A 110,765-nucleotide genomic window follows, 5' to 3' on the forward strand; every position below is an offset into this window, starting at 1 on the left:
TGCGGTCCCGTCCTCGAAGGGCGCGTCGGCGGGGTCGATGAAGGCATCGTGGATCGCCCGCGCCCGCCAGTCGCCGTCGCGCATGAAGCGGCGATTCTCCACCGGAACCGCCGGACGGGTCTGGATGGCAAGGGCGACGAGGTCGGTCATGGGTGCCGGATCGGGCATCCAGGCACGCGCGGCGGCGGAGCGGTTGTCGAGCAGCAGCCAGCGCGCCATCAGGTCGTCCGCCTCGCCGACGGGGATCGCGCCGAGGCGCGCGCCGTATTCACGGGCCGCGGCGGCCCGCAGGCCCAGTGGCGCGAGCTCGGCATCCAGGGCGTGGACCGCGTCCACCACCTCGTAGAGATCGCCGCCGACCAGGGCCGCGTCGAGCGACTGGACCGCGTCCGCCCGGCCCCAGATGCCGCCCGAGGCCGCGGGCTCCCCCGCGCGGTAGGCGGCGAAGAGGACGGATGGCGGCAGGGTCCCGCCGCGGGTCAGCGCCTCCGCCGCCTCCATCCGGGCGCGCAAAGTGCGGGTGCCACTGAGATCCGCGTCGAGCCAGGCGAGGGGCAGGGGTCCCGCGGGCCGCGCCTGCCCGGTGCTTTCGCGCAAGGCGAAGTCGAGCGTCGTCATCGGCTCGGGGAAGGGCAGTTCGGTCGTCGGCTCGAACATCTCGCTGTCGAGGAACCACAGCAGGTGGTCGAAGCGATTCGGCTCGAACTGCTCGAGCGCGCCGCCGGCCTCCAGCGTCAGCATGGCGACCATCCAGCGGCCGTGCCGCGCGTCGCACCAGATCCGGTGGGCCAGCGAGGGGGCAAGCTCGGGATTGTCGCGGATCCGGGCGCAGGCCGGACCGGAGCGGTTGGTCAGCGCCGCCACGTCCAGCGCCAGGCGCGCGACGTCCGGGTCGGGCAGATCGGTCGGCGCGGTCTGCAACATCGCCTCCGCCGCATCGAGGCTGCCGAGCCGCAGCAGCGCGTCGATGCGCGCGGCGAGCAGATCGCCGGAGCCTTCCTCGGGGGCCTGCGCCTCGGCCAGCATCAACCGCTCGAACAGGATGCGGGCGCTCGGCGTGCCGGTGCCACGGATCTTCTCGATCCCCTCGACGAGCGTTCCGGTCTCGGCCCCGCGCCACAGGTCGGCGGGCAGGCGCGTGGTACGCGGAGCGAGCAGGCCGAGCGACTGGTCCGCCATGCGCGGCAGGTCCTGCCGCTCGATCCCGGTCTGCGACCAGCCCGCACCCGAGAGCGACAGTCCCAAGGCTAGGGTCAGGAGGGCACCGCGCATCGCGATCACCGACCGTCGGGAAGGTCGATCTCGACCTCGACGGGCGCGGTGGGAGCCGCGGGCGGCATCAACACGGAATAGACCGCGAAGCCCGCCAGGATCAGCAGGATCAGGATGAAGAGATAGAACAGAAACTTGCCCATGAATTACGCCTATGCCTTGCTCGATTGGCCGGTCGCTTGTGATCGCGTCTTGCCCGGCGCCCCCATTTTTGCCAGATGCTAACGTGAGCGCGCACGAGGGTCCAGCATGGGACCGGCACGGCGGGGGGCGAGGATGGTCGATAAGGCGCAGAACGATCCCGTACCGGGCCGCTCGGTCGTGCTGATCGGCCTGATGGGCGCTGGCAAGACCTCGGTCGGCAAGCGCCTGGCCGCCCGGATGGGGCGGAATTTCGTCGACTCGGATGCCGAGATCGAGGCCGCGGCGGGCCAGTCGATCCCCGACATCTTCGCCACGCTGGGCGAGGAGGCCTTCCGCGACGGGGAGCGCCGGGTCATCGCGCGGCTGCTTTCCGGCCCGCCGATGGTCATCGCCACGGGCGGGGGCGCGTGGATGAATGCGCAGACCCGCGAGGCGATCGGCAAGGGGGCCATCTCTGTCTGGCTGGAGGCGGCGGTCGACACGCTCGTCGCCCGCGTCGACGGCAAGCCGGGGCGTCCGCTGCTGGAGGGCCGCGACACGCGCGCCGTGCTGACCGATCTCGCCGCCGCGCGCTACCCGGTCTATGCCAAGGCCGACAGACAGGTTCGATCCGAGAGCGGGGTCGGGCAGGAAACGATGGTCGACCGGATCCTGGCGGCCCTGAGCGAAGGGGAACCGCACGGATGAGCGCTGTTCGCGAAACCGTCGAAGTGGGGCTCGGCGCCCGCAGCTACGAGATCGTCATCGGATCGGGCCTGCTGGCGGAGGCGGGCAGCCGCATCGCGGCCCTGTCCGACCGGCGCAGGCTGGCGGTCGTCACGGAAGAACGCGTGGCGGCCCTGCATCTCGCGGCGTTGCGCGCGGGGCTGGAGACGGCGGGATTCGAGGTCGAGGCGCTTATCCTGCCGCCGGGGGAGGCGACGAAGAACTGGCAGACGCTGGGCGAGGTGGTCGAATGGCTGATCGCCCGGAAGGTCGAACGCGACGATCTGGTCGTAGCCTTCGGTGGCGGGGTGATCGGGGACCTGGTCGGCTTCGCCGCCGCGATCCTGCGACGCGGAGTGGGCTTCGTGCAGGTGCCCACCACCTTGCTCGCCCAGGTCGACAGCGCGGTCGGCGGCAAGACCGGGATCAACTCGCCGCAGGGCAAGAACCTGATCGGGGCCTTTCACCAGCCGCGGCTGGTTCTGGCCGACATGGACCTGCTCGACGCGCTGGAAGCGCGTGATTTCCTCGCCGGTTACGGGGAGGTGTTGAAGTACGGACTGCTCGGCGACGCGGCCTTCTTCCACTGGCTCGAAGGTGCCGCGCCCGCGATGGCGGCAGGCGATGTCGCGGCCCGCGCGCGCGCCGTGCGCCGGTCCTGCGAGATGAAGGCGGAGATCGTGGCCCGCGACGAGACCGAGCGCGGCGACCGCGCCCTGCTCAATCTCGGCCACACCTTCGGACATGCGCTGGAGGCGGCGACGGGCTATTCCGACCGTCTGCTGCATGGCGAGGGCGTGGCGATCGGCTGCGTGCTCGCGTTCCAGCTGTCGGCACGGCTTGGCTTGTGCGGGCAGGAGCTGCCGGGGCGTGTCGCCGCCCATTGCCGCGAGATGGGGCTGCGCACGACGCTGGCCGACATTCCCGGCGATCTGCCGGACGCCGACGGGCTGATCGCGCTGATGGGGCAGGACAAGAAGGTCACGGACGGGCGCATCGCCTTCATCCTCGCGCGCGGAATCGGCGAGGCCTTCGTCGCGCGGGGCGTGGACATGGACGCGGTCCGCGCGCTGCTGTCCGAGGAACTGGCCGCGCGGTAGGCCGTCGTCGTCCTCAGTCGCGGATCGCGCCCGAAGCCAGCAGCACGCCCAGCGCCACGACGGCGATGCCGAGGGACTTCACCAGTCCGATCGGCTCGCCCAGGAATACCCATCCGCCCAGCGCCGCCATGACCGGGACGAGGGCCGCGCAGGCGGCGACCTTGCTGGGTGCGATGCGGCTGAGGGCATATCCGTAGGTGATGGTCGAGACGAAGCCCGACAGGACGCCCTGCATGACGATCTGCAGCGCGATCACCGAAAGGGCCGCCTGCGGGAGGCGCAGCGGCACGACGAAGGCGAGGGCGATGAAACCCAGCGCCGACCAGAAGCAGATCATCGCCGCCGCATCGACCGGCGCGATGGAGGAGCGGCGGTAGGCGACCGTGTAGCAGGCCCAGAGGAACGCGGCGACCGAGATCAGCAGATGCCCGCGCCAGGTCCCGGACGCGGCGCCCGACAGTGCCTCCCACCCGCCGATGCCGACGGCCCCCGCGAGGATCAGCGCGAAGCCCGCGAGCCGCAGGGGGCCGAACCGCTCCCCCAGCAGCAGGAAGGAGAGGAGGGCGACGTAGAGCGGCAGCATCGAGGGCGCGAAGACGCCGCTATCGGCGACCGGGGCATATTGCAGCCCCCAGCTGAGCAGCCCGACGAAGGCGAAGCCGCCGGTCAGGGCGATGGTCACGATCTCGACCGGGCGCGCACCGGGCGGCAGCGGCGAGCGACGCAGCCAGACCGGCGCGAAAAGCAGCGCCGCGGGCGCGAAGCGCAACAGGCCCACATCGGCGGGGCTCAGCTCCGCCCGCGCGGCGGCGCGCGTGACGACGAGGAAGCTCGCCCAGATCACCAGAGTGATCGCGACCGCCCCCCAAGCCAGCAGCCGGTCATGGGCAGGTCTGACGGACGGGGGAAGCGTGGCGGGAGATGTCGGCTGTCCGGGCATGCGCGCAGCGTCGCAGGCGGGTGGCGGGATGGAAAGGGCCGAAATGCGGGACCGGCCCGTCATTGATCGGGACCGGCTTGCCGACGGGGCCGGCATATTGCTCGCGGCCCGTCCAAGGATCGCGGCGATTGAAAAGTCCGCGCGTTCGGCTTACCGCCCGAATTTACTGGGATGCGTCTCGGCCCCGGAAGTCCTCGTTTCCAGTCCTCCCATCCGCAGCGATGCGGGGGGAAACCCCGTGAGGGCCTCAGCCTGCGCGTTTCGCGATCGATGAGGCGCGCGTCAGCCCGAGCAGCTGGCGCCGCCCAGCACGCAGAACTTGGCACAGTGGGGGTGGTTGAGCTTCACAGGAGCCTCCGCCGCCTCCAGCGTCGTGCCCATCTCGAATTCCGGGCTGTAGGGCAGCAGGGTGCAGGCGAGCACGGCGGGGCTGTCGGCGCCCTTGCGCTTCACCACCATGCGCGACGAGGAACACATGACCTCGCGCGGGGATTTGCCGAGGATGCCCCAGCAGGCGGTGGTGATCTCGGGCACCTCGACGGTCTCGTCCATTTCGGGGAACAGCACCGTGACCGCCGGGTTGGTGGCGTCGATGTCGAAGCCCTCCGCCTCGAACAGTGCGGCGTAGCCCGCGCGGCTCTCGGCATCGCTGTCGCCCCAGAGCGTGCGGCCCGCGACGGCCATCGCGAAGCCTTCGTCGCGCAGCCAGCGCATCCCCTTCAGCGTGATCTCCCACGATCCGCGACCGCGTTCTTCGTCATGCTTCTCGGCAAGGAAGTGGTCGAGCGAGATGCGCAGCGTCAGCTTGCCCGGATAGGCGTCGCGTAACGCGCGCAGGCCGTCCTTCATCTTGGGCCGCATCATCGGGCGCATCGCGTTCGTCAGGATCAGAACCTCGAAGCCCGCATCGAGGCAGCGGCGCGTCATCTCGATCATCTGCGGGTTCATGAAGGGCTCGCCCCCGGTGAAGCCGATCTCGCGCACCGGCCAGCCACGCGCGGCGATCTGGTCGAGATAGTCGCTCACCTCGTCGGCGGTGATGTATTCCAGCCGGTCGTTGGTGGGGCTCGACTCGATGTAGCAGTTCACGCATTCGATGTTGCACAGCGTGCCCGTGTTGAACCAAAGCGTCTCCGCCTTCATCAACGGCACCGAGGCGCGCGTCTCTCCCTTCGCGGTGATGTCCGGATCGGAGAACTTCGCGAGCGGGCGCGGATCGGCGACATGGGTGTTCAAGGCGGGCCTCCTGACGTGCGGTCGGACCAGACCTAGCTTGCGCGCTCGTGCGATGCCAGACAGTTTCACTTCACGAAACCTTGGGGAGGGACGGCACATGCGCGCGATCATCATCGGAGCGACCAGCGGCATCGGCGAGGAGATGGCGCGGCAGATGCTGGACGAAGGCTGGCAAGTCGGCGTGACGGGGCGCCGGGTGGACCGGCTCGACGCGCTTGCCGGGGCGCATCCGGGCAAGGTGGAGACGGCGGCCATGGACGTGACCGATCCGCTGTCGGCGGAGGCGACCCTTGCGACGCTCATCGAGCGCATGGGCGGCGCGGACATGATCGTGCTGTCCTCGGGCATCGGCAAGTTCAACAAGGATCTGGAGACGGGGCCGGAGCTGGAGACGCTGGACGTCAACGTCACGGGCTTCACGCATATGGCGCTGGCCGCGATGCGGTATTTCGCCGGGCAAGGGCAGGGGCACCTCGTCATCATTTCGTCCATCGCCTCGCGGCGCGGCGACCGGGCGGCCCCGGCCTACAACGCGTCGAAGGCCTACCAGGCACGCTACGCCGAGGGGCTGCGCAAATGGGCGGCGCGGCGCGGGCTCGACATCGCGGTGACGGATGTGCAGCCGGGTTTCGTCGACACGGCCATCGTGCAGGGCAAGGTGTTCTGGCTGCAGCCGGTCGACAAGGCGGTGCGGCAGATCATGGCGGGGGTGAAGGCCCGGCGCAGCCGGGTCGTCGTCACACGCCGCTGGCGTCTCGTCGCCTGGGCGATGGAGCGGGTGCCCGAGAGCCTCTGGCACCGGATGTGACGGGTGGCCGGGGACGGGAGCCTCCGGCGGGGATATTGAGAGGAAGTGAAAGGACTGGAGCGGGCGACCGGGCTCGAACCGGCGACCCTCAGCTTGGGAAGCTGATGCTCTACCAACTGAGCTACACCCGCGTTCCAGTAGGGGCAGAGCTACGCCAGGGGCCCGCCATCGTCAAGCGGGCCCGTGACGGGTGGCGCTCAATAATGGCTCGGCGAGACGATCGCGGGGCTGATCGTGCGGACGTTGGCGGGCGTGTCGTCGGCGGCGAAGGCCATGCGGTCGGTACCCGTGCACGCGGCGGCGGTGAGGACGAGGGCGAAGGCGGCGAGAAGGCGGGTCATCGGGGTCTCCTTTCGAGAGATCGGTTGCGATGAGCCGGATATCGAGACCGGGCCCGTTCGGTGCCATGCAGGATCGAAACGCGCGGCGATCCGTTCGGAAACGAGCGGTCTTTTTCGAAATGGATCGGTTTTCGCGTCGTGTCGGGGCATGGACCGTCTGGACGCGGCGCGCCGGATTTCCCATTTGGGGAACGGGACGCGGGCCGTCCCGCATGCATGCCGGCGCGGGAGAGCGGGACGATGGACGAGGCGGTTATTCTGGAGCTGATCCTGCGCGGCATCGGGGCGGGTATCCTGCTGCTGCTCGGGCTTCAATTCGTGCGCATGGGCCGCAGCCGCTGCATGGAGATCGCGGGCTTCGCGTTCTGTATCCTGGGGGCGATGCATGCGATCGCGGGCCACAATCCCGCCTTCGCCACGTTGATACCGGGCTGGTCCGCGTTGATGGTGCTCGGACGGCTCGACAGCGTGGCGTTCTGGATCCTGGTCATGGCGATGTTCGACGAAGGGTTCGAGATGCGGCCCGTGCACCTACTGCCGGGGGTGGCCATCGTGACGAGCCTGCTGTCGCCGATCTCGGAAATCTGCTGCGGGCTCATCACGATGGCGCTGATGGTCCATGTGATGTCGCTGGCACTGCGCGACCGGGAGGGGGACCTCGTGGACATCCGGCGCCGGTTCCGCATGGCATTGGCCGTCGTCGTGCCGCTGATGATCATCAGCTCGATCGTCACGGGATGGCTGACGCCGCCGGGGGCGGCACTGGTCTATCTGCTCGACACGCTGAAGATCACCGGGCTCGCCGTCTTCTTCGGGACGTGGATGCTGCGGATGGATGACGATCTGATCCACAGCCCCGCGCCCGAGGAGCATGTCGCGCCGCGCACCGTCCCGCCCGCCGACCTGATCGAGATGCAGCGCCTGCGCGCGGCAGTGGAGGGCGGGATCTGCTTCGAGCCGGGCCTGACCATCGGGGCGCTCGCGGCTCGGCTCGACATACCGGAGCACCGGCTGCGGCGACTGATCAACCAGGGCCTGGGCTACCGGAACTTCGCCGCCTTCCTCAACGACCACCGGATTGAGGAGGCGAAGCGGCGGCTGGCCGATCCCGCGCAGGCGCGCGCGCAGATCGTCAGCCATGCCTTCGCGCTAGGCTACAACTCGCTGGCGCCGTTCAACCGCGCGTTCCGCGAACGGGTGGGGCAGAGCCCAACCGCCTATCGCACCGCCGTGCTTGGCGAGATCGCGGCGCAATAGGCGTTGCGCGATGCCGCATCTGCGTCATAGGCTTTCGCAATGCAGCACGCGATAGAGGACAGCTCCGACTTGCAACCCGCGCACCAGAGGGCGCGCGGACATGCGATGGCGCGTTACGGGTCCGACGGTTTCCTGACCGATCTGCGCCAGCAGGGGTCGGGCAAGGTCATGCTGCCGCGCTCCTATGGCGTCGGGCCGGAAGTGGTCTTCGTCAACACCAGCGGCGGCGTGACGGGCGGCGACCGGTTCGAATGGCGGCTGGGCACGAAGGCGGGGCATGTCACCGGGACCACGCAGGCGGCCGAACGGCTCTACCGCGCGAGCGGCGGGCGGGGCACGATCCTGACCCGGCTGGAGGTGGCGGAGGGCGCGCGGCTCGACTGGGTGCCGATGGAGACGATCCTCTTCGACGGCTGCGCGGTGGACCGCCGTATCGAGGTCGAGCTCGCGGGCGACGCGACGTTCCTCGGGGCAGAGGCCATCGTGCTGGGCCGCGCCGCGATGGGAGAGCGGCTGCGGGCCGCGCATTTCACCGATAGCTGGCGCATTCGCCGGGACGGAAAGCTGGTGCAGGCCGAGGCGCTGCGGTTGAGCGGGCCCCTGTCGGGCGCGCTCGACGGGTCGGCCACGCTCGGCGGCATCCGCGCCTTCGCCACGATCATCCTGTCCGCGCCCGGCGCGATGGACCGGTTGGAGGAGATGCGCCGCCTCGCGCCCGAGGGCGTGACCGTCGGCAGTTCCGCCTGGAATGGGCAATTGGTGCTGCGGCTGCATGCGGGCGATCACCGCCCGCTGAAGGCCGCCTTGATGGAAATTCTGACGCGGCTGCGCGGCCATGCGCTGCCGCGGGTCTGGACGATGTAAGGGGACGCGATGAACCTGACGCCGAGAGAGAAGGACAAGCTTCTGATCAGCCTTGCCGCGATGGTCGCGCGCGGGCGGCTGGAGCGGGGGGTGAAGCTCAACCATCCCGAGGCGATCGCGCTGATCACCGATTTCGTTGTGGAAGGCGCGCGCGACGGACGCTCGGTCGCCGACCTGATGCAGGCGGGCGCGGGCGTGGTGACGCGCGAGATGTGCATGGAGGGCGTGCCCGAGATGATCCACGACGTGCAGGTCGAGGCGACGTTTCCCGATGGAACCAAGCTCGTCACGGTGCATCACCCGATCCGCTAGGCGTATTTTACTGGAAGATGAAAGGCCAAGGCCATGAAGAAACTGGCAATCCTCGCAGCAATCGTTCCGGGTGCGGCACTTGCACATGACGGCGCGCACCTGCATCCGCATGGCTACGAGGGCTTCGCGCTCGGCGCGCTGGCGGTGCTGGCGCTCGGGGCGCTCTACCTGTGGGCGCGGCGATGATCCCCGGCGAGGTCATGCCCGCCTCGGGCGAGATCGAGCTGAACGCGGGTGCCGAGGTGACGGTGCTGACTGTGGCCAATACCGGCGACCGGCCGGTACAGGTGGGCAGCCACTATCATTTCGCCGAGACCAACCCGGCGCTCGACTTCGATCGGGATGCGGCGCGTGGCCAACGGCTCGACATCGCGGCTGGCACCGCCGTCCGCTTCGAGCCGGGGCAGAGCCGCGACGTGCGACTGATTCCTTTCGGCGGGGCGCGGCGCGTCATCGGCTTCAATGGCAAGGTGATGGGGGATTTGTGATGGCGGGCATCGTCCATATCGAACACCAATATGACGCCAGCGCGGATGCCGTCTGGGCGCTCGCCAAGGATTTCGACGCGCTGATCCAGATGAGCGCAGGTTCGGTCAAGTATCGCGGATTGCCGGACACGGCGGGGCTGACCGAAGGAGATGTGATCGAGTTCGAGGTCTCGCCTTTCGGACTCCTGCCCTGGCAGCCCTACAGGGTCGAGATGCTGGAGGTCGACGACGCCGCCCGCCGCTTCGTCAGCCTCGAATCCGGGGCAGGCGTCAAGAGCTGGCGCCACACCCTGACCGTGGTGCCGGAGGGCGAGGGCTGCCGCCAGACCGACCATGTCGAGATCGATGCGGGCGCGATGACCTGGCCCACCACGCTCGCCGCCCGTCGCATGTACCGCCGCCGCGACATCGCCCGCCGCCGCCTGCTCGGCCTGACCTGAGGAAGACACCATGCCAGCGACCATCTCCCGCGCCGCCTATGCGGACATGTACGGCCCCACCACCGGCGACCGGGTGCGACTGGCCGATACGGACCTGATCATCGAGGTCGAGCGGGACCTCACCACCTATGGCGAGGAGGTGAAGTTCGGCGGCGGCAAGGTCATCCGCGACGGCATGGGGCAGAGCCAGGCCACCCGGGCCGAAGGCTCCGCCGACACGGTCATCACCAACGCGCTGATCGTGGACCATACCGGCATCTACAAGGCCGACGTGGCGCTGCGCGACGGCCGCATCTCGGCCATCGGCAAGGCGGGCAATCCCGACACGCAATCGGGCGTCGACATCGTCATCGGTCCGGGGACCGAGATCATCGCAGGCGAGGGGCGCATCCTGACCGCCGGCGCGATGGACGCGCATATCCACTTCATCTGCCCGCAGCAGATCGAGGATGCGTTGCATTCGGGTGTGACCACCATGCTCGGCGGCGGCACCGGTCCTGCGCACGGCACGCTCGCCACGACCTGCACCCCGGGACCCTGGCATATCGGGCGGATGCTGCAATCGCTCGACGCCTTCCCGATGAATTTCGGGCTGAGCTGCAAGGGCAATGCCTCCCGCCCAGACGCATTGGTCGAGATGGTCAAGGCCGGGGCCTGCGCGATGAAGCTGCACGAGGACTGGGGCACCACCCCGCAGGCCATCGACACCTGCCTGAGCGTGGCGGACGACATGGACGTGCAGGTGATGATCCACACCGACACGCTCAACGAGAGCGGCTTCGTCGAAAATACCGTCGCCGCCATGAAGGGCCGGACGATCCATGCCTTCCACACCGAAGGGGCCGGCGGCGGGCACGCGCCCGACATCATCAAGGTCTGCGGTCTCGACCATGTCATCCCGTCCTCGACCAACCCGACGCGGCCCTACACGGTCAACACGCTCGAAGAGCATCTCGACATGCTGATGGTCTGCCACCACCTCGACAAGTCGATCCCCGAGGATGTCGCCTTCGCCGAGAGCCGCATCCGGCGAGAGACCATCGCGGCCGAGGATATCCTGCACGACATGGGCGCGTTTTCGATCATTGCGTCCGACAGCCAGGCGATGGGCCGGGTGGGCGAGGTGCTGATCCGCACCTGGCAGACGGCGGACAAGATGAAGAAGCAGCGCGGACGGCTGGCGGAGGAGACGGGCGACAACGACAACCTGCGCGTGCGCCGCTACATCGCGAAATACACGATCAACCCGGCGATCGCGCATGGGGTGAGCGGGCATATCGGCTCGGTCGAGGTCGGCAAGCGCGCGGATCTCGCGCTGTGGAGCCCCGCCTTCTTCGGCGTGAAGCCCGAGATGGTGCTGGTCGGCGGCTCCATCGCGGTCGCGCAGATGGGCGACCCGAACGCGAGCATCCCGACGCCGCAGCCGGTCTATACGCGGCCGATGTTCGGATCGTTCGGCGGGACGCAGAAAGCCTCCTCGGTCCACTTCGTGAGCGGTGCCGCTGACGTCTCCGCGCTCGGCCTCGGCAAGCAGACCGTGGCGGTCGAGAACGTGCGCGGCGGCATCGGCAAACGCTCGATGGTGCTCAATGATTACTGCCCCGAGATCGAGGTGAACCCAGAGACCTACGAGGTCCGCGCGGATGGCGAGTTGCTGACTTGCGAACCGGCGGAGGTACTGCCGATGGCGCAGCGGTATTTCATGTTTTGATTGCAAGCGCCCTCACCCCGACCCTCTCCCGCAAGCGGGAGAGGGGGCGATATCGGCCGATGTCTGCACGCAGATGGAAGCGACGCGCGTTCCCTCTCCCGCGTGCGGGGGAGGGTTAGGGTGGGGGCGTCGAAACACATGACCGCCCGCGCGCGTGACTTGCGCCGAAACATGACGGAAGCTGAAAAACTGCTCTGGTCCCGCCTGCGCGCGGGACAGACGGGATTGAAATGGCGCAGGCAGGTGCCCATCGGCCCTTTCGTCGTCGATTTTCTGTGCAAGCAGACAGCACTCGTGGTGGAGGTGGATGGCGGGCAACACGATGCGGCAGCTGATGCGAGCAAGTCTGCGTTTCTCTTCGCTCAAGGCTTGCGCGTCCTGCGGTTCTGGAACAACCAAGTCCTCGACAACGTCGACGGCGTGATGGAGACGATCATGAGCGAGACCGACCGCCCCCTCCCTGTCCCTCCCCCGCAGTCGGGAGAGGGGACGCAAGCCGCAACCGGCCCGCTGCGCGCCACCCACCTCACCCATTCCCACGACACCCCCGCCGATACGCTGACGCTCGCCTATGACGATCGCTACCGGCGGCGGATGTCGATGTGTTCCGATAACGGACTCTCCTTCCTGCTGGATCTGAAGGAGGCGACGGACATGCGGCCCGGCGACAGCCTGGTGCTCGACGACGGGCGGCTGATCCGCATCGAGGCGGCGGACGAGCCGTTGATGGAGGCGGTGCCGGACGATCCCGCCAACCTGCCGCGCGTCGCCTGGCATGTCGGCAACCGGCACCTGACCTGCCAGATCCTGTCCGACCGGCTGGTGCTGCGCGCGGACAAGGTGATCGCGCATATGCTCGAGCATCTGGGCTGCGCCGTGACCTTCCGCGACGGGCCGTTCACGCCCGAGGGCGGGGCCTACGGGCAGGGGCGGACGCATAGTCACGAGCATTGAGATGGGCCTGTTCCACCCCGGCAACCGTGACCGCTCGCCCGATCACGCGCGGGTCTACGCCGCCTACGAGATCGCGCATACCTGCGTCGATTTCGGCGCGGCTCTGTGCTTCATCATCGGCTCGGTCATGTTCTTCTCCGACGCCTGGCAGAGGCCCGGCACCTGGCTGTTCCTGATAGGCTCGATCCTCTTCGCGGTGAAGCCCACGCTGCGGCTGGCGCGCGAGGTGCACATGCTGCGGATGGGCCGCATCGACCGGTTGGCGGCGCGCGAATGAGGGAAGTGCAGCTTCTGCATCAGTGGCTCAGCCCCGGCTTTCCGACCGGCGCGTTCGCCTGGTCGCACGGGCTCGACCGGCTGATCGACGACGGGGAGGTCGGGACTGCCCTGCAGTTGCAGGCCTGGCTGGAGGGCGTGCTGCGCCACGGCGGTGGCCGGTCGGATGCGGTGCTGGCGGCCGCCGTGCTGCGCAAGCCCGAGGACTGGTGCACGGCGGCGGAGCTTGCCGCAGCACTCGCCCCGTCGCGGGAGCGGCATGCCGAGACGATGGACCAGGGCACCAGTTTCGCCCGCGCCGTGGGGCTGGAGCCCGCGGCCTATCCGATCGTCTTCGCCCGCGCCGCCGCGCGGGAGGGGATCGCAGGCGACCTCGCCCTGACCCTCTACCTGCAGGCGATGGTCGCCAACCTCGTCAGCGCCGCCATACGGGCGGTGCCGCTGGGCCAGACCGACGGTCAGGCGGTGGCGAGCGCCCTTCATCCGCTCTGCGCCGAGATCGCGAGCGCCGCGCTGGCGGCGAGCCTCGACGAGGTCGGCACCTGCACGATCCGCGCGGACATGGCTTCGCTGCACCACGAAACGCAATATTCGAGGATGTTCCGGTCCTGAACGGACCGGAAAAATGGAACGGAGACTCACATGAGCTGTAATGGACCCCTCCGCGTCGGCCTTGGCGGCCCCGTGGGCGCGGGCAAGACCGCCCTGATGGAGCAGCTTTGCAAGGCGATGGCGCAGCGCTATTCGGTCGCGGCCATCACAAACGACATCTACACGCGCGAGGATGCGGAGTTCCTGATGCGCGCGCAGGCCCTGCCGCTGGAGCGGATCATGGGGGTGGAGACGGGCGGCTGCCCGCATACCGCGATCCGCGAGGATTGCTCGATCAACCTCAACGCCATCGATGCGATGGTCGAGAAGTTTCCCGACCTCGAACTGGTGCTGATCGAGAGCGGGGGCGACAACCTCTCGGCTACCTTCTCGCCGGAGCTCGCGGACATCACGCTCTACGTCATCGACGTGTGCGGCGGCGACAAGGTGCCGCGCAAGGGCGGGCCGGGGATCACGCGGGCGGACTTGCTGGTCATCAACAAGATCGACCTCGCCCCCCATGTCGGCGCGTCGCTGGAAGTGATGGAGCGCGACGCCAAGGCGCAGCGCGGCGCGCGGCCCACCGTCTTCACCAACGTCAAGGCGGGCGACGGCGTGGACGAGATCGTGCGCTTCATCGAGCGGGTCGGGGGGCTTTAGAGAACCCGGCGCCTCCGACGGGAATATTTCGCGCGAATCCGAAGGCTCAGTCGCCCGCCGCGTCGATCTGGCGGCGCAGGATCATCGCGCGCAGGTCGTGCATGGCCATCAGCAAGGGATCGGCATGGGTGGCGACCTGCTCGTCCGAAGCGCGGGCCTGCATCCATTGCGCCGCGGCCCCGAGCGCGTCGACGAGGCGCGCCATCTCGTCCTCGTCGCGCGCGGCGAGTTGCGCGCGCCGGGTCTCGATCCAGTCGCGCATGGCGGCGAGTTCGTCCTCGCTTGGCTGCTGCTGGCCTTGCGGCTTGATCTCGCCCGAGCGGATGTTGAGCGTCGCGAGCTGGCGAAGTTCGAGGCGCTGCTGGCGGTTTTCCGTCTCGACCCGGAACACCATCGCGCCGTTGTCGCGCGGGCGGAAATGCAACGCGGGGACGGTCATGTAAGGCTCTCGCAGAAGCGGGCGATCCGTGTGCAGGCCTCGCGCAGGGTATCGTCGGCGGCGGCGTAGCTGACGCGGAAGGCGGGGGAGAGGCCGAAGGCCGCGCCGAACACGACAGCGACCCCTTCGGAATCGAGCAGTTCGCTTGCGAAATCCTCGTCCGTTTCCAAGATCTTGCCCGACGGGCTTCGCTTTCCGATGCAACCGTGGATCGTGGGGTAGACGTAGAAGGCGCCGTCCGGCACCGGGCAGGTGATGCCGTCACAGGCGTTCAGCATTTCCACCACCAGGTCGCGGCGGCGCTGGAATGCGGCGCGGCTCTCCGCGATGTAGTCCTGCGGGCCGTTCAATGCCTCGACCGCGGCCCACTGGCTGACCGAGCAGGGGTTGGAGGTCGACTGGCTCTGCACCTTGCGCATGGCGGCGATCAGCGGCTCGGGTCCCGCGGCATAGCCGATGCGCCAGCCGGTCATGGCATAGGCCTTGGACACGCCGTTGCAGGTGAGCGTCCGGTCGTAGAGGCGCGGCTCGACTTGCGCCGGTGTGCAGAACTCGAACCCGTCGAAGGCGATGTGCTCGTACATGTCGTCGGACATGGTCCAGACGTGGTCGTGACGCGACAGCACGTCGGTCAGGCCCTTCAGCTGCGCGCGCGAGTAGCCGGCACCCGAGGGGTTGGAGGGGGAGTTGAAGATGAACCACTTGGTGTTCGGTGTGATCGCGGCGTCGAGCTGTTCGGGCGTGATCCGGTAGCCCTGCTCGGGCGCGCCTTCGACGATGACCGGCGTGCCGCCCGCCAGCAGGACCATGTCGGGATAGCTGACCCAGTAGGGCGCGGGGACGATGACCTCGTCTCCGGGGTTCAGCGTCGCCATCAGCGCGTTGTAGAGCGTCTGCTTGCCGCCCGTTCCGACGCTCACCTGCGCGGGGCTGTAGGTGAGGCCGTTGTCGCGCGCGAACTTGTCGCAGATGGCCCGCTTGAGCTCGGGAATGCCGTCGGGCGCGGTGTAGCGGGTCTTGCCTGCGTCGATCGCGGCCTTCGCGGCCTCCCGGATGTTCTCCGGCGTGTCGAAATCGGGCTCGCCGGCGCTCAGGCCGATGATATCGCGGCCCTCGGCCTTCAACTCCGCCGCGCGGGTGGTGACGGCGATGGTGGGCGAGGGTTTCACGCGGGCGAGGCTGTCGGCGAGAATGGACATTGTGACGGGCTCCCTATGCTCGCCCCCGTGGTGCCGCAGCGCCGCGCCACGATCAAGGGCCGTCGCATCCGGGCCGTGCGCCGTCGCATTGAAGGGTGGGATATCCGGCGGTCCCGACCTAGTGTTGGCGCACAGCATCACCGCAAGATGACCGGAAGGGACCCCGAATGACCGAAGAGCAGGCCGACGGCTACTATTTCGACGAGATCGCGACCTTCGGCGACAGGCTCGCCGCGGCGCGCGAGGCGCTCGGCATGACGCAGAACGAGCTGGCGCGACGCCTCGGCGTGAAGCCCGCGACCATCGTGAACTGGGAGGATGACCGGGCCGAGCCGCGGGCGAATCGCCTCAGCATGCTGGCGGGTATCCTCGGCGTCACGCTGAAATGGCTGATCTCGGGGCAGGGCGAGGGACCGGGGGTGGAGACCGAACCGCTCGACGCCGACGCGCTGGCCCTGCTGGCCGAACTGCGCCGCATCCGGACCGAGCAGGCGCGGCTGATCGACCGCATGGGCGTGATCGAGAAGCGGCTGCGCGAACGGCTCTCCTGAACCTTCGGTCTTGCGCCGCGCGTCCGCCTTCGTGATATAGCCGTCAAAGCGGTTCGAGACGTGGGGGAAGGCGATGCCGATCGGCGTGGATTATGGCGGGACCAAGATCGAGGCGATCGCCATCGCCGAAGATGGCGAGGAGCTGAGCCGTCGGCGTGTCGCCACCCCCCGTCACGACTACCCCGGCTCGATCACCGCGATCACGAAGCTGGTGTCCGAGGTTCGCGAACTTTCCGGCTTGCACGAGGCGCCGGTCGGGATCGGCATTCCGGGCGCTGTGGCCGGTGACGGCCGGGTCTTCAACGGCAATTCCACCTGGCTGATCGGGCAACCGCTCGCGCAGGATCTGTCGCAGGCAATGGGCTGCGAGGTCTCCGTCGCCAACGACGCCAACTGCTTCGTGCTGTCCGAGGCGATCGACGGCGCGGGGCGGGGTGCGGGTATCGTCTTCGGCGCCATCCTCGGCACGGGTGTCGGCGGTGGGCTGGTGGTCGAAGGGCGCATGGTCGCCGGTGCCTCCGGCATGGCGGGGGAGTGGGGGCACTCGCCTCTGCCCATTGGTGATCTGAGCGAATATCCCGGACCCGAATGTTTCTGCGGCCGCCGCGGCTGCATCGAGCAATGGCTGTCCGGTCCGGGCTTGGAGGCGGATTACGCGCGCGATTGCGGTCTGACGCCCGGCACCGGCCCCCGCGTTCAGGAGATCGTCGCACGGGCGCAGGGCGGCGAGGATCAGGCCGAGAACGCGATCCAGCGCCATCGTCGCCGTCTCGCCCGCGCGCTGGCCGGCGTCGTCAACGTGATCGACCCGGACGTGATCATCCTTGGCGGTGGGGTGTCGAACCTGCCGGGACTGGCGGAGGAACTGCCCGAGCTGATGCGTCCGCATGTCTATTCGACCCATAGCGTCGCGACGGTGCGCCGCGCCGTGTTCGGCGACAGCTCCGGCGTTCGCGGGGCCGCGCGGATCGCCCGCGCCAGCAAGGTGACGTGATGGAAACGACCGACAACCGATTGAAACGACTGCGAATGCGGTCCTGGCGGCGCGGGATCAAGGAGATGGACCTGATTCTCGGCCCCTTCGCCGATGCCCACCTCGCCACGCTCGATGCGCAGGCGCTCGACAGCTACGAGGCGTTGTTGGAGGAGCATGACCAGGATCTCTATCCTTGGTTCTCCGGCCAGCGCGCGGTGCCGGAGCGGCACGCGCCGATGGTCGCGCGCATTCTCGACGGGCGCAGTTTCCGTTAACTTTTCTTCAATTCTTCGACTGATAGCGTGCATCATATGCGCGAGGAGGTCGAAGTGATGAAGGATTTGCCGACACGGTCCGAGGCGTCCGGCGCCGATGCGCCGGATGGTTTCCTGGGCAGCTATCTCGAAACGCTTTCGATGGTGGAACGCCTGCACCGCCTGCTGCTCGACGTCATCAAGGACGAGTTCGAGCGGCTGGGCGTCATCGACATCAACCCCGTCCAGGCCCTGCTGCTGTTCAACGTCGGCAACAACGTGCTGACGGCAGGCGAGTTGAAGAGCCGCGGCTACTATCAGGGCTCCAACGTCTCCTACAACCTCAAGAAGCTGGTCGAGGCGGGCTATATGCATCACGAGCGTTGCTCGGTCGACCGGCGCGCCGTGCGGGTGCGCCTGACCGAGCGGGGGGCGCAGATCCGCAGGGTGGTCGCCGACCTCTTCGGGCGCCATGCGAACGGCATCGCACGCCGCGACGTGCTGCCCGATGGCCGGATCACCGAGATCAATGCCGATCTGCGTGCGCTCGAAAGCTACTGGACCGAGCAGATTCGCTACATCTACTGATCCGCTTCGCGGACCGGGCCAAATCCCGCCCCCGTCCGGCCCGGCCATGACGGATTGGCAAAAATTCGCTCACCTTGCCGCCGGATCGGCCCTCGAGAGGTTAGTTTGGCGCCATTTCTTACCCATCGGCCGCGATCGGTGGATAAATTCGGTTCTGCTTCGCCACGTGGTCTGGTAGCTTTGTTGCAATCGGAAGGTGTGAAAAAAGCGCCGCGATCAAAAAAACCCGCGACACACCAGGCGGGTCAGGCAGATGGGACATGACAGGTGGCGTGGGACACGGACGGCACTCTATCGGGATTTGACAGCTACGAGGTAACGCTCGGGGACAGGCTTCGGGGGGAGCGTGCGACCAAGGGCAAGTCGCTGCTGGACGTGCAGCGCGAGCTCCGCATCAAGGCTTCCTACATCGCCGCCATCGAGAATTGCGACCTCGAAGTGTTCCCCAATCGCGGCTTCGTAGCGGGCTATGTACGCAGCTACGCGCGCTATCTCGACCTGCCGCAGCAGGAAATCTACGACGCGTTCTGTGCCGCCACCGGTTTCGCCGGTGTGAATTCCGACATCTCGGGTCGACCCAAGGGGGCGGGTGGCAAGCGTGTTATCGCGCTCGAGATCGACCACAAGAACGATCCGTTGTCGCGCGCCCGCGGCGGCGTCGCGGCGACCGGGCCCAGCTTCGATCTGGGCAGCCTGATGGGCGGCGCGGTTTCGCTCGCCGTCATGGCGGCCCTGCTCGGCGCCGTCGGTTATGGCGGCTGGATGGTCCTGCAGGAGGTGCAGCGCGTCGAGCTTGCGCCCGTCGCGCAGACCCCCGTCGTCTCCGACACCGATCCCGCACTCGCCGGCGACACCACCGCGGTGGCCAGCGCAGATGTCGATCTGACCCGCGCCGCGCGCGACGAGGCGTTGCAGCGCCTCTACCGGCCCGAGCCGCTGGTCCCGGTCATCGCTCCGCGCGACGGTCCGATCGCGGGCATCGACCCCGAACAGATGAGCAGCTTCGCGAGCTACATGCGCGACGACAGCCTCTCGGCGGAGGCGACGCCCGCCGCGCTCGACCTCGCCACGGCGGAGCCCGAGCCGGTGCCGATGGAGGCCGTGGATCTCTTGCTGGCTGTCGAGCTTCCGCCGCCGCCGCCCACGGTTTCGATCGTCGCGACCCAGGCTGCCTGGGTCCGGGTCAGCCAGGCCGATGGCGCGACCCTGTTCGAAAAGATCCTCGCCGCGGGCGAGAGCTACGATGTTCCGCTCGGCGTCGAGGGGCCGGAACTGCGCGCGGGCAACTCCGGCTCGGTCTTCCTGCGCGTGGGTGACGCGATCTTCGGCCCGCTCGGCGATGGCCCCCGCGTGGCCAAGAACGTCTCGCTGAACCCCGCCGACATTCCCGAGCAATGGCAGGCCGCCGAGCCGACGGCCGAGCAGCGCGCGGCCCTCGACGGTGCGTTCGAGCCGGCGGTCGAACGGACGGCGCAGGTCGACCCTTGACGCGACGACCACCGGGCAGGCGCGGGTGACAGTCGCCTGCCCAACCCCTATGTAGCGGGTGACCGCAACAGCGAACGGGCCGTTCCGATGCACAATCCCATCCGCCCCTGGCGCAATATCGAGCGCCGCGCCAGCCGGAAGATCCATGTCGGCTCCGTCGCCGTGGGCGGTGACGCGCCGATCAGCGTGCAGACCATGACCAACACGCTGACCCATGACGCCGCCGCGACCATCGCGCAGGTCCAGGCCTGCGCCGAGGCCGGGGCCGACATCGTCCGCGTCTCCTGCCCCGACGAGGCGAGCACCGCCGCCCTGCGCGAGATCGTGGCCGAAAGCCAGGTGCCGATCGTCGCGGACATCCATTTCCACTACAAGCGCGCCATCGAGGCGGCGGAGGCGGGCGCGGCCTGCCTGCGCATCAACCCCGGCAATATCGGCTCGGCCGAGCGGGTGCGCGAGGTGGTGAAGGCGGCGAAGGATCACGGCTGTTCCATCCGCATCGGCGTGAATGCGGGCAGCCTGGAAAAGCACCTGTTGGAGAAATACGGCGAGCCGTGCCCCGAGGCGATGGTCGAAAGCGGCCTGCACCATATCCGCCTGCTGGAGGATAACGACTTCCGCGAGTACAAGATCAGCGTGAAGGCATCCGACGTCTTCCTCGCCTCCGCCGCCTACATGGCGATCGCGGACGCGACCGACGCGCCGCTGCACCTGGGCATCACCGAGGCGGGCAGCCACTACGCGGGCACGATCAAGTCGGCCATCGGGCTCGGCAACCTTCTCTGGGCCGGGATCGGCGACACGATCCGCGTCAGCCTCTCCGCCGATCCGGTGGAGGAGGTAAAGGCGGGCTTCGAGATCCTCAAGGCGCTCAACCTGCGCCATCGCGGCGTCAACATCATCTCCTGCCCGTCTTGCGCGCGGCAGGGCTTCGACGTGATCGCGACGGTGGCCGAACTCGAAAAGCGGCTGGAGCATGTGAAGACGCCGATGAGCCTCAGCATCATCGGTTGCGTCGTCAACGGGCCGGGAGAGGCGCTGATGACCGATGTCGGTTTCACCGGTGGCGGCAACGGCGCGGGCATGGTCTATATGGCCGGAAAGCAGGACCACAAGCAGGGCAATGACGGGATGATCGACCATATCGTCGAGCTGGTCGAGAAGCGGGCGGAACAGCTCGAACGGGAACGCGCCGCGGCGCAGGAGGCAGCGGAGTGATCGGCAAGGTGATTTTCTGGATTGCGGTCATCGTGATCGTGGGCGGCCTGTTCGGCGTCTACATGATCCGCAACGTGGGCCACGATCCCGCCGTCTGGCATGCCGACCCGTTGAGCGCGCCCACGCCGACCACGCCCAATTCCTTTCGCATGGTACCGGTCATCGAGGGCTACGACCCGGTGACGACCGAACGGATCGACGCGGAATCGCCGATCTACGATGCGAACCCGGCCCTGATCTCGCAGGCCTTCGACGATTACGTGCGGCGCCAGCCGCGGACCGAGCGGATCGCGGGCCAGCCCGAGACCGGCTGGATGACCTATGTCCAGCAAAGCGAGGTGATGCGCTTTTCCGACTATATCTCGGTGAAGTTCATCGACCTCGGCCGCGGCCAGTCGACCGTCGCGATCTTCTCGCGATCCCGAATGGGCCATTCCGACATGGGCGTGAACGAACAGCGGGTGCGCAACTGGTTGGAGCCGCTCTCCTCCTTCGAGGCGCCGCCGGCCGACCCGCTCGGGCCCCAGGCGGACGGCGACCTGTAAGCGCATGATCCCCGACGAAAAGATCGAGGCGATCCTCGGACGCTTCGACTATCTCGAAGCGAAGATGTCCTCCGGCCTCGGCGGCGCCGAGATGGCGGATGCTGCGACCGAATATGCGGAGCTGCGCCCGGTGGTGGAGCAGGCGCGCGCCTATCGCGCCATGCGGTCCGATCTCGATGCCGCGCGCGACATGCTCGACGATGCCGAAATGCGCGCGATGGCGCGTGAAGAGATCGCCGCGATCGAGGCCCGCCTGCCGGAGGCGGAGCACGCCTTGCAACGGGCGCTGCTGCCAAAGGACGAGGCCGATGCCCGCCCCGCGATCCTTGAGATCCGCGCGGGCACCGGCGGGGACGAGGCCGCGCTCTTCGCCGCCGATCTGCTGCGGATGTACCAGCGCTTCGCCGAAGGCGCGGGCTGGCGCGTCGAGATCGTGGAGGAGACCCCGACGGAGCTCGGCGGTTTCAAGGAAGTCGTCGCGAACATCACCGGGCCGTCCGTCTTCGCCCGCCTGAAATTCGAAAGCGGCGTGCACCGCGTCCAGCGCGTGCCCGCGACCGAGAGCGGCGGGCGCATCCACACCTCCGCCGCCACCGTCGCCGTGCTGCCCGAGGCGCAGGAGGTCGATGTCGAGATCCGTGCCGAGGACATCCGCATCGACACGATGCGCGCCAGCGGGGCAGGGGGCCAGCACGTCAACACCACAGACAGCGCCGTGCGCATCACCCACCTCCCGACCGGCATTGTCGTGACCTCCTCCGAGAAGTCGCAGCACGCCAACCGCGCGAAGGCGATGCAGGTCCTGCGCACCCGGCTCTACGATCTGCAACGCTCCGAAGCGGACGCGGCCCGCGCCGCCGACCGCAAGGGGCAGGTCGGCTCGGGTGATCGGTCCGAGCGCATCCGCACCTACAATTTCCCGCAAGGCCGCCTGACCGATCACCGGATCAACCTGACGCTCTACAAGCTCGACCAGGTCATGCAGGGCGATCTGGACGAGGTGATCGAGGCGCTGCAGGCAGCGGACGAGGCCGAGCGGCTGGCCGCGATGGTCGATCTTGCCTGAGACGCTGGCCGACCTTCTGCGTGTCGGCGCGGCGCGGCTGGCAGAAGCGGGCGTTCCGGACCCCCGGACCGATGCGAGGCGGCTGTTGCAGGCCCGTGTCGATGGCTTGCTGTCCGCCCGACTGGCCGACGAGGCCTCCCCCGTCGCCGACGCCTTCCACGCCGACATCGACCGTCGCGCACGGCGGGAGCCTGTCAGCCACATTCTGGGATATCGGGAGTTCTGGGGGCGCCGTTTCGATGTGACCCCGGACGTGCTCGACCCCCGACCCGAGACGGAGACCTTGATCGCCTGCGCGCTCGACGGACCGGCGCCTGCGCGCGTCCTCGACCTCGGCACCGGCAGCGGCGCGATCCTGGCGACACTGCTGGCCGAATGGCCGAACGCGACCGGGGTCGCGACGGACCTGTCGGACCGGGCCTTGGCAGTCGCGCGCCGCAATCTGGAGCGCCACGCGCCGGGACGGTTCCAGACGGTTCGCGCCGACTGGTTCTCGGGGCTGTCGGGACGGTTCGACCTGATCGTGTCGAACCCGCCCTACATCACCGAAGCGGCGATGGAGGCGCTGTCACCCGAGGTTCGCGAATGGGAGCCGCATCTCGCCCTGACCCCCGGCGGGGACGGGCTCGCTGCCTATCGCGCCATTGCCGCGGGATGGGACCGCCACGTCGCCGAGGGGGGGCGCCTGCTCCTGGAAATCGGCTACGATCAGGGCGTTTCGGTCCCGGCGATCTTCTCCCCCTATCACTCGCGGGTCCATCGCGACCTCGACGGTCGTCCGCGAGTCGTCGAAATCGGCCTCGATCGGCGTTGAGAGGCGCCTTTGCACTTGAATAACCGCGCAAAGGACCGATAATAAACACCGTTCCGGGCGTGGTGAGCGTATCCCGCGTATGACCGGAACAAGCTCGATAGCGTTTGGCGTTTCAGGAAGCGCCCCCTTGCGGCGGACAGGTCCGCTTCATGGCATCAGCAAGACCGCAGAACGACCCATGAGTCGCGGCGGCAGAAATCGGACACGAATGAGACAAGCCAACAAGAACCGTTCGCGCAACAAGAACCGCAACAACAACAACAAGAATATGGGCAACGTCACCAACCGCGTCTTCGACAGCGCGGGGCCCGAAGGCAAGGTGCGCGGCACGCCCAGCCAGATCGTCGAGAAATACGAGACTCTGGCCCGCGACGCGCATCTGTCGGGCGATCGGGTGAATGCGGAGAACTTCCAGCAGCATTCCGAGCACTACAAGCGGATCCTGGCCGAGGCGCAGCGCCAGCAGGACGAACAGAACGCCAAGCGCGAGGCCGAGCAGGCCCAGCAACGCGCGCGGGAGCAGGAAAAGGCCGAGCAGCGCGCGCGCGAACAGCAGCAGGCCAATGATGCGCAGCCCGAGGAGCCGCGCTCCGAAAGCGACAGCACCCTCGTAGAGACGCCCGAGCAGCAGGAGGCGCCGAAGCCGCGCCGCACCCGCTCGCGCAAGAACAGCCGCAATGCGGACGAGGGGCAGGACGATCAGTCGGCCGAAGCGCAGCAAGCCTCCGAGGATTCGGCGGCCTAGTCTCGACTTTCGTCATCCACGACTGCGCGCAGCCAAGGCCGTAGTCCGCCGCGCATCGCCGTGCCGCCCCCCGGCACGGCGATTTGGTGCGTGAAGGCGCGACATCGAGTAATCACACGGACTTGGCCACCTTAAAGTGCCTTGAACTACTGACGGATCGCCGCGACGCGGCTCACCGCCCCCGCTGGATCTCCACGGCCCGCGCCAAGGCGCAGAAACGCTCCAGATCGATCTCCTCGGCCCGCGCGGTCGGGGGGATGGCGACGCTCTCCAGCACCGCCTCGACCTCCGGCACCACCCCGCGCAGGCTCGCCCGCAGCATCTTGCGCCGCTGGTTGAACGCGCGCGCCACCACGTCCGACAGCACCCGCGCATCCGCCGGGTAACGCGGCTCGGCCAGCCGGTCGAGATGCACCACGGCGGAGGAAACCTTGGGTGCGGGGGTGAAGGCCTGCGGCGGCAGATGCATCGCGATCCGCACGTCGCAGCGCCATTGCGCGAGGATCGACAGCCGCCCGTAGGCCTTCGAGCCCGGTTTCGCCGCGATCCGCTCCGCCACTTCCTTCTGGAACATCAGCGTCAGGCTCTGCCAGAAAGGGGGCCAGTCGGGCGGGCTCAGCCAGCGCAGCAGCAGCTCGGTCCCGACATTGTAGGGCAGGTTGGCGCAGATGCGGATCGGCGCCGTCAGATGGGGCAGCGGGTCGACCTCCAGCGCGTCGCCCTCCAGCACCACCAACCGCCCATTTGCCGCCTCCGCCACCTCGGCCAATGCGGGCAGGCAGCGCGGATCGCGCTCGATCGCGACGACCTTGCGCGACCCCTCGGCCAGCAGAGCGCGGGTCAGCCCGCCCGGACCCGGCCCGATCTCCAGCACGTCGCAGGCGGTCAGGTCGCCCGCCTGTCGTGCGATCTTGCCGGTCAGGTTGAGATCCAGCAGGAAGTTCTGCCCGAACGCCTTCTTCGCGCGCAGATCATGGGTCGCGATCACCTCGCGCAGCGGCGGCAGGTCCATCACGCTCATCCCCGCCGCTCCGCCATCTCCTGCGCCAGCCGGATTGCGGCGATCAGACTGTCGGGCCGCGCGATGCCGCGCCCCGCGATGTCGAAGGCCGTGCCGTGATCGGGCGAGGTCCGCACGAAGGGCAATCCCAGCGTCACATTCACCCCGTCATCGAAGCTCAAAGTCTTGAGCGGGATCAGCGCCTGATCGTGATACATGCAGATTGCGGCATCGTATCGCGAGCGAGCCGCCGCGTGGAACATGGTGTCGGCGGGCAGGGGATCGGTCAGATCGAACCCCTCGGCCCGCAGCCGCGCCAGCACCGGCGCGATCACCTCGATCTCCTGCCGGCCCATCACGCCACCTTCGCCCGCGTGCGGGTTCAGCCCCGCGATGGCCAGGCGCGGCCGGTCCAGCCCGAAATCGCGTCGCAGACCGGCTTCGGTCACACGGATCGTCTCGTCGAGCAGTTGCGGCGTCAACGCCTCCGGCACATCGGCCAACGGAATGTGGATCGTCACCGGCACGACGCGCAGGTCCGGCCCCGCCAGCATCATCACCGGGCGCGGCGCGCCGGACAGGTGCGCGAGGAACTCGGTATGGCCCGGATGCGCGAAGCCTCCACCATCCTTCAGCACCTTCTTGGAGATCGGCGCCGTCACCAGCGCCGAGGCCTCGCCCGATTGCGCCAGCGCCGCCCCGCGCGCGATGCTCTCGATCACCGCCGGGGCATTGGCGGGATCGGGCGTGCCGGGGACGACCGGCGCCGGCAAGGGAATGTCGATCACCGGCAACCGTTCCGGCCAGGCCGAGGCGTCCACATGCGCGACCCTGACCACCGGAGCACCCGCTGCTTCGAGCACCGCGGCGCTGCCGATCACCACGAACGGACCCGCCCCCGCCCGCCAGGCGGCGACGGCAAGCTCCGGGCCGATCCCGGCGGGATCGCCCAGCGACAGGGCGAGGGTCATCGGATCTCGATCACCGCGTCTCGGCGCAGCTCCTGCATGTAGCCGTCCGCGTAGGCGCCCAGCCGGTCGGAGAAGATCTGGTCCTGCACCCGGCGGCGCGTTTCCTCGTCCAGCGACAGGTCGCGGCTGCACAGCACGATGATCGAGAAGCTGTCGCCCGTCCGCACCGGTTGCGAGACCTGACCCTCCTGCGCGGTGGCGAGCGCCGAGAACAGGGACGGATCGACCGCGGACAGGGGGGCAGGGCCGAAGCGGCCGGAATTGGGGCCGAATCCTCCGCGCTCGATATCGCCACAGGTATTGATGCCACGCCGCGCCTCGACGGCGCGGGCGCGCGCGGCCTCCGCATCGCCTGTGATCGGGAAGGTGGCGCGCGCATAGCTGAGGGTGACGGCGCCGCTATCGGTCGCCTGTCCCTGCCGTTCGCTCACGACCTTCAGGAGCGACACGCCGCGGGTGATCGGGATCGGACGGCTGACGCCGCCGACATCGATCAGGTCGACCTCGGCCCGCATCGGGGGCGGCAGGTTGTCGACCGGAATCCAGCCGATCTCCCCCCCGCTCGACGCGGTTGCAGCCCGGCTGTAGCGGCGCGCCGCGGCCGCGAAATCGCCGCCGGCCTGCAGGTCGCTGGCCAGTTGAAGGATCAGGTCGCGCGTGCGCGCCTCGCCCCGCTCTGCGAAGGGAATCGCGATCTCGGCCAGCAGCACCTCGCGGGTGGAGCCGGTCGCGTCGAGCACCAGCGCCTCCTCCAGATCGTTCTCGTCGGGAATGGCGCGGCTGCGGAACCGCCGCTGCATCGCCGCGCGCCAGCCCAGCTGCGCAGCGATCTGGTTGGTCAGTGTTCCGAAATCGATGCCCGACCGGGCGAAACCCGCCGCCAATTCGTCGGGCGACAGGTTGCGCTGTGCCGCGAAATTGGCGATCGCCTCCTGCAGCTCCTCGCGGGATATGGTGATCCCCTGCCGACGGGCTTCCTGGCGCATCAACGCCTCGTTTGTCAGGTCCTCGACGACACGATCCTCGATCAGCGCGTCGGGAATGCCCAGCAGGCCGTAATAGGCCCGTCGCTGGTTCAGGTCGTAATAGGTCACCATATCCTCGTTCACCACGATCGCCGGGGCGAAGGGGGTGGTCTGGGCCTGCACCGGCAGGGCCAGGAGGATCATCGCAACGAGGGCGTGCATCAATCGGGTCACGTCAGTCTCCGTTCAGATTCCGCAGGACTGGCGGCGCCGTTCGGCGGCGGAGCCCTGCACACCGATCCCGGCAAGACGGAAGGTCAGGCCGAACTCGGTCGATGGGTCCACGTTATTGGAGCGGGTGAAGCGACGCGAGACCGAAAACTCGAATTCCGCGCATTCGTTACCCCAGCTCACGCCCGCGCCTGCGCGCAGGAAGGCGTCATTCTCCATGTCGCGGCGGAAGTTGAGCGACCCCGCCCAGTTCGGATCGAACCTGTAGCCCATGTCGAATTGGACCTCGGCCCGGTCGACCGGCGTCACTGCATCCGCTTCGAGGTAGACGTAATCGGCGGCGAGATCGAGACGCGCATCCGTATAGACGAACCCGAACTCCGAGCGGGAGAAATCGAGATTGCTGTCCGTCAGGAAGCTGCCCGACAGCGACAACCTCTCCGTTGCCTCGTAGCCGAAGGCGACCAGGAAATCGGACGAGACACCGGCGAGGCCCGACCCGGCCGGGAAACTCCCCAGCGCATCGTCGCGATAGACCCGTCCGACCGTGCCCGTAATGTTCCGGCCCGATGGGGTGATGCTTTCGTACCGCAGCCCGACATTGGCGTAGGCCCCGGTCTCGAAACGGTCGAGGCCGGGAAAGCGGTTCGTCGAGAACAGGCTGGTCTCGTCGAATTCCAGCAGAAGGCTGTCCTCGTTCGGGACATCCGTGGGGTCGCCGGTCTCCTCGGCGAGGACCAGCTGGACGATCGGCTCGACGATCTGCGTCAGCCGCGCGCCGCGCGCGATGAACGGCATCCGCATCTCCAGCCCGATCTGGCCACGGGCGCGCGCCTCGTTGAAGTCGCCATCCACCGGATCGTCGGCGACGGCATAGAGGTCGCCCGCAACATCGGTGAAGCCTCGCAGGACCAAGCCCGGAGCGGTGACGACGGTCCGGTCCAGCCCACCACCGACGCTGGCCCGCATGACGTCGCGACCGATCTCGCGCGAGAAGGATAGCAGGTCCGCATTCACCTCGCCGCGCATGGTGCCGAGGTCGAAGGCCCGGCGATACTCGGCCTGCGGCAGGACGAAGGGGACGGTGTCCTGATCCTCGTTCTCGCGCAACGTGTCGAAATAGGCGGTCTCGACCGTCCAGAACGAGTCGGGCACGAACCGTTCGAGCGAGAGGGACGAGGTAACGACGTCCTGGTTCGAGTAGCTGTATTCGGTCAGGAACGCATCATCCGAAAGGACCGTCGCGTCGAGCCGCGCGACGATGCGGTCGCCGAGCGCGTAATTGCCGAAGGCGGACAGGAAGCCGCGAAACGCATCGCCGTCATCCTCGTTCAGCTTCACCACGCCGTCGAGTTCGAGATAGCCGCGGTCCAGGGCCTGCCGGTACTCGCCCTCGACCAGAACGCCCTCGTCCGACGTGACGAAGGGCGTCAGCGTCACGTCGCGGCTGTCGTCGATGACATGGTAATAGGGCAGCTTTAGCCCGAACCCGTAGGTGCTGGCCGCGCTGAATTCGGGGTTGAGAAAGCCGCTCGCCCGCGCGACCGACGGGTCGGGATGGCGGAAATAGGGCAGGTAGAGCACCGGCACGCCGAACATCTCGAAGACGGCATTCTCGTAATGGAACTGCAACTCTTCCGCATCGCGGATCACCCGCTCGGCGCGGATCTTCCAGATCGGGACGGGGTTGTCCTCGCAGATCACGCAGCTCGACGCGACCACCCGGTCGAGCACTGTGAACCGACCGTCGAGCTGGCGCGCGGCCGATGCGGCGACCTGGAGCTGGTTGTCGATCAGCGCCCGCGCGCCCTCGATCACCCCCGTGCGCAAGTCCGGGTCGAGGGCTGCGTAATCGGCATAGAGCACCGCGCCGTCCGCCTGCTGCAAGGTCAGCTCGCCCGGCACGGTGACCGTGCCGCTGCGATCGTCGTAGATCAGCCGATCCGTCTGCACGACCGTGTCGCCGCGGATGATCGTGACGTTGCCCTCGGCGATCAGCGCGCCGGTCTCGGCGTCGACGCTCACCCGGTCGGCGACCAGCGCCACGCGCTCGGGCAGGGCGGGGGCTTGGGCGAGGACCGGCAGCGCCACGAAGACGGCCAATGCGAACATGCGAAGGAAGCGGGGCAGGTTATCCATCCTCGAGATGCAATAGTAGACTGGCCGCGAACATCAGCGCGGCGAGGGGCGGCACCCAGGCGGCCAGAACGACGGGAATCGTTCCCGCCGCCCCCAATGCCTGCGTGAAATCCGACAGGAAGAAGATCGCAAAACCGGCGATGACGCAAAGCAAAACCTGAACCCCGACAGAGCCGAACCGGACATGCCGCAACGAAAATCCCGCCGCGATCAGCACCATCGCTGCGAACATCAGCGGCCGGGCCAGTTCCGTCTGCTGGTAGAGGCGGTGTCGCACGGAGGAGAAGCCGGATGCCTCCAGCGTCGCGATGAAGCGCGGCAGGTCCCAGAAGCTCAGCTCCTCGGGATCGGCGAAGCTTTCCAGTATCTGGTTCGACGTCAGGTCCGTCTGGATCGAGACCTGCGCCGCCTCCTCGCCGCGCAGCATCGACAGGTCGCTGTCGAAGCGCCAGATCCGCGCGTCCTCGACCTGCCATGCGCCGTCGGTCAGGACCGCCCGGCGGGCCGACAGGCGCCGCGCGAGCCGATCCTCGCGGTCGAACTCGAACACCTGGACACCGATCAGCTCCCGCCCGTCCGGTGCCGCGCGCGTCGCGTTGATGACGGTCTGGCCCTCGGTGCCGGACTGACGCAGCCACAGACCCTCGGCCGAGATGCTCAGCAGGCTTTCCTCCCCGTCGAAGAAGCGCGCGTCCAAGACCTCGTAGCGGCTCAGCGCCGAGGCCGCGATCGGATTCCAGATGCCGAAGGCGACACAGCCCAGAACGGCGGCCGCCACCAGCGGCACGCGCAGGATCCGCCAGACCGACAGCCCCGCTGCGCGCAGGACGACCATCTCCGAGGTCCGGGCGAGCCCCAGAAAGGCAGCGAGCGAGCCCAAGAGCACGATGAAGGGGAAGGTCTCGCTCAGGATCGACGGCGCGAAGAGCAGCGCCATGGTCACCACCGGCGCACCTTGCGTCGGATCCGCGGGCTCGTTCCCCGTCAGCTCGACCAGATGCCCGATCAGCACCAGCGCCAGTGCCGCCACCAGCGCGATGGCGAGACCCCGAAGATGCCTGCGCAGGATGTAGAGACCGAGCGTCACGCCGCTGCCTCCCGTTTCCGGCGCCCGCGCGGGCGGGACAGGTAGGCGAAGCTGCCCGCCAGCAGCGCGAGGGGAATGACGTAGAGCAGCGGCCATATCTCGGGCGTCCGCTCCGCGGCGGAGACGGCTGCGATCCCGGCAGACCGGGCGCCGATCGCGAGGGCGACGGCGACCACGATCCGGCGCGACGATCCACCCCGCCGGAAAGGCCCGCCCAGAACGGCGGCGATCCCCAGCATCGGAAAGGCGAGCGCATAGAGCGGCTCGGACATGCGCTCATGCGCGGTCACGAACAGCTCGTCGCGAAAGGCGGTATTCCCGTTCCAGATCTTGTAGGGCGGATCGAGCAATGTCGCGATGCCGAAATCGGAAGCGCGCGGCCTCCGCATCACCGTCTCCTGCGTGGTCGGACCCAGATCGTAGGCGAAGCGGTCGAAGTCGAGCACGCTCAGCTGCCGCCCGGCATCGGCGAATTGCTGCGCGGCACCGTCGAACAGCACCAGCTGCAACCGCCCGTCGCCGCGCGTCAGCTGCGCCTGGCTGGCCGTGTAGGTGATCGACTGCCCCGGCTCGCGCGCATCGTGGATGAAGATGTCGAGCATCCGTCCTTCGGAATTCGCCTGCCGCAGATAGACGGTCACGCCGCTGACCGGATGGTTGAACTGCCCCTCGCGCAGCAGCGAGTTGGCCAGCTCCGCCTTCAGCGCCTCGCGCCGCTCGCGCAGCTCGCTCTCCGCCCGCGGGGCGAGGTAGAGCGTCAGCGCCGCCGTCAGCACGGTGGCGACCAGTCCGAGGTAGAGGGCGGGCCGTGCCATCGCCGCCGGGCTCTGACCCGCCGCGATCATCACCGTCAGTTCCGATTCCGAGTAGAGCCGGTTGATCGCGAACAGCGTCGCCGCCAGGGCCGAGATCGGCAGGACGATGCTCATCACATTGGGCAGCAGCAGCGCGGAGAGCTCCAGGAACACCGCCGCGGACTGGTTGTTGTTGACCACCGTATCGACGATGCGCAGCGACTGCGTCAGCCAGAAGACGCCCGTGAAGATCAGAGCGAAGAAGCCGAGCGGCCCCAGCAGCTGACCCAGCACATATCTGTCGATCTGGCGCATCGGGCGGGGCGGTCCTCGGGTCGGGCATCGGATGACCCCCTTGCTAGGCGGGCACCCCGGCCCGGTCAAGCGCGCGTCCTTGCCAACGGGGGCGCGCACGGTCTACCCCTGTCGCGACCCGACCGGGAAAGGACCCATCCATGACCGCACCGCTCGACATCCGCTTCATCGACATGGACATCGAGGCCATCGCCGCGATGGAAGGTCGCGTCGCCGTCCTGCTGCCGCCCGACGGCAAGATGGACAAGCTCGCCCGCCGCGCCAACCGCCTGACCCGCGGCACGATCGAGCGCCTGTCGCAAAGCCCCCGGTGGGAGAAGCTGGAGGAGGGCAAGCTGGTCGAGATCGCCATGCCCGGCGGCATGGAGGCGGACGCCCTGCTGGTCGTGAAGCTCGACCGGCGTGCGACGCCCGCACTGGCCCGCAAGGCAGGTGCCACGCTCGCGGGCGCGATGGGCACCGGGGCGCTGCACGTCCTCGCCGCCTCCTTCGCCAAGGCCGGCGACGTGAGCTACGGCCTCGCCCTGCGCGCCTACACCTTCGACGCGCACAAGAAGAAGGACGACGAGGCGCCCGCGGGCAAGGCGACTTTCATGGTCGCCAAGCCCGAGGCGCTGGCGGCGGAGACCGCCGACATGGCCGCCGTGGTCGAGGGCGTGTTCTTCACACGCGACCTGATCAACGAGCCGTCCAACGTGCTGGGCACCGAGGATTTCGCCGCGCGCCTTGCCGCGATGGGCGAGTTGGGGCTGGAGGTCGAGATCCTGGAGGAGGACGAGCTCGAAAAGCTCGGGATGCGCACGCTGCTCGCCGTGGGCATGGCCTCCGACATGCCGTCCAAGGTCGTCGTCATGCGCTGGAACGGCGGCGGTGACGAGGCCCCGCTCGCGCTGGTCGGCAAGGGCGTGACCTTCGACACCGGCGGCATCAGCCTCAAGCCCGCCGGCGGCATGGAGGACATGACGATGGACATGGGCGGCGCGGGCACCGTCGCGGGCGTCATGCGCGCGATCGCCCTGCGCGGCGCGAAGGCCAACGTCGTGGGCCTCGTCGGTCTCGTCGAGAACATGCCCGGCGGCAACGCGCAGCGCCCCGGCGACGTGGTCAAGTCCATGAAGGGCGACACGGTCGAGGTCATCAACACCGATGCGGAAGGTCGTCTCGTGCTGGCCGATGTGCTCTGGTACGCGCAGGACCGCTTCGCGCCTTCCGCCATCATCGACCTCGCCACCCTGACCGGCGCGATCATCATCGCCCTCGGGCACGAGCACGCGGGGGTCTTCTCCAACGACGACGATTTCGCCAGCCGCCTGCTGAAGGCCGCCCGCGACGAAGGGGAGGGCGCCTGGCAGCTGCCGATGGGTCCCGCCTACGACAAGAAGCTGAAAAGCCGCGTCGCCGACATGAAGAACGTGGGCGGGCGCGACGGCGGCTCGATCACCGCCGCGCAGTTCCTGCAACGCTTCGTCAAGGACGGAACGCCCTGGATCCATCTCGACATCGCGGGCACCGCCTCCACCAAGTCGGCCACCGATTTCGCGCCCGCAGGGGCCACCGGCTGGGGTGTGCGCACGCTCGACCGGCTGATCCGCGACGAGTACGAGGTCGCGGGCGACGCCGACGAGGGCTGATGGAGGTCCTGTTCTACAGGCTCGGCTCCTCGACGCTGGAGGCGACGGTCACGACCTTCGCCGAACGCACGCTCGCGCGCGGCGCTCGCATGGCCGTGCGCGGGACGGGGGCCGCGCGGCTCGACATACTCGACGCACATCTGTGGAGCTTTCGCGACGACGCCTTCCTGCCGCACGGGCAGGCGGGCGGGCCGCACGATGCCGAGCAGCCGGTGCTGCTGACCACGAAGGCGGAGGTGCCGAACGGTGCGACCACGCTGATCCTGTGCGACGGCGCGCGCGTGGAGACCGGCGAATTGGACGGGTTCGAGCGCGTCGCCCTGATCTTCGACGGCAATGACGACGAGGCGACCCGCATCGCGCGCGAGGACTGGAAGCGTGTGAGCGAAACCGGCCACACCGCCGTGTTCTGGGCCGAAGAAGAAGGCCGCTGGGTCGAGAAGGCCCGCTCGGGTTCTTGAGGCCAAGCCCCAGCCCCCGAGCCGGGGCCGCTCTCGATCCCGTGCGCCCGCGCGGAATCAAGCCGAAGGCGCCGCGCATCGGTCGTGCCAGCGGCACGCCTGCGGCGTGACTCGCCCCCCGGCACGGCGATTTGGTCGATGTAAAGGCGATACGGCGAGGTCTTACGGACTTGGCCGACATAAAGTGCCATGCTCATCGGGTTGAACGCCGCACCGCGGCCCGCCGACGCGCTCCGTCGCGCCCCTACCGCTCCAGCACCAGCCGGTCGCCCTCGATCACGATCCGCGCGAACCGGTCGAGATAGGCGAGCCCCAGCAGCGACTCGTCCATCTGGCCCTCGTTCACCACGGCCGAGACGTTGCGATCCTCGATCCCTTCGAGGGTGAAGCTCTCCAGCATGACCGGCGCCATGCCGACCACCCCGTTCGCCGTGCGCGCCTCGCCCGTATAGCGCAGGGTGTTCGGATCGATCCCGACCCGCCGCGCATCTGCCTGCGTCAGCACGATCAGGCTCGCACCCGTATCCACGACGAAGGGAACAGTGACACCGTTGATCTGCGCCCGTGCCGCGAAATGCCCGTCCGCCGTGCGCATCAGCACGACCGACCCGTCCCCGCGCTGTTCCTGCGTCGCGGGCAGCAGCGTGCCCTCCAGCAGATGCTTGTTCTGGTAGCCGAGGATCAGCGCCCCGAACAGCCCGCCCCAGACCGCCATGTGCTTGAGCGCCGTGCCCGCCCGCCCCGAATAGCCTGCCAGAACCGCACCGCCCAATGCCACGACGATGATGCCATAGTAAGCCGCCTGCGCGATCTGATCGCCGCTCATCCCACGACCCCCGCCGCGCGCAAGCCGTCGAGGATGAACTGCGTGGCGAGTGCGGCCAGCAGCACGCCGAGGATCCGGGTGATCACGTTGACGCCGACCTGGCCGATCAGCCGCTCCATCAGCCCCGCGATCAGGAACAGACCCAGCGCGATCCCCAGCACCAGCGCCATCACCGCGACCAGCACAGCTTGCGTCGCGAGGTCATCGGCCTGACCGACCAGCAGGACCATCGTGGCCATCGCCCCCGGCCCGGCCAGCAAGGGCAGGGCGAGCGGAAAGACCGACGGGTCGCGCTCCGGCTCCGGGTCATCCGCCTGGTTCGAGCGGCGCGGGTTGCGCTTCTCGAACAGCATCTCCACCGCGATCAGGAACAGCAGCACCCCGCCCGAGATCCGAAAGGCCGGCATGCCGATACCGACCGCGTCCAGCAGCGCCTCGCCCGCCAGCGCGAAGGACAGCAGGATCACGAAGGCGATCGCCACCGCGCGCACCGCGATGCGCCGCCGCTGCGCGCGACTCGCCCCCGGCGTCAGTGCCACGAAGATCGGCGTCAGCCCAATCGGGTCGATGATCACGAACAGCGTGACGAAGGCGGTCAGCGCGATCTCGATCATCCCGCCGCCTCCAGCTTCGAGGAGATGTCGAGCCAGATCGCCTCCGCGCGCTCCAGCCCGTCCATGATCTCGGCCCGCTTCTTTTGCAGCATGGCCTGACGCTCGGTATCGCCGCGCTCGTAGAGGCGTGGATCGGCAAGGCCGCTATCGACCTTCTCGCGCATCTCCTCCAGCTTGGCTATGCGGGCCTCGGCCTTGGCCAGCTCCGCCTTCAACGGCGCGGTACGGCTGCGCGGAGCGGGCTTCGGTTTCGGTGCCTCCGCCTTCTTCTCGGGCTTCGGCTTGCCGCCGCGCTCGGCCAGCAGCAGGCGACGATAGGCCTCCATGTCGTCCTCGAAGGGCACGACCGCGCCGTCCTTGACCAGCCACAGCCGGTCGGCCACCGCCTCCACCAGATGCGGGTCGTGGCTGACGAGGATCACAGCGCCCTCGTATTCGGTCAGCGCCAGCACCAGCGCCTCGCGGCTCTCGATATCGAGATGGTTGGTCGGCTCGTCGAGGATCAGCAGATGCGGCGCGTCGATCGTGCAGAGCAGCATGGCCAGCCGCGCCTTCTGCCCGCCCGACAGGCGGCGCACCTCCACATCCGCGATCTCCACCCCGATGCCGCCCGCCGCCAGCCGCGCACGCAGCTTGGCCGGGGCCTCCTCGGGCCTGAGGCGCCGCACATGGTCGAGCGGGGTCTCCCCCGCCATCAACTCGTCGAGCTGGTGCTGCGCGAAATAGCCGATCCTCAGCTTGTTCGCCGTCACCACCGTCCCGTCGCTGGCCCGCAACCGGCCCGAGATCAGCTTGGACAGGGTCGACTTGCCCTGACCGTTGGCGCCGAGCAGCGCGATCCGGTCGTCCTGATCTATCCGCAGGTCGAGCTTGCGCAGCACCGGCGGCCCACCATAGCCGACGCTCGCGTCGCGCAGATTGACGATGGGCGGCGACAGCTCCTCGGGCGAGGGGAAGGAGAACGCTGCCACGCTCGTCTCCACCACGCCCGCGATGGGCTGCATCCGCTCCAGCATCTTCACGCGGGACTGCGCCTGCTTGGCCTTCGACGCCTTGGCCTTGAACCGGTCCACGAAGCTTTGCAGATGCGCGCGCTGCGCGTCCTGCTTCTTCTTGGCGGCGACCTGCTGCTCCAGCTTCGCCCGACGCATCGCGTCGAACTGGTCGTAATTGCCCTGATAGTAGGTCAGCTTCTGCGCATCGAGATGCAGGATCCCCCCGACTGAACGGTTGAGGAGCCCCCGGTCGTGCGAGATCACCAGCGCCGTATGCGGATAGCGTTGCAGGAACGTCTCCAGCCAGACAGTGCCTTCGAGGTCCAGATAGTTCGTCGGTTCGTCGAGCAGCAGCACGTCGGGCTGGCTGAACAGCACCGCCGCAAGCGCCACCCGCATCCGCCATCCGCCCGAGAAATCGGCGCAGGCCCGCGCCTGCGCCTCGGTGTCAAAGCCCAGGCCCATCAGGATCGACGCCGCGCGCGCCTCCGCCGAATGGGCCTCGATATCGGCGAGCCGGGTGTGGATCTCCGCGATCCGCGTGCCGTCGGTGGCGGTCTCCGCCTCCGCCAGCAGGCCCGCACGCTCGGTATCGGCGGCCAGCACCGTGTCGATCAGGCTCACATCGCTCGCCGGGGCCTCCTGCGCCACGCCGCCGATGCGCGCCTGGCGCGGCACCTCGATCTCCCCACCGTCGAGCGCCCACTCCCCGCGGATCAGCCGGAACAGCGTGGTCTTGCCGGTGCCGTTGCGCCCGACCACGCCGACCTTGTGCCCGGCGGGAATCGTGGCGGAGGCCCCGTCGAACAGTCGGCGGCCTTCCAGCGTGAAGGTGATGTCTTTGATCGTCAGCATGGGCGAGCGATGGACCAAGCCCCGCCGGGTGTCAATCGCGCGCCCGCACGCCGGGTCTTTATCCCCCGCGCGACCCATGCTACGGGGCGCGCAATTCTCAACGACAGGAGGCCCTCATGGCCGTGCAACGCACCTTCTCGATCATCAAGCCCGACGCGACCAACCGCAACCTGACCGGCGCGATCAACGCCAAGCTGGAGGCCGCGGGGCTGCGCATCGTCGCGCAAAAGCGCATCCACCTGACCAAGGCGCAGGCCGGCGTGTTCTACGGCGTCCATGCCGAGCGTCCGTTCTACGACGAGCTGTGCGAATTCATGTCCTCCGCGCCCATCGTGGTGCAGGTCCTCGAAGGCGAGGACGCCATCGCCAAGAACCGTGAAGTGATGGGTGCGACCAACCCCGCCGATGCGGCCGAAGGCACAATCCGCAAGGAATTTGCCCTGTCGATCGGCGAGAACTCGGTCCACGGCTCCGACGCGCCCGAGACGGCGGCGGTCGAGATCGCCTATTTCTTCTCCGGCCTCGAAATCGTCGGCTGAAGACCTGCGGCCTTCGGGCCGCGACCGAATACCGGGGCAGGGCGCATCACCGCGCCCGCCCCACCCCCCCGGCGCGTGAAGTTTTGATGACACCGCGCCTTCTTTCTTGCCTCTTTCCCCGCCTCGCGCCAATCCGCCGGGTATCGACCCAATGGCGGAGGTTTCCATGACCGTCTATGCGCTCAACGGCCTCGGCCGCATCGGCAAGCTCGCGCTGCGCGCGCTTCTGGACCGGGGCGCTCAGATCGCCTGGATCAACGACGCGACCGGCGATCCGGCCATGCACGCGCATCTGCTGGAATTCGACACGGTACACGGGCGCTGGCCCGCCGATTTCGCGCACGATGCGGACAGCGTCACAATCGACGGGACCCGTCTGCCCTTCGTCGGCACGGGTGACCTCGCCGCCCTGCCGCTCGACGGGGTGGACGTGGTCATCGATTGCACCGGCACCTTCAAGACCGAGGCCGCCCTTGCCCCATATTTCGACGCGGGCATCGAACGGGTCGTGGTCAGCGCGCCGGTCAAGGACGGAGACGCCGCCAATATCGTCTACGGCGTCAACCACGACATCTTCGATCCCGCGCGCCACCGCATCGTCACCGCCGCCTCCTGCACCACCAACTGCCTTGCACCGGTGGTGAAGGTCCTGCACGAGGGCATCGGTATCGCCCACGGCTCCATCACGACCATCCACGACGTCACGAACACGCAGACCATCGTGGACCGCCCGGCCAAGGACCTGCGCCGCGCCCGCTCGGCGCTCAACTCGCTGATCCCGACCACGACCGGCAGTGCCATCGCGATCACGCTGATCTACCCCGAGCTTGCAGGACGTCTCGACGGCCACGCCGTGCGCGTCCCGCTGCTCAACGCCTCGCTGACCGACTGCGTGTTCGAAATGCAGCGCGAAACGACTGTCGCGGAGGTCAACGCCCTTTTCGAGGCCGCCGCCACCGGCCCTCTCGCGGGCATCCTCGGCTGCGAGGCGCGGCCCCTCGTCTCTGCCGACTACGTGAACGACACGCGCTCCTCGATCGTCGACGCGCCCTCCACGATGGTGGTGAACGGCACACAGGTGAAGGTCTACGCCTGGTACGACAACGAGATGGGCTATGCCCACCGCCTCGTCGACGTGGCCCTGATGGTCGGAGCGAAAGGGTGAGCGACCGGCCCTCCGGCCTGTCCGCCTACATCGCCGTCACAGCGGCCTATTGGGCGTTCATGCTCACCGACGGCGCCCTGCGGATGCTGGTGCTTCTGCATTTCCACACGCTCGGCTTCAGCCCGGTGCAGCTCGCCTTCCTCTTCGTGCTCTACGAGGTCGCGGGCATCGTCACCAACCTCTCCGCCGGATGGATCGCCGCGCGGTTCGGGCTGGTCTCGACGCTGCGGGCAGGGCTGGCGATCCAGGTCGTGGCCCTGGTGGCGCTGGCGGGTCTCGACCCCGACTGGGCGGTCGGCCTCTCCGTCGCCTATGTCATGGCCGTCCAGGGGGCGAGCGGCGTGGCCAAGGACCTCGCCAAGATGTCCTCCAAGTCGGCGGTCAAGCTGCTGGCACCCGAGGGGCAGGGCGGCCTCTTCCGCTGGGTGGCACTGCTGACCGGATCGAAGAACGCGGTGAAGGGCGCGGGCTTCCTGCTCGGCGCGGCCCTCCTGTCGCTGATCGGCTTCGTGCCCTCCGTGCTGGCGATGGCCGCGGCGCTGGCCGTCATCCTCGCAGCCATCGTGCTCGCCATGCCCGATGGCCTGCCGACCGGACGGCGCGATGCGAAGTTCCGCGAAATCCTCTCGGACTCGCCGAACGTCAACTGGCTCTCGGCTGCGCGCGTCTGCCTGTTCGGGGCACGCGACGTCTGGTTCGTCGTCGGCATCCCGATCTACTTCTACGCCGTGCTCTCGGACGGAACCGAGGACGGCAACCGCACGGCCTTCTTCCTGATCGGCACCTTCATGGCGGTGTGGACGATCCTCTACGGCGCGGTGCAGGCCTATGCGCCGCGCATCCTGAAGGCCCGGAGCCGCCCGGATGCCGAGATGGTCCGGCTCGCGCGCCCGCTCGCTGCGATGCTGGCCGCGGTTCCCGCCGTCCTGGCCTGCGCGGCACTTGCCAGCGGCGAACCTGCCATCTGGCTGACCGTCACGCTGGTCGCAGGGCTCCTGATCTTCGGTGCGATCTTCGCACTGAACTCCGCGCTGCATTCCTACCTGATCCTCGCGTTCACGCGGACCGACCGGGTGACGATGGATGTCGGATTCTACTACATGGCCAACGCCGCGGGCCGCCTGATCGGCACGGTGCTGTCGGGCGTGACCTACCAGGCAGGGGGGCTGTCCCTCATGCTGGCCACCGCAACGATCATGCTGGTAGCATCGGCCATGTTCGCACGCAGGCTCGATCCTGATTGCGGGACCTGACACAACCAACACTATCAAACCCAGCATAATCATAATTATGTAAATTTTGCATGGCCGAAAATGATTGACGTCGATCATTCTGTCGTGCCACGTGGCGCCATGAGCAAGTTACCGACATTGCAGGACGTCGCCGATGCTGCCGGGGTGAGTTACGCCACCGCCGATCGCGTCCTGAATGCGCGCGGCAACGTCGCTGCGAAATCGGCCGCGAAGGTTCGTAAGGCGATCGAGACTCTCGGCTATGTCCGCGACCGCAATGCCGCCAACCTGTCGCGACGGCGACGCATGGCGTTCCGCCTGCTGCTGCCCGACAGCGCCGGAGGTTTCTTCGAGACGATCCGCGCCGCGATCGACCGTCAGAAACCGCTTCGCGCCGCACAGCGGATCCAGCTCGAGATCGCGAGCTATACCGGCTTCGATCCCGTCGCTCTCGTCCGCGAGATCGATGCATGCGATCCCGCGGAAATCGATGGCGTGGCCGTCGTCGCGACGGATGCCCCCGAGGTGACACGCGCCCTGGTGGAACTGCGCGGGCGCGGCGTGCCGGTGGTCACGCTGGTCTCCGACACCGATCCTGCGGCACGCGCCGCCTATGTCGGCATGGACAACGTCGCGGCCGGTCGCGCCGCGGCGCGCTTGCTCGGGCTGTTCCAGGCAGGCCGACGCGGCGCGATCCTGCCCGTTCTGGGGGATGCCAAGTCGCGCGACCATGCCGACCGTCTCGCCGGGTTTCGCGAGGTGGTCGTGCGCGACTTTCCGCACCTCTCGGTGCTCGACCCTGTCGAGAGCCAGGACGATCCGACCCGCGTCGAAACCCTCGTGACCGCCGCCTTGAGATCCGATCCTCCGGCCGCGATCTACTCCATCGGCGCGGGCAATCGCGGCCTCGTGTCGGCGCTGCAGCATGTCCCGGTGCGTCCCCGCATCGTCGTGCACGAGCTGGGCGCCGTCTCCCGACAGGCCCTGGAACGCGACCTCATCGATGCCGTGATCGACCAGAATCCCGCCGTCGAGGTGGCCGAGGCGCTGGACCTTCTGACCCGACTTGCCGACGGCACGGCGCAGCCCGCGCTGCCGGCCGACCTGACCCCGCGCATCTATCTGCGCGACAACCTCCCCGAGCTTTCAGGAGATGCTCCATGACTTCCTATTTCGGCGATCTCGCCCCGCTGCCCGTCGATCCCGACGGCGATCTCAGCTTCCGCCATTACGATCCCGAAGAGGTCGTGATGGGCAAGCGGATGGAGGATAACCTCCGTTTCGCAATCTGTTACTGGCACAACTTCGTGTGGGACGGGAACGATCCCTTCGGCGGCCAGACCTTCCAGCGGCCCTGGTTCGCGGCCGACGACATGGAGATGGCCAAGGCCAAGGCCGATGCCGCCTTCGACATGTTCCGCATCCTGCGCGTGCCCTATTTCTGCTTCCACGACCACGATGTGCGGCCCGAGGGCGCCTCGCTGCAGGAGAGCCACGCACGCCTCAACGAGATCGCCGACTATTTCGAGGCGAAGATGGAGAACGGGCCGAAGCTTCTGTGGGGCACGGCCAACATGTTCTCCAACCGCCGCTTCATGGCCGGGGCGTCGACCAATCCCGACCCGGACGTCTTCGCCTACTGCGCCTCGACCGTGCGTGCCTGCATGGACGTGACACACCGCCTCGGCGGCGAGAACTACGTCCTGTGGGGCGGGCGCGAAGGCTACGAGACCCTGCTCAATACCGATCTTTCCCGCGAGATGGAGCAGATGGGACGCTTCCTGTCGATGGTGGTCGAGTACAAGCACAAGATCGGCTACGAGGGCACCATCCTGATCGAGCCCAAGCCGCAGGAGCCGACCAAGCATCAATACGACTACGACACCGCGACGGTCTACGGCTTCCTCAAGCGGTTCGGGCTGGAGAACGAGGTGAAGATGAACCTCGAACAGGGCCACGCCATCCTCGCCGGACACAGCTTCGAGCATGAGCTGGCAATGGCCAACGCGCTCGGCATCTTCGGCTCCATCGACATGAACCGCAACGACTACCAGTCGGGCTGGGACACGGACCAGTTTCCCAACAACGTGCCCGAAGTCGCTCTGGCCTATTACGAAATCCTGCGTGGTGGCGGCTTCACGACCGGCGGCACGAATTTCGACGCGAAGCTCCGGCGCCAGTCGCTCGACCCGGTCGACCTGATTGCCGCCCATGCCGGTGCGATGGATGTCTGCGCGCGCGGCTTCAAGGCGGCGGCGCGGATGTACGAGGACGGCGTGCTGGAGGCCGCACGCGCCGAACGCTATGCCGGCTGGGACCGGCCCGAGGCGCAGGCCATGCTTGCCGAGGGCGCGACGCTCGACGCCATCGCCGACCGGGCCGAGGCCGCGGCGCTCGACCCGCAACCCGTCAGCGGACGGCAGGAGCGGCTGGAGAACATCGTCAACCGCTACGTCTGAGGCCCAGGCCTCACTTGCGGATGTCGATCGCCTCTTCGGTCAGCAAGGGCGTGTAGTCCCTGCCCCGCCACACAGGAATGCCCATCGCCCTCAGATCGTCGAGGGCGGCGGCGACCTCCGGGGCCGGGGTGGGATCCGCATCGCGCATCAGCACACGCCGCACGCGGCCCGGCCAGCGTGCGGCGGCATCGCGATAGACCTCCGCATCGTGCTGGCCGCTGTCACCGATCAGCACGAAGCCGAGGCCCGGATGCGCCTCGAACAGCCGGTCGATCTGCAGGCCCTTGTGATCGCCATGCGTGCCGCTGATGAACTGCGTCTCGCTGACGCCGAGATCGCGCAGGAACAGCGGCCCGCGCACCAGCCCCGCGCGCTTGAACAGCACCGTCTCCAGAAAGGCGTGCAGGTTCCAGGGCGAGGAAGAAACGTAATAGACCGGGTTGTGATCGTCATGCAGCCGCTCGATCAACTCGACCGCATCGGGGAACACCTTGCGCGTCAGGGCCGAGCCGGTCAGCGACGTCCACAGGTTGCGGAGGATCGAATAGGCCCCCGTCTCCATCATCGTGTCGTCGATATCCGAGATCACGCCGTAATCCGCGGCAGAGTTGTTCACCAGCACATCCGCCAGCGTATCGCTGCTGTCCACGCCCGGAATCGTCAGCGGGATCGCGTGCCAGCCCGGATCCAGCTCCGAGCGGGGCACGTCGAGCGTGAAATACCCCTCCTCGTCCGTGACGACCGTGCGGTTGAAGGTCACGGCGCGCACCGGCACGCCCGCCACCTCGTTGGTGAAGAACAGCGACAGCATCTGCCGCAGGTTGGTGAACCACCCGTGCCGCGGGTCGGGCTGCGTCCGCCGCAGGCCGATCAGCACCCGTCCGCGCAGAATCAGCCGAGTCGGCGTCGCGTAGCCCAGATAGGCGTCGATCACCGGCGGCTTGTTCGGTGCGACCGGGATCAGCGGATCGAGCGCCCGCTCCAGCCAGATCGCAGTGCGGTGCAGGGTGGTTTTCATCATGCGGTCGGCCATTCGCTTCGGGGATTGCGACACGATCTAGCGCCTCGGCCCCGGTGACAAGCCCCCTGCCCCTTACTTTGTCGTGCGCCATCGCCTAGATTGCGGTCGACCAACTCCCTGCCCGAGAAGCCGAGATCCCGATGCCCCGCTCCCCCCGCCGGACCCGCCGCCAGGCCCGCCCCCGCACGTCGCTCGTCCAGCGCTGGCGCGGCAATTTCCTGACCGGCCTCGTCATCGTGGCCCCCATCGGGCTGACGATCTGGCTGATCTGGACGGTCATCACTTTCATCGACGCGACTGTCGTGCCCTTCGTGCCGCGCGCCTACAATCCGGCGACCTATCTCGGCAACGACGTGCCGGGTTTCGGCGTCATCATCTTCCTCTTGTTCACCGCGATCATCGGCTACCTGACCAAGGGCCTGGTCGGCCGCTCGATCCTGCGCTGGTCCGAAGGGTTGGTGGAGCGCACACCCATCGTCGGCAGCGTCTATAACGGCATCAAGCAGATCGCCGAGACGATCTTCAGCCAGTCGGGCACCTCGTTCAAGCAGGCCTGCCTGATCCAGTACCCGCGCGAGGGCCTGTGGGCCATCGCCTTCGTCTCGACCGACACGCGCGGCGAGGTGATGCAGAAGATCCCCGAGGAGGCCGCCGTCTCCGTCTTCCTGCCCACCACGCCGAACCCGACCAGCGGTTTCCTGCTGTTCGTGCCGCGCAAGGACATCGTCTTCCTGGAGATGTCGGTGGAGGACGCGGCCAAGCTCATCATCTCCGCCGGTCTCGTCACCCCGCCGACCGAGGCCGAGCGGGCCGCAGGCGTGCGCGTCGCCAACCGGCGCGGAGAGCCGATCGCGCGGCGCAGTCCGGCCTGAAGCGTTCAATTCGGCTGCCAGCTTCTCGAGCCGCGCATCGTCGGGCCGCGGCATGGCAATCCAACGGTTTTGCCTCGCACTTTATGCCAGCAAGGTCCGCAAGACCTCACCGCAGCGCGCCTTCATCTACCAAATCGCCGTGCCGGGGGGCGGCCTGACGATGCGCGGCGGCCTACGGCCTTGACGTCGCGCGAAGCGCAAGCCGCGATGAAAAGAAAGGGCGGGCCCCACGGCCCGCCCTTTTAGCTCAGTCGCAAAAGCGGATCACTCTTCCTCGACCCACCACACATCCGGCATGAACCCGATCCAGTAGCCATAGATCGGCAGGTTCTCCTCCGGGTAGTGCAGCTCGTCCTTGTGCGCCACGCGCACGATCGGGTCGAACCAGAACGGGATCGCGTAGCGCCCCGTCGTCAGCACCCGGTCGAGCGCGCGGGTCGCCGCCTGCAACTCCTCGGGGCTGGTCGAGCCGAGCATCGCCTCGATCATCGCATCCACCGCGGGGCTGTTCACGCCCGCATAGTTGCGCGAGCCCGTGGCCTCGACATTTTCCGATCCCCAGTAGTTGATCTGCTCGGTCCCCGGCGAAAGCGACAGGCCCCAGGTATGGGCGATCATGTCGTAGTCATACGTGTCCAGACGCTCCGCATATTGCGCGCTGTCGACCAGCGACACGTTCATCTGGATGCCAAGCTGCTGCAATGCCTCGGCATAGATCGCCGTGACCGCCTCGTTGGCGGAGGAGCTGATCAGCACCTCGAACTCGAACGGCTCGCCCGCCTCGTTGCGCAGCACGCCGTCCTGCAAGGTCCACCCCGCCTCGGTCAGCAACTGCTGCGCCGCGCGCACATTTCGCCGGTTGCGCAGGTCGTCCGTGCCCATCGGCAGTTCGTAGGCGCCCAGCACGTCCTCGGGCAGATCGTCCATATAGGGCTCGAGCAGCGCCGCCTCGGCCTCGCTCGCCTCGCCTTGGAAGCCCAGGTCCGAGTTGTCGAAATAGCTCTGGATTCGCTGCGGCTGGCCCGCATTCAGACGCTGATTGATGAACTCGAAGTTGAACAGGTGCAGCATCGCATCGCGCACCCGGATATCCGAGAAGATGTCCTGCCGCGTGTTGAACACCAGCCCCGCCATCCCCGACGGGCGCTCGTGCGGCACCTCCGACTTCACCACATCGCCCCGCTCCACCGCCGGGAAGTCGTACTGCTCGTCCCAGCGCGCGGCGGAATATTCGACGTAATAGGACGTCTCGCCCGAGGTGAAGGCCTGCCAGACCGCCTCGCTGTCGCCGAAGAACTCGTAGCGGATGGTGTCGAGATTGTGCCGCCCGACATTGAACGGCAGATCGGCGGCCCAGTAATCGGGATCGCGGTCGAACTCGATATACCGACCCGGCTCGAAGTCCCCGATCGTGTAGGGGCCAGAGGCGATGAAGGGCCGCAGCGAGCTCTCGGTGAAGTCCACCCCGTCCCAGTCCGCCTTCTTCAGGATCGGGCGCAGGCCCAGGATCAGCGGCAGCTCCCGGCTCTCGCCCGTGGTGTCGAAGCGGATCGAGCGCTCGCCCGTCTGCTCGTAGCCCGTCACCCCGGCCCAGCCCGAGCGGTAGCGCCCGTGCCCCTGCTCGCCCAGCGTCTCGAAGGACCAGATCACATCCTCGACCGTGACCGGCGAGCCGTCGGAGAATCGCGCCTCGGGGTTGAGGTGGAATTCGATCCAGTCGCGGTCCTCGCTCATCTCCACCGATTCGGCGAGCAACCCGTATAGGCTGAACGGCTCGTCCCAGTTTCTACCCAAGAGCGACTCCGCCACATGCGCGCGCGCGCCATAAGGCGCATTGCCGCGCTGGATGAACGGGTTGAGGCTGTCGAAGGTGCCACGTCCCCCCTCGACCAGCGTGCCGCCCTTGGGCGCGTCCGGGTTCACGTAGGGCAGATGCTCAAAATCTGGTGGCAGCGCAGGCTCTCCATACATAGCGATGCCATGCTGCGGCTCGGCCAGACCTGCGCTCGCTGTCAGGACGATTGCCAGCGCTGCTAAACTCTTACGGGACATTTTCACACCATTTGCCTGTTTCTCACCGATTGATTTCGGCCAGCCTAGCCGTCCGTCCACCCCGGCGCAAAAATTCTCTTTGTGTCCACCCGCACCGATCCCTATATTGAGGGCACTGCTCGATAGGTTTCTTGCCTGTATGAAACCTGCCTCAATACTGGACCCCCTCGCGTGCGAGGGGGTTTTTTTTGGCCGTTAACCGAAACTTCGGCCCCCCTGACCTAGATAGCCGGGATGGGGCCGTGCATACCGGCCCCGGCAGTCAAAGCAGAGGCACCACGATGCTCGACTTCATCGACCAGGCAAGTTTCATGGCGCATGGCTACTGCCTGCTCTGGCAGCCGTGGCTGGTCACGCTCTTCGCAGGCTCCGACCTGATGATCTTCGCGGCCTACAGCGCCATTCCCCTCGCGCTCGTCAGCTTCCTGCGCCAGCGCCCCGACCTGGCGGAACGACGGGTCGTACGGCTCTTCGCGGCCTTCATCCTGCTATGCGGCACGACGCACCTGCTCGGCATCGTCACGCTCTGGTTCCCGGCCTATCCCGTGCTCGGCGTCCTCAAGTTCGCCACCGGCGTCGTGTCGATCGTCACCGCGATCGTCCTCTTCCGCATGATTCCGCGGCTGGTCCTGCTGCCCCATCCGCGCGATCTGGAGGGGGCCAACGCCAAGCTGCGCGACGAAATCGCGGCGCACGAGGCGACGTTGGAGGAGTTGCGCGCCATGCAGCGCAATCTCGAAGGCCTCGTCGACGACCGCACGTCCGAGCTCGACCAGTCCAACCGCCGCCTGCGCGTGCTGATGCGCGAGATGGCCCATCGCAGCCGCAACCTCCTGGGCGTGGTGCAATCCATCGCACGGCAGAGCGCGCGCTTCGCCCCCGATCTCGACCGCTTCGTGCCCCAATTCGGCGCGCGTTTGCAGGTGCTGGCCGAGGCCACGAACGAGATGGCGACGACCGAGGACCAGCGCGAGACCGATCTCGGCGACGTCCTGCGTCGCCAGATCGCGCCCTACGAGATGAGCTATCCCGAGCGGATCACGCTCGATGGTGCGAAGATCAGCGTTGGGACCGAAATCGCGGGGCAGATCGCCCTGGTCGTGCACGAGCTTGCCACCAACGCCGTCAAATACGGCGCCCTGTCGCAGGAGCGAGGCCGGGTCCGCCTCGGCTGGCGGTCGGAGGAGGACGGGGCGCTGACGCTCGACTGGACCGAGGAGGGCGACGGCCCGGCCGATCTCGACGCGGCCTCGGCCAATGGCGGGTTCGGAACCATGCTGCTGACCCGCGCGGTGCCCGGAACCCTCGATGCGCGCGAGGTCTCCTACGAGCCGACACCGACCGGCCTGCGCTACCGCCTCGTCATACCGGCGAGCGCGCTGCACCCCACCGGCCCCGCCGACAGCCAGACGCCGGACGCGATGGAGGCCGAACCGGGGCCCGACCCCCTGCCCCAGCCGATCTGACCTCCGGCGACCAACGCCTTTTCGGCTGGCCTTCGCGCCCGCAGCAATTAGATGGTGCCCCGACACAGCGAAACCCGTCGAAGGAGCATCCCATGTCGGTCAAGGGCAAGGTCGCCATCATCACCGGATCGAATTCGGGCATCGGCCTCGGCGTGGCCGAGGAACTGGCCCGGCTCGGCGCGAAGGTCGTTCTCAACTCCTTCTCCGACAGCGACGAGGACCACGCGCTGGCCGAACGGATCTCGGGCGAGCACAACACCGGGGTCGCCTATATCCAGGCCGACATGTCCGACCCCGAGGCGACGCGCGCGCTGGTCACGAAGGCGCACGCGAAATTCGGCCGCGTCGACATCCTCGTCAACAATGCAGGCATCCAGCACGTCGCGGGCATCGATGAGTTCCCGACCGAAAAATGGGACGCGATCATCGCCATCAACATGTCGAGCGCCTTCCACACCACCGCCGCCGCGCTGCCGCTGATGCGCGAACAGGGCTGGGGCCGCGTGGTCAACATCGCCTCTGCCCACGGCCTGACCGCCTCGCCCTACAAGTCGGCCTATGTCGCCGCCAAGCACGGCGTCGTTGGCATGACCAAGGTCGTGGCGCTGGAGACGGCGCAGGAGCCGATCACCGCCAACGCCATCTGCCCCGGCTACGTGATGACCCCGCTCGTGGAAAAACAGATCCCCGAGACGATGGAGAAATACGGCATGGACCGCGAGACGGCGATCAAGGAGGTCCTCCTCGCCCGCCAACCGTCCAAGGAATTCGCGACGACCCAGCAGATCGGCGGCACCGTCGCCTTCCTGTGCTCGGACGCGGCGGCGCAGATCACCGGCACGACGATCAGCGTGGACGGCGGCTGGACCGCGCTCTGATCCGGACCCGAGCCGGGGGACCAGTCCCCCGGACCCCGCACAAGCCGGGGGACCAGTCCCCCGGACCCCGCCCTTAGCCGGGGGCCAGCCCCCGGACCCCCTGGGGATACTTGATCGAAGAAGAAGGAGCGGCATGGCCTCCAAGACCATCAATCTCGCATTGCAAGGCGGCGGCGCGCATGGCGCGCTGACCTGGGGCGTGCTCGTCCGTCTGCTGGAGGAGGAGCGGCTCGACATCGAGGGCATCACCGCCACCTCCGCGGGCGCGATGAACGCGGCGGCGCTGAAATGCGGCTGGGTGACGGATGGCCGCGCGGGCGCGATCGCCAAGCTCGACACCTTCTGGCGCGCGGTGGCCGAGCGCAGCCCGGCCTCCAACCCGCTGATGCACTGGCTGCAGGTCGTGAACCCGATGCTGGGCATGGGCCTGACCGCCTTCCAGACCGGCCCGGGCTATTTCGCGGGCGAGACGCTGACCCGCGTCTTTTCGCCCTACGACTTCAACCCGTGCAATTTCCACCCGCTGCGCGACCTGATCGGCGAGTTGAACTTCGCCTCGATGGATGAGCCGGAGGGGCCGGACCTCTTCATCTGCGCGACCAATGTGCGCACGGGCAAGATCAAGGTGTTCCAGGGCGAGGAGATCTCGACCGACGCCGTGCTCGCCTCCGCCTGCCTGCCTACCCTGTTCCAGGCGATCGAGATCGACGGCGAGGCCTATTGGGACGGCGGCTATATCGGCAACCCCGCCCTCTTCCCGCTGTTCTACGAGACCGAGACCCGCGACATCGTCATCGTCCACATCAACCCGATCGAGCGCGACGAGGTGCCGGTGCGCGCCACCGACATCCTCAACCGGATCAACGAGATCAGCTTCAACTCCTCCCTGCTGCGGGAGCTGCGCAACATCGACTTCGTCAAGCGGCTGATCGAGGACGGCGTGCTGGCGGGCACGCGCTTCAAGGACGTGCTGATCCACTCGATCCGCGACGACGACACGATGGCCGCGCTCGGCGTGGCGAGCAAGCTGCAACCAGACCGCACCCTGCTCGAAGATCTGCGCGCCAAAGGCTACGCCGCCGCCGACACGTTCCTGCAAGAGAACTGGCAGAACCTCGGCAAACGCTCCTCCGTCGATCTGCGCGCGATGTTCGAGTGAGCGTCAGTCGAGCCGCGTGACCCACAGAATCTCCGCATCGTCGTCGGAGATCGAAATTACGTTGTGCCCCATCGCCGCGTCGTAATAGGCGCTGTCGCCGCGCTGCATCTCGACCGGCTCGTAGAACTCGGTGAAGAAGCGGATGCGCCCCGTCAGGACGTAGAGGAACTCCTCCCCGTCATGCCGCACCCAGCCGTCGAACGCCTCGAAGCTGCGGGCGCGGATGCGGGCGCGATAGGGCAGCATCGACTTGCGTACCAGCTCCGCGCCCAGCAACTCGTGCTCGTAGGTCGCGGTGATCAGCGGCCGCCCCTCGCCGCGCCGGGTGATCGTGCGCCGCGCCAGCGCCCGGTCGTCGGACGGGGGCGTGAAGAGCTGCGGCACGGAAATCCCCAGCCCCCCCGCCAGCTTCTGCACCGCGTCGAAGGTCGGCGACATCTGCTCGTTCTCGATCTTCGACAGCGTCGAGCGCGCGAGCCCCGCCTGCTTTGCCGCCTGCTCCAGCGTCCAGTTGCGCGCCTTGCGCAGCGCGCGCACCCGTTCGCCCAGACGCAGCGGCTCGGGGTTTTCGGTCGGTCCGCTCGCACGGCCGATTTCCAGGACGGAGGGGCGTTTTTCGCTCATCCGCGATGAGATAGGACATGGACGCGCCCCGCACAATATGGGAGCCAAGGCCATGCCCAGCCTTCATCGCGACACCCCGCCCCCCTGCCCCGCGCCCTTCAACATGGCCGAACACGTCATGCAGGCCGGGCGCGCCACCCCCGACCGCACCGCGCTCGAGATCGTGGAGACGCCCGGAACCGTGGCCGAGCGCTGGACCTTCGGCGAACTCGACACCGCCATCGGACGGGCGGCGGGTGCGCTCGGCGCCGCGGGGGTCGCACGCGGCGACCGGGTGGCGCTGCGGCTCGGCAACAGCGTCGACTTCCCGCTCGCCTTCTTCGGCGCGCAGCGGCTGGGCGCGGTGCCCGTGGCGCTCTCGGCGCAACTGACCGCGGCCGAACTCGCACCGATGCTCGCCGACTTGCAGCCCTCCCACGTCGTGCGCGATCCTGACCTGCCACTGCCGCCGCTCGACATTCCAATCCTCGACCCCGCCGCCTTGCGGACGGGCGACGACATCCCGGCGGTCGAGACCCGACCCGATGACCCGGCCTATATCGTCTTCACCTCCGGCTCATCCGGTCGTCCGCGCGCCGTTGTCCACGCACACCGGGCGGCGCACGCACGGCGGATGATGTGGCACGACTGGTACGGGCTGACGCCCTCCGACCGGATGCTGCACGCGGGCGCGTTCAACTGGACCTTCACGCTCGGCACCGGGCTGACCGATCCCTGGGCCGCGGGCGCGCAGGCGATCATCTACACCGGCCCGGTCGAGGCGGACACGCATGTCCGGCTGATCGCAGAGCACGCGCCGACGATTTTCGCAGCCGTTCCCGGCCTTTACCGCCGGATGCTCAGACAGCCGAACCTCGCAGCCGCGACGCGCTCGCTCCGGCACGGCCTCAGCGCGGGCGAGGCGCTCGCTCCCTCCCTGCGCGCCGCCTGGCGGCAGGCGACCGGCACCGATCTGCACGAGGCGCTCGGCATGTCCGAGGTCTCGACCTATATCTCCTCCTCCCCCGACCGGCCCGCGCCAGAAGGGGCGACCGGCTGTCCGCAGACCGGACGGCAAGTGGCGGTGCTGGGCGAGGACGACCAGCCCCTCCCGCGCGGCGAGGCCGGGGAGCTTGCCGTCCACCGCTCCGATCCCGGCCTGATGCTCGGCTATCTCGGCGGCGACCCGCTGCCCGAGTGGTTCCGCACCGGCGACCGGGTCGAGATGGGGGCGGACGGGGCCATCCGCTATCTCGGACGGCTCGACGACCTGATGACCGTCGGCGGCTACCGCATCTCGCCGCTGGAGGTCGAGCAGGCGTTGACCGCCTGCGACGGCGTGGCCGAAGCCGGGGTCTGCGCCATCCGGCTGTCGGACGACCTGTCGATCCTCGCGGCCTTCCTGATCGGCACTCCGCGCGACGTTAGCGAGGATCTGGCCGCGCGTCTTGCATCCTACAAGCGCCCCCGCCACATCCAATGGGTCGCCGACCTGCCGCGCGGCGCGACGGGCAAGCTGAACCGCCGCGCGCTGCCCGCCCTCTACGATCCGAAAGGAGCGCCATGACCCGCCTCGACATCCTCTCCGACCCGATCTGCCCGTGGTGTTATATCGGCAAGGCGAAGCTCGACGCGGCGCTGGCCGCGACCCCCTACCCGTTTGAGATCACCTGGCGGCCCTTCCAGCTCAACCCCGACATGCCGCCCGAGGGCATGGATCGCCGCGCCTACCTGAACGCCAAGTTTGGCGAGGAACGCGCAACCGCCTTCTACGCGCAGATCGAGCAGGCCGCGCGCGACGCGGGGCTGGAGGTGAATTTCGACGCGATCGAGCGGACGCCCTCCACCATCGACGCGCACCGCGTGATCCGCTGGGCAGGCCAGACCGGCGACCAGGGCGCGCTGAAGGACGCCCTGTTCCGCGCCTATTTCGTCGAGGGCAAGGACATCTCAGACCGCGACCTCTTGGCCGAACTGGGCGCCGAGGCAGGGCTGGAGGCCGACGTGACCCGCCGCCTGCTCGACGGCGACGCGGACGTGGCCGAGGTGAAGGCCGAGGATGCCGAAGCCCGCCAGATGGGCGTGACGGGCGTGCCCACCTTCCTGATCGGCGGGCGCTACGCGGTGCAGGGTGCGCAGGACACGGCGACATGGGAAGGGATCATCGCCGACCTGTCGGCGGCGCGCGACCAGATGACCGAAGGCGGCGCGAGCGCGACTTGAGCCGAGGCATGAAAAAACCCGCCACGCGGGCGGGTTTCCTCAATTCAAGATGAGGGAGAGATCAGTTGTTCTCTTCTGCCTCTTCGTCCACCTCGGGCTCGCCCGCGGTGTTGTCTTCGCCTTCCGCGGCTTCTTCCTCGGGGCTCTCGACGTCGATGGTCGGGACGGTCACGGTGGTCTCGCCCACTTCCACGTCGCCGGCTTCCACGTCGAACTCGGGGGCCTGGCCGCCGGTCACTTCGACTTCGGGCATTTCAGCTTCCTGCGTCTGGTCGACGTCGAAGAAGAAGAACAGGCCCAGCACGACCAGCACGGCGACGATGATTCCGATAACGACTTTCATTTTGTGAATTCCTTGGTGTTTGTTGCGTTCGTGGGACTGAAACGTCGCACCCGCGTCTTGGTTCCGCACCTGCTCACGATTTCGCGAGGCGCGCGAGGTCGCGCGCGATGGTGTAGGCCCCGTTGATTCGCGCCGCCTCGTCGGGCCAGTTGCGCTGCACCACGACCTTGTTGTCCTTGATCTTGGCCCGGCCGTTCTGGTCCTGGATGAACTGCACCAGCCCCTGCGGCGAGGCGAAGCGGTTCTCGTGGAACTGCACGGTCGCGCCCTTGGGCCCGCCATCGATCCGTCCGATATTGGCCTTGCGGCACATCGCCTTGATCCGCACGACCTTCAACAACGTGTCGACCTCCGGCGGCAGGTCGCCGAAACGGTCGATCAGCTCGGCGGCGAACCCTTCCAGCTCCACCTTCCGGTCCAGCGTGGAAAGACGCCGATAGAGCCCCAGCCGCACGTCGAGATCGGGCACGTAGGCCTCGGGGATCAGCACCGGCACGCCCAGATTGATTTGCGGGCTCCACTGGCCATCGTCCGACAGCCCCTCGCCCTGCCCCGATTTCAGCTTGGCGATCGCCTCCTCCAGCATGTCCTGGTAGAGCGCGTAGCCCACTTCCTTGATCTGCCCCGACTGCTCCTCGCCCAGCAGGTTGCCCGCCCCGCGAATATCCAGATCCTGCGACGCCAGCGCGAACCCAGCGCCGAGACTGTCCAGCGACCCCAGCACGCGCAGCCGCTTTTGCGCCGCGGGCGTCAGCTTCTTGCGCCGCTTGGTCGTCAGATACGCATAGGCCCGGATCTTCGAGCGGCCCACCCGCCCCCGGATCTGGTAGAGCTGCGCCAGCCCGAACATGTCCGCGCGGTGCACGATCAGCGTGTTCGCCGCCGGAATGTCGATGCCGGACTCCACGATCGTCGTGGCCAGCAGCACGTCGTATTGCCCGTCGTAGAACGCGTTCATCCGGTCGTCGAGATCGCCCGCCGCCAGCTGCCCATGCGCGGTGACGAAGCTGACCTCGGGCACCTCCTCGCGCAGGAACGCCTCGATCTCCGCCAGATCCGTGACCCGCGGCACGACGTAGAACGCCTGCCCGCCGCGATATTTCTCCCTGAGCAGCGCCTCGCGCACGGTCAGCGGATCGAATTCGCTGACATAGGTGCGGATGGCGAGGCGATCGACCGGCGGCGTGCCGATGATGCTGAGCTCGCGCACCCCCGACAGGCTGAGTTGCAAGGTCCGCGGGATCGGCGTCGCCGTCATGGTCAGCACATGGATGTCAGAGCGCAGCTCCTTCAGCCGCTCCTTGTGCTGCACGCCGAAATGCTGCTCCTCGTCGATGATGAGCAGGCCCAGATTGGCGAACTTCACCTGCTTGGCCAGCACCGCATGCGTGCCCACCACGATCTCGATCTCGTTGCGCGCCAGCCCCTCGCGCGTCTTGGCCATCTCGGTGGTGGAGACGAAGCGCGACATCTGCCGTACCTTCACCGGCAGGCCCCGGAAGCGCTCGGCAAAGGCCTTGTAGTGCTGCCGCGCCAGCAGCGTGGTGGGCGCGATCACCGCGACCTGTACGCCGGACATCGCCGCGACGAAAGCCGCGCGCAGCGCCACCTCGGTCTTGCCGAAGCCGACATCGCCGCAGATCAGCCGGTCCATCGGCTTGCCCGCGCCCATGTCGTCGAGCACGTCGGCAATGGCCGACAGCTGGTCGTCCGTCTCCTGATAAGGAAAGCGCGCGCAGAACTCGTCCCACAGCCCCTCGGGCGGGGTCAGCACCGGCGCGCGGCGCAATTCCCGCTCCGCCGCCACCTTGATCAGCCGTTCGGCGGCGAGCTTGATCCGCTCCTTCAGCTTGGCCTTCTTGGCCTGCCACGCGCCGCCGCCCAAACGGTCGAGCAGGCCTTCCTCATGGCCATAGCGGGTCAGCAGTTCGATATTCTCGACCGGCAGGTACAGCCGCGCATTGTCGGCATATTCCAGCGCGAGGCATTCATGCGGCGCGCCCGCGGCGGTGATCGTCTCCAACCCGTGATAGCGACCGACGCCATGCTCGACATGCACGACCAGATCGCCGGGCGCGAGGCTGGTGGCTTCCGTCAGGAAGTTGTCGGCCCGCTTCTTGCGCCGCCCGCGCCGCACCAGCCGGTCACCCAGCACGTCCTGCTCGGCGATCACCGTCAGGTCCGGCGCCTCGAACCCCGATTCCAGCCCCCAGATGGCGAGGTTCAGGCTACCCTTGCCGCCCGCATCCGACAGCCGCTCGATCATCTTCGCGTCGCGCACGTCGCTATCGGCCAGCAAGGTCGCCATCCGCTCCCGCGCGCCCTTGGAATAGCTCGCGACGACCACCGCACCGGCCTTGCGCCGGTCAGAGATGTGGCGGGCCAGCGCGCCGAACAGGCTCAGATCCTCGGCCTGCCGCTCGGGCGCGAAGTTGCGCCCCGTCCGCGCGCCCGCATCCGTGACGCCGGGGCCGGAGGGCGTCGGGTTCGGGCTGAACTTGCGCACCGCCCGCGCGTCGAGCGCGTCGGCCCACGCCCCCTCGTCGAGATAGAGCGCCTTGGGCGGCAGCGGCTTGTACGCCCCGTCGCGGCGGCCCTTCTTCTCATCCAGCACCTCGCGCCGCGCGCGGTAATGATCCTCGATCGTCTCCCACCGCGCCTCGCGCGCGGGCTCGACCTGATCGTCCAGCGTCACGGGCGCGTCCGGCAGATAGTCGAACAACCGCTCCATCCGCTCCTGGAACAGCGGCGCCCAGTGTTCGTAGCCCTGATGCTTGCGCCCCGCGCTGACGGATTCGTAGAGCGCATCCTCCGGCCCCGGCTGGCCGAACATCTCGCGATAGCCGCGGCGGAACCGCTCGATGGCCGGTTCGTCCAGCACGACCTCCGAAACCGGGGCCAGCTCGATCCGCGCGATCTCCTCGGTCGTGCGCTGCGTGTCGGCGCGGAACCGCCGCACGCTGTCGAGCACGTCGCCGAACAGATCGAGCCGGATCGGCCCGCTCGGCCCCGGCGGATAGATGTCGATGAGGCCACCGCGGATCGCGTAATCCCCCGGCTCCGTCACCGTCGAGGTCTGCGCGAACCCCATCCGCGCCAGCCAACCGCGCAAGGCGCCCTCGTCGATCCGCGATCCGGCGGTGGCGGTAAAGCTCGCCCCCGCCACCTGCGCGCGCGCGGGCACCCGCTGCATCGCGGCATTCAGCGTGGTCAGCACCACCGCCGGCCGGTCGAACCCGTCCGCGAGCGTCGCCAGCGTCGCCATGCGCGTGGCCGAGATCTCAGCCGCCGGCGAAATCCGGTCGTAAGGCAGGCAATCCCAGGCCGGGAACTCCAGCACCGGCAGTTCGGGGGCCACGAAGGCGAGCGAGGTCCGCATCGCCGCCAGCCGCACGTCGTCGCGCGCCACGTGGAGGAGCGGCCCCCCCTCGCGCTGCACGTACTCGGCGATCAGCCGCGCGTCGTGGCCCTCGGGCGCGCCGCCGACGAGGACCGTCCCGCTCTGCAAGGGGCCGCGATCTTTCATGCCCGCGCAGGTAGCCCGCCGGGCGCGCGCCCGCAAGGGCAAGCTACCATCCGACCAGGCTCTCGCGCTGCAGGATCGTCAGGATCGCCAGCGCGCTCGCCAGAACCAGAGAGCCCAGTCCCGTCACCTGGTTGAGGAACCTCCGCCAGACCAGCGCGCGCCGCAGGTCGTGACCGCTCAGCCCCGTCCGCTCCACCTTCAGCGCCAGCCGGATATCCCCAATCTCCGCCACGATCATCGGCAGCGCGATGGCGAGGATCCCGCGCGAGAGTTCGTTATTGTAAAGGAACGCCGCGGTCATCAGCCCGCTCAGCAGGAAGGTCACGATCCCCGCGATCCATACGCCCCCCCGCCCGCCGAACGAGGCGAAACGCGCGCCCATCGCCGCCGCGATCCGGTCCACATCCTCCGCCCAGCGACCGCCGCGCTTCTCCGCCCGCGCCACGCTGTCGAAGGGGATCCCGATGGTCCAATGCGTCCGCGACGACCAGGCCAGCGCCAGGAACAGCCAGTACCAGAAGGACGAGAAGGTCCCGAAATCCAGAAACTCTCCCAGCAACTCGCCCATCCGCCTCACTCGATCCAGTCGGCAACCATAGGCGCGAACGCCCCGCCGTCCAGCCAATTCCGCTTGAGAGCGGCCCGCCCCCCATGCGACAACCCCGCCGCAGACAGGAGACCGCCATGCCCCATCCCGCCGCCCCCTTCCCCATGACCCGCCCGCGCCGCCTGCGCCGCACCGACTGGATGCGCCGCCTGGTGCGGGAGACGCGGCTGAGCGTCGACGACCTCATTTGGCCGGTCTTCGTGGTGGACGGCGAGAACCAGCGCCAGCCCATCCCCTCCATGCCGGGCGTCGAGCGGGTCAGCCTCGACCTGATCGGCCAGCTCGCCAACGACGCGGCGGGCCTCGGCATCCCCTGCATGGCGCTCTTCCCCTATACCGACCCTTCGGTGAAGACGCCCGAGGCCGAGGAAGCCTGGAACCCCGACAACCTCGTCAACCGCGCGACGCGAGAGGTCAAGCGGCAGGTCCCCGATATCGGCATCATGCTCGACGTCGCCCTCGATCCGTACAATTCGGACGGCCATGACGGCCTGGTGCGCGACGGCGTGATCCTCAACGACGAGACGCTGATGGCGCTGGAGAAGCAGGCCCTCGCCCAGGCCGAGGCGGGCGCTGACATCCTCGGACCCTCGGACATGATGGACGGCCGCGTCGCCATCATCCGCCAGGCGCTGGAGCAGAACGACTTTTCCGACGTCGCCATCCTCAGCTACGCCGCGAAATACGCCTCCGCCTTCTACGGCCCCTTCCGCGACGCGGTGGGCGCGACCGGCGCGCTCAAGGGCGACAAGAAGACCTACCAGATGGACCCCGCCAATACCGACGAGGCATTGCGCGAGGTCGCCATCGACCTCTCCGAAGGGGCCGACATGGTGATGGTGAAACCCGGCCTGCCCTATCTCGACATCTGCAGCCGGGTGAAGCGCGAATTCGGCGTGCCGACCTATGCCTACCAGGTCTCGGGCGAATACGCGATGATCCAGGCCGCGGCACAGAACGGCTGGATCGACGGCCAGCGCGCCATGCTCGAGTCCCTCGGCGCGTTCAAGCGCGCGGGCTGCGACGGCATCCTCACCTATTTCGCGCGCGAGGTCGCGACCCTGATGGCCGAGGAGGCAGCGGAGCTGTGATCTCCGGGACGTGACGGCAGGCGATCTGGCCTCCCGCGCGGGGCGTCTTATGTAAAAGGGGTGTCCCACCCCTGCCCCCGCGTGCCGCCATGCTCCTCTTCGACCTCACCGCCCGCACCGCCCTCCTGCCGATCCTCGCGGCACAGGCCTTCCAGATCCGTCGCCGCGCGCTGAAATTGCCCGAGGCGGACGGCGCCCGCACCGGCCACGCGGGCACGGGGCGGCCCCTGCGGGTCCTGATCGCGGGCGACAGCTCCGCCGCCGGGGTCGGCGTCGACGTGCAGGACAAGGCGCTGAGCGGCCAGCTCGTCCGCGCGCTCTCGGGCTCCTACAGCATCGACTGGACCTTGCAGGCGAAATCGGGCGACCGCACCGCCGACACGCTCGCCGCACTCGAAGCGATGGCCCCCGCGCAGTTCGACGTCGTGGTCCTCTCCGTCGGCACCAACGACATCACCCATTCCGTGCCGCTGCCGCTCTGGCGCGCGCGCTACCGCCGCCTGCGCGCCCTCCTGCGCACGAAGTTCGGCGCGCGGCTGATCTACGTCTCCGGGATGCCGCCGATGGAGGATCTGCCGATCCTGCCCCATCCGCTGCGCTGGACCGTCGCCCGCATCGCCCGCCGCTTCGACAGCGCCCTGCAGGCCGATCTCGCCACCGAGCCCGACACCCGCTACGTCCAGCTCGAAATCGAGGCCCCCGAGATGCTTGCGGAGGACGGCTTCCACCCCGGCGCGCCGATCTACACCGCATGGGCCGACCGGATCGCGGGCATGATCTCGGCCGAGCCGACGCCGCTGCACTAGCCCGCTTTCACTTCCCTGAAATATCCCCGCCGGAGGCATCCGAGGGCAGCCACCAAGCGCTTCATGGCGTCACATGTCGAGCGCGTGCGCCTTCAACGTCTCGAAATCGCACACGGCCAGCGCTTTCTGGTGCGTCGCCTGCAGGCTGACCTTCGGCGCGCAGCCCTCGTCGGCCGCCTGCGCCCAGCGGCTCGCGCACAGGCACCAGGCATCGCCCGCCTTCAGCCCCGCGAAGCCGAATTCGGGCCGCGGCGTGCTCAGGTCGTTGCCGACATATTTCGAGAAGGCCAGGAACTCCTCCGTCATCACCGCGCAGACGGTGTGCGACCCGGTATCCTCCGCACAGGTGTCGCAGGCGCCGTTGCGATACCACCCCGTGACAGGATCGCCGCCACCGCAGGCCAGCAGCTTCTGGCCGAAGACGTTGAGGCTCTCGTCCATCAGGCCATCACCCCCGTCGCCTTCTCCGCCGCCGCGCGGATGGCGCGGATGTTCTCGCCATAGGGCGCGGGATCGGCGACCGATCCGCCCTTGAACACCGCCGAACCCGCGACCAGCACGTCCGCCCCCGCCGCCGCCACCAGCGGCGCCGTCTCTGGCGTCACGCCGCCGTCGATTTCGATATGCACCGCGCGGTTGCCGATCATCTGCCGCAGCTCGCGCACCTTGCCGGTCATGTCGATGAAGCTCTGCCCGCCGAAGCCGGGATTGACCGTCATCACGCAGATCAGGTCGATCTCGTCGAGCACATGGGCCACGGCGCTCGCCGGGGTCGCGGGGTTCAGCGCCACGCCCGCCTTGCAGCCCAGCCCCCGGATCGCCTGAAGCGAGCGGTGCAGATGCGGCCCCGCCTCGGCATGGACCGTGATGATGTCCGCCCCGGCCTGCGCGAACCCGGCAAGGTAGGGATCGGCGGGCGCGATCATCAGGTGCACGTCCATCACGCCCCGGATATGCGGCCGGATCGCGGCGCAGGTCGCGGGGCCGAAGGTGATGTTCGGGACGAAATGCCCGTCCATCACATCGACATGGATCCAGTCAGCGCCCTGCGCCTCGACCGCCGCGCATTCCGCGCCGAAGGCCGCGAAATCGGCGGCGAGGATCGACGGGGCGATCTTGATGGAACGGTCGAAACTCATGGGGCGGCCCTCCTGTTGCTCGCGCCCTACCTAACGGCAGAGGCCCCGCGCTTCAATCGCGCGGGGCCTCAACCTCAGGTGGTATCGCGGGCAAACTGCCATACGCTTTCCATACGCGTGCCATACGCATGGCAGACCGCGAATTTCGGCGGATTACTCGGCGGCGACCGGCGGCTCCTCATCGTCCGATTTCGGGGTCGCATCGTCCATGACACCCGCGATCCCGTTCTCCATCGAGATGCCCAGCTCCTCGCCCAGCTTCTTCATCGCGGGCAGTTGCAGCGCCATTCCCATGATCGAATCCATCGCCTGATTGACCGGAGTTCCGCCAGTGTTCGCAGCACCTTGCCCGCCATTGTTCATGCCGGTGACCTGGTGGATCTTGATGGAGTCGATCTTCTCCGCAGGCTTGACCATCTGCTCGACGATCTTCGGCATCGCCTCCAGCCGCGCCAGCGCGATCTTCATGTCGACGATGGCCGCGCTGAGCGCATTCTCCGCCTCGGTAATCGCCCGCTGACCCTCCGCCTGCGCCAGCAGATCCGCCTTCTTCGCCTCCGCCCGGATCGAGATCGCATCCGCATCCGCCTGCGCTTCCTCACGCAATGCGGAGGCGCGGTCGGCGGCGGCGTCCTTCTCGGCCTGCGCCCTCACGCGCAGTTCCGTGGCGGCCCGCTCGGCCTCGCGCGTCGCCTCGATCAGCGCGATCTGCTTCTGACGCTCGGCCTCGGCCACCGCGCGGGCGGTCTCGATGGCCTCTGCGGCCTTCTTCGCCTCGGCGCGCGCGGTGTCCGCACTGGCGCGGGCGCGGCTCTCCTCCTCGGACTTCGTCGCGATGATGATCTGGCGTTCCTGATCGGCGACCTCGACCTCGCGCTCCTTGGCGATCTCGGCGGCGCGGATCGTCTGCTCGCGCGCGATCTCCGCCGCCCGCACCGCGCGCTCCTTGGCGATGCGCGCTTCCTCGCTGTCCTGCTCGGAGGCAGCACGGCGGCGCGCGATCTCGGCCGACTGGGCGGCGCGCAGGGTTTCGAGCTCCTGCACCTGTGCGATCTTCGCCTGCTCCTCGTCGCGCTCGATATTGTACTTCTCGCGCTCGGCGATCATCGCGGCGCGGCGCACTTCGACCTCGGCCTCCGCCTCGATACCCGCGCGCTCCTTCTTGGAGATCGCGATGACCTCGGCGAGCTTGCGCATACCCACGGCGTTGAAGGCGTTGTTCTCGTCGAGCGCCTCGAACGGCGTCTGGTCGAGCGCGGTCAGCGAGACGGACTCGAGCTCAAGCCCGTTCTTCAGCAGGTCTTCTGAGACGGCGTTCTGCACCTCCTGCACGAATTCGGCGCGGTTCTCGTGCAACTCGTCCATCGTCATGCGTGCCGCGACCGAGCGGAGGCCGTCGATCAGCTTGCCCTCGATCATCTCGCGCAACTGGTCGACATGGAAGGTCCGGTCGCCCAGCGTCTGAGCAGCACGGCTGACCCCGTCCTCGGTCGCGTTGACCGAAACGTAGAACTCCACGCCCACGTCGACGCGCATCCGGTCGCGGGTGATGAGCGCGGCCTCGCCGGTCCGGCCGACCTCCAGCCGCAGGGTCTTCATGTTGACGTAGGAGATCTCGTGCAGCATCGGGATGGCGAGGATGCCGCCATCCATGATGACCTTCTTCCCGCCGGAGCCGGTCTTGACGATCGACACCTCGCGGGTCGTCCGACGGTAGAGCCGCGCCCAGACGAAACTCAGGATGAGAAGGACCGCGACGACGACGCCGACGAGGGTGAGGATCAGGGTAAGTCCGTCCATTGGGTATCTCCTTGTTGTTCTGGTTCAGTCTTTCAGCGGGGCTGCGGTAAACACGCCACCTTTGCCGCGCATGACGAGAATGTCCGTGCCTTCGGCGATCTCCGCCTCCCCCGGCAGGGGGACGACGCGGATATACTGGATGTTGCCATAGGCGTCGCGGACGCGGGCCTGCGCGGGGCTTCCCTCGCGCGCCGTGCCGCCGGTGACGACACCGTGCCGGCCGCCCAGCCGGTTGCGCGACACGGCGGAGCTTTCCGCCTTCGGCAAGTAGCGCAGCACCAGCGTGCCGACCTCGCGGGCGAAGAGCAGAGCCGCGACCAGCGCCACCGGCACGGCGATCCACATAGGAGCGGGCGCATCCGCGATAGCCTCGGCCAAGTATTGCACGACCAGCCCGGACATGCCGAACCCGGCGAAGACGCACGCAAGCCAGACGAGGAACGGCACGGCGCCGAGGCCCAGCCAGGACAGCAGCCCGCTCGTGTCCAGATCCGGGTCGGCGTCCACGTCGAAATCCGCATCGACGTCGAGATCGACATCCATGTCGACATCCCCACCCAGCAAAGACCCACCAAGTAGAGACGAGACGACTTCGAGCGCCAAGATCAGCAGCAGAAGTCCCAGTGAAATGACGAATGGGCGCAGTTCCGCCCCTGCGAGACTCTCGATCACGCGCCGTTCTCCCTATTGTCTGTATACATCTGTATATCGTGTAACGGTTGCGTGATTACAAGATGCAAGCCCCACTATTTCGTGGCGAAGCCGTTGAGGCGCCGGATAAGGCTAGACGTGTCCCAGCGCCCGCCACCCATGTCCTGTACCTCGCCATAGAACTGATCGACCAATGCCGTGACCGGCACGGACGAGCCATTGCGCCGCGCCTCGGCCAGCACGATGCCCAGATCCTTGCGCATCCAGTCCACGGCGAAGCCGAAGTCGAATTCGTCGGCGAGCATCGTCGTGCCGCGATTGTCCATCTGCCAGCTTCCCGCCGCTCCCTTGCCGATGACGTCCAGAACCGCCTGCCCGTCGAGTCCCGCCTTCTGCGCAAAGTTAAGCCCTTCGCCCAAAGCTTGCACGAGTCCTGCGATACAGATCTGGTTGACCATCTTCGTTATCTGCCCCGCGCCCGACGGGCCGAGCAGTTTGCAGGACTTCGCGAAGGCGTCGATCAGCGGTTCCGCACGGGCAAAGGCGTCCTGCGCGCCGCCACACATGACGGTCAGCTGGCCATTCTCGGCCCCCGCCTGCCCGCCGCTGACCGGCGCGTCGATGAAGTGGAAGCCGGCGCCGCGCGCCGCTTCGTCCAGTTCCCGGGCGACCTCGGCCGAGGCGGTGGTGTGGTCGACGAAGACGGCATCCTTGCTCATCCCGGCGAAAGCCCCGTCCTCGCCGGTCGTGACCGCCCGCAGGTCGTCGTCGTTGCCGACGCAGGCAAAGACGAACTCGGCGCCATCCGCTGCCTGCGCGGGTGTATCCGCCGCGCGTCCGCCATGCTGCGCGACCCAGTCCGCCGCCTTCGCACCGGTGCGGTTGTAGACCGTCACCTCGTGCCCCGCGCCCGCGAGATGCCCTGCCATGGGATAGCCCATGACCCCCAGTCCGATGAATGCGCAACGTGCCATGACGATCCCTTTGCCTGACGTTCGGGCACAGGTTTCCGGGCCGCATTGAACCGAGTCAAGGCCGCTGCTAAGCCTGTCGGGCCGCGACGGGAGGGACACATGCGCAAGGTTCTGAAATGGGGAGGCCGGATCTTCCTCGGCGCCCTGGCCCTTCTGGTCCTCGCCCTCGGCGTGGCCTACTACCTCGCCTCCGGCTCGCTGCCCGACTACGAGGCGGAGGTCGAGGTCGCGGGGCTGAGCGGCCCGGTCGAGATCGTGCGCGACGCCCACGCGGTGCCCCATATTAGCGGCGAGACCGACGAGGACGTCTATTTCGGCCTCGGCTACGTCCATGCCCAGGACCGGCTGTGGCAGATGACGATGCTGCGCCGGACCGCGCAAGGCAGGCTCAGCGAGCTCTTCGGCGAGGCGACCTTCGAGACGGACGTGCTCTTGCGCGCGCTCGACATCTACGGCGTCGCGCGGGAGATGGTCGGCAACCAGAGCGCAGAGACGCAAGCCGCGATGCGGGCTTACGCGGCCGGGGTGAACGCGCGGCTCGAACAGGTCCGCGAGGACGCGCTGGGACGCGGCGCGCCCGAATTCTTCCTGTTCTCCAGCGGAATCGCGCCCTGGACCCCGGCCGATTCCGTCGCCGTCAACCGGATCATGGCGCTGCAGCTGTCGGGCCACGCAACCTACGAGGTGCGGCGGGCCGAGCTGTCGCTGCTGCTCGACGAGGAGCGGCTGCGCGACCTGCTGCCCGAGGCCCCGCGCCTCGCCGGTCTGTCCGGCCCGGATTTCGCCGAGCTGTTCCCCGGTCTCGACCCGGTCCCCGCGCCCCTGCCCGAGCGGCACGCCTTCGATCCCGTCGCGCCCTACGGCATGGCGGGCGCCTCGAACGCCTGGGCCGCCGATCCCGACCGCTCCGCCTCCGATGCCACGTTGCTGGCCAACGATCCGCATCTGGGGCTGAGTGCGCCGTCGATCTGGATGCTGGCGCGCCTCGAATTTCCCGGCGGCGGCGCGATCGGCGGTACCATTCCCGGCCTGCCGGGCATCATCGCGGGACGCAATGCCGACTTCGCCTGGGGCCTGACGACCGCCTACACGGACGATCAGGACATCTATATCGAGGAGCTGGATCCCGAGGACCCCTCCCGCTACCGCACGCCCGATGGCTGGGCCGAGATCGAGACCCGCGACGTGCTGATCGGCGTGGGCGACGCGCCCGCGCGCACGGTCACGCTCGGCCGAACGCGCCACGGGCCGATCCTGCCCGGAGATGCGTTCGGCGCGGACCGCATCACGCCTCCGGGCCACGTGGCGGCCCTCGCCTGGACGGCGCTCGACCCGACCGATCGCTCGATGGACACTTTGATGGGCATGGCACGCGCCCGCTCTATCGAGGAAGGACGCGCAGCGCTCGACGGCATGATCGCGCCCAGCCAGAACTTCACGATGGCCGACCGGCAGCGGATCGCGCTGCATGTGGGCGGTCGTGCGCCGCTGCGGCAGCCCGGCCACCAGGGCCAGGGGCGGATGCCCTCGCCGGGCTGGGTGGCGGGCAATGACTGGCAGGGCTATGTCGACCCGGACGAGATGCCGCAGGACTATGACCCGCGGTCCGGCATCCTCATCAACACCAACAACCGCACGACGTCGCGCGCCTATCCCTACCATCTCAGCCATGTCTGGGGCGACACGCAGCGCATCCAGCGTGCCCGACGGCTGCTGACCGAGCGGGAGTTCCACACCGCCGACAGCTTCGTCGAGGCGCAGGTGGACACGATCAGCCAGACCGCGCGCATCCTGCTGCCGTTGATCGGGCGCGATCTGTGGTGGACCGGCTCGCCGGTCGACGACGACGCGCTCGCGCCGTTGCGCCGCACCGCGTTGGAGCGTCTGGCCGACTGGAACGGCGAGATGTCCGAACATGGCCCCGAGCCGCTGATCTACGCCGCCTGGGTGCGCCACCTGCAACGCCATCTCGTGCGCGACGAGCTGGGCGGCGCGATGGCCGACCGGATGACCCGGCTGGAGCCGCTGTTCATCGAGCGTGTGTTCCGCGACATCGATGGAGCCGCCGAATGGTGCGACATCCGCACCTCGGATGCGACCGAGACCTGTTCCGACATGGCGCGCCGCGCGCTCGACGATGCGTTGGCGGAGCTGCGCGACGCGCAGGGCAGCCGGGTCGAGGCCTGGAACTGGGGCGAGGCGCATCTCGCGATGCAGGAGCATCAGGTCCTGCGACAGGTCCCCGGACTTTCCTTCCTCGCCTCGATCATCCAGCCGACGGGCGGCGGCGACAATACGCTGATGCGCGGGCGCCTCGCGGGCGACGGCGACAATCCCTACGCCAACGTGCACGCCTCCGGCCTGCGCTTCGTGGTGGATTTCGGCGACCCGGAGAACTCGCGCTACATCATCTCGACCGGGCAGTCGGGGCACCTGCTGTCACGGCATTACGACGACCTGTCGGTGCTGTGGCGGCGCGGGGAGTACATCCCGATGACCCTGGACATGGGCCGGGTCCGAGCCGAGGCGATCGGCACCACGCGGCTGCTGCCGGGGGAGTGAGGGTTTCGCGAAGAAGCTGAAACACGCGCCTGCTGTATCCCGAGCGCGGAATCAAGGGCGAAGCCCGCCGCGCATGGCCGGGCCGCCCCCGGCACGGCGATTTGGCTGATGCAGGCGCGCAGCGGTGGGGGCGTGCGGAACTGGCTGGCATAAAGTAGCCATGCTCGAACGGAGGATCGCCGCACCGCGGCCCGCCGATGCGCTCTGTCACGCCCCGGCCGTGAGCCGGGGCAGAGTAGATCGACGCGGTCCCGGATCAGGTCCGGGACGTCTATTCGCGAGCCGCTCCGGCCTTGAGCCGGAGCCTCTCGCCTTAGGTCAGTCCAGCTGGTCCGCCCGCTCGATCACGGTTCCGAGGATGCCGTATTCCGCGGCCTCGCCCGTATCCATCCAGCGGTCGCGGTCGATATCCTTCATCACCTGCTCGACCGGCTGGCCGGTGGCGTCGGCGATGGTGCGGGCCAGACGCTCGCGCATCTTCTCGATCTGGTCGGCCTGGATGGTGATGTCCGTCACCTGGCCCCCGACCCCGCCCGAAGGCTGGTGGATCAGGAAGCGGGTATTGGGCAGGCAGTAGCGATCCTCCTTCGGCACCGAGAGGAAGATATGCGTGCCCGCGCTGGCCACCCAGCCGGTGCCGACGATGCGGACGCGCGGCTTGATGAAGCGGATCATGTCGTGGATCGTGTCGCCCGCCTCGACATGGCCGCCCTGGCTGTTGAGGAACAGGGTAATCGGCTCGTCGCTCTCACCGGCCATGGCCAGCAGCTGCCCTGCCACGCGCTTGGCCATCTTCTGATCGATGCCCTCGCAGATGATGAGCTGGCGGGTTTCGATGAGCCGGTCGATCACGGGATCGGACTGCTTGGTGTCTTTCTTGTCGTCGCTCATCGCGGGTCTCCTGAAATTGTCCGGCCCCATAGGTGCGTGTTGTCCGCGGAATGACAAGGGGCGGCGGGGGGATTTTGGCTCAGCCGAAGAGGCGGTGGCAGGTTTCGAGCGCGTCGACCAGCACGTCGACCTCCTCGGTCGTGTTGTAGAGGCCAAAACTCGCCCGGCAGGTCGCGCTGACGCCCATATGTTGCATCAGCGGCTGGCAGCAGTGATGGCCTGCGCGCACCGCGACGCCCTTCTGGTCGACGATCGTGGAGATGTCGTGCGGATGCGCGCCGCCATCCATGGTGAAGGAGAAGATCGCCCCCTTGCCCGGCGCGGTCCCTTGCACGTTCAGCCAGTTGAGCGCCCGGAACCGGTCGAGCGCGTAGTCGCGCAAGCCCGCTTCATGCGCGGCGATGTTCTCCATCCCAAGGCCCGTCATGTAGTCGAGCGCCGCCCCCAGCCCGATCATCTGCACGATGCCCGGCGTGCCCGCCTCGAACTTGTGCGGCGGATCGTTATAGCTGATCTCATCGCGCGTGACGGTGCGGATCATGTCGCCACCACCCATGAAAGGCCGCATCTGCGCCTGACGTTCCGCACGGATCCACACCGCGCCCGAGGCGGAGGGGCCGTAGAGCTTGTGCCCCGTGATGCAGTAGAAATCCGCCCCCAGCGTCGTGAGGTCCACCGGCATGTGGACAGTCGCCTGGCTGCCATCAACGGCCAGCGGGATGCCGCGCGGGCGCAGGATCTCGGCCACCGCGGCGATGTCCACGACCGTTCCCAGCACATTCGACATATGCGTCAGCGTCACCAGTTTCGTGCGCTCGGTCAGAACCTCGGCCACACGGGCGGGATCGAAGCTGCCATCGGCCTCGGGCTCGACCCAGACCAGCTTCACCCCCAGCCGCTCGCGCAGGAAATGCCAGGGCACGATATTGGCGTGATGCTCCATCACGCTCAGCACGATCTCGTCGCCTGCGGTGAGGTTCTCCATCCCCCAGCCATAGGCGATCAGGTTGAACCCCATCGTGGAGCCGGTGGTGAAGATCACCTCCTCCTCCGCCACACCGCCCAGGAAGGCCGCGATCTTGCCGCGCACCGCCTCGTAATTCTCGGTCGCGATGGTCGAGAGCGTGTGCAGCCCGCGATGGACATTGGCGTATTCGTGGCCATAGGCGCGCGTGACCGCGTCGATCACCGCCTGCGGCTTCTGCGCGCTTGCACCGTTGTCGAGATAGACCAGCGGCTTGCCGTTCACCTCGCGCGACAGGATGGGAAAATCGGCGCGGACCGCGTTCACGTCGTACATGGCAAACCTTTCCGGCGCGCGAAGCCTGGCTCCGCGCGCTGCGACCTTTCGGTCCTCGTTCTCGATGTCAGATAATGCCGCGCCCGCTCGCCACCAATGCGACGAATAGCGTCGCGACGGTCAGCACGCTGAGCACGAGGAAGATCGGCGCGACCCGCATCCGCTGCGCCTCGCCCAGGCCGCCGGAAATGAACCAGATGAATGGCACCAGGCTGACCCAGTAGAGCGGGATGACGTACCAGTCCGGTGCATCGGCGCCCTGCACCATCGCGAGACCCACGGTGATCAGCGCCACGGCGAGGCTGAACGGCGCCGCGACGAACGCGCCCCAGAACACGCCCGCCCGCGTGTCGCGGTAGCTGCCCTGCCCGCCGAGCGCCCGCAGCACGAAGCCCGAGATCCCGGCGAAGGAATACATCAGCGCCGTGCGGCCCATCAGGATCAGCACCAGCACGATGCTGACCTGCACCGGCATCGGGGCCGCGGGATGCGGGACCACGACGGTCTTCAAGGTCCAGGACAGGAACACGACGATATCGGCCATCAGCACGTAGAACAGCAGCCGACCCTCGGCCGGATCCTCCCGGATCAGCCGCCGGGTGGAGGTGCCCATGTCGCGCCACGCATCGACGATCCGCCAGGCCAGACCGGCATGCCGCTCCTCGTAGTGGCCATGCGTGATGTCGAACTCTTCGATCATGCTGTGATCGACCATGATGTGTCCTTTCCTCGCGTAGCAAGGAGCTTTCCATGCGAATGCGGTGAAAATCGGGCGCCGGTGAGGTCATGTCGTGGGCACCTGCAGGCTCAGCGCGAAGAGAACCGCGCCGATCGCCAGCATGACGAGCGCGACGGGCCAGGTCTTCGCGAAGCCCTCGGCCTCGGCCAGCGAGCCCGACCAGACATGGATCAGCATCAGCTGCCCCGCCATCCCGACGAGGAAGCTCGCCTCTCCCAACACACGCCCGCCGAGGATCACCGCGAGCCCCAGCAGAAGCGCCGAGAGCAGCGCAAAGGGAGCCGAGGCGAGCATCGCCCAGAACAGCGCCAGCGAGCCCCCGCGCCACCCGGCCTTGCCGCCGAACAGCCGCGCGACGAGATGCGATAGCGGCCCGACCACGATGCCCGCGACGATGACGCCGAGCGCGCCGAGCGCCACCTGGAACACGCGCGCGGCAATCAGCGCGCCGGCCGGCTGACCGCCCTCGGCCAGATCGCCGACCAGTTGCGCATTGGCGAGGTTGGCGATGCCATAGAGCACGCCTGCCACCATCAGATAGCTCGCCGCGCGCCCGCCCACGTCACCGGCGGCGATCAGGCGCGCCATGACGGGGCGCGGGCGGCCCCAGGCCTCCACGATCTGCGCCGTGATCGACATGCGTGTCAGCCCTCGGCGCGCCGGTCGAGCCAGGCGGCGATCCGCTCGCGCACCGCATCGGCCAGCGCGTCGTCGCCGATCTCCTGCACCGCCTCGTCGAGAAAGGCGATGACCAGCATGTTGGTCGCCGCCGCCCGCGGCACGCCACGGCTCAAGAGGTAGAACAGCCCCGTCTCGTCGAGCCCACCACAGGTGGACCCGTGCGAACAGGCCACGTCATCGGCGTAGATCTCCAGCTCAGGCTTGGCGAGGAAATTGCTGTCCTCGTCGAGCAGCAACCCCTGGCTGATCTGGTAGCCATCGGTGCGCTGCGCATCCTCCTTCACGAGGATCTTGCCCTGGAACACGCCGGTCGCGCCGTCCTTGAGCACCTTCTTGAACACCTGGCGGCTCTCGCAATCCACGGCGTCATGCGTGACGAACACGGTGTCGTCATGGTGGAAGCTGCCCTCGCCGATCGCGGCGCCTGCGACATGCGCCGCGGCCTCGTCGCCGGTGAACTCCACGACCTGCTCGTTGCGGGTCATCACGCCGTTCATCGACAGGGTGAAGGACTTGTAGGACGCGGTCGCGGCCAGCCGCGCGAAGGCGGCGGTGAAGACCTGACGGTCATGGTCCCGGCCCTGGACACGGACGTGATCGAAGGCACCGCCCTCGGCCACTTCGACCTCCATCACCGAATTGACTCGCGCGCCTGCGACGCCCTGCTCCAGCACGGTCAGCGCGGCCCCGGCCTCGACCTTCACGATGTGGCGCAGCACCGCGTCGGCGCTCGCATCCTCGTGCAGGTAGTCGATCAGCACGGGCTTCGTGACCTTCCCGGTCGCACGCAGCACCACGCCCTGCCCCGCGAAGGCAGTGTTGAGGATCGCGAACTCACGCGGTACCGGCATCTGGCCGCGCGCCTCCAGCACGCCGAACAGGTCCTTCGCCCAATGGATGTCTGTCGCCAGCGCATCCGAGAGCGTCGCGACCTCCAGCCCCTCGCCCGCCAGGTCGTCCGAGCGATCGGGCGCGAACACCCCGTCGACGAACACGATCCGCAGCGCATCCACGCCGTCGAAGACCGGCTCATGCGGTGCGGGCGTCACCGCGTTCGGCACGTCCTGCGACAGCAGGCCGGGATTGGTGAAGCGCCAGTACTCGTCCCGCCGCTGCGGCGCGCCGGTCGCCGCCAGCCGCGCACGGGCATCGGTGCGCACGGCCTCGGCCCAGCCCGCACCGCCCGCGGGGGCGGCATGCCGCGCGATCAGCGCATCGGGGGCGAGGCGGTTTTTCGCCTTGACCGCAACCATTTACGCCACCTCGTTCAGGATGTCGCCGTAGCCGTTGTTCTCGACCTCCAGCGCGAGTTCCGGCCCGCCGGTCTTCACGATTTTGCCGTCGGCCATGATGTGCACGACGTCCGGTTTGATGTGGTCGAGCAGCCGCTGGTAGTGCGTGATGACGAGGAAGGCGCGGCCTTCGTCGCGCAGCGCGTTCACGCCGTCCGCCACCAGCTTCATCGCGTCCACGTCGAGGCCGGAATCCGTCTCGTCGAGGATGCACATCTTCGGCTCCAGCATCGCCATCTGCAGGATCTCGTTGCGCTTCTTCTCACCGCCCGAGAAGCCGACATTGACCGGACGCTTCAGCATTTCCGCGTCGATCTTCAGGCTCTTGGCCTTCTCGCGCACGACCTTCAGGAACTCGCCCGCGGACAGCTCCTCCTCGCCACGCGCCTTCCGCTGCGCGTTCACCGCCGTGCGCAGGAAGGTCATGTTGCCCACGCCGGGGATCTCCACCGGGTACTGGAAGGCGAGGAACAGCCCCTCCGCCGCCCGCTCCTCCGGCTCCATGTCGAGGATGTCCTCGCCCGCCAGCGTGGCCGAGCCGTCCGTGACCTCGTAGCCGTCGCGACCCGACAGCACGTAGCTCAGCGTCGACTTACCCGAGCCGTTGGGACCCATGATCGCGTGGACCTTGCCCGCCTCGACGGTCAGATCGACACCCTTGAGGATCTGCTTGTCCTCTTCCTCGAGCTTCACGTGCAGGTTCTTGATTTCCAGCATAGTCTCTATCCCAGTTTCACCGCGGTCCCGCTGACGCTCACCATCAGCATTCCGCTTTCCTTTCCCAGGACCTCGTAGTCGAGGTCCACGCCGATCACCGCGTCGCATCCCATGCGCGCGGCCTCGGCCTCCATTTCCGACATCGCGATGTCCCGCGCCTTGCGCAGCGAGCCCTCATAGGCCCCCGCGCGCCCGCCGATCACGTCGCGCACGCCCGCGAAGAGATCGCGGAACATGTTGGCGCCCATGATGGCCTCGCCCGTGACGATGCCGTGATATTCCACGATGCGACGGCCTTCGATGCCGTTGGTCGTCGTGACGATCATGCGCTCGGTCCCTTGCCCTGCGGTCCGTCGATCTCCGCATCGTATTCGTAGAAGCCGAAGAACCCGCCCAGCCAGCCATGCACCACATGGAACAGCGCGCCGAACAGGGCCGCCTTCAACGCGGCCTCCAGCGCGATGGCGAAGGTGGTGCGCGTCGACTCCTCCAGCAGCATGTCCGCAAGGAAGCTGAGCACGAAGTAGATCACCACGGCGATGATCGTGGCGGGGAAGTAATGCCTCATCTGTCGTCCTCGTCGTCGAGATGCACGTCCGGCCCGTGCGGCCCGTCTTCCTCCGCCTGCCGCTCCTGCGAGACATCGCGGGAGGAATAGGCCCAGAGGATCCCCGCCCCGACGATGACGACCCCGATGATGGTCATCAGAACGATGGTACTGCCTGCCATGTCTCTCACTCCTTCGGATCTGCCTGTAGCCGGGCTTGGGCGGCCCGACGCCTTGCACGAAGCGAAATGTGGCCTAGCCCACCGACCCTTCCAGCGAGATCGCGACCAGCGCCTGCGCTTCCATCGCGAATTCCATCGGCAGGGCCTGCAGCACCTCCTTGCAGAAGCCGTTGACGACCAGGGCCACGGCCTCCTCCTCGTCCATGCCGCGCTGGCGGCAATAGAACAGCTGGTCGTCATCGACCTTGGAGGTGGTGGCCTCGTGCTCCACCCGGCTCGAATTGTTCTTCACCTCGATATAGGGAACCGTGTGCGCGCCGCACTTGTCCCCGATCAGCAAGGAATCGCACTGGGTGTAGTTGCGCGAGTTCTTCGCGCGTGGGTGCATCGAGACCTGCCCGCGATAGGTGTTCTGCGCGCGGCCCGCGCTGATCCCCTTCGACACGATCCGCGACTTGGTGTTCTTGCCCAAGTGGATCATCTTGGTGCCGGTATCGGCCTGCTGCAGGTTGTTGGCGATGGCGATCGAGTAGAACTCGCCCTGGCTGTCATTGCCGCGCAGGATGCAGGACGGGTATTTCCAGGTGACGGCCGATCCGGTCTCCACCTGCGTCCACATCACCTTCGAGCGGTCGCCACGGCAATCCGCGCGCTTGGTCACGAAGTTGTAGATGCCGCCCTTGCCCTCCTCGTCGCCGGGGAACCAGTTCTGGACGGTGGAATACTTGATCTCCGCATCCTCCAGCGCCACCAGCTCGACACAGGCCGCGTGCAGCTGCGCGGTGTCGCGCTGCGGGGCCGTGCAGCCTTCGAGATAGGAGACGTAGGAGCCCTTGTCGGCCACGATCAGCGTGCGCTCGAACTGGCCGGTATTCTCCGCATTGATGCGGAAATAGGTGGAAAGCTCCATCGGGCACTTCACACCCTCGGGCACGTAGACGAAGGACCCGTCCGAGAACACGGCGGCGTTGAGCGTCGCGTAGTAGTTGTCCGACTGCGGGATGACCGAGCCGAGATATTTCTTCACCAGCTCGGGGTGATCCTTGATCGCCTCGGAGATCGAGCAGAAGATCACGCCGGCCTTGGCCAGCTCGTCCTTGAAGGTCGTGCCGACGCTGACGCTGTCGAAGACGGCATCGACGGCGACCTTGCGCCCCTCGGCGGCAGCCTCCTCCGCGCCCTCGACCCCGGCGAGGATCATCTGCTCCTTCAGCGGAATGCCCAGCTTCTCATAGGTGGCCAGCAGCTTGGGATCGACCTCGTCGAGCGATTTGGGCTTCTGCACCATGCTCTTGGGCCGGGCATAGTAGTACTGGTCCTGGAAGTCGATCTTCGGATAGTCGACCATCGCCCACTCGGGCTCGTCCATCTCGACCCAGCGGCGATAGGCCTCCAGCCGCCAGTCGAGCATCCACTCGGGCTCGCCGTTCTTTTCCGAGATCAGGCGCACGATGTCCTCGGTCAGCCCCTTGGGGGCGTATTCCATCTCGATCTCGGTTTCCCAGCCATACTTGTACTTCCCGGCGAGCGACTGCACCGCGGCGACGGTCTCGTCCTCGACGCCCTCTTTCGCCCGTCCGATATCGACCTGTGCTTCGTCCAATGCAGCCATCGTGCCGTTCCTTTCCTCGGGCCCCGCGGGGCCTCATATCCGTGTCACGCCGCGCGGGCGCGGAATTTTGCGTGTTGCCGCGCCCAGGCGGCGACGAACCCGTCCACCTCGGCCCGCATCGTCGTCGGCCCCAGCGAGATGCGGATCGCGCTGCTCGCGGCGTCCGCATCGAGGCCCATCGCGCGCAGGACGCGGCTCTCCTTCACCTTGCCGCTCGAACAGGCGGAGCCTGCCGAGATCGCGAAGCCCGCGAGGTCCATCTGCATCACCTGCGTCTCGCCCCGCCAACCGGGCACGGCGATGCATGTGGTGTTGGGCAGCCGCGCGGCCCCTTCGCCGACCAAGATAAGGTCGGGGGCCGCATCCCTCAACGCGCTTTCTAGAATATTTCTAAGTTCGGCGACCGCCTCCCAGCGCCCCGCGTCCAGATCGGCCTGCGCCGCTGCCGCGGCGGCACCCATTCCCGCGATGGCGACGACGTTCTCGGTCCCGGCCCGGCGTCCCATCTCCTGCCCGCCACCGCGAAGCTGTGCGGCAACGTCGAGGCCACGGCGCAGGATCAGGGCGCCCGCACCCTTCGGCCCGCCGAATTTGTGGGCCGAGATCGCGGCCATTTCCGCCCCCGACCAAGAGAAGGCGAAAGGCACCTTGCCGACCGCCTGCACCGCGTCGGTGAAGGCCAGCCCCTCGGGCAGGTCCTGCAGCACGCCCGTCTCGCTGTTTGCGGCCTGAAGCGCGCTGCGCTCCGGCTCGGCGACCGTCACGCGGCCCGCCTCGTCCACGGGCACCGCGCCATCCGTCCAGGCGGCCACGCAATCATGCTCGATCGCGGCCCCGGCCAGGTCACGCCCCGCCAGCGCCAGCGATGCCGCCTCCGTCGCGCCGGAGGTGAAGACGATATCCGCCTCGCCCGCGCCCGTCGCCTCGGCCACCTGCGCCCGTGCCCGCTCCACGATCGCCTTGGCCGCGCGCCCCTCGGCATGGACCGAGGACGGATTTCCCAGCACGTCCATCGCCGCGATCATCGCGTCGCGCGCCTCGGGCCTGAGCGGGGCCGTGGCGTTCCAATCGAGATAGGCGCGGCTCATTCGTCCACCATCTCCAGCAGTGCGGGCACCGCCGGACAGGGCGCGAGCTGGTCGCCGGTGATGTCGCTCAGCCGCGTCTGGTGCAGGAAGACATAGACATGCGCCGATAGCTGCTCCCACAGCTTGTCGGTCAGTGCCAATTCCTGCGTTCCGCCCGACGCACCCTTCACCCCGGCGCCGCGGGTCAGCGCGTTCATCGTCTCGTCCACCGCGGACAGGATCTCGCTGACCCGGATGGTGTCGGCATCGCGGCCCAGCCGGTAGCCGCCGCCGGGGCCGCGCACGCTGTCGACCAGCCCCGCGCGGCGAAGTTTCACGAAAAGCTGTTCGAGATAGGCGAGGCTGATGTCTTGCCGCTCCGAGATCTCCGACAGCGTCGTCAGCACCTCCTGCGGCTGCCGGGCGAGGTCGGCGAGCGCGATCATGGCGTAACGACCCTTGGTGCTCAGCTTCATGTCCGGCTCCGCTATTGACGCGACGCGCGGCAGACTATACCTGCCACGGCTTGAAAAGAGCCATCCACGACGCTCTTTAGAACTGTTCTAGAATTTCCGACCGGAAGCGTCAAGCATTCCCGACCGGACCACGACAGAGAGGTCGCATCCCATGCCCGAGGTGATTTTTCCCGGACCCGAAGGACGGCTCGAGGGACGTTTTCACCCGCAAAAGAGCAAGGACGCGCCGATCGCCATCATCCTGCACCCGCACCCCAAATTCGGCGGGACGATGAACAACAAGGTCGTCTACAACCTCCACTACGCCTTCCACGAGATGGGCTTCACCGTGCTGCGCTTCAATTTCCGCGGCGTGGGGCGTTCGCAGGGCGAATACGACCAGGGCATCGGGGAGCTCAGCGATGCGGCCTCGGCGCTCGACTATCTGCAATCGCAGGCGCCGAACTCGCGCCAGTGCTGGGTGGCGGGCTTCTCCTTCGGCGCGTGGATCGGGATGCAGCTGCTGATGCGGCGGCCCGAGGTCGCGGGCTTCATCAGCGTGGCCCCGCCCGCGAACATGTACGACTTCACCTTCCTGGCCCCCTGCCCCTCCTCTGGCCTCATCATCAACGGCGACGCGGACCGCGTGGTGCCGCCCGCCGACGTGACGGGCCTGGCCGAGAAGCTGCAGCAGCAGAAGGGTATCACCGTCACGCACCAGACGGTGCCGGGTGCCGGTCACTTCTTCGAAAGCGGCATGGACGAGATGATCGGCTCGGTGAAGGACTACGTGACGCGCCGCCAGGCCGAGCCGAACATCCGCTGAGGGCTCAGAACGGGATGCGGAACGCCGCGCCCGGCCCGTTCAGCACCGCGACTTCCGAGCCGAGCTGACGCGCCAACGTCTGCACGATGGTCATGCCGAGCCCGGAGCTCTGATCGAGGTCGAAATCCTCGGGCAGGCCAACCCCGTCGTCGCGATAGGTCATGGTCCGCGTCTCGCCATCCTCCAGCACGACGCGGATCTCGCCGCTGGCACGCCCGTCGAAGGCGTATTTCAGCGAGTTCGTCATCAACTCGTTCACCGCCAGGGCCAGCGGGATCACGTCGCGCGACTGGACCATCATGTCCTGCGGGGCGACGCATTCCACGACCAGATCGACCTCGCCGGCCAGCGCCTCGGTCACGTCCTGCATCAGCTTCGAGAAGTGGTGGCCCGCATTGACGGTCCCGCCATCTTCCGAGCGATACATCGCGCCGTGGATCGCGCCCATGACGTGAAGCCGCGACTGCACCCGGTCGAGCACGCCGATCACCGCGTCCTCCTGCGTGCGCCGCCGCTCGTAGCGCACCAGCGAAGCGAGGAGGTTAAGGTTGTTTGCGACCCGGTGGTTCACCTCGCCCAGCAGCATCTCCCGCACGCTCAGCGACAGCGTCAGCTCCGCCAGCGCCGCCTCGCGCGAGGTGACGTCGCGGATGGTGAGCACGCAGCCGAGCACGCCGCCCGCCGCATCGTGGATGCGCCGCGCGGAGCCTTCGGCGGTGATCGTGGTCCCGTCCGGGCGGCGGATGTCCCACATCTCGTTCTCGACGATCTCGCCGTCGCGCACGGCGCGAGCCAGCGGAAGTTCCGCCGACGGGTAGGGCGTGCCGTCCCGGCGGTAGAGCCCGTAGGTCTCGGAATAGTCCTCGGTCTCGACCCCGAGCTCCGCCACCCCGTGCAGCGTCGCCGCCGTCTTGTTGACGAAGACGATCGTCCCGTCGCTATCCGTCAGGATGATGCCCTCGCCAAGCTGGTCCCAGGCTTCCGCCTGCAACCGCGCCAGCTGTCCGTCGCCCATCTTGGAGCGTTCCTTCTCAAAAATGCGCCCGCGGGCGTTATCCCGCCGGTTGCGCCGTCTCCACCACCTTCACGAACCAGGATGCGCCGATCGGGCTGATCTCGTCGTTGAAGTCGTATTCGGGATGGTGCAGCCCTGCGCCGCCCCCGCCCCCGAGGAACAGGTATGCACCGGGACGGCGCTCCAGCATATAGGAAAAATCCTCCGCCCCCATCATGGGCGCAACGTCGGTATCCACCGCATCCTCGCCCGAGATCGCCCGCGCCACGCCGGCGGCGAACTCGGTCTCGGCCGGATGGTTCACGGTGACCGGGTAGCCGCGCTGGTAGTCGAGCGTGGCCTTCGCGCCATGGGCGGCCGCGATGTTCGACGCCACCTCCTCCATGCGCGCGATCACCAACTCGCGCACCTCCTCGTCGAGCGTGCGGACCGTGCCGCCCAGCTCCGCCGTCTCGGGGATCACGTTGTGGGCCGAGCCGGAATGGATCGTGGTGATCGACAGCACCGCGCTTTTCAGCGGATCGGTGTTGCGCGCGACGATCATCTGCAGCCCTTGCGCGATCTGGCAGGCGACCAGCACCGTGTCGATGCCCTGATGCGGCATGGCGGCATGCGCGCCCTTGCCGGTCACGGCGATGGTGAAGGTATCGGCCGCCGCCATCAGCGGGCCGGGCCGGGTGTGGAAGGTCCCCACCGCCTCGCCGGGATGGTTGTGCAGGCCGTAGACCTGCCCGATCCCGTATTTGTCCATGATGCCCTCGTCGCACATGGCGAGGCCTCCGCCGCCGCCTTCCTCCGCCGGTTGGAAGATCAGCGCGACGCGCCCCGCGAAGTTGCGCGTCTCCGCCAGATACTTCGCCGCGCCCAACAGCATCGCGGTGTGCCCGTCATGGCCGCAAGCGTGCATCTTGCCATCGACCTTGGACTTGTAGCCGTTGTCGTGCACCTCCTGGATCGGCAGCGCGTCCATGTCGGCGCGCAGGCCCACCGTCGGGCCGTCGCCGCCCTGCCCCTGGATGATCGCGACCACACCGGTCTTGGCGATGCCGGTCTCGATCTCGTCCACGCCGAATTCCTTGAGCCGCTCGACCACGAAGGCCGACGTTTCGTGACAGTCGTAGCCTAACTCGGGATTCGCGTGGATGTGGCGACGCCAGGTCTTCATGTCGTCGTGGAACTCGGCGATGCGGTTGATGATGGGCATGGGGGTCTCCTGAAACGGCATTTGCCCGCAGCTTCTGCCTCGCCCCCGGAAAGGTCAAGCGGGCTGCCCCTTGCCGCTCGGACCCTTGCGGATCTGGCGGCATCCGCGCAGGGTCTCGCCCATGAAACCGAACCCCGACCGCATCCGCTCCGACGAGATCGTCCTGAATGGCGGCGCCTCCCTCGACCGGCTGGTGGAGATCATGGCCCGCCTGCGCGCGCCCGATGGCTGCCCCTGGGACCGGGAGCAGGACTTCGCCTCCATCGCCCCCTACACGCTGGAGGAGGCGGCGGAAGTCGCGGACGCCATCGCCCGCGACGACATGCCCGAGCTGAAGGGAGAGCTGGGCGACCTCCTGTTCCAGGTGATCTACCACGCGCAGATGGCCGACGAATCAGGTCATTTCACGCTGGCCGAGGTCATCGAGGGCATCTCCGACAAGATGGTCCGCCGCCACCCCCACGTCTTCGGCGACGCGCCCGGGCGCGACGCCCGCGCGCAGGTCGCGGATTGGGAGCGGATCAAGGCGGAGGAACGTGCGGCGGCGGGCAGGACGCGGACCCGCACACTCGACGGCGTGGCGCTCGGCCTGCCCGCGCTGACCCGCGCGGTGAAGCTGCAGAACCGCGCCGCACGCGTCGGCTTCGACTGGCCCGAAACGGTGCAGGTGCTCGACAAGTTGCTGGAGGAATCGCGGGAGCTGGTGGAGGCGCGCGACACCCTTCCCCATTCCGAGCAGGTGGCCGAATTCGGAGATCTGATGTTCGTGATGGCCAACCTCGCCCGGCATCTCGACATCGACCCCGAGGCCGCGCTGCGCGGCGCGAATGCCAAGTTCCAAAGGCGATTCGAAGCCATCGAGGACGCTCTGGCCGAAGATGGCCGTGCGCCCGCGGAGTCGGATCTCGCCGAGATGGACGCGCTCTGGACCGCGGCGAAGCGGGCCGAGCGCGACGCGCCTCAGTCCTGAGGCATCCGCGCGTGGCGCAATCCCTTGATGGCCGCGCTGTCGGACGCCTCGCCCCGCGGGGCCCTGCGTGCCGTGCGCGACCCGTTGCCCCGGACCAGCGTCATCAGCAGGACGAACGCGCCCAGCGTGAGGATCACGAACTGCACCTGGTCCGCCGACATGCCGAGCGCCCGCGTCATCGCGTTCACCTGCGCGGAGAGGTAGAGCAAAACTTCCTGGGTCGGGTCCATCCTGGGCACTCCTTGATCCGTAACCTGACGCCGCGACACCCCCACGATGGCGCCTGACAACCTTTGCGTGTATTCACGGTAGCGATAAACCTGAAGTTGTCCACTCCCTCTTTGCGCAATCGGGGTGCGTCATGTAGTCAGACCGCGACGCATCACAGCATGAGCAGGAGCAGGAGCCCCCATGACCACGATTATCGACATCATCGGACGCGAGATCCTCGACAGCCGCGGCAACCCGACGGTGGAGGTCGACGTCTATCTGGAGGACGGCTCGATGGGCCGCGCCGCCGTACCCTCCGGCGCCTCGACGGGCGCGCATGAGGCGGTGGAACTGCGCGACGGCGACAAGGGCCGGTATCTGGGCAAGGGCGTGACCAAGGCGGTCGAGGCGGTGAACGGCGAGATTTGCCAGGAGATCCTCGGAATGGACGCGACCGAGCAGGCGCTGATCGACGCCGCGCTGATCGCGCTCGACGGGACCGAGAACAAGGGCCGGATCGGCGCGAACGCGATCCTCGGCGTCTCGCTCGCCGTAGCCAAGGCGGCGGCGGAGGCAACGGGCCTGCCGCTCTACCGCTATGTTGGCGGCACCGCGGCACGGGTGCTGCCGGTGCCGATGATGAACATCATCAATGGCGGCGAGCATGCCGACAACCCGATCGACATCCAGGAATTCATGGTGATGCCCGTGGGCGCCCCCACCTGCGCCGAGGCGATCCGCTGGGGGGCCGAGATCTTCCACACGCTCAAGAAGGAACTGTCGGCGGCCGGCCACAATACCGGGATCGGCGACGAGGGCGGCTTCGCCCCTGCGCTGTCCTCGACGCGCGAGGCGCTCGACTTCATCATGACCTCCATCACCAAGGCGGGCTACACGCCCGGCGAGGACGTGTTCCTGGCGCTCGACTGCGCCTCGACCGAGTATTACGAGGGCGGCAAGTACGAGATGAAGGGCGAGGGCAAATCCCTGTCCAGCCAGGAGAATGCCGACTACCTGGCCGAGCTGGTCGACGCCTACCCGATCATCTCGATCGAGGACGGCATGGCCGAGGATGACTGGGAGGGCTGGGCCGCCCTGACCGCCAAGATAGGCGACCGCGTCCAGCTGGTCGGCGACGATCTGTTCGTGACCAACTCCAAGCGGCTGAAGCGCGGGATCGAGGAGAAGGCGGGCAACTCGATCCTCGTCAAGGTCAACCAGATCGGCTCGCTCTCCGAGACCATCGAGGCGGTGGACATGGCGCACCGCGCGCGCATGACCTCCGTGATGTCGCATCGCTCGGGCGAGACCGAGGACGCGACCATCGCCGACCTCGCCGTGGCGCTCAACTGCGGGCAGATCAAGACCGGATCGCTCAGCCGCTCGGACCGGCTGGCCAAGTACAACCAGCTGATCCGCATCGAGCAGGAGCTGGGCGAGACCGCGATCTATGCGGGCCGCTCGATCCTGAAGCGCTGACGGCGCTGCGTCCCTGCCGGGGGAGCCCCCGGCGGGGATATTTCTGGGAAGTGAACGCGGTTTCCCCGCGGGGAATGGGTCAGCATGCCTGCCCGTTTCCGCGCGGGGAAATCAGCGGCGATAGATCGTGACCATCCGGTAATCCTTGCGCGGCCCCTCGACCCGCCACTCGGCCCGCCATTCGTGCGGCAGGTCGAAGAGGTAGCGCACGTCGTAGCTGTCGGGGTCGCAGAAGTGATGCGCCTCGGTCCCGCTCACCGCCGGGTCGAAGGCGTGGAAGAAACGGCCGTCCTCGAAGCGCACCTCGATCAGGCCGTCGCTTGCGTCGTAGCGGTAGCGGCGCGTGGCCTTGAAGGGGGGCAGGCCCGCGAAGCGCAGCTCACCTTCCTCCAGATAGTCGAGGCCGCCGCGCGCCGGCGTGAAGGTGCCCTGCCCGGTGAAGCGGCCCGTCCAGTTGCTATCGAGGTCGAACACGTCGCGCGTGATCGTCCAGTGCCCGGTGAAGGGCGCGAGTGGACCTGTCATGTCGCCCTCCCTTGTTTGCGTGGGCTGAGGGGTCTATCACCCGCTCGACCCCTGAAACGCAAGGTGAGCCCGCGATGATCCCGAGATATTCCCGCCCCGACATGGTCGCCATCTGGTCGCCGGAGACGAAGTTCCGCATCTGGTACGAGATCGAGGCGCATGCCTGCGACGCGCAGGCCAAGCTCGGGGTGATCCCTCAGGCCAATGCGGATGCGGTCTGGCGCGCGAAGGATGTCGAGTTCGACGTCGCGCGCATTGACGAGATCGAGGCGGTGACCAAGCATGACGTCATCGCCTTCCTGACGCATCTGGCCGAGCATGTGGGGGCGGAGGATGCCCGCTTCGTCCACCAGGGGATGACCTCGTCGGACGTGCTCGACACCACGCTGAACGTGCAACTCGTACGCGCGGCAGATATCCTTTTGACGGATATGGACAATCTTCTCGCCGCACTCGAACGCCGGGCGCGCGAGCACAAGGATACGGTGCGCATCGGGCGCAGCCACGGCATCCACGCGGAGCCGACGACGATGGGTCTGACCTTCGCGCGGTTCTATGCGGAGATGGATCGGAACCGGACTCGCCTGCGCGCGGCGCGGGAGGAAGTGGCGACCGGGGCGATTTCGGGGGCCGTGGGCACCTTCGCCAATATCGACCCATTTGTTGAAGAATACGTTACCGAGAAGCTCGGCCTGCGGCCCGAGCCGATCTCGACCCAGGTGATCCCGCGCGACCGGCACGCGATGTTCTTCGCAACGCTGGGGGTCATCGCCTCCTCGATCGAGAACGTGGCGGTGGAGATCCGTCACATGCAGCGGACCGAAGTGCTTGAGGCCGAAGAGTTTTTCTCGAAGGGGCAGAAGGGCTCCAGCGCGATGCCGCACAAGCGCAACCCGGTGCTGACCGAGAACCTGACGGGTCTGGCGCGGCTGGTGCGCATGGCGGTGATCCCGGCGATGGAGAACGTGGCGCTGTGGCATGAGCGGGATATTTCGCATTCCTCCGTGGAGCGGGGGATCGCGCCGGACGCGACGGTGACGCTGGATTTTGCGCTGAACCGGCTGACGCAAGTCATTGATAAGCTTGTGGTCTACCCGGATAACATGCTGGCCAACATGAACAAGTTCCGTGGCCTCGTCATGAGCCAGCGCGTACTCCTGGCGTTGACGCAGGCGGGGACGAGCCGGGAGGATGCCTATCGCCTCGTGCAGCGCAACGCCATGAAGGTCTGGGAAGAAGGCGCTGATTTCAAAGAGGAATTGCTGGCGGATGACGAGGTGCGCGCGGCGCTGAGCGCCGAGGAGATCGAGGAGAAATTCGACCTCGGCTATCACACCAAGCATGTCGACACGATCTTCGAGCGGGTGTTCGGAAGAGGTTAACGAACGGGGCCCGGCGCCGAAAACGAGCGGTCTGCCCTGCGTATGGCACGCGTATGGCATGCGTATGGCAGCCTGCCCGACCTTTTCGCGTTAACCTTTGAAACCCGGCGGGGCGATCGGACGTAGCTGAGACATGAGACAGCTTCTGATCGCCCTGCTCTTCGCCACACCGCTCGCGGCACAGGATGCGCACGAGATCGCCTTCGATGCGCTGGAGGGCGGGACGTTCACGCTCGGCGACTTTCCCGGTCAGACGCTGCTGGTCGTCAACACGGCGTCGTTCTGCGCCTATACGCGGCAATACGAGGGGTTGCAGGCGCTCGACGATGCGCGCGACGACGTGACGGTGATCGGGCTGCCGACCGACGATTTCGGCGGGCAGGAATATGACAGCGGGGCGGAGGTCGCGGACTTCTGCGATGCGATGTTCGGCATCACTTTCCCGATGAGCGATATCGTGCGGACCCGCGGCGGCGGGGCGCATCCGTTCTTCGCCTGGGCGGAAGCGCAGGGCGGGCGGGAGGCGGTGCCGCGCTGGAATTTCCACAAGTGGATCATCGACGCGGACGGGCGGCTGGTCGCCAGCCTGCCGACGCGGGTGACGCCCGGATCGAGTTCGATAGCCGAGGCGTTGGACTCGGCGCGTTGAGATTTTGCCTTTTGCCGCACCGCACCCTATATTGTGCGGTGCAGTATCAGGAGGCAGTCATGCCGCGTAACCCGTTCGACCCGTTCAATGTGATTCCGCTGTGGAGCCTTCAGCAGAAGGCGGCCCTGTCGGCGATGCAGACGATCCAGAGCCGCGTCGGCCTGATGGCGCGCGGTGCGATGACCCCCGTCGAGGCGACGGCGATGTGGGCGGAGAAGCCCGCCGCCTTCGCCGTCGGCTACCAGGATGCGGCGATGGCCTTCGCGCGCGGCGAGGGCATGTCGGCGATCCTGCAAGCGGGGCTCGCGCCCGTGGCCAAGGCCTCGGGCGACAATGCGAAACGGCTGGGGCGTCGCCGCTGAGCGATCAGCTTTCGGCGACGAGCTGGGCCTTCGCCTCGATGTCGGACTGGGCCATCTTGGCGCGCAGGTCGGCCTCGGACACGCGGTCGCCCAGGTCTTCCTTGAGCTTGCGGTAGACATCCTCGTCCCCGGCTTCGGCGAAATCGGCCTTGATGACATCCTTCACATACGCCGCCGAGCGGTCGGGCTCGTAGTCCATCAGGCCCGCCGCCCAGAGGGCGAGGATCTTGTTCCGGCGCATCTCCGCCTTGAACAGCATCTCGCTGTCATGGGCGAATTTCGCCTCGAAGGACTTCTTGCGATCGTCGAATGTGGGCATCGGATCCTCCCCTGCCTCGTTGTTCTGCTTGGGTTCAATGTGGGTGGGACGGGGCGCTTGCGCAAGGAAGACGGCAGAATCCTTGCCGCCGGGGGCCTGCCCCGTTATGAGACGCGCAACCGGGCGCCGGCGCGCCCGAACGGACAGGTTTGGAGTTGCTCATGGCCCGCCGCAGGATGGTGTACGAAGGCAAGGCGAAGATCCTCTACGAAGGGCCCGAGCCTGGCACGCTGATCCAGTTCTTCAAGGACGACACCACCGCCGGGAACGGCGAGAAGCACGAGCTGGTCGACGGCAAGGGCGTGCTCAACAACCGGCTGAGCGAGCATTTCATGACCGGCCTAGCCGGAATCGGGGTGCCGACGCATTTCATCAAGCGGCTCAACATGCGCGAGCAGCTGGTGCGCGCGGTCGAGATGATCCCGCTGGAGGTCGTGGTGCGCAACGTGGCCGCGGGCTCGATGTCCAAGCGGCTGGGCATCGAGGAGGGCACCGCCCTGCCCCGGCCGATCATCGAGTTCTACCTCAAGAACGACGAGCTGGGCGATCCGTTCGTCAGCGAGGAGCACATCATCGCCTTCGGCTGGGCCAGCCAGCAGGATCTGGACGACATGGTGAGCCTGGCGCTGCGGGTGAACGATTTCATGTCCGGCATGATGATGGGCGTCGGCATCAAGCTCGTGGACTTCAAGATCGAGATCGGCCGCGTCTTCGAGGGCGACTTCCAGCGACTGATCGTGGCCGACGAGATCAGCCCCGACAGCTGCCGCCTGTGGGACGTTGAGACGGGACAGAAGCTCGACAAGGACGTGTTCCGGCGCGAGCTGGGGGACCTCAGCGAAGCCTATACCGAGGTCGCCAAGCGGCTGGGCGTGATGCCGCGCCAGAACGGCAGCACGAACGGGCCGAAACTGGTGCATTGATGGAGCGGGTCTGGGCGATCCTCTCCCATCCCGCGCTCGCGGTGCTGGCGGGCGGCTACCTGATGGGGGTGAGTTTCGCGCGGACCTTCTTCGGCGTGGAGCCGGGGCCGGTGGTGACGGGAAGCCTCTTGTGGATCGGCGGCGGCATGGTCGCGGTGACGGTCCGGAACGTGATGGAAAGGTCGGGAAAGACATGAAGGTTCGCGTGGATGTGACGCTGAAACAGGGCGTGCTCGACCCGCAGGGCGAGGCGGTGCGCCACGCGCTCGGCGCGCTGGGGTTCGACGGTGTCGAGGGCGTGCGTCAGGGCAAGGTCATCGTGCTCGACCTCGCCACCGAGGATGCCGAGCTGGCCGAGGCGCAGGCCGCGCAGATGGCCGAGAAGCTGCTGGCCAACACGGTGATCGAGAACTTCACGGTCACGGTGATCTGAGAATGCGCGCGGCGGTCCTGACCGACTGGCGCCGGCTGGAGATCGAGGACATCCCCGCGCCGGACTGCCCGGCGGACGGGGTGGTGCTCGACCTGCTGGCCTGCGGCCTCTGCCGGTCGGACTGGCACGCCTGGACCGGGGGCGATCCCGTCCCCCTGCCCCATGTGCCCGGCCACGAGTTCTGCGGCACGGTGCGCGAGGTGGGGCCCGAGGTGCGCGACTGGCGCTTGGGCGACAAGGTGGTGGCCCCCTTCATCCTGGCCTGCGGGCGTTGCCCGTCCTGCCGGCGCGGCGAGCAAACCACCTGTCCCGACCAGATCGTGCCGGGCTTCACCACCGCCGGGGCCTTCGCCGAAGCGATCGCGGTGCCGCGCGCGGACGTGAATCTCGCCCGGTTGCCCGAAGGCATGGACCCGGCATTGGCCGCGGCGCTGGGATGCCGCGTGACGACCGCCTGGCACGCGCTGACGGATCGTGCGGCGCTTGCCCCCGGCGAGTGGCTGGCCGTGCACGGAATCGGCGGCATCGGGCTCGCCACGATCATGCTGGGCCGCGCACTCGGCGCGCGGGTCGTGGCGGTGGACGTGGTGCCGGAAAAGCTTGCGCTGGCCGAGGAGCTGGGCGCGACCACCCTGCCCGCCGAGGGCTCGGTGGAGGCGATCCGCGAGGTGACGGGCGGCGGCGCGCATGTCAGCGTCGAGGCGCTGGGCATCCCCGCGACGACCGCCAACTCGATCCGCTGCCTGCGCAAGCTGGGCCGCCACGTGCAGATCGGCATGCCGTCGGGCGATCACCTGACCATGCCGGTGCCGATGGATGCGGTCTATTCCGGGCAGCTGGCACTCTACGGCACGCGCGGGATGCCCGCGTGGAAATACCCGTCGCTGTTCGCGCTGATCGAAGGCGGGCTCGACCTGTCGCCGATGATCGCGCGGCGGGTGGGGCTGTCGGACGCGCAGACCGAACTGGAAGCCTTCGACGGGCCTGCGCCGCCGGGTGTCGCCGTCATCACCGATTTTACCGTTTGAGGAGCCGGACATGAAAGCCGCCGTCATCACCTTCCCCGGATCGAATTGCGATCGCGACATGCAGGTCGCCTTCGAGCGCGCGAGCGGCCGCGCACCCGTCAATGTCTGGCACAAGGAGACGGTGCTGTCCGACGGGCTCGATATCGTGGCGGTGCCGGGGGGCTTTTCCTTCGGAGACTACCTGCGCTGCGGCGCGATCGCGGCGCGCGCGCCGATCATGAACGCGGTGGTGGATTTCGCGCTGCGCGGCGGGCTGGTGCTGGGCGTGTGCAACGGCTTCCAGATCCTGATCGAGGCGGGACTGCTGCCCGGCGCGCTGATGCGCAATGCGGGCCTGAAATATGTCTGCCGCCCGCAGGCGCTGCGGGTCGCGACCCATGACAGCGTCTTCACCGCCGGGTTGGGCGAGACGGCGACCTATGCCATCGCCCATCACGACGGCAACTACATCGCCGATCCCGAAGGGCTGGCGCGGCTGGCGGGCGAGGACCGGATCGCCTTCACCTACGAGGGCAACCCGAACGGCTCGCTCAACGACATCGCGGGCGTGCTGAGCGAGAACCGGCGGGTGCTGGGCATGATGCCGCATCCCGAGCGGATGAACGATCCCGCACTCGGCGGCACGGACGGCGCGGCCTTCTTCGACGGGCTGGTCGCGTCGCTCGAAACGGCCTGACCGGCGGCGCGGTCGGGTTTGGATATTTGAACGAATCCGAAGGAGCAATGTGTGCCCCCGAACAGGCTGGCTTTTGGCCGGGTTCCTGCGCGAGGGCACATCCTTCGGCTTCGGCGGTCATCGGCTTCCCAGCCTGTACCGCGCGCTGACCGTCGCACAGCAATCCTTTCGGATTCGTGAAAATATCCCCGCCGGAGGCTCCGACCCTCTCAGGCCGCGCGCTGTTCGACATGGGAAAGCGCCTGCTCCACCAGGTCGATCCCTGCGCCGTCGCGATGAGCGCCTTCGCTCAGGGTACGTCGCCACGCGCGGGCGCCGGGGCGGCCGGTGAAGGCGCCGAGCATGTGGCGGGTGATCTGGTTGAGTCGGGTGCCCGCGCTCAGCTCCGCCTCGATATGGTCGTACATGGCGCGCACCGCGTCCTCGGGGGCCACGGGGGCCGTGTCCGCGCCGAAGATGCGGCGGTCGGCATCTGAGAGGATGCCTGTCGGGTCGTGATAGGCCGCGCGGCCGATCATCGCGCCGTCCATGCCTTTCTCCAGCTCCGCCTCTGCCGCGTCGAGCGTGGCGAGGCCGCCATTGATCGACAGGTGCAGCGACGGGAAGAGCCCGCGCATCCGGTGCACCAGGTCGTAGTCGAGCGGCGGGATGTCGCGGTTTTCCTTGGGGCTGAGACCCTGCAGCCAGGCCTTGCGCGCGTGGATCGTGAAGCGGGAGATCCCGGCGGCGGAGACCCGGGCGAGGAATTCGGGGAGCACGTCTTCGGGGTGCTGCTCGTCGACGCCGATGCGGCATTTCACTGTGATCTCGGTGTCTTGCGCCGTGTCCTTCATCGCGGCGACGCACTCGGCCACGAGGCCGGGATCGCGCATCAGCACCGCGCCGAACGCGCCGGACTGCACCCGGTCGGAGGGGCAGCCGCAGTTGAGGTCGATCTGGGGGTAGCCGAAAGGGGCCGCGCGCCGCACCGCTTCGGCCAGCACCTCGGGCTCGGAGCCGCCGAGCTGCAGGGCAACGATGCCCTCGCGCGGGCTTTTGGCGAGCAGCCGCTCGGGCTCGCCGTGCACGATGGCGCGGGCGGTCACCATCTCGGTATAGAGCAGCGCGTGCCGACTGAACTGCCGGTGGAACAGGCGGCAGTGGCGGTCGGTCCAGTCCATCATGGGGGCGACGGACAATCTGGCGTGGCGGGTCAGTTGCATGGTTTCGTATCTTCGGACTGGCGACGGCTGCCGTGTCGTGGCCCGTCGGAGCCTGCGGTTTCTTCGTTGCTCTTTAGCCGATATGTGGCCGGGAGGGAAACCGCCCCCGGCGGATGACGGATGGTTGCCGGGAAGCGCCGGGAGGGGGGGGCGGTCGCGACGTCAGAACGCGTCGCGCAACTCCTTCAGGCCCGCGCGCATCACGCCGACATCCGAGCCGACGGCGAGGAACTCGACGCCGTCGCGCGCGTAGCCTGCGGCGAGCGTCCGGTCCGATGTCAGGATACCCGCGGCGCAGCCTGCGGACCGGATGCGCCGCAGGGCGTCATCTATGACCGCCTGCACCTCGGGCGCGCCCGGACGGCCGACGAAGCCCATGTCGGCGGCGAGATCGGAGGGGCCGATGAAAACGCCGTCGATGCCGTCCAACGTCAGGATATCGTCGAGCGCGGCGATGCCAGCCCGGCTCTCGACCTGGAGCAGCAGGCAGATCTGGTCATTGGCGCTGTGCAGGTAGTCGGGAACCGCGTTGTAGTCCGATGCCCGTGCCAGCGCGGCCCCGACGCCGCGCAGGCCCGCGGGCGGATAGAGCACCGAGCGCACGACCTCGCGCGCCTGGTCGGCGCTTTCGATCATCGGGACGAGCAGGGTCTGCGCGCCGATGTCGAGCATCTGCTTGATCTCGGCCCGGTTGTCGTCGCGGGTGCGCACGACCGGGTGGGAGCGGGTGCCGACGGCGCGCAGCTGGGCCAGCACGTCGCGCAGGCCGTTCGGGCCGTGCTCGCCGTCGATCACCAGCCAGTCGAACCCGGCCCCGGCGCAGAGTTCGGCAACCGAAGGGTCGCCGAGCCCGATCCAGAGGCCGATCTGCGTGTCGCCGGACTTCAGCCGGGCCTTGAAGGCGTTCACGGGGGCGGGCATAGCGTGGCTCCTCAGTCGAAGGAAATGGAGACGGAGCCGAAGGATCCGAAATCGGCGTCGATCGTGGTTCCGGGCGGACATTCTAGTGGCGCGATGAAGCTGCCCGACAGGATCACCTGCCCGGCTTCGATGCGCTGACCGTATTGACCCATGCGTCGGGCCAGCCAGACGATGCCCATGACCGGGTCGTCGAGGACCGCGGCGCCGAGCCCGGTCGCCTCGACCATGCCGTTCCTGCGCACGATGGCGCCGGTCCAGCGCAGGTCGACGGCGCCCGGTGCGTGGCGCGCGGCCCCCAGCACGATCCCGGCATTGGCGGCGTTGTCGCCGACCGTGTCCTGGATGACGCGGGCCCGTCCGCTCTCGGGGTCCTTGCGCAGGGTGCGGGTATCGAGGATCTCGAGGCTGGGGGCCACGGCCTCGGTCGCGGCGAGCACGTCCTCGCGCGTGACGTCGCCGTCCAGCGGGCCGTTCATCACGAAGGCGATCTCGGCCTCGACGCGGGGCTGGATGAAGCGCCCGGCGGGCACGGTGTCGCCCGACCGGAACAGCATGTCGTCGTAGAGAACGCCGGAATCGGGTGTGTCGATGCCGAGCGCGTCCTGCATCACCTTCGAGGTCAGGCCGATCTTCCAGCCGATCACCTCGTGACCGGCCTTGAGCTTGCGCGCCATCTGCGCGGTCTGGACGGCATATGCATCGTCCAGCGTCATGCCGGGATGGCGCATCGACAGGAGGCCGATCTGCCGTCCGGTGCGCTCGGCCTCCATGAGGTCGGCGGCGGCGGTGGCGATCTCCTCGGGGGTCACGCCTCGTCCTCCACGCCGTTGCGCAGGATGCCGATGCCCTCGGCCTCCACCTCGATCACGTCGCCGGGTTTCAGCCAGATCGGCGGTTCGAACCGCGCGCCCGCCCCGGTGGGCGTGCCGCAGACGATCACGTCGCCTGCCGCGAGCGTGGTGAAGGTGCTGACATAGGAGACGATATAGCGGAAATCGTACATCATCCGGCCCGTGCGGTCCTGCTGGCGCACCTCGCCGTTGACGCGGGTCTCCAGCTTGATGTCGTCGAGCTGGCCGGCATCGGTGAAGGGGACGATCCACGGGCCGATCGACCCGCTCCGGTCCCAGTTCTTGCCTTGCGTGACGTTGAACTTCGCATGGCGCACCCAGTCGCGGATCGTGCCTTCGTTGCACAGCGTGATCGCGGCGATGTGGTCGTAGGCGTCTTCCCTCGCGATCCGGCGGCCGCCCTTGCCGATCACGATGGCCACCTCGCCCTCGTAGTCGAGCTGTTCGCTCTCGGGGGGGCGTACGAGGTTCCGGCCGTGGCCCACGAAGGAGCGCGGGAAGCGGATGAACATCGACGGGTAGGATTTCGCGTCCGTCGTGCCGTCCTTGTATTCCGCGTTGCGGTCCGGGAAGTTCACGCCGATGCAGATCAGCTTCTCGGGGGTCGCGATGGGGATGAGGAAGGTCACGTCCTCCTCGCGGAAATCGGCGGAGCGACCCTCGGCGGCCGCGACCAGTTCGGCCAGTGCGCCTGCTTCGACGACCTCCTTCAGCCCCTTGAAGCGAGGCGAGAATTCGGCGGTCAGGTCGATGATGCCCTCATCGGTGACGACGCCGTAGCGGTCGGCCCCGTCGGCTTTGAAGGCGGCTAATCTGGCGGCGGTCATGGGGGCCTCCTCGGGCGGTTGCGGCGGGACGGAGAGCGAGGGGCGCGGCGTGCGGCACCCCGCCCTTCACGGGGCGATGATCGGCGACGCGCCCAGGGTCGACTCTGAGGTGTCGAGCCCCTCGAAGACCGAGCCGTTCTCGAACCACGATTTCGGCGCGGGCGCGCCCCAGAGCGTCTGGCGCTGCGGGTCCTTGAGGTCCCACCGGATCGCTTCGAGGTCCGGGTCGACCGTCTGGTAATCGGAGCAGTAGATCTCGATCCGGTGGCCGTCGGGATCGAGGATGTAGAGGAAGAACGCGTTGGAAATGCCGTGCCGTCCCGGACCGCGCTCGATATTGGCGACGTAGCCGGTGGTGGCCATCAGGTCGAGCAGGTCGATGATGTTGAGCGGCGTCGGCACCCAGAACGCGGTGTGATGCAGGCGCGGGCCGGTGCCGTTGGTGAAGGCGATGTCGTGCACGCCGCCCTTGCGGTGGGTCCAGGCGGCCCAGAGCCGCCCGCTTTCCTCGTCCTCGGTGTACTCGGTGACGCGGAAGCCGAGCTGGTTGTAGAAAGACACCGCCTCGTCGACATTGGGCACGAAGCAGTTGAAATGGTCGATGCGCAGCGGCTTCACGCCCTTGTAGAGCGCGTATTTCTGATGGATCGGCTCGAGCCGGTCCATCTTGAAGTAGAACTCGATCGGCATGCCCAGATGGTCATGGGTCGCGAGCGTCCGGCCCTGATGGGCGCGCTCGACCCATTCCGTGCGATGGCCCTGCCCCTCGAACCACGCCTCGGCCTTGTCCAGCTGCTCCTCGTCATAGACCTTGAAGGACAACGATTTGACATGGGCCGTGTCGGACTGGCGCAGGACCATGCAGTGATGGCCGCGCTCCTCCATCGCGCGCAGGTAGAGGGTGCCGTCCTCCTCGTCGGTGACCTGCAGGCCCAGCGTGTCGACATAGAAGGCCCTCGACGCGGCGAGGTCGGTCACGCCAAAATCGACGTGGCTCAGCCGGATGATGTTGAACGGCGGGTACAGGTTCGGGGCCGGAATGGGCATGGTCTCTCTCCCTTCGGGATGTCGTGGGCGGCGCGATCAGCCGCCGAGCCGGGGAATCTTGTGGCTGGCGCGGGGGAAGCTGACATTGACGGTCTCCATGTAGAAATCGAACGACCAGTCGCCGCCGTCGCGGCCGATGCCGCTGGCCTTCACGCCGCCGAAGGGCGTGGGCAGGTGGCGGATGTTTTCCGAGTTCACCCACATCATCCCGGCCTCCAGCGCGTCGGTCATTCGCATGGCGCGGTTCAGATCGTTCGTCCACAGATAGGCGGCCAGCCCGTATTGCACGTCGTTGGCGAGCGCCAGCGCCTCCTCCTCGTCGCGGAACGGGATCGCGGTCAGCACCGGGCCGAAGATCTCCTCCTGCGCCACGGCCATGTCGTTGGTGGCCTGGGTGAAGAGCGTCGGCGCGACGTAGCAGCCTTCCTCGCCGACCTTCGCCCCACCCGCCGCGATCGTGGCACCTTCTTCGCGGGCCCTGTCGAAATAGGACAGGACCTTGGCCTCGTGCTCGGGGTGGATCAGCGGCCCGACGACGGTTTCGGGGTCGAGCGGATGGCCGACCTTGATGCGCTTGGCGACCTCGGCCACGCGGGCGGTGAAGTCGTCATGGATGGTGTCCTGCACCAGCAGGCGCGAGGACGACGTGCAGCGTTCGCCGTTCAGCGAGTAGATCATGAAGGTCGCGGCATCCACGGCGCGGTCGAGATCGGCATCGTCGAACACGATGACGGGGTTCTTGCCGCCCAGCTCGAAATGCACGCGCTTGAGGGTCGGGGCGCCCTGCGCCATGATCCTTGAGCCGGTGCGGCTTTCGCCGACGAAGGCGATGGCCTTGATGTCCGGGTGCTCGGTCAGGCGTTTGCCCGCCTCCTCGCCGAAGCCGTTGACCACGTTCAGGACGCCCTTGGGCAGGCCCGCGCTCTCGGCGATCTCGACCAGCAGTTTGGCGGTCATCGGGCTGAACTCGGCGGGCTTGTGCACCACCGTGCAGCCCGAGGCGAGTGCCGGGGCGATCTTCCACGTGGACAGCATGAAGGGCGTGTTCCACGGCGTGATGACGCCGACAGGCCCGATCGGCCGCCGGGAGGTCGTGTTCATCTGGGTGGGCGTGCGGGTGACGGCGCCGTCCTCGGCATGGGGGGCCTGATCCGCGAAATAGCGGAAATTGGCCGCGCCGCGGATGGCCGCCTTGGACATGAAGCGCAGCGCCTGGCCGGTATCCATGCATTCGGTGAAGGCGACTTCCTCGGCGCGGGCCTCGATGGCCTCGGCCACCGCGATCAGGATCTTGCGACGCTCGGCGCCCGGCATCCTCGACCAGGCCGGGAAGGCGGCGCGGGCCGCGGCGACCGCCTCGTCGATATCCGCCTCCGCGCCCCTCGCGACGCTGGCCAGCGTCGACAGGTCGACCGGCGAGATGGTCTCGAAGGTCTCGCCGGACCTCGCGGGCACGCTCTCGCCGTCGATATGGTTCATCACGCCATCGGCGGCGAAGCGCGCCATGTAGTCCCTGGCCTTGGCGAGGTTGGTCTCGAGGGTCATCGTTCAATCCTTCTGCGAAAGCGTAGCCTTCTGCGAAAGCCGATCATGGATCGGCGTATCCTTCCAGCTGAGCGCCGGGTCAGAGACCCGGATCTCCAGCGATAGGGCGAAATGCGGCGTGGCGAGCACCGGGGCGAGCGCGGCCTGCGCGGCGGCGAACAGCGCGTCGCCCGCCTTTCTGAGGGCGTCGGTCGTGCGCCCTGCCCCGACGGTCAGGGTCATGGCGAGGAAGTCGTTCTCTGACAGCCCGTCGGCGACGATTGCGATATCCGCGCGATGGGCGCGCACGCGGATCCCCGCGAGCGGAAAGATGCCAGCCCCGACCATCGCGCCGTGCAGCGCCTCGCAAAGCGTGCGCAGGCAGGCCCGATCCTCGAGGCCCGCGGAATACTCGACGGACAAATGCGGCATGGGTCCTCCTCAACCTTAATTTAACATGTTAAGCATTGCCGGGCTTGTCAACCTCGTCGTTTTCCATGAGTTCTGACCCTACGCCGAGGGCCCGACATGTCGAACACGACCGACGAAGACGCATTCGAACTTTCCGCGACGCGGCGCACGCTGCCGATCGCGTTGCTGCGGGCGCGCGAGTTGCTGATGGAGCGGTTTCGCCCGATCCTGTCGGAGCGCGGGATCACCGAACAGCAATGGCGGGTCATGCGGGTCCTGCACGAGACCGGCGAGGCCGACGCGTCGGAGATCGCCGAGAAGGCCTGCATCCTCGCCCCATCGCTGTCGCGCATCCTCAAGACGCTGGAGGCGAAGGGCCTGATCACCCTGCACCGCGACCCGGAGGACGGACGCCGCACGCTGAGCCGCCCGACCGAGGCGAGCGCGGCGCTGATCCGCGAGATCACGCCCGAAAGCGTCGATATCTATGCGGATGTCGAGGCGAAATTCGGCCGGGAGAAGCTCGCGCGGTTGCTCGACGATCTCGACGCGCTGGTCGGCGCGCTGGAGGATCGGGGCTAGGCCTTGGGTCCAATCCCGGTTGCGCCGGAGCAGCCGGGTTCGACAGGCCAGACCGGCGACCGGCGCGGTTTCCGGGTTGCCATGTGATTTGATTGTCCGCCCGCAACGCCTCGGCGCGAGATTATCGTCGCGCGAATCCCGGAACTGCGATATCCATGAACTTAACATGTTCAATACCTGGAGGCCGCAGGACGGGAGGTGAGGATGCCCGATGACGGCGTGATTATCGACGGCGCCCGCAGCGGCGGGCAATCGGCGATCGGCGGGGTCGCGTCCTCCGGTCCGGGGAGCGGGTCCTGCGGGGAGGACCCCTCCGACGAAACCGAGATGCAGTCTCCGTAAGCTGAGATGAGACGCATGGAACAATTCGACTACATCGTCGTCGGCGGCGGCTCCTCCGGTTGCGTGATGGCCTCGCGGCTTAGCGAGGATCCGGGCGTGAAGGTCCTGCTGATCGAAAGCGGTCGCAAGGACAGCAATCCCTGGATCCATATCCTGGCGACCTTTTTCAAGGTCGTCCACAAGGGCGTCGACGTGATGCACTATGTCGGGGAAAGATCCGATGCCGTGAACGGGCGCGAGAGCGTCGTCGTGCAGGGCCACGTGATCGAAGGCGGCAGTTCGGTGAACGCGATGCTCTACGTGCGCGTCCAGGCCGAGGATTACGACGGCTGGGCACAGGACGGCAATCGCGGCTGGAGCTATTCGGGCGTGCTGCCCGCCTTTCGCGATCTCGAGAACAACATGGAGATCGCCGACGCGTTCCACGGCACCGAAGGGGAGCTGCGCGTCTCCGAGACCGGCTATCACCACCCGTTGAGCCGCGCCTTCATCCGCGCCGCGCAGCAGACCGGCCTCCCCTACAACCCCGATTTCAACGGGGCGCGGCAAGAGGGCGTGGGCTTCTACCAGACCACGACCCATGACGGGACGCGGTGGTCGGCGGCGGCCGCCTTCCTGCGGCAGGCCGAGACGCGTCCGAACCTGAAGATCATGACCGAGACCCGCGTCGCGCGGATCCGGTTCGAGGGCGATCACACCACCGGCGTCGAGCTGGAGGACGGCACTGCGATCGGCGCCGCCAGGGAGGTCGTGATGTGCGCGGGCGCGATCGAGCCCCCGCGTCTGTTGCAACTGTCGGGGATCGGCGATCGCGCGCATCTGGCCGCGCATGGCATCGACGTGGTCGCGGACCTGCCCGGCGTGGGCGAGAACTATCAGGACCACCTGGAGGTCAACGTCCAGTGCTACACGAAGGACCCGATCTCGTTGTATCGTCACGACAAGGGGCTGAAGGCCGCCTGGCACATGTTGCAATACCAGGCCTTCAGATCCGGCATCCTGACGTCGAACGTGGTGGAGAGCAGCGGGTTCATCGACGTGTCCGATGCCGGCCTGCCCGACCTGCAGTTCCACGTCATTCCGCTGATGGTCGGCTGGGTCGACCGCGCCCCGATCGAAGCGCACGGCATGTCGATCAATCCCTGCTGCCTGCGCCCGCGGTCGCGCGGATCGGTCAAGCTGCGCTCGGGCGACCCGAAGGACAAGGCGCTGTTCGATGCGGGCAGCTTCTCGGATCCCGAGGATCTGGAGGTCATGCTGCGCGGAACCAGGAAGGCGATCGAGATCTACCGCGCCCCTGCACTGGCCAGCCTGGTCGAGGGTTTTGCCCGGCCCGCGCCCGAGGCGCTCGAAGATGACGACGCCTTGCCCGACTTCATTCGCAGCAGCTGCAAGACGGTGTTCCATCCCGTCGGCACGGCCAAGATGGTCCCGGACAGCGACAGGATGGCGGTGGTCGACACCGAGTTGCGGGTGAAGGGCGTTCGCGGCCTGCGCGTCGCGGATGCGTCGATCATGCCGCGGCTGGTGTCGGGCAATACCAACGCGCCCGTGATGATGATCGCGGAACGTGCGGCGCGGTTCATCACGGGCAAGGAGACGCTGTCGGCATGACGGCGCCGTTCGCGCGGGAGGATGCGGTGCGGGAGGGACGATTACCGGGGGCTGTCGCGGTCGCGATCTATGGGTCGGGCATCGGCCGACCGATCGCGGATGGGCGTCGTTCCGGGGGCATGGCCTCGCGACAGGCTTGCCGGTGGAGTGGAGACGGGCAATTGCATCGGGCGGAGAGAAAGCGGGCCCGCTTCGCCTCGTGGTATGGAGTGGCATCTGCCGGGCTGGTGCCGCGACATTCAGTCCGAGCCTATGCATCTTCGACGCGATGGCCGCGATTGCTCGGATCGTTTGGTTTCTCGCGGGGCCCTGCCCTGTCTCGCCGGGCAGATCGTCCGGGTCTGGTCCCGGCGATCGTACCCCGGCCCGGACGGGGGGATCGCCGCTTCGTGACACGATTTGCGCGGGCTTGCCGCGCCCTGCGTTGGAGGAGACCTTGCAGTTTCACCTGAACGGCTTTCGGCCCGGCGATCCGGATCTGAAGGAGGCGGCCCCGCGGGACGCGCGCCCGCTCGACGTGCTGATCGTCGGCGCGGGACCCGCGGGCCTGACACTTGCCGCCTACCTGTCGGGCTTTCCCGAGATCCGCACCGCGATCGTCGAGCGCAGGAGCGGCCCGATGGAGAAGGGCCAGGCCGACGGCGTGTCCTGCCGGTCGATGGAGATGTTCCAGTGCTTCGGCTTCGCCGAACGCGTGATGCGCGAGGCTTACTGGGTGAACGAGGCGACCTTCTGGAAGCCGGACCCCGACGCGCCGGACCGCATCGTCCGCACGGGCCGCGTGCAGGATGTCGAGGACGGGCTGTCCGAGATGCCGCATGTCATCCTGAACCAGGCGCGTGTGCACGACATGTACCTCGACGTGATGCGGAGTTCCCCCACCCGGCTGGAGCCGCTCTACGGTCGCAGTGTCACGGGGCTGGAGGTCGAGGATGACGCCGTCTCGGTCACGCTCGACCATGCGGGGCGCGCGGAAAGCGTGCGCGCGCGCTACGTCGTCGGTTGCGACGGCGCGCGCAGCACGGTGCGCGGGGCGATCGGTCGCAAGCTGGTCGGCCAGGCGGCACATCAGGCCTGGGGGGTCATGGACCTGCTGCTCGACACCGACTTCCCGGACATCCGGTTCAAGAGCCTCATCCAGTCCGCCGACGAGGGCACGGTGCTGGTGATCCCGCGCGAGGGCGGATACCTCGTGCGGCTCTATGTCGAGCTCGATGCGCTGAACCCCGAGGAGCGGGTGTCGCACCGGAATCTGGAGGTCACGGACCTGATCAGCGCCGCGAACCGCATCCTTGCCCCCTACTCGATCGAGGCGGCCGAGGTGGTCTGGTGGTCGGTCTACGAGATCGGCCAGCGGATGACGGACGCGTTCGACGACGCGGCCGGGGGCGACGACCGCGCGCCGCGGGTCTTCATCGCGGGCGACGCCTGCCATACCCACAGCCCCAAGGCGGGCCAGGGTATGAACGTGTCGATGGGCGATGGCTTCAATCTGGCCTGGAAGCTGGTCTCGGTCCTGCGGGGACAGGCGGATCCGTCGCTGCTGAAAAGCTATTCGCGCGAGAGGCGGGCGGTCGCCAAGGCGCTGATCGACTTCGACGAGGAATGGGCCCGGTTGATGAGCGCCCCGCCCGGGTCCCGGTCCCAATCGAAGTTGCAGCACTATTTCGCGCAGCATGGCCGCTATACTGCGGGGGTGTCCGTCCGCTACGAGCCGTCCGATGTAATCCTGGCGGATGACGCGGCCCCGCTCGCGCGCGGTTTCTCGACGGGGATGCGGCTCCATTCGGCACCCGTCATCCGGCTCGCGGACGGGCGCCCGATGCAGATCGGTCACGTCCAGAGAACCGATGCGCGCTGGCTGCTTCTGGCCTTCGCGCCCGCGGGACCGCCCTCGGCGCAGCGCGATGCGCTGGCCCGGCTGTGCGACGCACTCGCGTGCGAAGGCGGGCTGCTCGATGCGATCACCCCGGAAGGGGCCGATATCGACGCGGCGCTGGACGTGCGCGCGGTGCTGCAATGCCACCATACGGAGCTCGCGATTACGGACATGCCGCGGCTGCTTTTTCCCAGGAAGGGCCGCCTCGGCCTGCGCGATTACGAGAAGGTCTTCTGCCCCGACCCGCGCGCAGGCGACATATTCGAGATGCGCGGCCTCGACCGCGAGGCGGGGTGCATGGTGCTGGTGCGCCCGGATCAGTACGTCGCCGGTGTCCTGCCGCTCGGCGACGTGGCGCGGCTCTCGACTTTTCTCACCGGCATCCTGACCGGGTAGCGCGGGGCGCGCGGCGTCACGCGGTCAGCACGTCCCCCCTGCCCGCGTACATCGCCGTGACCCGCTCGGCGTAATTGCTGCGCAACGCCCGTTGGTTCAGGGAGCCCTTCTCGGTGATCTCGCCCTTGTCGAAGCTCGGGTCCTCCTCCAGCACGGTGGCAAGCCGGACCCGCGCGGCGGAGCCCGTCGCGGCCGCGGCGGCCTCGGTCAGCTTCCGGGACAGGGCCGCGTGGCGCGCGGCCGGGTCCATCCGCCGCGCCTTGTCCGACAGCAGCAGCAGCGCGCCCAGCCGGTCCTCGTTCTCGCCCACGATCACCGCGTCGCGGATCAGGCCGTCCATCGCATCGACCAGCGCGGCGCGCACCGCGCCGACGGCGACCCAGGTGCCGGTATTGAGCTTGAAGTTCTCGGCCACCCGACCGTCGAAGAAGAAGCCCTTGGAAAAATCCTCGGGGTCCGCCGGGCGCAGCGCGTCGCCCATCATGTAGTACCCCTCCTCGTCGAAGGCCTCGGAGGTCCTGGCCGGGTCGCCGAGATAGCCCGGCGTGATGCTGGGCCCCTTGAGGCGCAGCTCCAGCTTGCCACCGTTGGGCACCAGCTTCATCGAAAGACCCTTCGCCGGGACGCCGACATTGCCGGATTTCTCCTGCACCTCGGTGCAGGCCAGCGCGAAGGGCGCGGTCTCGGTCGCGCCGAGGCTGGTCGCGAGCAGCACCTCCCGCCCGGTGGTCCTGCGCCCGATGGCCCGAAGGCGGTCCCAGGTCTGCTGCGCCATGCCCGCACCAGCGTAGAACATCATCGACAGCCTGGCGAAGAAGGTCTCGGCCAGCGCCGCGTCGGTCTCCAGCTCCTCGATCAGGCGATCCCAGCCGACGGGCACGTTGAAATACCAGGTGCACGAGATCTCGCGCAGGTTGCGCAGCGTCTCCTCGATCGCGCCGGGTGCCGGTTTGCCGTCGTCGATGTAATAGGTCCCGCCATTGGTCATCACCAGATAGGACACCTTGTTGCCCGCCGCGGTGTGGTTCCAAGGCGCCCAGTCCAGCACCACCGGGGGCGTGTGCTGCACGAAGCGGTAGCAGTCGCGGACCATCGCCTCCATCGCGCAGATCATCCGGTTGGTGTTGATGACCGCCTTGGGCGATCCGGTGGAGCCGGAGGTGAAGAGGTATTTCACCACCGTCTCGCCCGTCACCGCGGCGCGGGCGGCGTCGGCCCCGGCCGGATCCGTCGCCAGCAGGTCGCGATAGGCGGTCGCGCCGTCGGGTACGTTGTCGAGGGCGATGACGTGGCGGCCCTCCGCCGCAATGGCGTCGAGCGCCGCCGCAAACGCCGCGCCGTCCTCGACGAAGAGCGCGCCGGGGTTAAGTGTGCCCGCGATGTCCTTCAGTTTCGCATGATCCTTCGATACCAGCGAATAGGCCGGCGAGATGGGGGCATAGGGCACGCCGGTATAGAAGCACGCCGCCCCGAGCAGCGCGTGTTCGAGGGAGTTGCCGGACATGATCAGCAAGGGGCGGTCGGGGCCCAGTCCCAGCGCCAGCAGCGCCGCGCCGAGCCGCCGCGCCGTGTCGCGCGCGTGGGCATAGGAGATGCGGATCCAGTCGCCATCCGCCCCGCGTCGCGCGATCCAGGTGTGATCGGGGGTCGCATCCGCCCATTTGTCCAGATAGTCCGCCAGCGTCGGCAGATAGGCGGGCAGATCGCCCGTCTGGCGCATGATGACGGTGCCGTCGTCGCGGGTCTCGTAGTCGAAGGACGGATTCCAGAAATCATCCGCCACGGAATGCTGCAGGTTCATGACGCGGGGTCCTCGTTGGGAGACTGATCTAGCGCGGGGCCATGCGGATCGCGCCGTCGAGGCGGATGACTTCGCCGTTCAGCATGGAATTCTCGGTGATATGGGCGACGATCGCGGCGTATTCCGCGGGCGCGCCCAGCCGCGACGGAAACGGCACCTGCGCGCCGAGCGAGGCCTGCACCTCCGCGGGAAGCTCGTCGAGCAGCGGCGTCAGGAACAGACCCGGCGCGACGGTGCACACGCGGATGCCCTTGTCCGCGAGGTCGCGCGCCATCGGAAGCGTCATGCCGACGATGCCGCCCTTGGAGGCGGAATAGGCGACCTGGCCGACCTGCCCGTCGAAGGCGGCGACCGAGGCGGTGTTGACGATCACGCCGCGTGCGCCGTCGGCGTCGACCGCCTGCGCCGCGACCATCCTGGCGGCGGCCTGCGAGGCGCAGTTGAAGCTGCCCATGAGATTCACGCGCAGCGTCTTTTCAAAGAGGCCGAAATCATGGGCCTGGCCGCGCGACACGGTCTTGGCGGCCCCGCCGATGCCTGCGCAGTTCACAAGGACGCGCGGGGTGCCGAAGGCTTCGGTCGCCGCGTCGAGACCTGCCGCCACCGAGGCCGGGTCCGACACGTCGACCCGGACGAACCGCCCGCCGATCCGTGCGGCGTGGGCCTCACCCTTCTCCGCGTTCATGTCGAACAGTGCGACCCGCATTCCGTTGCCCGCCAGCCTTTCGGCGGTGGCGGCGCCGAGGCCCGAGGCCCCGCCGGTGACGATGGCGCAATGGCCGGTCCAATCCTGCATGCTCAGGCCTCGCTCTCTCTGATTTTCCGAAGCACTCCGTTCAGCGTGTCGAGCTCGTCCGGGGTCAGATCGGACAGGAGCGTCTCCTCGTGGGACCGGACGACCTCGCGGGCGTGAAGATAGGCGGTGCGGCCATCCTTGGTGGCGGCCAGCGCCTGCACACGCCGGTCGCCGGGCACGGGCATTCGCGCGACGAAGCCGCGTCCCTCCAGCTCGTCGACGATCGCGACCAGACCCGAGCGTTCGATCCCCAGCTTTCGGGCCAGCTCGCTCTGCGTGATCTGGGGAAACTGGACGATGAGCGACAGCGCGGAGAACTGGCGGGGGCCGAAGCCGTGGCGGCCGAGGGCACGGCGGAAATCGGCGCTGAAGACCAGATAGGCGCGCTTGAGATTGTAGCCGACGAACCCCTCCAGATCGCTCTCGCGGTCTTCGGTCAGGCTTCGCGACTGGGTGGCGGCGGTCGCACGCGGCATGATGCACCTCGGTTCTTGCTTTCCCGTCCTCGATACGACAGATTGTTTACTTAGTAAACGATTATCGGGATCACAGATCATGAAACTTCCCAGCCCGAAACTGGACCATGTCTGCACCCTTCTCGTGGAACTGGACGAGATCCGGCACATGGGATCGGGCCGCGCCGGGCAACGGCGGATCATCCCCATCGTCGGCGGCACGGTGACGGGCGAGGCGCTGTCGGGCCGCATCCTGCATGTCGGGGCGGACTGGCAGACGATCTTCGCGAACGACATGGCCGAACTGGACACGCGCTACGCGATGGAAACCCATGACGGCGCGATCATCGAGATCGTGAACTATGGCTACCGTCACGGCCCCAGGGAGGTGATCGAGGCCATCGGGCGCGGCGAGCAGGTGGATCCCGAAAGCTATTACATGCGCACCCATGCCCGGCTGGAAACCGGCGATGCGCGCTACGAATGGGTCAACAGGACTCTGTTCGTCGGCCTCGGCGCACGCAATGCCAGTAGCGTGCAGGTGGAGCTTTACGCGCTGCGCTAGGCGGGTGCCTGGAGCGTGGCTCGGGCGGGCTGCGCTTGCCTTGCAGACTGCTTGCGAGACTATCCGAACTGCCCGTTCTGGGCGCGCGGCGCCCGGGCGGAGCGATCTGCGAGCTCTGGATCTCGCCGCCGTGATCGTCGGGTGCGATGCAGAACCGCGACCACCACGACATCGCGCGGGACCGCCGAAACCCCTCAGGCCTGCGCGAGATCCCGTGTCCGTTTCGCCTGCATCATGTGGAAGCCGAGCAAGACGACCGCCCCGACGATCCCGACCCACATGACCGGCGCGGCCTTCCACATGATCATCAGGGCCAGCGCCAGACGGCAGGCGCGCTCCCACGACGGGATCGGGCCGAAATCGTAGCGTGCCAGCGCCGAGGCCACGAGGTAGAGCGCGAAGAGGAGCCGGGCCGAAAGCAGGGCGAGCTTGCCGTATTCGACCTCGCCGCTGTAGCCCTCGATCAGGATCTTGGCGCCGTTCTCGTCCGTGATCGTGACCGCCTCGGCGATCAGCAGAAGCTCCGGATACCAGGCGAAGACGAAGGGTATCGTGAACATGACGATGCCCACCCGCACGGCGGCGAAGCCGGTGCGCATCGGCTCCGCCCCCGTGATCGACGCCGCGGCGAAGGCGGCGACGGCGACCGGCGGCGTGATCGCCGAGGCCACCGCGAAGTAGAAGACGAACATGTGCGCGGTGAAGAAGCTGACCCCGAGCTTGGCCAGCAGCGGCCCCAGCAGCAGGGCGACGTTCACATAGGCCGGGACCGTCGGCATGCCCATGCCCAGCAGGATCGCGCAGAACATCGCGCAGGTCAGCGCCAGCATCAGGTAGAACCCGCCGACGATGCGGATCTCCCACCCGAAGAGCTCGATGACCTGCGCGGTCTCCAGCCAGGAGGTGACGGCGCGCGTCAACTCCCCGGTCAGGCCGCTTTCGTTCAGGAAGGCCGAGATGATCGACACCGCGAACAGCAGCAGGAACAGGCGCGAGATCAGGAGGCCCCCGTCGGCCAGGGATAGCAGGATCTTGGACGGTCTGGCGCGGGTCTCGGGGTCGAGGAACAGGAGCGGCAGGAGAACGGCCACCGCCCACCAGCCCGCCGAGACCGCATCGCCGGTCGAGTTGGTGATCGTCTGGATCACCCCGGCCGGCAGGATGGCGGCCAGCGCCCCCCCGCCGACGGCATCCTTGGTGGCGAGAAGCAGGAACAGGATGGTCAGGATCGGGGCGACGATGATGACCAGGTTCAGCCAGTCCTGCTTGTCCATGACCAGGTCTTCTGGGATGTCGCGCATCGCCTCGACCCGTTCGCGGCGGGCCTGGAACACCACGGCGAGGAAGATCGAGAAGAAGAAGAACATGGCCGGCAGGAACGCCGCCGTGATGACCTTGGTGTAGGGAACCGCGGTCAGCGCCACGAGGACGAAGGCCGCGACCCCCATCACCGGCGGCATGATCTGCCCTCCCGAGGAGGCGGCGGCCTCCACCCCTCCGGCGAACTCCCTGGAAAAGCCGTTGCGGCGCATCATCGGGATCGTCAGGCGCCCGGTCGACAGCACGTTGGTGACCGGCCCGCCGGTGATCGTGCCGAACATCGCCGAGGAGACGATGGCCGAATGGGCCGGTCCGCCGCGCAGGTTCCGCGTGGTGCGCACCGCCAGCTTGATCAGCGACGTGCCGCCCGCCGAGGTGCCGAACAGCGCCCCCAGGACGACATATGGGAAGACCTGGTTCACCACGATGTTCATGAACCGGCCCATGAAGCCGTCCGGCGTCACGAAGACATTGGTCGCCTTCTGCACGGCCGCCGCGACCGCGTCGCCGCCATCGGCGCCGAGCTTGGTCAACAGGAAGTTGTTGTCGGACAGGTCGAAGACCCAGATCAGCGCGGTGCCGACGGTGTAGAGGACCACCGCGCTGGCGACGGCCACCAGCGGCAGCCCCCACACCCGGATGTTGTAGAGGAAGAACAGCGTGATGATCGTGAAGAGCAGCGGAATCGTCCAGATGCCCAGACGCGCTTGGCAGGCAGGCACCTCGGCGTCGAAGGAGATGCCGGGGATGACCCCGGCGGACCGTTCGGCCGCTTCGCGGATCAGCCGCTCCCGCTCCCCGGTGATCTGGTCGATCAGGCAGACGGAGTCGATCTCCACCAAGAACCCGAAGGCCGCGAGGAAGGCCGCGATCAGCAGGCCGGCATCGAGCAGCAGGCCGAGCCATGCGCGGCCGGGCTTCTCGACCTTCCAGGCGCGGTAGACGCTGGCGTCCAGCGCCACGATCGTCATCATGACGAAGAAGACGGGCGGGTAGAAATACTCTGGCGGGAAGTTCGAGATACGGAAGAATTGCTGGCCGGTCAGATCACGTGCCAGATCCTGCAGACCCTCGATCTCGGGCAGGGTATTCACCATGCCGACACAGACCAGCACGAAGGCCAGCGCGATCGCGATGCGCCGCCCGAGTGGCTTGTGAACGGTCTGCGTGGTCATGGCTCGGCTCCCATCGTGGACACGGGGAGAGGTCGGCGAACCGACCTCTGCCAGATCATGGATCCGCGGTGTTCGGGATCAGGGGCGCAGGCAGTCCGCGACCATGTGCCCGGCCTCCTCGAAGGCCCGAACCGCGCCCGCGTGCATCTTCACCTGCACGGCGCTGCAGGCCCCTTGCGAGACGCCGTCGAGATCGCCGAAGCTGAGCATCAGATACGGCCCGCGCGGCGAACCCTCGACGAAACGCTGCTCGCCTTCGAGGAAGGCCTTGGTGATCTGGTAGGCGAGTTCCTCGTCCATCGACGCGTTCACGACCTGCCCGAATGCGGTGGCGAAGCTGTCGAAGCTGTCGTCATCGGTGACGATCGTGATGTCGTTGCCCGCATAGGCCGCGCGGAACTCCTCGATCGGCACGGAATAGGGTGCGTGACCCGGTGCCGCGAGGATCTGCTGGCCGAGCTCGCTGGCCAGAAGGTCGGAGGGCACGTCGAAGAGCGTGGTGCCGCCCGCCGCCGCGATGGCGATCTGGCGACCGGAGGGCAGACCTTCGGGGATGGTCCAGGCATCGACGGCCCCGCCGGTGATCGACGGCACGGTGTCGGGCCAGGGGCTTTGCACGCCCTCGTAATCCTCTCCATCCGTGGCGCCGCCGAGCAGCTGGACCATCGCCCGCCCCGATGTCAGCGCCGCGCCGCGCGGGGGGCCGTTCCAGATCCGCAAACCGTCGAGCGAGCGGATGTCCTCGACCGGGTTGCTGTTGTAGTAGCCGAAGATCTGGGCCGAGCCCGCGTTCCAGAAAAGCACCCTCAGGTTGCTGGCCAGTTCGGCCCCTTCCTCGGCGCCGACGCCGCTATAGGGCCCGATGCCGCGGGACAGCAGGAACGGAAGGATCAGCGGGGCGGGCGCCATGTCGAGCCGCCCCTCGGCGACCGCCTGCACGGAATTCGTAAGGGTCGCGCCTTCGGTGATCTGCAGATCGGCGATGCCCGCGCTGTCGAGCACGGCCGCCAGCGTGGTGTCGATGTAATGCGGCGTCGACCCCGGCGTGGTCGTCTCCGCGGTCAGGGTCGTCTGTGCGAACGCCGCGAGCGGAGCGAGTGCAACGGCGGCGCCGAGAAGTGTCGTCTTTATCATGTTTTCCTCCCTTTTTTCCGCGCCTTCCCTCAAAGACACGCAAGCCCGTTCGTGTCGGACGATTCCGAGGTTTCCAGAAAATATATGACTTGTCACGTATTTTCGCAGACGGCAGTATCGGCAGGCAGGAGGAGAGGCGATGAACGACGATGTGAAGACGATGGCGGCTCAGGTCCGCAGGCGCATGGAGCGGGAGGGGCTGAACATCTTTTCGCGCCTGCCCGCGGTCTATGCGGCGTCCCGGACCCAAGGGCGCGAGTTCCTCGCGCATGGCGGCGGCCTGTCGATCCTCGAATGGCGCACGTTGTGGGACCTGATAGAGGCCGGACCTGTGACCATCCGCGAGATCGCCGCCATCCAGCGGGCCGATCAATCCCTGCTCAGCCGCGCCCTGCCCGACATGGCCAGAAAGGGATACGTCACGATGGAACGCGACACCCGCGACCGTCGGCAGACCATCGTCGCCCTGACCGATGCGGGCCGCGCGGCCTATGAGCGCGCCGCGCCCGTCATGGCCCGCCGTCGCGCCGCGTTGCGCGATGTCTTCTCGGAGGAGGAAATCCGGCTCTTCGCGGGCTACCTCGACCGGCTGGAGGAGTTCCTGCGCATCCCCGTCGACCAGATCCTGAGGGAGCATGGCATCGAGAAGGAGCCCGCCGAATGACCGAACGCCCCAACGTCCTGTGGATCATGGCGGATCAGCTCCGCTTCGACTACCTCAGCTGCTACGGCCATCCCCATCTGCATACACCCCATATCGATGCCCTCGCGGCCCGCGGCGTGCGGTTCACCAATGCCTATGTCCAATCGCCCGTCTGCGGGCCGTCGCGGATGTCGGCCTATACCGGGCGCTACGTGCGCAGCCACGGATCGACCTGGAACGGGATGCCGCTGCGCGTGGGCGAGCCCACCCTGGGCGATCACCTGCGCGAGGTCGGCGCGCGCGCCGTGCTGGTGGGCAAGACGCACATGACCGCCGATGCGGAGGGCATGGCCTGGCTCGGCATCGATCCCGACAGCGAGATCGGGGTGCGCGTGTCCGAATGCGGGTTCGAGCCCTTCGAACGCGATGACGGGCTGCACCCCGACAGTCCGCGGCAGAAATGGTCGGCCTATGACGACTATCTCGAGGCGCATGGCTATTCCTCGGACAATCCGTGGGAGGATTTCGCCAATTCCGGCGTGGGCGAAGATGGAGATCTGCTGTCGGCCTGGCTGCTGAAGAATTCCCGCCTCGCCGCGAACGTCCCCGAGGAACATTCCGAAACGGCCTACATGACGGACCGCGCGATCGACTTCATGACCGAGGCCCAGGCCGACGGGCGACCGTGGATGTGTCATCTGAGCTATATCAAGCCGCACTGGCCCTATATCGTCCCCGCGCCCTATCACGACATGTATGACGAGCGGCATGTCGTTCCGCCGATCCGGGCGGAGGAGGAGCGCGACACCGATCACCCGCTGCTGGCGGCCTACCTGCAGGCGCGGGTCTGCAGGAGCTTCGCCCGCGACGAGGTCCGCGAGCACGTCATTCCCGCCTATATGGGGCTCATCAAGCAGCTCGACGACAATCTGGGACGGCTGTTCGCATGGATGGACGAGGCCGGGCTGAGCGAGAACACGATCGTCGCCTTCACGTCGGACCACGGCGACTACATGGGCGATCACTGGATGGGCGACAAGGATTTCTATCACGAGATGGCGGTCAAGGTGCCGTTGATCGTCGCCGATCCGCGCCCGCAGGCGGACGCGACCCGCGGGCTCGTCTCGGACGCGCTGGTCGAGATGATCGACCTTGCCCCCACCTTCATGAATGCGCTCGGCTGCGCGGCCAAGCCGCATGTGATCGAGGGCCGCGACCTGACGCCGATCCTGCACGGCACGGACGGGTTCGCGCGCCATTACGCGATCAGCCAGCATGACTACCACTGGTCCGACATGGCGCGCCTGCTCGACCAGCCGCAGGAAGACGCGCATACCACGATGATCTTCGACGGGCGTTGGAAATACATCCGGTGCGAGGGTTTCCGCCCCGTGCTCTTCGACCTCGAGACCGACCCGCGGGAGGTGACCGATCTCGGCGCGTCGGAGGCCGAAGAGCATCGCGCGGTCCGCAGCCGGATGGAGGCCGCCCTGCTGGATTGGGCGACGCGCCATCACACCCGCATCACGGCCACGCAGACGGTTCTGGCGCGGCAGAAACGCGCCGCGGAGGAAGGCATCCTCATCGGGTTCTGGGATGAGGCGGAATACGAGGCCGCGACCGGCATCGCCTTCGACAGACTCGAACCCGCGGGCAAGCCCGGTCGCTGATGTCGCGGGGGCTGCGGCCCTCTGGATTTCCGGGACGGGCTGTGCCGTGATCGGCGTGACACCGGCCCGGTCGGGCGACACGGGTCGGAGGAGACAGGAGGAAGGTGACCGGCATGCAGTTCCATCTCAACGGTTTCAGACCCGGCAATTACGCGGTGCCCGACGCCGCGCGAGAGCCCTACCCCGACCCGCCGATCGAGGATCTGCCGCGCGAGGTCGACGTGCTGATCGTCGGCACCGGCCCGGCGGGTCTGACCATGGCGCGTCAGATGGCGGAGTTCGCCGATATCGATACCTGCATCGTCGACATGGCCTCCGGCCCCCTGCTGTTCGGGCGCGCGGACGGCATTTCCTGCCGGACGATCGAGATCATGGAAGCCTTCAACAGCTCGGAGATGGTGGTCAAGGAAACCTACCAGCTGAAGCAGAACACGTTCTGGGAGCCCGATCCGGACAACCCGACCCATATCAGGCGGAAGGAGAAGATCGCCGATGCGCGGGCGGGGCTGTCCGAATTCACCCACGGCATCGTCAACCAGGCGCGCCTGCACGAATTGCTGATCGACGGGATGGCCAACAGCGTGAGCGGCCTGCGACCACATTACAGTCGCGAGCTGCTCGATCTGCGGATCGAAGAGAGCCTGACGCAGGATCTGGACGCCTACCCGATCACCGCGACCTTCCGGCGGACCGACGACGCGGGCGCGGGCAGGACCGAGACCGTGAAGGCGCGCTTCGCGGTCGGCAGCGACGGCGCAAGAAGTCGTGTGCGCAAGAGCCTCGGCATCGCGCTGGAAGGCGATTCCGCGAACAAGGCCTGGGGGGTCATGGACCTTCTGCTGAACACGGATTTCCCCGACATCCGCGTCAAGAGCTTCATCCAGTCGCAGGACCACGGCGCGGTCATGACGATCCCGCGCGAGGGCGGATACCTGTGCCGGTTCTATATCGAGCTGGGCATGATCGACGCGGGCAAGCGCGCCACCGATCTGCACCTGACCGACCGAGACCTGATCGCCAAGGCGCAGAAGATCTTCCACCCCTACGAGCTGGACGTGAAGGAAGTGGCGTGGTGGTCGATCTACTCGGTCGGGCAGCGCATCGCGGACCGGTTCGACGACCGTGCGAAGGACAGCCCGGACACCGTCATCCCCCGCGCCTTCGTGGCGGGCGATGCGTGCCATACGCACAGCCCCAAGGGGGGCTGGGGTCTCAACACCTCGCTGCCGGACACGTTCAACCTCGGCTGGAAGCTGGCGGCGGTGCTTCAAGGGCGCAGCCACCCGCGGCTGCTCGCCACCTACGGGACGGAACGGCGCAAGGTCGCACAGCAGCTGATCGCGGCGGATCGCGAGTTGTCGAAGCTGATCGCGACGCGGCCCTCGGCGGACGACATGTCGGACCAGGCCCGGATCGACACGGCGGAGATCGAGGCCTTCATGAAGCGCCAGAGCGGTTTCGTCAGCGGCACCTCGATCGAGTATCCGCCGTCCTATATCAGCACCGGACAGGACAATCAGCACCGCGCGACAGGGTTCAGGATCGGGCAGCGCTTCCACTCGGCGGAGGCCGTCCGGGTGGCCGACGGGCGTACTTGCCATCTGGGGCATCTCGTCAAGGCGGACGGCCGCTGGCGGATCTTCCTGTTCGGCGGCAGCGAAGACCCCCGGTCGCCTTCGTCGGCGTCCTATGGGTTCGTCGAGTTCCTGGCCAACGACCCGGCATCGCCGGTGCTCCGCTACACGCCCGAGGGGGCCGATATCGACGCGGTGATCGACACCTATGCCGTGTTCCAGCAGCAGGACCTCTCGATGCACGATCTGCACGGCTACCTGTGGCCAGCCAAGGGCAAGTACGGGCTTCGGGACTACGAAAAGGTGTTCCACGCCCAGACGGGCAACGACGTCTACGACCTGCGCGGCATCGACCGCGACGCGGGCTGTGTCGTGATCGTGCGGCCGGACCAGCATGTCGCCAACATCCTGCCCGTGACCGCACACGCGGAGCTTTGCGCGTTCTTCGAGGCGTTCATGCTCGATCGGCCGTAACGTAATTTGGGGGGCGGTCGCCGAGCCGCGAGAGCTTTTCGCGA

General features: G+C 67.8%; 114 protein-coding genes and 1 tRNA gene (1 of these 115 cut by a window edge). 58 read left to right on the plus strand and 57 right to left on the minus strand.

Translation table 11 applies throughout. The annotated features are described in order from the left end of the window. Window positions 1–1,272: the 5' portion of a hypothetical protein gene (locus tag RX333_RS01095; RefSeq protein ID WP_316013058.1), read on the minus strand. The gene continues 156 nt to the left of window position 1, outside the view; only the first 1,272 of its 1,428 coding nucleotides appear in the window; it begins with the start codon at window positions 1,270–1,272; its stop codon lies off the left edge, out of view. A gap of 5 nt (window positions 1,273–1,277) precedes the next feature. Beyond that, window positions 1,278–1,415: a hypothetical protein gene (locus tag RX333_RS01100; RefSeq protein ID WP_316013059.1), complete on the minus strand. Its 138-nt coding sequence runs from the start codon at window positions 1,413–1,415 to the stop codon at window positions 1,278–1,280. A 133-nt stretch (window positions 1,416–1,548) separates the two neighbouring features. On the opposite strand from RX333_RS01100, the gene RX333_RS01105 reads away from it, so the two are divergent. Together RX333_RS01105 and aroB are read left to right on the plus strand one after the other, a co-directional pair. Then, the gene (locus RX333_RS01105; protein ID WP_316013060.1) at window positions 1,549–2,103 is read left to right on the plus strand and encodes a shikimate kinase; all 555 of its coding nucleotides are present in this window, start codon (window positions 1,549–1,551) and stop codon (window positions 2,101–2,103) included. Next, entirely contained in the window at window positions 2,100–3,221 is a 1,122-nt protein-coding gene (gene aroB / locus RX333_RS01110; protein WP_316013061.1) for a 3-dehydroquinate synthase, read from the plus strand. The genes RX333_RS01105 and aroB overlap by 4 nt, the downstream gene beginning before the upstream one ends. Before the next feature lie 13 nt (window positions 3,222–3,234). On the opposite strand, the gene RX333_RS01115 is transcribed toward aroB, so the two are convergent. Together RX333_RS01115 and RX333_RS01120 are read right to left on the minus strand one after the other, a co-directional pair. Beyond that, entirely contained in the window at window positions 3,235–4,161 is a 927-nt protein-coding gene (locus RX333_RS01115; protein ID WP_316013062.1) for a DMT family transporter, read from the minus strand. Between the two features lie 282 nt (window positions 4,162–4,443). Next, window positions 4,444–5,397 carry a radical SAM protein gene (locus RX333_RS01120; protein ID WP_316013063.1) on the minus strand — a complete coding sequence of 318 codons (954 nt, stop codon included), beginning with the start codon at window positions 5,395–5,397 and terminating at the stop codon, window positions 4,444–4,446. A 97-nt stretch (window positions 5,398–5,494) separates the two neighbouring features. On the opposite strand from RX333_RS01120, the gene RX333_RS01125 reads away from it, so the two are divergent. Beyond that, complete coding sequence (locus RX333_RS01125; protein WP_316013064.1) at window positions 5,495–6,205, plus strand: SDR family NAD(P)-dependent oxidoreductase; 711 nt, start codon at window positions 5,495–5,497, stop codon at window positions 6,203–6,205. 55 nt (window positions 6,206–6,260) lie between these two features. On the opposite strand, the gene RX333_RS01130 is transcribed toward RX333_RS01125, so the two are convergent. Together RX333_RS01130 and RX333_RS01135 are read right to left on the minus strand one after the other, a co-directional pair. Further along, a tRNA-Gly gene (locus RX333_RS01130) sits at window positions 6,261–6,336 on the minus strand. Window positions 6,337–6,402: 66 nt separating this feature from the next. Then, window positions 6,403–6,546, minus strand: coding sequence for a hypothetical protein (locus RX333_RS01135; protein ID WP_316013065.1), 144 nt, complete (start codon window positions 6,544–6,546; stop codon window positions 6,403–6,405). 240 nt (window positions 6,547–6,786) lie between these two features. Between RX333_RS01135 and RX333_RS01140 the strand changes: the two genes are divergently transcribed. The 11 genes from RX333_RS01140 (at window position 6,787) to ureG (ending at window position 14,099) form a co-directional block, all read left to right on the plus strand. Further along, the gene (locus RX333_RS01140; protein WP_316013066.1) at window positions 6,787–7,803 is read left to right on the plus strand and encodes a helix-turn-helix domain-containing protein; all 1,017 of its coding nucleotides are present in this window, start codon (window positions 6,787–6,789) and stop codon (window positions 7,801–7,803) included. 105 nt (window positions 7,804–7,908) lie between these two features. Further along, window positions 7,909–8,667 (plus strand): urease accessory protein UreD, encoded by a 759-nt coding sequence (locus RX333_RS01145; RefSeq protein ID WP_316013067.1) that lies wholly within the window; start codon window positions 7,909–7,911, stop codon window positions 8,665–8,667. Between the two features lie 9 nt (window positions 8,668–8,676). Continuing rightward, window positions 8,677–8,979: an urease subunit gamma gene (locus RX333_RS01150; RefSeq protein WP_316013068.1), complete on the plus strand. Its 303-nt coding sequence runs from the start codon at window positions 8,677–8,679 to the stop codon at window positions 8,977–8,979. 33 nt (window positions 8,980–9,012) lie between these two features. Further along, on the plus strand, window positions 9,013–9,165 hold the full coding sequence (locus RX333_RS01155; protein ID WP_316013069.1) for a peptidase M23: 153 nt from the start codon (window positions 9,013–9,015) through the stop codon (window positions 9,163–9,165). Then, window positions 9,162–9,467 carry an urease subunit beta gene (locus RX333_RS01160; RefSeq protein WP_316013070.1) on the plus strand — a complete coding sequence of 102 codons (306 nt, stop codon included), beginning with the start codon at window positions 9,162–9,164 and terminating at the stop codon, window positions 9,465–9,467. Before RX333_RS01155 ends, RX333_RS01160 begins: the two co-directional genes overlap by 4 nt. Then, window positions 9,467–9,907: an SRPBCC family protein gene (locus RX333_RS01165; protein WP_316013071.1), complete on the plus strand. Its 441-nt coding sequence runs from the start codon at window positions 9,467–9,469 to the stop codon at window positions 9,905–9,907. The genes RX333_RS01160 and RX333_RS01165 overlap by 1 nt, the downstream gene beginning before the upstream one ends. 10 nt (window positions 9,908–9,917) lie before the next feature. Then, the gene (gene ureC, locus RX333_RS01170) at window positions 9,918–11,618 is read left to right on the plus strand and encodes an urease subunit alpha (RefSeq protein ID WP_316013072.1); all 1,701 of its coding nucleotides are present in this window, start codon (window positions 9,918–9,920) and stop codon (window positions 11,616–11,618) included. A gap of 138 nt (window positions 11,619–11,756) precedes the next feature. Beyond that, window positions 11,757–12,572: a DUF559 domain-containing protein gene (locus RX333_RS01175; RefSeq protein ID WP_316013073.1), complete on the plus strand. Its 816-nt coding sequence runs from the start codon at window positions 11,757–11,759 to the stop codon at window positions 12,570–12,572. A 1-nt stretch (window position 12,573) separates the two neighbouring features. Beyond that, window positions 12,574–12,849, plus strand: coding sequence for a YrhK family protein (locus tag RX333_RS01180; protein WP_316013074.1), 276 nt, complete (start codon window positions 12,574–12,576; stop codon window positions 12,847–12,849). Continuing rightward, the gene (locus RX333_RS01185; RefSeq protein ID WP_316013075.1) at window positions 12,846–13,460 is read left to right on the plus strand and encodes an urease accessory protein UreF; all 615 of its coding nucleotides are present in this window, start codon (window positions 12,846–12,848) and stop codon (window positions 13,458–13,460) included. Before RX333_RS01180 ends, RX333_RS01185 begins: the two co-directional genes overlap by 4 nt. Before the next feature lie 30 nt (window positions 13,461–13,490). Continuing rightward, window positions 13,491–14,099 (plus strand): urease accessory protein UreG, encoded by a 609-nt coding sequence (ureG, locus tag RX333_RS01190; protein WP_316013076.1) that lies wholly within the window; start codon window positions 13,491–13,493, stop codon window positions 14,097–14,099. A gap of 46 nt (window positions 14,100–14,145) precedes the next feature. On the opposite strand, the gene RX333_RS01195 is transcribed toward ureG, so the two are convergent. Together RX333_RS01195 and RX333_RS01200 are read right to left on the minus strand one after the other, a co-directional pair. After that, window positions 14,146–14,538, minus strand: coding sequence for a hypothetical protein (locus RX333_RS01195; protein WP_316013077.1), 393 nt, complete (start codon window positions 14,536–14,538; stop codon window positions 14,146–14,148). Then, the gene (locus RX333_RS01200) at window positions 14,535–15,737 is read right to left on the minus strand and encodes a pyridoxal phosphate-dependent aminotransferase (RefSeq protein WP_316013078.1); all 1,203 of its coding nucleotides are present in this window, start codon (window positions 15,735–15,737) and stop codon (window positions 14,535–14,537) included. Before RX333_RS01200 ends, RX333_RS01195 begins: the two co-directional genes overlap by 4 nt. A 167-nt stretch (window positions 15,738–15,904) precedes the next feature. Between RX333_RS01200 and RX333_RS01205 the strand changes: the two genes are divergently transcribed. The 10 genes from RX333_RS01205 to RX333_RS01250 all read left to right on the plus strand — a co-directional run bounded on the left by RX333_RS01205 (window position 15,905) and on the right by RX333_RS01250 (window position 23,982). After that, the gene (locus tag RX333_RS01205; RefSeq protein WP_316013079.1) at window positions 15,905–16,288 is read left to right on the plus strand and encodes a helix-turn-helix transcriptional regulator; all 384 of its coding nucleotides are present in this window, start codon (window positions 15,905–15,907) and stop codon (window positions 16,286–16,288) included. A 73-nt stretch (window positions 16,289–16,361) separates the two neighbouring features. Beyond that, window positions 16,362–17,282 (plus strand): ROK family protein, encoded by a 921-nt coding sequence (locus RX333_RS01210; protein ID WP_316013080.1) that lies wholly within the window; start codon window positions 16,362–16,364, stop codon window positions 17,280–17,282. After that, window positions 17,279–17,539, plus strand: a complete 261-nt coding sequence (locus RX333_RS01215) for a succinate dehydrogenase assembly factor 2 (protein WP_316013081.1) — start codon at window positions 17,279–17,281, stop codon at window positions 17,537–17,539. The genes RX333_RS01210 and RX333_RS01215 overlap by 4 nt, the downstream gene beginning before the upstream one ends. A 57-nt stretch (window positions 17,540–17,596) precedes the next feature. Continuing rightward, entirely contained in the window at window positions 17,597–18,106 is a 510-nt protein-coding gene (locus RX333_RS01220) for a MarR family winged helix-turn-helix transcriptional regulator (protein WP_316013082.1), read from the plus strand. A gap of 267 nt (window positions 18,107–18,373) precedes the next feature. Next, window positions 18,374–19,594, plus strand: a complete 1,221-nt coding sequence (locus RX333_RS01225; protein ID WP_316013083.1) for a helix-turn-helix domain-containing protein — start codon at window positions 18,374–18,376, stop codon at window positions 19,592–19,594. 87 nt (window positions 19,595–19,681) lie between these two features. Continuing rightward, window positions 19,682–20,812: a flavodoxin-dependent (E)-4-hydroxy-3-methylbut-2-enyl-diphosphate synthase gene (ispG, locus tag RX333_RS01230; RefSeq protein ID WP_316013084.1), complete on the plus strand. Its 1,131-nt coding sequence runs from the start codon at window positions 19,682–19,684 to the stop codon at window positions 20,810–20,812. Next, entirely contained in the window at window positions 20,809–21,357 is a 549-nt protein-coding gene (locus RX333_RS01235) for a DUF1499 domain-containing protein (RefSeq protein ID WP_316013085.1), read from the plus strand. Before ispG ends, RX333_RS01235 begins: the two co-directional genes overlap by 4 nt. 4 nt (window positions 21,358–21,361) lie before the next feature. After that, window positions 21,362–22,423 carry a peptide chain release factor 1 gene (prfA, locus tag RX333_RS01240; RefSeq protein WP_316013086.1) on the plus strand — a complete coding sequence of 354 codons (1,062 nt, stop codon included), beginning with the start codon at window positions 21,362–21,364 and terminating at the stop codon, window positions 22,421–22,423. Continuing rightward, the gene (prmC, locus tag RX333_RS01245; protein WP_316013087.1) at window positions 22,416–23,237 is read left to right on the plus strand and encodes a peptide chain release factor N(5)-glutamine methyltransferase; all 822 of its coding nucleotides are present in this window, start codon (window positions 22,416–22,418) and stop codon (window positions 23,235–23,237) included. Before prfA ends, prmC begins: the two co-directional genes overlap by 8 nt. 208 nt (window positions 23,238–23,445) lie before the next feature. Continuing rightward, a complete protein-coding gene (locus tag RX333_RS01250) occupies window positions 23,446–23,982 on the plus strand; it encodes a DUF4167 domain-containing protein (RefSeq protein WP_316013088.1) in 537 nt (178 codons plus the stop codon). Between the two features lie 172 nt (window positions 23,983–24,154). Here RX333_RS01250 and rsmA read toward each other — a convergent pair whose 3' ends face one another. The 6 genes from rsmA to lptF are packed head-to-tail and all read right to left on the minus strand — an operon-like array spanning window position 24,155 to window position 31,484. After that, window positions 24,155–25,003 carry a 16S rRNA (adenine(1518)-N(6)/adenine(1519)-N(6))-dimethyltransferase RsmA gene (gene rsmA / locus RX333_RS01255; RefSeq protein ID WP_316013089.1) on the minus strand — a complete coding sequence of 283 codons (849 nt, stop codon included), beginning with the start codon at window positions 25,001–25,003 and terminating at the stop codon, window positions 24,155–24,157. Further along, window positions 25,000–25,953: a 4-hydroxythreonine-4-phosphate dehydrogenase PdxA gene (gene pdxA / locus RX333_RS01260; protein ID WP_316013090.1), complete on the minus strand. Its 954-nt coding sequence runs from the start codon at window positions 25,951–25,953 to the stop codon at window positions 25,000–25,002. The genes rsmA and pdxA overlap by 4 nt, the downstream gene beginning before the upstream one ends. Continuing rightward, window positions 25,950–27,152 (minus strand): peptidylprolyl isomerase, encoded by a 1,203-nt coding sequence (locus RX333_RS01265; protein ID WP_316013091.1) that lies wholly within the window; start codon window positions 27,150–27,152, stop codon window positions 25,950–25,952. Before RX333_RS01265 ends, pdxA begins: the two co-directional genes overlap by 4 nt. Window positions 27,153–27,164: 12 nt before the next feature. Continuing rightward, complete coding sequence (locus tag RX333_RS01270) at window positions 27,165–29,288, minus strand: LPS-assembly protein LptD (protein WP_316013092.1); 2,124 nt, start codon at window positions 29,286–29,288, stop codon at window positions 27,165–27,167. Further along, a complete protein-coding gene (lptG, locus tag RX333_RS01275) occupies window positions 29,281–30,375 on the minus strand; it encodes an LPS export ABC transporter permease LptG (protein ID WP_316013093.1) in 1,095 nt (364 codons plus the stop codon). Before lptG ends, RX333_RS01270 begins: the two co-directional genes overlap by 8 nt. After that, the gene (lptF, locus tag RX333_RS01280; RefSeq protein ID WP_316013094.1) at window positions 30,372–31,484 is read right to left on the minus strand and encodes an LPS export ABC transporter permease LptF; all 1,113 of its coding nucleotides are present in this window, start codon (window positions 31,482–31,484) and stop codon (window positions 30,372–30,374) included. Before lptF ends, lptG begins: the two co-directional genes overlap by 4 nt. A 140-nt stretch (window positions 31,485–31,624) precedes the next feature. Between lptF and RX333_RS01285 the strand changes: the two genes are divergently transcribed. Both RX333_RS01285 and RX333_RS01290 read left to right on the plus strand, forming a co-directional pair. Further along, window positions 31,625–33,115 carry a leucyl aminopeptidase gene (locus tag RX333_RS01285; RefSeq protein WP_316013095.1) on the plus strand — a complete coding sequence of 497 codons (1,491 nt, stop codon included), beginning with the start codon at window positions 31,625–31,627 and terminating at the stop codon, window positions 33,113–33,115. Continuing rightward, the gene (locus RX333_RS01290; protein WP_316013096.1) at window positions 33,115–33,576 is read left to right on the plus strand and encodes a DNA polymerase III subunit chi; all 462 of its coding nucleotides are present in this window, start codon (window positions 33,115–33,117) and stop codon (window positions 33,574–33,576) included. The genes RX333_RS01285 and RX333_RS01290 overlap by 1 nt, the downstream gene beginning before the upstream one ends. 244 nt (window positions 33,577–33,820) lie before the next feature. Here RX333_RS01290 and RX333_RS01295 read toward each other — a convergent pair whose 3' ends face one another. Genes RX333_RS01295 through RX333_RS01305 form a run of 3 tightly spaced genes read right to left on the minus strand, consistent with a single transcriptional unit; the run spans window position 33,821 to window position 36,866 of the window. Then, a complete protein-coding gene (locus RX333_RS01295; protein WP_316013097.1) occupies window positions 33,821–34,402 on the minus strand; it encodes a TIGR02281 family clan AA aspartic protease in 582 nt (193 codons plus the stop codon). After that, window positions 34,399–35,016 (minus strand): MarC family protein, encoded by a 618-nt coding sequence (locus RX333_RS01300; RefSeq protein WP_316013098.1) that lies wholly within the window; start codon window positions 35,014–35,016, stop codon window positions 34,399–34,401. The genes RX333_RS01295 and RX333_RS01300 overlap by 4 nt, the downstream gene beginning before the upstream one ends. Beyond that, window positions 35,013–36,866, minus strand: coding sequence for an ABC-F family ATP-binding cassette domain-containing protein (locus tag RX333_RS01305; protein ID WP_316013099.1), 1,854 nt, complete (start codon window positions 36,864–36,866; stop codon window positions 35,013–35,015). The genes RX333_RS01300 and RX333_RS01305 overlap by 4 nt, the downstream gene beginning before the upstream one ends. A gap of 116 nt (window positions 36,867–36,982) precedes the next feature. On the opposite strand from RX333_RS01305, the gene ndk reads away from it, so the two are divergent. The 5 genes from ndk to xylA all read left to right on the plus strand — a co-directional run bounded on the left by ndk (window position 36,983) and on the right by xylA (window position 42,261). After that, window positions 36,983–37,405 (plus strand): nucleoside-diphosphate kinase, encoded by a 423-nt coding sequence (ndk, locus tag RX333_RS01310; protein WP_316013100.1) that lies wholly within the window; start codon window positions 36,983–36,985, stop codon window positions 37,403–37,405. 166 nt (window positions 37,406–37,571) lie between these two features. Then, window positions 37,572–38,570, plus strand: coding sequence for an ArsJ-associated glyceraldehyde-3-phosphate dehydrogenase (locus RX333_RS01315; RefSeq protein WP_316013101.1), 999 nt, complete (start codon window positions 37,572–37,574; stop codon window positions 38,568–38,570). Continuing rightward, window positions 38,567–39,823 carry an organoarsenical effux MFS transporter ArsJ gene (gene arsJ / locus RX333_RS01320; protein WP_316013102.1) on the plus strand — a complete coding sequence of 419 codons (1,257 nt, stop codon included), beginning with the start codon at window positions 38,567–38,569 and terminating at the stop codon, window positions 39,821–39,823. Before RX333_RS01315 ends, arsJ begins: the two co-directional genes overlap by 4 nt. 99 nt (window positions 39,824–39,922) lie before the next feature. Further along, entirely contained in the window at window positions 39,923–40,966 is a 1,044-nt protein-coding gene (locus tag RX333_RS01325; RefSeq protein ID WP_316013103.1) for a LacI family DNA-binding transcriptional regulator, read from the plus strand. Further along, window positions 40,963–42,261: a xylose isomerase gene (gene xylA, locus RX333_RS01330; RefSeq protein ID WP_316013104.1), complete on the plus strand. Its 1,299-nt coding sequence runs from the start codon at window positions 40,963–40,965 to the stop codon at window positions 42,259–42,261. Before RX333_RS01325 ends, xylA begins: the two co-directional genes overlap by 4 nt. A gap of 10 nt (window positions 42,262–42,271) precedes the next feature. On the opposite strand, the gene RX333_RS01335 is transcribed toward xylA, so the two are convergent. Continuing rightward, window positions 42,272–43,282, minus strand: a complete 1,011-nt coding sequence (locus tag RX333_RS01335; protein ID WP_316013105.1) for an App1 family protein — start codon at window positions 43,280–43,282, stop codon at window positions 42,272–42,274. Window positions 43,283–43,422: 140 nt separating this feature from the next. On the opposite strand from RX333_RS01335, the gene RX333_RS01340 reads away from it, so the two are divergent. Then, entirely contained in the window at window positions 43,423–44,154 is a 732-nt protein-coding gene (locus RX333_RS01340; protein ID WP_316013106.1) for a DUF502 domain-containing protein, read from the plus strand. 264 nt (window positions 44,155–44,418) lie between these two features. Here RX333_RS01340 and RX333_RS01345 read toward each other — a convergent pair whose 3' ends face one another. Continuing rightward, the gene (locus RX333_RS01345) at window positions 44,419–46,206 is read right to left on the minus strand and encodes an extracellular solute-binding protein (protein WP_316013107.1); all 1,788 of its coding nucleotides are present in this window, start codon (window positions 46,204–46,206) and stop codon (window positions 44,419–44,421) included. A gap of 281 nt (window positions 46,207–46,487) precedes the next feature. Here RX333_RS01345 and RX333_RS01350 point away from each other — a divergent pair, with 281 nt between their 5' ends. From RX333_RS01350 to RX333_RS01360, 3 genes are all read left to right on the plus strand, one after another. Then, a complete protein-coding gene (locus tag RX333_RS01350; protein WP_316013108.1) occupies window positions 46,488–47,672 on the plus strand; it encodes a sensor histidine kinase in 1,185 nt (394 codons plus the stop codon). A gap of 92 nt (window positions 47,673–47,764) precedes the next feature. Next, a complete protein-coding gene (locus RX333_RS01355) occupies window positions 47,765–48,550 on the plus strand; it encodes a 3-hydroxybutyrate dehydrogenase (RefSeq protein ID WP_316013109.1) in 786 nt (261 codons plus the stop codon). Window positions 48,551–48,683: 133 nt separating this feature from the next. Next, window positions 48,684–49,709 (plus strand): patatin-like phospholipase family protein, encoded by a 1,026-nt coding sequence (locus tag RX333_RS01360; protein WP_316013110.1) that lies wholly within the window; start codon window positions 48,684–48,686, stop codon window positions 49,707–49,709. A 3-nt stretch (window positions 49,710–49,712) separates the two neighbouring features. Here the strand turns inward: RX333_RS01360 and RX333_RS01365 are convergent, their stop codons facing one another. Next, window positions 49,713–50,333, minus strand: a complete 621-nt coding sequence (locus tag RX333_RS01365; RefSeq protein WP_316013111.1) for an XRE family transcriptional regulator — start codon at window positions 50,331–50,333, stop codon at window positions 49,713–49,715. Window positions 50,334–50,385: 52 nt separating this feature from the next. On the opposite strand from RX333_RS01365, the gene RX333_RS01370 reads away from it, so the two are divergent. Both RX333_RS01370 and RX333_RS01375 read left to right on the plus strand, forming a co-directional pair. Then, window positions 50,386–51,879, plus strand: coding sequence for a class I adenylate-forming enzyme family protein (locus RX333_RS01370; RefSeq protein WP_316013112.1), 1,494 nt, complete (start codon window positions 50,386–50,388; stop codon window positions 51,877–51,879). Then, window positions 51,876–52,535: a DsbA family oxidoreductase gene (locus RX333_RS01375; RefSeq protein ID WP_316013113.1), complete on the plus strand. Its 660-nt coding sequence runs from the start codon at window positions 51,876–51,878 to the stop codon at window positions 52,533–52,535. Before RX333_RS01370 ends, RX333_RS01375 begins: the two co-directional genes overlap by 4 nt. A 61-nt stretch (window positions 52,536–52,596) precedes the next feature. Here the strand turns inward: RX333_RS01375 and RX333_RS01380 are convergent, their stop codons facing one another. The 3 genes from RX333_RS01380 to RX333_RS01390 form a co-directional block, all read right to left on the minus strand. Next, window positions 52,597–52,878: a hypothetical protein gene (locus tag RX333_RS01380; RefSeq protein ID WP_316013114.1), complete on the minus strand. Its 282-nt coding sequence runs from the start codon at window positions 52,876–52,878 to the stop codon at window positions 52,597–52,599. 73 nt (window positions 52,879–52,951) lie between these two features. Beyond that, window positions 52,952–56,404, minus strand: a complete 3,453-nt coding sequence (mfd, locus tag RX333_RS01385) for a transcription-repair coupling factor (protein WP_316013115.1) — start codon at window positions 56,402–56,404, stop codon at window positions 52,952–52,954. A 43-nt stretch (window positions 56,405–56,447) separates the two neighbouring features. Continuing rightward, complete coding sequence (locus RX333_RS01390; protein ID WP_316013116.1) at window positions 56,448–56,972, minus strand: hypothetical protein; 525 nt, start codon at window positions 56,970–56,972, stop codon at window positions 56,448–56,450. Window positions 56,973–57,088: 116 nt separating this feature from the next. On the opposite strand from RX333_RS01390, the gene hemB reads away from it, so the two are divergent. Continuing rightward, window positions 57,089–58,102 carry a porphobilinogen synthase gene (hemB, locus tag RX333_RS01395; protein WP_316013117.1) on the plus strand — a complete coding sequence of 338 codons (1,014 nt, stop codon included), beginning with the start codon at window positions 57,089–57,091 and terminating at the stop codon, window positions 58,100–58,102. 89 nt (window positions 58,103–58,191) lie between these two features. Beyond that, complete coding sequence (locus RX333_RS01400) at window positions 58,192–58,908, plus strand: SGNH/GDSL hydrolase family protein (RefSeq protein ID WP_316013118.1); 717 nt, start codon at window positions 58,192–58,194, stop codon at window positions 58,906–58,908. Window positions 58,909–58,977: 69 nt separating this feature from the next. Here the strand turns inward: RX333_RS01400 and RX333_RS01405 are convergent, their stop codons facing one another. The 5 genes from RX333_RS01405 to RX333_RS01425 form a co-directional block, all read right to left on the minus strand. After that, window positions 58,978–59,349 (minus strand): DUF2237 domain-containing protein, encoded by a 372-nt coding sequence (locus tag RX333_RS01405; protein ID WP_316013119.1) that lies wholly within the window; start codon window positions 59,347–59,349, stop codon window positions 58,978–58,980. Beyond that, window positions 59,349–60,047, minus strand: coding sequence for a ribulose-phosphate 3-epimerase (rpe, locus tag RX333_RS01410; protein WP_316013120.1), 699 nt, complete (start codon window positions 60,045–60,047; stop codon window positions 59,349–59,351). The genes RX333_RS01405 and rpe overlap by 1 nt, the downstream gene beginning before the upstream one ends. Before the next feature lie 153 nt (window positions 60,048–60,200). Continuing rightward, complete coding sequence (locus tag RX333_RS01415) at window positions 60,201–61,847, minus strand: flotillin family protein (RefSeq protein WP_316013121.1); 1,647 nt, start codon at window positions 61,845–61,847, stop codon at window positions 60,201–60,203. 24 nt (window positions 61,848–61,871) lie between these two features. Continuing rightward, the gene (locus RX333_RS01420; protein WP_316013122.1) at window positions 61,872–62,519 is read right to left on the minus strand and encodes an OB-fold-containig protein; all 648 of its coding nucleotides are present in this window, start codon (window positions 62,517–62,519) and stop codon (window positions 61,872–61,874) included. Between the two features lie 74 nt (window positions 62,520–62,593). After that, entirely contained in the window at window positions 62,594–63,472 is an 879-nt protein-coding gene (locus RX333_RS01425) for an NAD(P)-dependent oxidoreductase (protein WP_316013123.1), read from the minus strand. A gap of 99 nt (window positions 63,473–63,571) precedes the next feature. Between RX333_RS01425 and RX333_RS01430 the strand changes: the two genes are divergently transcribed. Further along, window positions 63,572–66,034, plus strand: coding sequence for a penicillin acylase family protein (locus RX333_RS01430; RefSeq protein ID WP_316013124.1), 2,463 nt, complete (start codon window positions 63,572–63,574; stop codon window positions 66,032–66,034). Window positions 66,035–66,352: 318 nt separating this feature from the next. Here the strand turns inward: RX333_RS01430 and RX333_RS01435 are convergent, their stop codons facing one another. From RX333_RS01435 to RX333_RS01490, 12 genes are all read right to left on the minus strand, one after another. Next, a complete protein-coding gene (locus RX333_RS01435; RefSeq protein WP_316013125.1) occupies window positions 66,353–66,925 on the minus strand; it encodes an ATP-dependent Clp protease proteolytic subunit in 573 nt (190 codons plus the stop codon). Between the two features lie 79 nt (window positions 66,926–67,004). Then, window positions 67,005–68,225, minus strand: coding sequence for a cysteine desulfurase (locus tag RX333_RS01440; RefSeq protein ID WP_316013126.1), 1,221 nt, complete (start codon window positions 68,223–68,225; stop codon window positions 67,005–67,007). Window positions 68,226–68,292: 67 nt separating this feature from the next. Further along, the gene (locus RX333_RS01445; RefSeq protein ID WP_316013127.1) at window positions 68,293–68,940 is read right to left on the minus strand and encodes a YIP1 family protein; all 648 of its coding nucleotides are present in this window, start codon (window positions 68,938–68,940) and stop codon (window positions 68,293–68,295) included. A gap of 69 nt (window positions 68,941–69,009) precedes the next feature. After that, a complete protein-coding gene (locus RX333_RS01450; protein ID WP_316013128.1) occupies window positions 69,010–69,603 on the minus strand; it encodes a hypothetical protein in 594 nt (197 codons plus the stop codon). A 5-nt stretch (window positions 69,604–69,608) separates the two neighbouring features. Further along, complete coding sequence (locus RX333_RS01455; RefSeq protein ID WP_316013129.1) at window positions 69,609–70,898, minus strand: SufD family Fe-S cluster assembly protein; 1,290 nt, start codon at window positions 70,896–70,898, stop codon at window positions 69,609–69,611. Next, complete coding sequence (gene sufC / locus RX333_RS01460) at window positions 70,899–71,654, minus strand: Fe-S cluster assembly ATPase SufC (protein ID WP_316013130.1); 756 nt, start codon at window positions 71,652–71,654, stop codon at window positions 70,899–70,901. Between the two features lie 5 nt (window positions 71,655–71,659). Beyond that, window positions 71,660–71,980 (minus strand): heavy metal-binding domain-containing protein, encoded by a 321-nt coding sequence (locus RX333_RS01465; RefSeq protein ID WP_316013131.1) that lies wholly within the window; start codon window positions 71,978–71,980, stop codon window positions 71,660–71,662. Then, the gene (locus tag RX333_RS01470; RefSeq protein ID WP_316013132.1) at window positions 71,977–72,222 is read right to left on the minus strand and encodes a hypothetical protein; all 246 of its coding nucleotides are present in this window, start codon (window positions 72,220–72,222) and stop codon (window positions 71,977–71,979) included. The genes RX333_RS01465 and RX333_RS01470 overlap by 4 nt, the downstream gene beginning before the upstream one ends. Continuing rightward, complete coding sequence (locus RX333_RS01475; protein ID WP_316013133.1) at window positions 72,219–72,383, minus strand: hypothetical protein; 165 nt, start codon at window positions 72,381–72,383, stop codon at window positions 72,219–72,221. Before RX333_RS01475 ends, RX333_RS01470 begins: the two co-directional genes overlap by 4 nt. Window positions 72,384–72,456: 73 nt before the next feature. Continuing rightward, window positions 72,457–73,995: a Fe-S cluster assembly protein SufB gene (gene sufB / locus RX333_RS01480; RefSeq protein WP_316013134.1), complete on the minus strand. Its 1,539-nt coding sequence runs from the start codon at window positions 73,993–73,995 to the stop codon at window positions 72,457–72,459. A gap of 44 nt (window positions 73,996–74,039) precedes the next feature. Next, complete coding sequence (locus RX333_RS01485; protein ID WP_316013135.1) at window positions 74,040–75,083, minus strand: cysteine desulfurase family protein; 1,044 nt, start codon at window positions 75,081–75,083, stop codon at window positions 74,040–74,042. Then, window positions 75,080–75,538, minus strand: coding sequence for an Rrf2 family transcriptional regulator (locus tag RX333_RS01490; RefSeq protein WP_316013136.1), 459 nt, complete (start codon window positions 75,536–75,538; stop codon window positions 75,080–75,082). The genes RX333_RS01485 and RX333_RS01490 overlap by 4 nt, the downstream gene beginning before the upstream one ends. A gap of 151 nt (window positions 75,539–75,689) precedes the next feature. Between RX333_RS01490 and RX333_RS01495 the strand changes: the two genes are divergently transcribed. Next, a complete protein-coding gene (locus RX333_RS01495; protein WP_316013137.1) occupies window positions 75,690–76,343 on the plus strand; it encodes an alpha/beta hydrolase in 654 nt (217 codons plus the stop codon). Between the two features lie 4 nt (window positions 76,344–76,347). Here RX333_RS01495 and RX333_RS01500 read toward each other — a convergent pair whose 3' ends face one another. Both RX333_RS01500 and RX333_RS01505 read right to left on the minus strand, forming a co-directional pair. Further along, window positions 76,348–77,358: a sensor histidine kinase gene (locus tag RX333_RS01500; protein WP_316013138.1), complete on the minus strand. Its 1,011-nt coding sequence runs from the start codon at window positions 77,356–77,358 to the stop codon at window positions 76,348–76,350. 37 nt (window positions 77,359–77,395) lie between these two features. Further along, a complete protein-coding gene (locus RX333_RS01505; RefSeq protein WP_316013139.1) occupies window positions 77,396–78,562 on the minus strand; it encodes a M20 aminoacylase family protein in 1,167 nt (388 codons plus the stop codon). Between the two features lie 121 nt (window positions 78,563–78,683). Here RX333_RS01505 and mazG point away from each other — a divergent pair, with 121 nt between their 5' ends. Beyond that, window positions 78,684–79,532 (plus strand): nucleoside triphosphate pyrophosphohydrolase, encoded by an 849-nt coding sequence (gene mazG, locus RX333_RS01510; RefSeq protein WP_316013140.1) that lies wholly within the window; start codon window positions 78,684–78,686, stop codon window positions 79,530–79,532. Here the strand turns inward: mazG and RX333_RS01515 are convergent. Beyond that, window positions 79,523–79,762 (minus strand): hypothetical protein, encoded by a 240-nt coding sequence (locus RX333_RS01515; protein ID WP_316013141.1) that lies wholly within the window; start codon window positions 79,760–79,762, stop codon window positions 79,523–79,525. The two genes, mazG and RX333_RS01515, sit on opposite strands and share 10 nt — an antisense overlap. Window positions 79,763–79,943: 181 nt before the next feature. Here RX333_RS01515 and eno point away from each other — a divergent pair, with 181 nt between their 5' ends. Next, window positions 79,944–81,221, plus strand: coding sequence for a phosphopyruvate hydratase (eno, locus tag RX333_RS01520; RefSeq protein WP_316013142.1), 1,278 nt, complete (start codon window positions 79,944–79,946; stop codon window positions 81,219–81,221). A 111-nt stretch (window positions 81,222–81,332) separates the two neighbouring features. Here eno and RX333_RS01525 read toward each other — a convergent pair whose 3' ends face one another. Beyond that, entirely contained in the window at window positions 81,333–81,746 is a 414-nt protein-coding gene (locus RX333_RS01525) for a DUF6314 family protein (RefSeq protein WP_316013143.1), read from the minus strand. Window positions 81,747–81,820: 74 nt separating this feature from the next. On the opposite strand from RX333_RS01525, the gene purB reads away from it, so the two are divergent. From purB to RX333_RS01540, 3 genes are all read left to right on the plus strand, one after another. Further along, window positions 81,821–83,128: an adenylosuccinate lyase gene (gene purB, locus RX333_RS01530; RefSeq protein WP_316013144.1), complete on the plus strand. Its 1,308-nt coding sequence runs from the start codon at window positions 81,821–81,823 to the stop codon at window positions 83,126–83,128. A 133-nt stretch (window positions 83,129–83,261) separates the two neighbouring features. Further along, on the plus strand, window positions 83,262–83,777 hold the full coding sequence (locus RX333_RS01535; RefSeq protein ID WP_316013145.1) for a glutathione peroxidase: 516 nt from the start codon (window positions 83,262–83,264) through the stop codon (window positions 83,775–83,777). Between the two features lie 59 nt (window positions 83,778–83,836). Next, window positions 83,837–84,139: a hypothetical protein gene (locus RX333_RS01540; protein ID WP_316013146.1), complete on the plus strand. Its 303-nt coding sequence runs from the start codon at window positions 83,837–83,839 to the stop codon at window positions 84,137–84,139. Between the two features lie 4 nt (window positions 84,140–84,143). On the opposite strand, the gene RX333_RS01545 is transcribed toward RX333_RS01540, so the two are convergent. Next, window positions 84,144–84,458 (minus strand): DUF1476 domain-containing protein, encoded by a 315-nt coding sequence (locus RX333_RS01545; protein ID WP_316013147.1) that lies wholly within the window; start codon window positions 84,456–84,458, stop codon window positions 84,144–84,146. 161 nt (window positions 84,459–84,619) lie between these two features. Between RX333_RS01545 and purC the strand changes: the two genes are divergently transcribed. The 5 genes from purC to purQ are packed head-to-tail and all read left to right on the plus strand — an operon-like array spanning window position 84,620 to window position 87,518. Further along, window positions 84,620–85,381 (plus strand): phosphoribosylaminoimidazolesuccinocarboxamide synthase, encoded by a 762-nt coding sequence (purC, locus tag RX333_RS01550; protein WP_316013148.1) that lies wholly within the window; start codon window positions 84,620–84,622, stop codon window positions 85,379–85,381. Then, a complete protein-coding gene (locus RX333_RS01555) occupies window positions 85,381–85,578 on the plus strand; it encodes a hypothetical protein (protein WP_316013149.1) in 198 nt (65 codons plus the stop codon). Before purC ends, RX333_RS01555 begins: the two co-directional genes overlap by 1 nt. Further along, a complete protein-coding gene (gene purS, locus RX333_RS01560; RefSeq protein WP_316013150.1) occupies window positions 85,575–85,814 on the plus strand; it encodes a phosphoribosylformylglycinamidine synthase subunit PurS in 240 nt (79 codons plus the stop codon). The genes RX333_RS01555 and purS overlap by 4 nt, the downstream gene beginning before the upstream one ends. A gap of 2 nt (window positions 85,815–85,816) precedes the next feature. Continuing rightward, window positions 85,817–86,842, plus strand: a complete 1,026-nt coding sequence (locus RX333_RS01565; RefSeq protein ID WP_316013151.1) for a zinc-dependent alcohol dehydrogenase family protein — start codon at window positions 85,817–85,819, stop codon at window positions 86,840–86,842. A 10-nt stretch (window positions 86,843–86,852) separates the two neighbouring features. Next, window positions 86,853–87,518 (plus strand): phosphoribosylformylglycinamidine synthase subunit PurQ, encoded by a 666-nt coding sequence (purQ, locus tag RX333_RS01570; protein ID WP_316013152.1) that lies wholly within the window; start codon window positions 86,853–86,855, stop codon window positions 87,516–87,518. 209 nt (window positions 87,519–87,727) lie between these two features. On the opposite strand, the gene dusA is transcribed toward purQ, so the two are convergent. From dusA to RX333_RS01605, 7 genes are all read right to left on the minus strand, one after another. Continuing rightward, window positions 87,728–88,720: a tRNA dihydrouridine(20/20a) synthase DusA gene (gene dusA / locus RX333_RS01575; RefSeq protein WP_316013153.1), complete on the minus strand. Its 993-nt coding sequence runs from the start codon at window positions 88,718–88,720 to the stop codon at window positions 87,728–87,730. 162 nt (window positions 88,721–88,882) lie between these two features. After that, window positions 88,883–89,641: an HpcH/HpaI aldolase/citrate lyase family protein gene (locus RX333_RS01580; RefSeq protein WP_316013154.1), complete on the minus strand. Its 759-nt coding sequence runs from the start codon at window positions 89,639–89,641 to the stop codon at window positions 88,883–88,885. 11 nt (window positions 89,642–89,652) lie between these two features. Then, on the minus strand, window positions 89,653–90,450 hold the full coding sequence (locus RX333_RS01585) for a 2-oxo-hepta-3-ene-1,7-dioic acid hydratase (RefSeq protein WP_316013155.1): 798 nt from the start codon (window positions 90,448–90,450) through the stop codon (window positions 89,653–89,655). Beyond that, window positions 90,447–91,319 carry a fumarylacetoacetate hydrolase family protein gene (locus tag RX333_RS01590; RefSeq protein ID WP_316013156.1) on the minus strand — a complete coding sequence of 291 codons (873 nt, stop codon included), beginning with the start codon at window positions 91,317–91,319 and terminating at the stop codon, window positions 90,447–90,449. The genes RX333_RS01585 and RX333_RS01590 overlap by 4 nt, the downstream gene beginning before the upstream one ends. 66 nt (window positions 91,320–91,385) lie before the next feature. Next, entirely contained in the window at window positions 91,386–92,366 is a 981-nt protein-coding gene (gene hpaD, locus RX333_RS01595) for a 3,4-dihydroxyphenylacetate 2,3-dioxygenase (protein ID WP_316013157.1), read from the minus strand. A 36-nt stretch (window positions 92,367–92,402) separates the two neighbouring features. Then, on the minus strand, window positions 92,403–93,911 hold the full coding sequence (gene hpaE / locus RX333_RS01600) for a 5-carboxymethyl-2-hydroxymuconate semialdehyde dehydrogenase (protein ID WP_316013158.1): 1,509 nt from the start codon (window positions 93,909–93,911) through the stop codon (window positions 92,403–92,405). A gap of 3 nt (window positions 93,912–93,914) precedes the next feature. After that, window positions 93,915–94,322, minus strand: a complete 408-nt coding sequence (locus RX333_RS01605; protein WP_316013159.1) for a 5-carboxymethyl-2-hydroxymuconate isomerase — start codon at window positions 94,320–94,322, stop codon at window positions 93,915–93,917. Window positions 94,323–94,418: 96 nt separating this feature from the next. On the opposite strand from RX333_RS01605, the gene hpaR reads away from it, so the two are divergent. From hpaR to RX333_RS01620, 3 genes are all read left to right on the plus strand, one after another. Next, window positions 94,419–94,883 (plus strand): homoprotocatechuate degradation operon regulator HpaR, encoded by a 465-nt coding sequence (gene hpaR / locus RX333_RS01610; protein WP_316013160.1) that lies wholly within the window; start codon window positions 94,419–94,421, stop codon window positions 94,881–94,883. A gap of 357 nt (window positions 94,884–95,240) precedes the next feature. After that, a complete protein-coding gene (locus tag RX333_RS01615) occupies window positions 95,241–96,839 on the plus strand; it encodes a GMC family oxidoreductase (protein WP_316013161.1) in 1,599 nt (532 codons plus the stop codon). Window positions 96,840–97,275: 436 nt separating this feature from the next. Continuing rightward, a complete protein-coding gene (locus RX333_RS01620; RefSeq protein ID WP_316013162.1) occupies window positions 97,276–99,114 on the plus strand; it encodes an FAD-dependent monooxygenase in 1,839 nt (612 codons plus the stop codon). A 16-nt stretch (window positions 99,115–99,130) separates the two neighbouring features. On the opposite strand, the gene RX333_RS01625 is transcribed toward RX333_RS01620, so the two are convergent. The 3 genes from RX333_RS01625 to RX333_RS01635 are packed head-to-tail and all read right to left on the minus strand — an operon-like array spanning window position 99,131 to window position 102,187. Then, window positions 99,131–100,915, minus strand: a complete 1,785-nt coding sequence (locus RX333_RS01625; protein ID WP_316013163.1) for an AMP-binding protein — start codon at window positions 100,913–100,915, stop codon at window positions 99,131–99,133. Between the two features lie 28 nt (window positions 100,916–100,943). Further along, window positions 100,944–101,711, minus strand: coding sequence for an SDR family NAD(P)-dependent oxidoreductase (locus RX333_RS01630; protein ID WP_316013164.1), 768 nt, complete (start codon window positions 101,709–101,711; stop codon window positions 100,944–100,946). 2 nt (window positions 101,712–101,713) lie between these two features. Then, the gene (locus tag RX333_RS01635) at window positions 101,714–102,187 is read right to left on the minus strand and encodes a MarR family transcriptional regulator (protein WP_316013165.1); all 474 of its coding nucleotides are present in this window, start codon (window positions 102,185–102,187) and stop codon (window positions 101,714–101,716) included. Window positions 102,188–102,266: 79 nt separating this feature from the next. Here RX333_RS01635 and RX333_RS01640 point away from each other — a divergent pair, with 79 nt between their 5' ends. Continuing rightward, window positions 102,267–102,731, plus strand: a complete 465-nt coding sequence (locus RX333_RS01640) for a DUF3237 domain-containing protein (protein ID WP_316013166.1) — start codon at window positions 102,267–102,269, stop codon at window positions 102,729–102,731. Between the two features lie 194 nt (window positions 102,732–102,925). On the opposite strand, the gene RX333_RS01645 is transcribed toward RX333_RS01640, so the two are convergent. Further along, entirely contained in the window at window positions 102,926–105,226 is a 2,301-nt protein-coding gene (locus RX333_RS01645) for a TRAP transporter fused permease subunit (RefSeq protein ID WP_316013167.1), read from the minus strand. A gap of 78 nt (window positions 105,227–105,304) precedes the next feature. Next, complete coding sequence (locus tag RX333_RS01650) at window positions 105,305–106,360, minus strand: TAXI family TRAP transporter solute-binding subunit (protein ID WP_316013168.1); 1,056 nt, start codon at window positions 106,358–106,360, stop codon at window positions 105,305–105,307. 139 nt (window positions 106,361–106,499) lie between these two features. On the opposite strand from RX333_RS01650, the gene RX333_RS01655 reads away from it, so the two are divergent. The 3 genes from RX333_RS01655 (at window position 106,500) to RX333_RS01665 (ending at window position 110,721) form a co-directional block, all read left to right on the plus strand. Next, on the plus strand, window positions 106,500–107,024 hold the full coding sequence (locus RX333_RS01655) for a MarR family winged helix-turn-helix transcriptional regulator (protein WP_316013169.1): 525 nt from the start codon (window positions 106,500–106,502) through the stop codon (window positions 107,022–107,024). Then, window positions 107,021–108,673, plus strand: coding sequence for a sulfatase-like hydrolase/transferase (locus RX333_RS01660; RefSeq protein WP_316013170.1), 1,653 nt, complete (start codon window positions 107,021–107,023; stop codon window positions 108,671–108,673). The genes RX333_RS01655 and RX333_RS01660 overlap by 4 nt, the downstream gene beginning before the upstream one ends. Window positions 108,674–108,786: 113 nt before the next feature. Continuing rightward, window positions 108,787–110,721, plus strand: a complete 1,935-nt coding sequence (locus tag RX333_RS01665; RefSeq protein ID WP_316013171.1) for an FAD-dependent monooxygenase — start codon at window positions 108,787–108,789, stop codon at window positions 110,719–110,721. Window positions 110,722–110,765: the final 44 nt, after the last annotated feature.

This window comes from Roseobacter sp. HKCCA0434, from assembly GCF_032464675.1.
Classification (GTDB): domain Bacteria; phylum Pseudomonadota; class Alphaproteobacteria; order Rhodobacterales; family Rhodobacteraceae; genus Pontivivens.

Bases quoted from the DNA above. Each gene is read 5' to 3' on its own strand.
- purB (WP_316013144.1), top strand. From the start codon at position 81,821: ATGATCCCGAGATATTCCCGCCCCGACATGGTCGCCATCTGGTCGCCG.
- RX333_RS01505 (WP_316013139.1), bottom strand. From the start codon at position 78,562: ATGCCCATCATCAACCGCATCGCCGAGTTCCACGACGACATGAAGACC.
- hpaD (WP_316013157.1), bottom strand. From the start codon at position 92,366: ATGCCCATTCCGGCCCCGAACCTGTACCCGCCGTTCAACATCATCCGG.
- RX333_RS01665 (WP_316013171.1), top strand. From the start codon at position 108,787: ATGCAGTTCCATCTCAACGGTTTCAGACCCGGCAATTACGCGGTGCCC.
- xylA (WP_316013104.1), top strand. From the start codon at position 40,963: ATGACTTCCTATTTCGGCGATCTCGCCCCGCTGCCCGTCGATCCCGAC.
- RX333_RS01165 (WP_316013071.1), top strand. From the start codon at position 9,467: ATGGCGGGCATCGTCCATATCGAACACCAATATGACGCCAGCGCGGAT.
- RX333_RS01105 (WP_316013060.1), top strand. From the start codon at position 1,549: ATGGTCGATAAGGCGCAGAACGATCCCGTACCGGGCCGCTCGGTCGTG.
- RX333_RS01185 (WP_316013075.1), top strand. From the start codon at position 12,846: ATGAGGGAAGTGCAGCTTCTGCATCAGTGGCTCAGCCCCGGCTTTCCG.
- RX333_RS01345 (WP_316013107.1), bottom strand. From the start codon at position 46,206: ATGTCCCGTAAGAGTTTAGCAGCGCTGGCAATCGTCCTGACAGCGAGC.
- RX333_RS01405 (WP_316013119.1), bottom strand. From the start codon at position 59,349: ATGGACGAGAGCCTCAACGTCTTCGGCCAGAAGCTGCTGGCCTGCGGT.
- RX333_RS01150 (WP_316013068.1), top strand. From the start codon at position 8,677: ATGAACCTGACGCCGAGAGAGAAGGACAAGCTTCTGATCAGCCTTGCC.
- RX333_RS01350 (WP_316013108.1), top strand. From the start codon at position 46,488: ATGCTCGACTTCATCGACCAGGCAAGTTTCATGGCGCATGGCTACTGC.
- eno (WP_316013142.1), top strand. From the start codon at position 79,944: ATGACCACGATTATCGACATCATCGGACGCGAGATCCTCGACAGCCGC.
- RX333_RS01580 (WP_316013154.1), bottom strand. From the start codon at position 89,641: ATGCCCGCCCCCGTGAACGCCTTCAAGGCCCGGCTGAAGTCCGGCGAC.
- RX333_RS01565 (WP_316013151.1), top strand. From the start codon at position 85,817: ATGCGCGCGGCGGTCCTGACCGACTGGCGCCGGCTGGAGATCGAGGAC.
- ndk (WP_316013100.1), top strand. From the start codon at position 36,983: ATGGCCGTGCAACGCACCTTCTCGATCATCAAGCCCGACGCGACCAAC.
- RX333_RS01250 (WP_316013088.1), top strand. From the start codon at position 23,446: ATGAGACAAGCCAACAAGAACCGTTCGCGCAACAAGAACCGCAACAAC.
- purQ (WP_316013152.1), top strand. From the start codon at position 86,853: ATGAAAGCCGCCGTCATCACCTTCCCCGGATCGAATTGCGATCGCGAC.
- RX333_RS01605 (WP_316013159.1), bottom strand. From the start codon at position 94,322: ATGCCGCATTTGTCCGTCGAGTATTCCGCGGGCCTCGAGGATCGGGCC.
- RX333_RS01630 (WP_316013164.1), bottom strand. From the start codon at position 101,711: ATGCAGGATTGGACCGGCCATTGCGCCATCGTCACCGGCGGGGCCTCG.
- RX333_RS01175 (WP_316013073.1), top strand. From the start codon at position 11,757: ATGACCGCCCGCGCGCGTGACTTGCGCCGAAACATGACGGAAGCTGAA.
- RX333_RS01355 (WP_316013109.1), top strand. From the start codon at position 47,765: ATGTCGGTCAAGGGCAAGGTCGCCATCATCACCGGATCGAATTCGGGC.
- RX333_RS01375 (WP_316013113.1), top strand. From the start codon at position 51,876: ATGACCCGCCTCGACATCCTCTCCGACCCGATCTGCCCGTGGTGTTAT.
- RX333_RS01555 (WP_316013149.1), top strand. From the start codon at position 85,381: ATGGAGCGGGTCTGGGCGATCCTCTCCCATCCCGCGCTCGCGGTGCTG.
- RX333_RS01180 (WP_316013074.1), top strand. From the start codon at position 12,574: ATGGGCCTGTTCCACCCCGGCAACCGTGACCGCTCGCCCGATCACGCG.
- hemB (WP_316013117.1), top strand. From the start codon at position 57,089: ATGCCCCATCCCGCCGCCCCCTTCCCCATGACCCGCCCGCGCCGCCTG.
- RX333_RS01300 (WP_316013098.1), bottom strand. From the start codon at position 35,016: ATGATCGAGATCGCGCTGACCGCCTTCGTCACGCTGTTCGTGATCATC.
- RX333_RS01325 (WP_316013103.1), top strand. From the start codon at position 39,923: ATGAGCAAGTTACCGACATTGCAGGACGTCGCCGATGCTGCCGGGGTG.
- hpaR (WP_316013160.1), top strand. From the start codon at position 94,419: ATGTCGAACACGACCGACGAAGACGCATTCGAACTTTCCGCGACGCGG.
- RX333_RS01415 (WP_316013121.1), bottom strand. From the start codon at position 61,847: ATGGACGGACTTACCCTGATCCTCACCCTCGTCGGCGTCGTCGTCGCG.
- RX333_RS01365 (WP_316013111.1), bottom strand. From the start codon at position 50,333: ATGAGCGAAAAACGCCCCTCCGTCCTGGAAATCGGCCGTGCGAGCGGA.
- RX333_RS01495 (WP_316013137.1), top strand. From the start codon at position 75,690: ATGCCCGAGGTGATTTTTCCCGGACCCGAAGGACGGCTCGAGGGACGT.
- RX333_RS01475 (WP_316013133.1), bottom strand. From the start codon at position 72,383: ATGGCAGGCAGTACCATCGTTCTGATGACCATCATCGGGGTCGTCATC.
- rpe (WP_316013120.1), bottom strand. From the start codon at position 60,047: ATGAGTTTCGACCGTTCCATCAAGATCGCCCCGTCGATCCTCGCCGCC.
- RX333_RS01540 (WP_316013146.1), top strand. From the start codon at position 83,837: ATGCCGCGTAACCCGTTCGACCCGTTCAATGTGATTCCGCTGTGGAGC.
- RX333_RS01625 (WP_316013163.1), bottom strand. From the start codon at position 100,915: ATGAACCTGCAGCATTCCGTGGCGGATGATTTCTGGAATCCGTCCTTC.
- RX333_RS01440 (WP_316013126.1), bottom strand. From the start codon at position 68,225: ATGTACGACGTGAACGCGGTCCGCGCCGATTTTCCCATCCTGTCGCGC.
- prfA (WP_316013086.1), top strand. From the start codon at position 21,362: ATGATCCCCGACGAAAAGATCGAGGCGATCCTCGGACGCTTCGACTAT.
- RX333_RS01515 (WP_316013141.1), bottom strand. From the start codon at position 79,762: ATGGACCCGACCCAGGAAGTTTTGCTCTACCTCTCCGCGCAGGTGAAC.
- RX333_RS01200 (WP_316013078.1), bottom strand. From the start codon at position 15,737: ATGTCCATTCTCGCCGACAGCCTCGCCCGCGTGAAACCCTCGCCCACC.
- RX333_RS01640 (WP_316013166.1), top strand. From the start codon at position 102,267: ATGAAACTTCCCAGCCCGAAACTGGACCATGTCTGCACCCTTCTCGTG.
- RX333_RS01500 (WP_316013138.1), bottom strand. From the start codon at position 77,358: ATGGGCGACGGACAGCTGGCGCGGTTGCAGGCGGAAGCCTGGGACCAG.
- dusA (WP_316013153.1), bottom strand. From the start codon at position 88,720: ATGCAACTGACCCGCCACGCCAGATTGTCCGTCGCCCCCATGATGGAC.
- RX333_RS01305 (WP_316013099.1), bottom strand. From the start codon at position 36,866: ATGCTGACGATCAAAGACATCACCTTCACGCTGGAAGGCCGCCGACTG.
- RX333_RS01615 (WP_316013161.1), top strand. From the start codon at position 95,241: ATGGAACAATTCGACTACATCGTCGTCGGCGGCGGCTCCTCCGGTTGC.
- RX333_RS01655 (WP_316013169.1), top strand. From the start codon at position 106,500: ATGAACGACGATGTGAAGACGATGGCGGCTCAGGTCCGCAGGCGCATG.
- RX333_RS01360 (WP_316013110.1), top strand. From the start codon at position 48,684: ATGGCCTCCAAGACCATCAATCTCGCATTGCAAGGCGGCGGCGCGCAT.
- RX333_RS01590 (WP_316013156.1), bottom strand. From the start codon at position 91,319: ATGACCGCCGCCAGATTAGCCGCCTTCAAAGCCGACGGGGCCGACCGC.
- RX333_RS01400 (WP_316013118.1), top strand. From the start codon at position 58,192: ATGCTCCTCTTCGACCTCACCGCCCGCACCGCCCTCCTGCCGATCCTC.
- RX333_RS01535 (WP_316013145.1), top strand. From the start codon at position 83,262: ATGAGACAGCTTCTGATCGCCCTGCTCTTCGCCACACCGCTCGCGGCA.
- RX333_RS01115 (WP_316013062.1), bottom strand. From the start codon at position 4,161: ATGCCCGGACAGCCGACATCTCCCGCCACGCTTCCCCCGTCCGTCAGA.
- RX333_RS01210 (WP_316013080.1), top strand. From the start codon at position 16,362: ATGCCGATCGGCGTGGATTATGGCGGGACCAAGATCGAGGCGATCGCC.
- RX333_RS01370 (WP_316013112.1), top strand. From the start codon at position 50,386: ATGCCCAGCCTTCATCGCGACACCCCGCCCCCCTGCCCCGCGCCCTTC.
- mfd (WP_316013115.1), bottom strand. From the start codon at position 56,404: ATGAAAGATCGCGGCCCCTTGCAGAGCGGGACGGTCCTCGTCGGCGGC.
- RX333_RS01125 (WP_316013064.1), top strand. From the start codon at position 5,495: ATGCGCGCGATCATCATCGGAGCGACCAGCGGCATCGGCGAGGAGATG.
- ureG (WP_316013076.1), top strand. From the start codon at position 13,491: ATGAGCTGTAATGGACCCCTCCGCGTCGGCCTTGGCGGCCCCGTGGGC.
- RX333_RS01455 (WP_316013129.1), bottom strand. From the start codon at position 70,898: ATGGTTGCGGTCAAGGCGAAAAACCGCCTCGCCCCCGATGCGCTGATC.
- RX333_RS01470 (WP_316013132.1), bottom strand. From the start codon at position 72,222: ATGAGGCATTACTTCCCCGCCACGATCATCGCCGTGGTGATCTACTTC.
- RX333_RS01465 (WP_316013131.1), bottom strand. From the start codon at position 71,980: ATGATCGTCACGACGACCAACGGCATCGAAGGCCGTCGCATCGTGGAA.
- RX333_RS01645 (WP_316013167.1), bottom strand. From the start codon at position 105,226: ATGACCACGCAGACCGTTCACAAGCCACTCGGGCGGCGCATCGCGATC.
- rsmA (WP_316013089.1), bottom strand. From the start codon at position 25,003: ATGAGCGTGATGGACCTGCCGCCGCTGCGCGAGGTGATCGCGACCCAT.
- RX333_RS01545 (WP_316013147.1), bottom strand. From the start codon at position 84,458: ATGCCCACATTCGACGATCGCAAGAAGTCCTTCGAGGCGAAATTCGCC.
- RX333_RS01660 (WP_316013170.1), top strand. From the start codon at position 107,021: ATGACCGAACGCCCCAACGTCCTGTGGATCATGGCGGATCAGCTCCGC.
- RX333_RS01145 (WP_316013067.1), top strand. From the start codon at position 7,909: ATGGCGCGTTACGGGTCCGACGGTTTCCTGACCGATCTGCGCCAGCAG.
- ureC (WP_316013072.1), top strand. From the start codon at position 9,918: ATGCCAGCGACCATCTCCCGCGCCGCCTATGCGGACATGTACGGCCCC.
- RX333_RS01340 (WP_316013106.1), top strand. From the start codon at position 43,423: ATGCCCCGCTCCCCCCGCCGGACCCGCCGCCAGGCCCGCCCCCGCACG.
- lptF (WP_316013094.1), bottom strand. From the start codon at position 31,484: ATGCGCCAGATCGACAGATATGTGCTGGGTCAGCTGCTGGGGCCGCTC.
- RX333_RS01315 (WP_316013101.1), top strand. From the start codon at position 37,572: ATGACCGTCTATGCGCTCAACGGCCTCGGCCGCATCGGCAAGCTCGCG.
- RX333_RS01335 (WP_316013105.1), bottom strand. From the start codon at position 43,282: ATGATGAAAACCACCCTGCACCGCACTGCGATCTGGCTGGAGCGGGCG.
- RX333_RS01195 (WP_316013077.1), bottom strand. From the start codon at position 14,538: ATGACCGTCCCCGCGTTGCATTTCCGCCCGCGCGACAACGGCGCGATG.
- RX333_RS01635 (WP_316013165.1), bottom strand. From the start codon at position 102,187: ATGCCGCGTGCGACCGCCGCCACCCAGTCGCGAAGCCTGACCGAAGAC.
- RX333_RS01135 (WP_316013065.1), bottom strand. From the start codon at position 6,546: ATGACCCGCCTTCTCGCCGCCTTCGCCCTCGTCCTCACCGCCGCCGCG.
- RX333_RS01485 (WP_316013135.1), bottom strand. From the start codon at position 75,083: ATGAGCCGCGCCTATCTCGATTGGAACGCCACGGCCCCGCTCAGGCCC.
- hpaE (WP_316013158.1), bottom strand. From the start codon at position 93,911: ATGACCCTCGAGACCAACCTCGCCAAGGCCAGGGACTACATGGCGCGC.
- RX333_RS01100 (WP_316013059.1), bottom strand. From the start codon at position 1,415: ATGGGCAAGTTTCTGTTCTATCTCTTCATCCTGATCCTGCTGATCCTG.
- RX333_RS01205 (WP_316013079.1), top strand. From the start codon at position 15,905: ATGACCGAAGAGCAGGCCGACGGCTACTATTTCGACGAGATCGCGACC.
- ispG (WP_316013084.1), top strand. From the start codon at position 19,682: ATGCACAATCCCATCCGCCCCTGGCGCAATATCGAGCGCCGCGCCAGC.
- RX333_RS01435 (WP_316013125.1), bottom strand. From the start codon at position 66,925: ATGAGCGACGACAAGAAAGACACCAAGCAGTCCGATCCCGTGATCGAC.
- RX333_RS01525 (WP_316013143.1), bottom strand. From the start codon at position 81,746: ATGACAGGTCCACTCGCGCCCTTCACCGGGCACTGGACGATCACGCGC.
- RX333_RS01155 (WP_316013069.1), top strand. From the start codon at position 9,013: ATGAAGAAACTGGCAATCCTCGCAGCAATCGTTCCGGGTGCGGCACTT.
- purS (WP_316013150.1), top strand. From the start codon at position 85,575: ATGAAGGTTCGCGTGGATGTGACGCTGAAACAGGGCGTGCTCGACCCG.
- RX333_RS01160 (WP_316013070.1), top strand. From the start codon at position 9,162: ATGATCCCCGGCGAGGTCATGCCCGCCTCGGGCGAGATCGAGCTGAAC.
- RX333_RS01290 (WP_316013096.1), top strand. From the start codon at position 33,115: ATGGAGGTCCTGTTCTACAGGCTCGGCTCCTCGACGCTGGAGGCGACG.
- RX333_RS01445 (WP_316013127.1), bottom strand. From the start codon at position 68,940: ATGGTCGATCACAGCATGATCGAAGAGTTCGACATCACGCATGGCCAC.
- purC (WP_316013148.1), top strand. From the start codon at position 84,620: ATGGCCCGCCGCAGGATGGTGTACGAAGGCAAGGCGAAGATCCTCTAC.
- RX333_RS01450 (WP_316013128.1), bottom strand. From the start codon at position 69,603: ATGTCGATCACGGCGCAGATCGTGGAGGCCTGGGGCCGCCCGCGCCCC.
- RX333_RS01430 (WP_316013124.1), top strand. From the start codon at position 63,572: ATGCGCAAGGTTCTGAAATGGGGAGGCCGGATCTTCCTCGGCGCCCTG.
- RX333_RS01270 (WP_316013092.1), bottom strand. From the start codon at position 29,288: ATGGATAACCTGCCCCGCTTCCTTCGCATGTTCGCATTGGCCGTCTTC.
- RX333_RS01380 (WP_316013114.1), bottom strand. From the start codon at position 52,878: ATGAAAGTCGTTATCGGAATCATCGTCGCCGTGCTGGTCGTGCTGGGC.
- RX333_RS01650 (WP_316013168.1), bottom strand. From the start codon at position 106,360: ATGATAAAGACGACACTTCTCGGCGCCGCCGTTGCACTCGCTCCGCTC.
- mazG (WP_316013140.1), top strand. From the start codon at position 78,684: ATGAAACCGAACCCCGACCGCATCCGCTCCGACGAGATCGTCCTGAAT.
- RX333_RS01140 (WP_316013066.1), top strand. From the start codon at position 6,787: ATGGACGAGGCGGTTATTCTGGAGCTGATCCTGCGCGGCATCGGGGCG.
- sufB (WP_316013134.1), bottom strand. From the start codon at position 73,995: ATGGCTGCATTGGACGAAGCACAGGTCGATATCGGACGGGCGAAAGAG.
- aroB (WP_316013061.1), top strand. From the start codon at position 2,100: ATGAGCGCTGTTCGCGAAACCGTCGAAGTGGGGCTCGGCGCCCGCAGC.
- sufC (WP_316013130.1), bottom strand. From the start codon at position 71,654: ATGCTGGAAATCAAGAACCTGCACGTGAAGCTCGAGGAAGAGGACAAG.
- RX333_RS01390 (WP_316013116.1), bottom strand. From the start codon at position 56,972: ATGGGCGAGTTGCTGGGAGAGTTTCTGGATTTCGGGACCTTCTCGTCC.
- RX333_RS01220 (WP_316013082.1), top strand. From the start codon at position 17,597: ATGAAGGATTTGCCGACACGGTCCGAGGCGTCCGGCGCCGATGCGCCG.
- RX333_RS01295 (WP_316013097.1), bottom strand. From the start codon at position 34,402: ATGAGCGGCGATCAGATCGCGCAGGCGGCTTACTATGGCATCATCGTC.
- RX333_RS01285 (WP_316013095.1), top strand. From the start codon at position 31,625: ATGACCGCACCGCTCGACATCCGCTTCATCGACATGGACATCGAGGCC.
- pdxA (WP_316013090.1), bottom strand. From the start codon at position 25,953: ATGACCCTCGCCCTGTCGCTGGGCGATCCCGCCGGGATCGGCCCGGAG.
- RX333_RS01490 (WP_316013136.1), bottom strand. From the start codon at position 75,538: ATGAAGCTGAGCACCAAGGGTCGTTACGCCATGATCGCGCTCGCCGAC.
- RX333_RS01425 (WP_316013123.1), bottom strand. From the start codon at position 63,472: ATGGCACGTTGCGCATTCATCGGACTGGGGGTCATGGGCTATCCCATG.